This is a genomic window from Rhodococcus sp. NPDC019647, from assembly GCF_044389235.1.
Taxonomy (GTDB): Bacteria; Actinomycetota; Actinomycetes; order Mycobacteriales; family Mycobacteriaceae; genus Rhodococcus_F; species Rhodococcus_F oxybenzonivorans.
The window spans coordinates 55,904-168,577 of sequence record NZ_JBIRXS010000012.1 but is presented as its reverse complement, the minus strand read 5'-3'; the positions used below and the strand labels follow the sequence as shown (position 1 = coordinate 168,577).

Here is a 112,674-nt window from a genome sequence, read left to right as displayed (position 1 = left end):
GACGCAGCGCGTCGCCTACGATCAGTCGCCGCCGTTCGGCGGCCCGCACGACGCCATCTGGGCGACGTGCACCGGCACCGTGTACGCCAATGCGATCCGCACCGAGAACGCAGTGCACTCTCTCGAGCACGGCGCCGTGTGGGTCGCCTACAACCCCGACACGCTGTCTGCGGAACAGGTCGACACACTGCAGGACAAGGTGGACGGCCAGAGCTACACCCTGATGTCGCCGTACCCGGGGCTCGACAGTCCCATCTCTCTGCAGTCGTGGGGCCACCAGCTGAAGCTCGACAGCGCCGACGACGAGCGGATCGATCAGTTCATCACGGCCCTGCGCATCAACAAGAACACCTACCCGGAGGTCGGTGCCAGCTGCTCGACCATCCCCGGCTCCGGTTTCGACCCGGACAACCCGCCCCCCTTCGATCCGAGCGCACCCGGCGCCGATGCAGTGCCGATGGACGGTGGCGGCATCGCGCCGGACCAGTCCGAGACCGGCGGAGCGGGAGCCCAGTTGCCGAGCGATTTGCAGCTGCCCTCCGACCTGCAGCAGGCGCCCGCCGAGGGCGGTAATGGCTGAATCGGCCGACGCACCCGGATCCGGAGTCGGATCCGGGGCCGAGCCGGCCCACTCCAGGCCGAGTCAGCGCGCCGCGCTCTTGGTGATCGGAGTGATCGGCGCCGTCGCACTCGGTTTCGCCCTCGGATTCCTGGCGCGACTTCCACTGCAGGACAACAACTCTGCGGTCCCCGAGGCGGGATCCGTCGATGTGGGATTCGCCCAGGACATGAGCGTGCACCACAGTCAAGCGGTCGAGATGTCGGCGATCGCCCTCCGGAACACGAGTGATCCCACCGTCCGGACTCTCGCCTACGACATCCTGACCACCCAGCAGAACCAGCTCGGCCAGATGCAGGGGTGGCTCTCGATCTGGGATCAGCCGTCCCTCCCGTCCGGCGGCTACATGGGCTGGATGGCGTCGGAGCACGACGGCGGACACGATCATTCCTCCGGCGAGAACGCACATACGGGGTCTATGCCGACGATGCCGGGAATGGCGTCGTCCGAGGACATGGCCAGGCTGCGACAGGCCACCGGGACCGCCGTCGACGTCGAATACCTCCAGTTGATGTTGCGACATCACCAGGGTGGACTGCCCATGATGGAATACGCCGCCCAACGGGCCTCCGAGCCCGCCGTCCGCGGGCTCGCACAGACCATGGTCGAGACCCAGCAGGGCGAGTCGAGGTTGATCACCGACATGCTCACCGAACGCGGCGTCGCTCCGCTCCCGATGAACTGACGGCCTCGCCCCTCAGGACCAGGTCCAGTCGCGTACCTCCGGCAGGTCCTCGAAGTGCTCGACCACGTACTCGCGGTGCCGCTCGAGCTGCGTGAGGCAGAAATCGGCGAGCTCGGTGGCCCCGGCGGGTTCGGTTTCTACACGGCGCAGCGCCTCGAGCGCGAGGTGGTAGCGGCTCATCCTGTTCAGCACCACCATGTCGAACGGGGTGGTCGTGGTCCCCTGCTCGCTGAAGCCGCGAACATGAAAGCGTTCGGGTTGCGGCCGACCGTGCAATAACTCGTGGACCGCCCGTGAATAGCCGTGGAACGCGAACACCACGTCGGTATCGGCGGTGAAGAGGTCGGTGAACGTGCGGTCGTCGAAACCGTGCGGGTGCTCTGTGGGCGTCAGCAACGCCATCAGATCGACCACGTTGACCACACGGGTGACGAGGTCGGGTGTGTGCTCACGCAACAACTGGGCTGCCGCGAGAATTTCTTGCGTAGGAACATCACCCGCCGCGGCAAGCACGATGTCCACGGTATCGGCGGCTGCCTCGGTACCCGCCCACGCCCAGACCGACGCCCCGGCCGCGCAGTGCGCGTTCGCTTCCTCGAGCGTCAAGTATTGGAGGTGCGGTTGCTTGTCCACCACGATGACGTTGACGTGGTCGGTGCTGCGGAGACAGTGGTCGGCAATCGAGAGCAGCGTGTTCGAGTCGGGGGGAAGCCACACCCGAACGACATCCGGGGCGAGGGGAATGACGGCGTCGATCATCCCGGGCCCCTGGTGGCTGAAACCGTTGTGGTCGTTGCGCCAGCAGGTGCTGGTCAACAGCACGTTGAGCGAGGCCACCGGCGATCGCCACGGCAGGTCCACCGCGTGTTGCAGCCACTTCGCGTGCTGGACCAGCATCGACACACTGACCATGGCGAAGGCCTCGTAGCTGGCAAAGAGCCCGTGCCGCCCGGACAGCAGGTACCCCTCGAGCCACCCCTCGCACAGGTGCTCGCTGAGCACCTCCATCACCCGTCCGCCCGCAGACAGGTGGTCGTCGTAGTCGGTGACGGGTAGCTGCCAGCACCGATCGGTGCTCTCGAACACGGCGCCCAACCGATTGCTGGCCGTCTCGTCCGGGCAGAACAGCCGAAAGTATCCGCCGCCCTCCGGTGTGGTGGTCGCGGCGTAGACGTCCCGTAACAGTTCGCCGAGGACGCGGGTGGTCTCGTGCAGCGTGGCCCCGGGTCTTTCGACGGTCAATGCGTACTTGTGCAGTGGTGGTATCGGAAGATCGACGCGTAGACGCCCGCCGTTGGCATAGGGAGAAGACCCCATTCGTTTGTCGCCACGCGGCGCCAGCCGAGCGAGTTCGGGCACCAAGGCACCCCGGGGATCGAACAGGGTCTCCGGGGAGTACGACCGCATCCATTCCTCGAGCTGACGCCGATGCTCCTCGTTGGTACGGACGCCCGACAGCGGAACTTGGTGGGAACGGTGTGTTCCCTCGACGAGGACACCATCGACACGGTGGGGGCCGGTCCAGCCCTTCGGCGTGCGGAGCACGATCGCCGGCCATTTCACAGGATGCCGGCGACCCGCCCGCGCCTCCTGGCGGATCTCGGTTATCCGGTCGTGCGCGTCGACCAGCGCCCGGTCGAGTGTGCGGAAAACCACGGCCGGGTCGTCGCCCTCGACCACGGTCGGCGCCCATCCCTGGCCACCCAGGAAGCGTTCGATGTCCGTGTCGGAACTGCGACCGTAGACGGTGGGGCCGGCAATTTTAGCCCCGTTGACGTGCAGGATCGGTAACACGGCACCGTCCCGTTCCGGGTTGAGGAAGGCGGGGAGCTTCCACGAAGCGGACAGCGGACCTGTCTCCGCCTCACCATCTCCGATCACACACGCCACCAACAGGTTCGGGTGGTCGAATGCCGCACCCGCCGCGTGCGCCAGTGCATATCCCAGCTCACCGCCTTCGTGGATACTGCCCGGTGTCTGCACGCTGACATGACTCGGGATACCTCCCGGTGTCGAGAACTGCCGGCACAAGTGCCGGAGTCCGGCAGCATCACCGGAGACCGCGGGATACACCTCCGAGTACGTCCCCTCCAGATACGTGGCAGCGACGAGGGCGGGCCCGCCGTGACCAGGCCCCGTCACATACAGGCAGTCCGCGTCCGTACGCCGGATCAACCTGTTGAGAAGGGCGTAGATCATCGACAAACCGGGACTGGTCCCCCAGTGCCCGAGGAGCCGGGGCTTGATGTGCTCCGGAAGCAGCGGCTCACGCAGAAGCACATTGTCCTGCAAATAGATCTGCGCGACGGTGAGATAGTTGGCCGCCGACCACCAGCGGAGATCCAACTCGAGTTCGCGCTCCGGATACTCCTCGTTCGAGTCTTCCGAATGGACATGCTGCCGATCGGTCATCCTCGACCCTCCCCTGATGTGCGCAGGCGTCCTTTCCGACACTAGGCGGATTCGGTCGACCGTGCGGGGGTTGTGGGCCGAACTCGGGGACCGATTTGGTTCTTCCCCCCATCGATGCGCTACGATTGGCGCGCCCAATCGGCACACCGGTTTTCCGGTGCGCCCCCGTAGCTCAGGGGATAGAGCGTTCGCCTCCGGAGCGAAAGGTCGCAGGTTCGAATCCTGCCGGGGGCACCACGAGAACACTGCGCCGCATCTCGCGGCGCACATTTCTTCCTGGTGCTACCAGTCCTCCCCCGGGTGATCTCCCCGGGCATTCTGCGAGAGCTGCAGCGTCGGCCCCGGCCGCGTACATCGATTCGAACGCTGAGCTCCCTCGCACCTTCGCTGTGGGTTTCGCGGCTTCACCTTTCCGCCATCCTTTTCTCCATTTGCGTCAACCGAGGGACACTCCGTGCACCAGCCCCACCCACATCCGCTCACCCTCGGCGTGATCGCGCGCTCGAGCAAGGCCGACGAACGCCGACTTCCGATTCACCCCCTGCACTTCGACCGCATCGACGCCGACCTGCTGGGCCGTATCCACCTCGAGCACGGTTACGGCGAGCCGTTCGGTGTGTCCGACGAGCAACTGGCCCGCTCGGTCGCGGGAATGCGCACACGGAGCGAGCTGATCGCGCAATCCGACGTCGTACTGCTCCCAAAGCCGCTCGCGAAGGATCTCGAGGATCTGCGCGACGGCCAGGTCCTCTGGGGGTGGCCGCACTGCGTGCAGGACACCGAGCTCACCCAGGTGGCCATCGATCGTCGCCTCACCCTCGTCGCCTTCGAAGCCATGAATCACTGGAGTGCCGAAGGGTCGTTCCAGCTGCATGTCTTCCACAAGAACAACGAGCTCGCCGGCTACTCCTCCGTATTGCACGCCCAGTCGATCGCCGGGTCGACGGGTGATTACGGCCGTCGACTCCGCGCGGTCGTGCTCGGTTTCGGGGCCACCGCCCGCGGGGCCGTCACCGCGCTGAATGCTCTGGGAATCCACGACGTTCATGTCGTCACGCAGCGTGGCGTGACCGCCGTCAGCTCGCCCATCCACTCGGCGGAGATCGTCCAGTTCGATCACGACGACGCCGACCCACGTCGAAGCCACGTCACGACGGACGACGGCCGGCTGCCGCTGGCGGGTTTCCTGGCCCGTCACGACATCATCGTCAACTGTGTTCTGCAGGACACCGAGGCGCCGCTGACCTTCCTCGTCGACGAGGACATCGACACCCTCCTGCCCGGTTGCCTCGTCGTCGACGTGTCCTGCGACGAAGGCATGGGCTTTGCCTGGGCGCGTCCGACCTCCTTCGCGGACCCGACGTTCATGATCGGCGAGAACGTCCGCTACTACGGTGTCGACCACAGCCCGTCACATCTGTGGAACTCCGCCACCTGGGAGATCAGCGAGGCGCTGCTCCCCCATCTGCGCACCGTTCTCGGCGGACCCGCGGCCTGGGACACCAGCGAGACGATCCGGCGGGCGATCGAAATCCGCGACGGAGTGGTGCAGAACCCCAAGGTCCTGTCGTTCCAGGACCGTGCGGCCGACTACCCGCACGCGGTCCTTACCTGAGCGCCGCGGACGAACGGGACGCTCGTTCGATCTGATGCAACGAGCGTCCCGTTCGCGCGGAAGGGTGCAGGGGGTCGGCACAGGTCAGGCAGGCGCGCGGCGACGCATCTCGCGACGAAGGATCTTCCCGCTCGCCGTCTTGGGCAGTTCGTCGACGATTTCCACCCGCCGCGGGGCCTTGTAGGTGGCCAGCCGCTCCCGGCAGTACTCGACGAGGTCGGCCGCCTCCACCGTCGTACCCGGCCGCAGGCTGACGAAGGCGGCGACGGTTTCACCGCGATAGCTGTCCGGTTCACCCACGACGGCGGCTTCGCGCACCGCCGGATGCTGGTAGAGAACGTCCTCGACCTCCCGCGGCCACACTTTGAACCCGGACGCGTTGATCATGTCCTTCTTGCGGTCCACCACGTACACCCAGCCCTCGGCGTCCATGAAGCCGACATCGCCGGTGAGGAGACGGCCACCCGGCAGTGACTGCGCCGTGGCGTCCGGCTTGTTCCAGTAGGCGGGTACCACCATCGGTCCGTCGACGGCAATCTCGCCCACCTCGAGTGGCTCCAGGTCTTTTCCGTCCTCGCCGATGATCCGGACCACTGCGGAGGGCAGGGGCAGGCCGATCGCCAGCGTTCCCGATGCCGGATCGACCGGCGCTTCCAGGTTGGGCGGGACGACGACGCAGGGTGCGCTCGTTTCGGTGAGCCCGTAACCGTTGCGAATGTATTTGCCGGTGAGCTCGCGGAAGCGCTCGACGATGGCGGGAGGCAGTGGGGCGCCGCCGGACATGACGGCCTCGAGGGAGGCGAAGCGTTCCCCGGAGAAGTCGGGGTGCGCCATCAACGCCATGTACGCGGTGGACGGACCCACCATGAAGATCGGCCGCTCACGTTCGAGGGCGTCGAGGACGACCCCCGGTTCGAAGCGGTACACCAGGATCAGCGGCGACGCCAGGTCGATCGCGGTGAGGAGCTGGCACACCATTCCCGTGATGTGGAAGAGCGGTGCCAGGGCGAAGATCGGCGCGCCGGCCGGTTTATCCTCGTACAGTCGCAGAATTGCGCTGTTCACCGTCAGGTTGCGGTGGGTGTTGGTGGCACCCTTGGGTACGCCGCTGGTTCCGGACGTGTAGGACACCAGGGCAATGTCTTCGGGTGTCAGTCCGGGATCAGGCACCGTCGCTCCGGCCCGCACCCGCGCCACCTCGAGGAGGTCGTGCACGCTCTCGCTGCGGGCACGGGTTACCGTCCGGAACAAGCGCTCGTCGTCGGAATTCTGGATGTCGAGTTCGCTCGAGGTGAGCGCGATCCGCACCCCCGCTTCCGACGCGCGTGAACCCACCCGGTCTGCCCACGCGCTCTCGCTGCACACGATCGCAGTGACCCCCGCGTCGGTGAGAATGTGTGCGAGCTCGTCCCGGTACATCGGGTTGAGAGGAACGACGACACCGCCGGCCTTCCACGTTCCGATCAACGCGAGAACGAACTGCGGAATGTTCTGCAGGTAGATCGCGAGCCGGTCGCCCCGCTGAAACCCGTTCTCGAGCAGGTACGCGGCGATACCGTCGGTGAGTTGGTCGACTTCCCGGTAGCCGAGCGTGCCGCCGAGGTAACGCACCGCCGGGGCGTCTCCGGCGGTGACGACCGCCGACTCGAACATGTCGAGCGCGGTACGGGCGGGGATATCTCCCACGCGTCGAACGCTCTCCTCGTACCGGTCCATCCAGGGCCTGTCGTCGTACCAGCTCATCGCCGCCGTACCGCCTCTCGATCTCGTCCGAATTCGTGATTGTGTATGCCCGCCGGCGTCAACGTGTGCCCGACAGTCCCCCGTCGACGGGGATGACGGTGCCCGTCAGGTATGCGCCCGCCCGCGAGGACAGGAATATCGCGGTGCCCGCGATGTCCTCGGCACAGCCGACCCGGCCGAGTGGAACGGCGCTCTCGACGAGTTCCCGGCGCGCCGTATCGCCGAGGAGGTGGGCAATCATCTTCGTCGGAAATGGTCCGGGCGCAATCGCATTGACGGTGATGTTCTCGACGGCCAGGGTGGCCGCGAGCTTCCGCGTGAGCATGTGCACGGCAGCTTTACTCGCTCCGTACGAAAAGTTGTCGCTGCTCGACACGACCAGGCCGTCGATCGAACCGATGTTGACGATCCGGGCGGGTTGATCCCCGGTGGCCGCGGCCCGCAGTCTGGGCAGTAGTTTCTGCGTCAGCGAGAACACACTCTTGACGTTGATGTCGAAGATCTTGTCGAACGCGGCCTCGGGAAACTCGTCGACCGGTGCGCCCCACGTCGCGCCGGCATTGTTGACCAGAACGTCGAGTCGCGGGGCTACCTCCTCGACGTGGGCGGCGAGGCTGTCGATGCCGTCCGGAGTGGACAGATCGGCGGGATGGGCGTGGCAGGACCCCGGCCCGAGCGCGGACAGCTCGGACGCCGTCTCGGCGCAGTCGTCGGCTTTACGGGACGACACGAGGACCTGCGCTCCCGCCCGGACGAATCCTTCGGCGATCATCCGGCCGATACCGCGCGAACCTCCGGTGACGACTACAGTCTTTCCGGCGACATCGAACAGCGAATGAGCATCCACGAGCATTCCTTTCACGGTTGGAAGACGAGCCGACCGACGGTGCTGCCCTCACCGAGCCGGCCGAGTCCGTCGGCGACGTCGGCGAGCGAGAGCCGCTCACTGATGAGGGGCCGGATCGCGCCGGACGCGGCGAGCCGGGTCAGCTCCTCGTGGCAATCGGCGATGGCCTGCTGGTTGTACTGCTTGTACAGGCCCCAGTGCAGTCCGATGATCGAGTAATTCTTGATCAGCGCATGGTTGAGTCCCGGAGTCGGGATGGTGCCGCCCGCGAAGCCGATGATCAGGATGCGTCCCTCGAAAGCGATGCACTTGGTGGACTTGGCGTAGGCATCTCCACCGACCGGGTCGTAGACGACGTCGGCTCCGCGTCCACCGGTGAACTCCTTGACGAGTGGGACGAAATCCTCGGTGCGGCGATCGATCACCAGGTCGGCCCCGAGCCGGCGACAATACTCCGCCTTGTCGGCCCCTCCGACCACACCGATGACCTTCGCCCCGGCCGCCTTCCCCAATTGCACTGCGGCACTACCCACTCCGCCGGCCGCGGCGTGCACGAGCAGAGTCTCCCCCGCCTCGAGATGCGTCCGACGATGGAGGGCGAACCAGCTCGTCTGGTATCCGATACTCAGCGCCGCCGCTTCGGCGTCGTCGAGGGCGGCCGGTGCGGTGAAGGTGTTCGCCTCGTCGAGAACCGCGAGCTGAGCGAACCCGCCGCCGGGCAGGTTCGGATTACCGATCACCCGGTCGCCCTGCGTGAACCGCGTGACACCGTCTCCGACGGCAACCACCTCGCCGCACAGTTCGACACCCGGGGTGAAGGGCAGCGGCGGCGTGATCTGGTACTCCCCTCGGCACAGGAGCACATCGGGGAAGTTCGCCGGTGCGGCGAGCACCCTGACCAGCACCTGGCCGGGACCTGCCACCGGGTCCGGGACCTCCTCGAGTTGCAGCGCGGTACGCGGCTCGCCGAGTTCGTGGACACGCCATGCCTTCATCGTCTTCTTCCTGACTGTCGGTGGGGTGAAACGGTTTACGCGGGCAGATCGATCAATTCGGCGAGACGCGCTCGGTGACGGTAGGCCGTGCCGAAGGCGAGCTGATCGCTTTTCGCCCTCTTCAGATAGAGGTGCGCGGGGTATTCCCAGGTCATGCCGAGTCCACCGTGTAGTTGGACGCATTCTTCGGCGGCATGAACGGCGACACCACTGCAATACGCCTGCGCGAGCGCCGCCGCGATCTCGGCGTCCGCGTCGCCGCGAGCAGCGGTGTCAGCCGCGTAACGAGCAGCCGCAGCGGCGGAGGTGATCTCCAGCCACAGGTCGGCAAGACGATGCTTCAGCGCCTGGTACGAGCCGACGGCACGCCCGAACTGCTTGCGCTCCTTGACGTAGGCGAGCGTGGTGTCGAAGCACCACTGTGCCACTCCGAGTTGTTCGGAGGCGAGGAGCGCAGCACCGCAGAGGAGAGCGCCACTGATGGCCTCTACTGCCGCACCGTCGTCGACCCGAGTCGACGACGCAGCGGTGAAGTCGACATCGGCCAGGGGACGCGTCATGTCCAGCGCGAGAATCGGGGTCACGGTGACGCCGGCGCTGTCCGTGCGCACAGTGTGAAGCTCGAGCCCGTCGGGCCCCTGCACCGGAACGACCAGAAGTTCGGCTTCCGCGGCGCCCGCAACACTGGTGACGCGGCCGGTCAACCCGTCGGCGCCCAGTCGGACGGTCGCGCTGAAGCGGTCGGGCGGCGTGGCCAGGCCGATCGTGAGGGCACCGGTGGTGGAGCCTTCGGCGAGATCCCGGACGATGGTCGTGTCTCCCGCCTTCACCAGCGCGACCGTCGCGAGTACAGCGCTCGAGAGATACGGGACGGGCGCCACGGCACGTCCGATCTCTTCCATGACCACGGCGGCTTCCCTTGCGCCCGCCCCTGCCCCGCCGATCGATTCGGGGACGAGGAGACCGGACAGTCCGAGTTCGACGGCGAGCGACTTCCAGACGGCGGAGAAGTCACCGGGCGACGAGTCGTAGGCGCTCATGACGAGCTCGTGCGGGCAACGGTCGGCGAGCAGCCGCCGGACACTGTCGCGGAGGGCGTCTTCGGTGTCGGTGTACAGCAGATCTGCGGTGCTCATCGGGGCAGGTCCTTCCAAGCGATGTCCTTGTCGACGCGATGCTCGGGGGGCAGCCCGAGAACACGTTCCGCGATAACGTTCCGCAGGATTTCCGACGTGCCGCCCTCGATCGAATTACCTTTCGCGCGCAGGTAGCGGTATCCGGGTTCACGTCCGGTGAAGTCCACCTTGTCGGGCCTGCGCATGGTCCAGTCGTCGTAGCGCAAACCCGCTTCGCCGTGCAGCTCGATGTCGAAACCGGAGATGGTCTGTGCGAGCTGGGCGAAGGCGAGCTTCAGTCCGGACCCCTCGGGGCCGGGTTGCCCGGCCGCGAGTTGCTGCCGTAGCCGTTCACCGGTCAACCGGGCGACTTCGGCTTCGACCCACAACCGGAGAAGTTCGTCGTGCATTGCCGGGTCCCGCAGTTCGGGACGTTCACGCCATGCCGCGGCCACGGGGCCGATCATGCCGCTTTCGCGCGCTGCGGCCGACCCGCCGATCGCAACGCGTTCGTTGTTGAGGGTCGCGGTTGCCACCCGCCAGCCTTGCCCCTCGTCCCCGAGCCGATCGGCGTCAGGAATTCGCACGTCGGTGAGGAACACCTCGTTGAACTCGGCCTCGCCGGTGATCTGGCGCAGGGGGCGAACGTCGACGCCGGGATCGCTCATGTCACAGAGAAAGTAGGTAAGACCCGCATGTTTAGGCACGGCAGGATCGGTGCGGGCCACGAGGATAGCCCGCTGCGCATTCTGCGCGCCCGACGTCCACACCTTCTGGCCGTTGACGATCCAGTTGTCGCCGTCACGGACCGCACGCGTCGCCACGGCAGCGAGGTCGGAACCCGCCCCCGGCTCACTGAACAACTGGCACCAGATGTGCTCGCTGGTAAAAATCGGACGCAGATATTTTCGCTGCTGTTCGTCGGTCCCGAAGGCCGCGATGGTGGGCGCGGCCATCCCCAGGCCGATGCCGTTGCGGCCCTTTGCCGGTGCCGGCGCGCCCGCCGCTTCCAGCTGCGCGTCGACCTGGGCCTGGAAGCTCTGCGGCAGACCGAGCCCGCCACGTCCGGGCGCGAAGTGAACCCACGCGAGGCCGGCGTCGAACCGCGCGCCGAGGAACTGCGTCGGATTCGAGGTGTCGTTCTGCTCGAGCAGCGCCGTGACCCGTTCGGTCAGTTCTCGCGCGATCGTCTGTTCGTCAGTAGTCATAGCTGGCGACCTTCTGTGCAACCTTCACGAGGCTTCCTCTCCTTCGCCGTACATTGTGACTCGCGTCTCTCTTTTGTATAGTTGAATCCGTCGTCAAGTTCAAGTGGCGGTGCAGCGAAACCGCAGTGCAGTTCGCCTCAGACATGACCGACACCCACCATCCGCGATCGAGGGAGACCGATGACCGACACGACTCAACTGCCCGTCCGCCCGGCGAGCTACGACGAGCTCACCGCTTTGATCGGGAAAGAATTGGGCCCCACCGAGTGGCATGAGGTCACACAGGAACGGGTCAACGCGTTCGCCGACGCCACCGGTGACCATCAATGGATTCACGTCGACCCCGAACGCGCCGCATCGAGTCCGCTCGGCGGAACTATCGCGCACGGTCTCTACAGCCTGTCCCTCGGACCTGCCCTCTCCGCGACCCTGCTGCGATTCGACGGTTTCGCGCACAGCCTCAACTACGGATACAACAAAGTCCGGTTTCCCGCCCCCGTTCCCGTCGGTTCGCGGATCCGGATGCGGGCGACCGTGACGGCCGCCGAACAGGTCGGCGGCGGCATCCAGGTGACGATGACTCAGGTGGTCGAACGGGAAGGCTCCGACAAGCCGGTGGTCGTGTCGGAGTCGGTAGCCCGGGTCGTCGAAGCCGGTTAGGCCTCGGTCTGTACGTGCCGCCGATCCTACGGCGGCACGTACTCGCGCGTGATCCCTTGATCGAAGCTCGACTCGGAGGCTGACGTACATGGCAAACGTGATCGACCCCGTGTGCTTCCACGCGGACACCACCCCCGACAACATTGCTCTGCGGGGTGCAGACAGCACCCTGACCTATCGACAGCTGCAGATCGCGAGCACGACCTACGCGGGCGCGCTTCGCGAATGGGGTATCTCGCGCGGCGACCGCGTGCTCCTCGCCGCCCCGTCCGTGCCCGAGTTCGTGGTGGCATACCTGGCGATTCAGGCGGCCGGGGCCGTGGTGGTCCCGGTGAACACGATGTCCACTCGGCCGGAAACCGAGTACGTCCTGAGCGACGCCGGTGTGTCGCTGGCGATCCTCTGGTACGAACTGGGGCCCGCGATGAGCCAGGCGGCGGCAGCGCTCGACGTCCCGGTCTGGACGTTGTCCCCGGAAATAATTGCCTCGGACGGGCTCCAGAAGCCCATCGTCGACCGGGACGGCGAGGACACCGCCGCCATTCTCTATACGTCCGGAACGACCGGACGGCCCAAGGGTGCGGAACTGACCGTCGGAAACCTGCTGTCGGGCGGGCAGATCGGCGCCGAATGCAGTCGCGGCTCGAGCCAGGACCGCACAGGGACGGGGCTCCCGCTCTTCCACGTCTTCGGACAGGCCTCGGTCATGATGGCGACATTCACCGGTGGCGGCTCCTTGTCGTTGCTGGCGCGGTTCGACCCGTCCGCGATGCTGGCGATGCTGCGCCGCGACCGCCTGACCATCATGGCCGGTGTCCCGACGATGTGGAATGCGATGCTCCACGCGGCCGGCGACGCCGACCCGGAGGATTTCGCTCAGCTTCGGATCGCTATCTCCGGCGGCGCCTCGCTGCCCGGAGAGGTGGCCCGCGCATTCGAAACGCGCTTCGGGTGCACCATCCTCGAGGGGTACGGGCTCACCGAGACGACCGCATTCGGCACGTTCAACGACATCGATCGCGGTGGCAAGACCGGCTACACGGGACGCGCCGTTCCCCGTATGGAGGTCGAGGTCCGGGACCACGACGGGAACCAGTGCACACCCGGCACCGTCGGTGAAGTCTTCGTGAAAGGTCCCACGGTGATGAAGGGGTACTGGCGCAGGCCCGTCGACACCGCAGACGTGTTGTCACCGGACGGCTGGTTCCGCACGGGCGACCTCGGCTGTGTCGACTCGGACGGAGACCTCCGCATCGTCGACCGGGTCAAGGACCTCATCATTCGCGGCGGCTACAACGTGTATCCCAGTGAGATCGAGGAGGTGCTGTACACGCACCCCGACGTCGTCGAGGCCGCGGTCGTGGGTGTTCCCGACGACCACTACGGAGAAGAGGTGGCCGCGGTAGTCGCCCTCCTGCCTGGATCGGAACTGGACGGCGCCGAGCTCACGCGGTGGACTCGGGAGCGGCTGTCCGCGTACAAAATTCCCCGCATCATCTCGATCGTCGACGCCCTTCCCAAGGGCTCGACCGGAAAAATCCTCAAGCGGTCGATCGACAAGGCCGCGCTGAGAACTGACCCATTGACCGTTGAGGTACCTCGAAAGGTGACACCGTGACATCCGTCAACAGACAGGTTCGACTGGCGAAACGCCCGATCGGCCGGCCCGACGACTCCACCTGGGAGATCGTCTCCGAACCGATTCCCACACCATCGGACGGTGAGTTCACCGTGCAGGTCGACTATGCCTCGCTCGATCCCGCCATGCGTGGCTGGCTCGACGACGTGAAGTCGTACGTGCCGCCCGTTCAGATCGGTGAGGTGATGCGCGCGCATGCCGTGGGCCGCGTCGTGGCGTCGAAGATTCCGGCGTTCCCGGAAGGGGCAATCGTTTCCGGACAGTTCGGAATTCAGGAGTTCGCGGTGTCCGACGGCCGGGGCGCTCTTGTCGTGGACGAGACACTCGCACCCGCGCCCACCTGGCTGGGTGCACTCGGATTCCCTGGCATGACCGCCTATTTCGGCCTCACCGATGTCGGCAAGCTCGAGAAGGGTGACGTCGTGCTCATCTCGGGAGCGGCGGGAGCGGTGGGAAGCATCGCCGGCCAGATCGCCAAACTGAACGGCGCAACGGTGATCGGCATTGCCGGTGGCCGCGAGAAGTGCGCGTGGCTCACCGATGAGCTCGGTTTCGATGCCGCGATCGACTACAAGGCGGGGCCGGTGGGCCGCGCGCTGCGGGCGGCCGCACCCGACGGCATCGACATCTACTTCGACAATGTCGGCGGTGACATTCTCGACGCCGCACTGGGGCGTCTGCGCAAGAATGCGCGGGTCGCGTTGTGCGGTGCGATCTCCGGATATAACGCCACCGATCCACAGCCCGGCCCGTCTCGGTACCTGTCGCTACTGGTGAACCGGGCGTCGATGACCGGATTCATCGTCTTCGATTATCTCGATCGGTTCCAGGAGGGCATGGAGGCGATGTCGGAGTGGATTCGCAACGGTGACATCGTGACCCGGGAGCAGGTGGAAACCGGCGGTGTCGAAGCTTTCGGCCGCACGCTGACCATGCTGTTCGACGGCGCGAACACGGGCAAGCTGGTACTGAAGATCAGCGACAACTGAACACCCCTGCCACGAAAGGAATGCCCACCGCCGTTCGGCGGTGGGCATTCTTTCGGCCTTGATGCCGTACTAGTAGAACTGAGCTCCGGGTACAGCGTTCGGGTCGTTACGGACTTCCGCCGGGTTGGTCTCGTGGAGCCGCCACGCGCAGAGGAATGTGACCAGCCCCATCAAGGCGACGAATACGGCGACGAGCGTGGTGGTGCCGGTTTTGGCAATCAGCGCGGTCATGATGAAGGGAGTGCCACCGCTGACCGTGATCGCAGCCAGTTGGTAGGCCAGGGAGGCTGCCGAATAGCGCACGTTGGGTGCGAACAGCTCGCCCATGTAGGCCGCGATCGGACCGTAGGTCATGGACTGGAACACACTTCCGACGGTGACTGCAATGAAGAACAGCATCAGGTTTTTCGTGTTGATCAGCCAGAAGTACGGGAAGGCCCAGAGCACGATCATTCCGGCGCCGAACAGGATCATCGGCCGACGACCGATCTTGTCGGACACGTGCCCCGACCACAACACCACACCGACGGTGAGGCCTGCACTGAGCAGCGAGATCGCCAGCAGATCGTTGCGCTTCATGCCTAGTTCGGCAGTGCCGTAACTGAGGACGCCGGCGATCGAGATGTAGAACAACGAGTTGGTGGCCGCGAGAAGACCGCACCCCAGCAAGATTTTGCGCCAGTGGTCCTTGATCGCCTGGGTGAGCGGTGCCCGGACTACCGTTTCCTTACCCTTCTGTGCCTCTTCCTGCAGCTCGCGGAATTCCGGTGTGTCCTCGACCTTCGTCTGGATGTAGAGCACGACGGGGAACAGCAATGCACTGGCGAAGAAGGGGATACGCCAACCCCAACTGAGGAACGCCTCGTTCGAGATGGCGGCGGTGGCGCCCAGGAACACGAGGTTGCCGAGCAGCACACCGAACGAGACACCCATCTGGCCGAAGGTGCCGGAGAACCCTCTGCGTTTGGGACTCGCCGATTCGGTCAGCAGAAGGACGATCCCACCCCACTGACCGCCGCACGCGATGCCCTGGATGAAGCGCAGCACCACCAGCAGAATCGGTGCAGCCACTCCGATCGTCGACGCACCCGGGAGGCATCCGATGAGGAAGGTGGCGAGGCCCATGAAGAGCAGGCAGGTCACCACCGCGGGTTTGCGCCCGTATTTGTCACCGTAGTGGCCCGCGACCAGTCCGCCGAGAGGCCGGGCGACGAATCCCGCCCAGAAAGTGCTGAACGACAGCAGAGTGCCCATCAGCGCCGATGAGTCGGGAAAAAAGACTTGCGGAAAGACAAGAGCCGCAGCGGTTCCGTAGAGGAAGAAGTCGTACCACTCGATGGAACTGCCGACGAGACCTGCCGCCAGCAGCTTCCGGTGTGCCCGCTTCCGCTGGACGGCCGTGTCGCCGGTTGCGTCCTTACTCGGCTGCACCGCGGATGTAGTCATCCAATCACTCCTCGAGATAGGTCTGTGGGGTGTGGCTAGAGATGAAGTTTTAGAACATGACGCCAACTTCAAGTCAGTGAGCGCTTGCTTAGTGTGTTTCACTTGTCGTGTGATGTCAATCACTCGAGGCGATACTTTCGACATTTATGTGCGGTGGGCGCTCCCGGCCCGCCGCACCGGTGAGGACGACGCATGACAGATCTACGGGACGAAACCCCAGCTCCCGGTCAACCCATTCGCGATCTGTCGTCCTCCGAGGAACGCCTACTCACCGCAGCTACGATGCTGTTCTCGGACAGGGGCTTCGAGGCCACCACCACCCGGGACATCTCCGCAATGGCAGGACTGAGTCCCGCCGCGATGTACGTACACTTTCCCTCCAAGGAAGAACTGCTGTTCCGGCTCGTGTGCCGCGCCCATGAACGGGCACTGGCTCAGGTGCTCGATGCGGTTGCACCGTTCACCGACCCGATCGACCGGGTTCGCGCCTTGGTTCGGGACTTCAGCATGTTGCACGCCACGAACTTTCGAAAAGCCCGCATCGCGCAGTACGAGAGCCGGCACCTCCGCGCGGAACACCGTGAGGCCGTGGCTCAGACACGCCTACAAATCCGTGTCGCAGCAATGCGCGAGGTGCGCAGGGGAATCGACGAGGGCGTCTTCCTGATCCCGGATCCCCGAGTCGCGGTGCTCGCCATCATGTCGCTCGCCATCGACATCTGCCGTTGGTACGACCCCGACGGCGAATTCACCCCCGAAGAGCTGGGCGACATCAACGCCGACCTCGTCCTGCGAATTCTGCGCGCGCCCGGCTACTGACCTCGGACAGAATCCGGCACGCGCAGAGCATTCGTCCACATTCGCGCCAGGCCTGTCGCCAACTGATCGAACGAGAGAGATTTCCTTTCGCTCACCGGTCCGACGAAATAGCTGTACGCCGTCCTGCCGACCATGGCAGAGAGCGCCTTGGACGTGAGCATCGGATCCAGCACCGCATCTGCGAGGCCGCGATCCTGCAGGTCCGCGATCGCTCGGGCGTTGCGTCGGAAGAAGATGTCGTCGCGACGGCGTTCGAGTTCCCGGAATTCGGGGTCGACATGCGCCACCTGCTCCAGCACCGCAAGCAGTCGCGCGTTTCTGCGGCACGCGTGCAGATACGCGCGGATGCTCGCCTCGACGATCGCGTGTACATCGCCTTCGTCGGCCACTCGTCCCATGCCGGGGTGGAGCAGGTCATTTTGGGTCACCTCGACGACGGCGGCGAAAACCTGTTCCTTGTTGGTGAAATAGGTGTAGAAGGAGCCGGTCGAGAGCCCAGCCTCCTTGGTGATGTCGACGAGTCGGGCATCGAGATAGCCCTCCCGCTCGAACACAACGCGCGCGGCGGCAACCAGCCGATTCCGAGTACGGACTCCTCGTGCGGTTACGGGCGGCTCCCGGAGGAGGGTGGCGTTCGCCATCGAGGGCGGACCGTCGTCTCCTCGTTCGGGAAGAACTCCCCCACCATCCGACTTCTCCATACTAGAGTATTACTTGAATCCGGCCTCAGTTTCAAGTGAATCGGCTCAATACGTAGATGCATTCTCGAAATATCGCCGCGGGACCTCCACCAGCATCTCGGAAATCATGTCCTCGGTGACACCACGCTCGCGGACGTACGGCAGCACGTCGTTCTCGATGTGCAGGTAGTGCCACTGCGGGAGCGCCGCCATCAGATTCGGATCGATCCAGTCGATGTAACAGGATGCGTCCTGGGACAACACCATCTGCCCGGCGAACCCGCGGCGGCACATCTCCACGAGCGTGTCCGCGCGCGCCTCGAAAGTCGTGTCCAGATTGATGCCGAACCGGTCCATTCCCAGGATGAACCCCTGCTCCGCCAGGCTCGTCAAATGCTCGACGTCCGTTGTGTCACCACTGTGCCCGAGGACGATCCGGTCGGGCCGCACCCCCTCCTCGTCGCACATGACCCGCTTGACGTGCACACCGGCGGCGCTGCCCGGATGGGTGTGTACGGTGATCGGCACCCCCGTACGCCGATGGGCTTTCGCGACCGCCCGCATCACGCGCTCGACGCCGGGCGTCAATCCGGGTTCATCGATAGCGCACTTGAGCAACCCTGCCCGGACCCCGGTGTCGGCGATTCCCACCTCGATGTCCTTGACGAACATATCGACCATCGGATCGGGAACCTCGGCGCCCACCATGGCGTCGAGTGCGGGACCTCGATAACGGAAGAAGAACGGTACGTCGTCGTAGGTGTACAACCCGGTTGCGGCAACGATGTTCAGGTCCGGGAGCTGTTCGGCCACCCGACGGATGCGCGGTATGTACCGACCGAGGCCGACGACAGTGGGGTCGACGATGGTCCGGACTCCCTGCTCGGTCAGCGCACGAAGCTTCGCCACCGCGTCCGCAACGCGCTCGTCCTCACTTCCCCACTCATCCGGATAGTTCTGCTGCACATCGGCAGTCAGCACGAACACGTGCTCGTGCATGTATGTACGACCGAGGTCCGCGCTGTCGACAGGCCCACGGACGGTGTTGATCTGGGTCATCGGCGCTCTCCTCCTGGTCGGGCGGTGTTCGGCTGGCTACCGGGCGAATCGACCCCCGGTACGGCCTCCCACCGCTCGCATGTGACGGCCGTCATAGTTTTGTCCGGTCACAGTAGAGCGCATGTGAATCTGACGTCAACTTGCGGCCTGCGCGGGAGTCAGCCTCCGGCCGTTGCCGCCTGGATCGGGGCCATGTCGAAGTAGTCCCGCCACGCGGTGATCTTGCCGTCGGCGATCTCGAAGACGCCGACCACCGGCAGCTCCACCCGGGTGTCGTTGATGTCGAACACGTCGACCCGCTCGTTCATGATCACGCCGCTCCCGCCGGCGTCGTCAGCGCTGCCGACACTGCCGACCTGGCGCTGCACCCGGAACTCGATGCCGCCGAAAGCGGCGACAAAGCCTGCCACGAATTCGCGGATCGCCTCACGCCCACAGACCGGCTCCATCGGAATATTGTGGTAAACCGCGTCTTCCGAGAAGTACTCCGCGATCGCTGCGGGGTCCGGATCAGACCATTCGGCGCAGAATTGCGTGACCAGTTCATCGGGGCTCATCGGCATTCCCTTCGGTTACGTGCGGTTCGATGATGGCCATGACCGACTGGATCGCTCCCGCCGGAATGTGGAAATGCTCGGTGATCCGGACCGTCGTGACCTCGGTCGGCGCGGCGCCGAGGTCGAGCAGGAATCGCGCCACCACATTCTCCCCCCACTCGTGGAACGAGAGATCGCGAACTGCCTGGATGGCCTGGTATTGCGGACCGTTCTCGAGTTCGTCCCGGATGAACGCCCCCGAGTCGCCGGTGTGCTGACCGTTCTCCACACGCCAGGCCGTCTCGGAGAGGCGGACCTTGGTCGCGTCGTGGCTCACGAGCGCGTCAATGTAGGCACGGGCCATCGCGACGCGTCCGCTGTCGGCGGAGTCGGTGGCGTGGTCCGCGATCGCAGCGAGGAGGACCTGCGCCAGCTCAGGCCGGCAGATCACCAGATCGGGGAGATAGGGATGAGACTGGTTGTACTGCAGTGGAGTCCCGTCAATGCGTGAGCAATGCAGGCCCGCGGCGGCGGCGACACCGACCGGGGCCGCCGAGTCCCATTCCCACTGTCCGCCCGCATGCACGTACGCGTCCACGTCACCCCGCAGCACGGCCATCGCCTTGGCCCCAGCCGATCCCATGGCCCGGACCTCGGCGCCGACCTGGGTCGCCACGGCGTCGATGAAGGCCGGCGGTCTACTGGCACTCACCACGATGCGGGGCCGCGCCGGCAATTCCTCGGCGTGGACTGCGCGGCTCGGGTCGTCACTCGCGTACACCGCCCCCAGGGCCGGCTGTGCGACCGCGGCGGCGGTGACACCCCGGCCACGCTCCCACAGCGCGACATGCACCGCCCAGTCGGAGTGCCCGGGTAGGCCGTATTCCTTCGAGCCGTCGAGGGGATCGATGATCCAGACCCGATCGCTGTCGAGGCGAGACCGGTCGTCGGCCGACTCCTCGGAAAGGACGGAATCCCCAGGACGCTCGGCGGCCAGCTTTCCGGCGATGAAGGCGTCGGCGGCGACGTCACCACGCCGGCCCAGCTCACGCCCGTCCGCGGATCCGAGTCCGGCAGCACGGATATCCAGCAACAGGGCACCGGCACCGGAGGCGATATCGGCCGCGAGCCGCGCGTCAGAGGTCACGCCTCAACAATTCCATAATCTTCGCTGCTTGTTCGGTCGGCGTGCCGTCCTCCGGCCGGAGTACGAGTTCCGCACGCTCGGGTGCCTCGTACGGGTCGTCGACTCCGGTGAATCCCGTGATCTCCCCGGCCCGCGCTTTCGCATACATGCCCTTGGGATCACGGGCCTCGCATCGTTCGACCGGCGTGTCGACGAACACTTCGACGAAGTCGAGCCCGGCGGCCCGGTGCTCTTCGCGCACGCGCTCGCGATCCGCTCGGTAGGGGCTGATGAGGCAGGCGATCGCGACGACGCCCGCATCGGCAAGCAACTGCGCCACCGCACCTACCCGTCGGACATTCTCCGAGCGGTCCGCGGCACCGAACCCCAGATCGGAGTTCAGCCCGTGTCGCAGGTTGTCGCCGTCGAGCCGGTACGCGGGCACGCCGGAGGCGACCAGCCGCCGCTCGAGTTCGACCGCGACGGTGGACTTCCCCGAAGCGGAGAGCCCGGTGAGCCAGACGGTGCGACCACGGGTGGACCGCTCCTCGCGCGACACTGCCGCCGCATGCCACACCACCTTCGCCGGGGAGAGGGTCGGCCCGGTGATCATTCCGGCACCGACGGTGTTGTTCGTGCTCTCGTCGACGAGAACGAAACTGCCCGTCACGTGGTTGCGGCGGTACGGGTCGAACATCAGCGGTTGGGAGGTCTTCAGCTGCACTCGGCCGATCTCGTTGAGTGAGAGCGAGCGGGCCGTGTCGTCGCGGTGCAGGGTGTTGACGTCGAGCCGATAGTCGAGGCGGGCCACCGTGGCCCTGACGGCGCGGGTGGTGTGGAGCAGGGTGTACCGCGCGTCCGGATTCAGGGAAGCCTGGTCACTGAACCAGCACACCATGGCGTCGAGTTCGCTGCCGACGAGGGGGCGATTGTTGGGGCGGCACAACATGTCTCCGCGGCCGACGTCCAACTGATCGACCAGCTGTACGCACACCGCGGACGGTGCGAAAGCCTCGTCGAGGGTCGTTCCGCCAGGCCCCCAGATGGCGCTGATTCTCGAGGTGAATCCCGACGGGAGCGCCACCACCTCGTCCCCCGGCTTGAATACTCCGCTGGCGATCGTGCCTGCATAACCTCGGAAGTCGTGCCAGGTGGAATCGGTCTGCCGTTGCGGCCGCACAACATACTGCACCGGGAAGCGCGCGTCGATGAGATTGCGGTCGGAGGCGACGTGCACCTGCTCGAGATGGTGCAGTAGTGACGCACCCTCGTACCAGGACATGTTGGCCGTCCGCTGCGCGATGTTGTCGCCACGCAATGCGGAGACGGGGATGAAGGTGAGGTCGTGCACCTCGAGTTTGATCGCGAACTGACGGAACTCTTCCTTGATCTCCTCGAACCGCTGCTCCGACCACCCCACCAGATCCATCTTGTTCACGCACAACACCAGGTGCGGAATCCCGAGAAGGCTCGCGATGAAAGCATGCCTACGGGTTTGCTCGAGCACCCCTTTTCTGGCGTCGACGAGAATCAATGCCAGGTCGGCGGTCGAGGCACCGGTCACCATGTTCCGGGTGTACTGCTCGTGTCCCGGCGTGTCCGCAATGATGAATTTACGGTGCGGGGTAGCAAAGTAGCGGTGCGCGACATCGATGGTGATGCCCTGCTCCCGTTCCGCGCGAAGGCCGTCGGTGAGCAGAGCGAGGTCGGCGTGCTCGTCGCCTCGTTCGCGGCTGGTGCGCTCCACCGACTCGAGTTGGTCCTCGAAAATCGCCTTGGAGTCATAGAGCAGACGGCCGATGAGAGTGGACTTGCCGTCGTCGACACTTCCCGCGGTCGCGACCCGAAGTAGCTGCGGCATCAGAAGTATCCTTCCTTCTTGCGATCCTCCATGCCGGCCTCGGAGATCCGGTCGTCCGCCCGGGTCGCCCCGCGCTCGGTGACTCGGCTGGCCGCCACCTCCGTCACGACGGCCTCGGCCGTGGTGGCCGAGGATTCGACGCATCCCGTACAGGTGGCGTCGCCGACGGTCCGGAACCGCACGAGCGCCTCGTACGGTTCGTCGCCGGGCAGCAGTGTCAGGAAACGAGTACGCGCAAGGAGCATTCCGTCGCGGGGCACCACCTCGCGGCGGTGTGCGTAGTAGAGCGGGGGAAGGTCGATGCCTTCCTCGCTGATGTACTGCCAGATGTCGAGTTCGGTCCAGTTGGACAGCGGGAAGACCCTGATGTGCTCACCCTTGCGGTGCCGCCCGTTGTAGAGGCTCCACAGTTCCGGGCGCTGCGCCCGAGGCTCCCACTGCCCGAACTCGTCACGGAAGCTGAAGATCCGCTCCTTCGCGCGCGCCTTTTCCTCGTCCCTGCGGGCACCACCGAAGACGGCGTCGAAGCCGTTGTCCGTGATCGCGCGCAGCAGCGCCGCAGTTTGGAGCCGATTCCGGCTGGCCCGCGCTCCCGTCTCTTCGCTGACACGTCCGGCATCGATGTCGTCCTGCACACGTGCGACTACCAACCGCAGTCCGAGACGCTCGACCGTGCGATCACGGAACTCGATCACCTCGTCGAAATTGTGCCCGGTGTCCACGTGCATGACGGCGAAAGGAACAGGTGCGGGCCAGAATGCCTTCGCGGCGACGTGGAGCATCACCACGGAATCCTTGCCACCGGAGAAGAGCAGAACCGGACGCTCGAACGTCGCGGCCACTTCACGAAAGATGTGCACTGCCTCGGCCTCGAGCGCGCCGAGGTGCGACAGTTCGTAGACGGGTGGTGCCATGGATGAGGTCATGGGGCGACTCCTCGTCGCGAGTGCCGAACCGAGCGCGGTTCATATTTGGACCAGGCCGGTCGAAAAGGTCCCCTCGACAATAGAACGTGTTTCAGAAGTAGGTCAATGCCCAGCTGTCGGAGGCCGACGTCCCCCCACCTCCTGAGTGATCGCGTCCGCGGCCGCCGCGAGGGCCTTGCCTCGACGAGCGATGTCGTCCGATGCGAGCTCCGCGCCCACATACAACGTGAGCACCATGGCTTGATGTCCCTCCGCGTCGTATGTCGGCGCGGCAATCAGGCTGACCGGATGCGCCGCGCCGGAATCGGCATGTTCGGCATCGAGGTGCACGCGCTCACCCAGACTGGACACCATCTCGCCGAGAACGTCGCGTAGTTCCGTAGGCAGATCGTGGGCGGCCACGCCGGCCATCAAGGTGTGCAAACGCTGACCCACCGGAGTGAGCGTTTCGACGAGATATCCCGTCTTTGAGCATTCCTCGACCACCTTGCGCAGCCGCTCCCGATCGAGGCGAACCGGCAGGGTCGGTTCTCGCCGCAGCCACGACTGCAGCGCGTCTTCACCGTCCCAGAGCACATACATCAGGCCGACAGGTGGTGCGAATGGGTACATCTCCCCCACCTTGGCAGCCGCTCGCACGCCGGGAGGACTCGTCAGTTCCAGAACGGCGATCCGGTCGCCCACCACCGCCGACGCCGTACACGTCGTCCGATACTCGGCACTGAGAGCCGCGAGATGCCTGCGCGCGACCGGACCGGCCGCGAATCCCTGCTGCGCCGCACGCCCGGCCGCGATCAGTGCGGGGCCGAGGCCGTAGGACTTCGCAATCGGGTCGCGGACCAGATAGCCGCCGCGAACCAGCTCGGTGAGGATGCCGAGACACGTCGGCTTACTGATGTCGAGGGTCCGCGCGAGCTCGGAGAGGCCGAACCGGTGTTCCTTGCGGGACACCAGGAAGTCGAGCACCTGCACCACCCGTTCCGTCGGCGGGGACCGTCGCCCCTGGGCTCTGTCGACGCCGTCGTCCATGGCAACCATTGACCACTCCTTAGAACACGTTCTATTGTCGGTCCATCACGTTCTACCACGCAGGTACATATATGTACCACCCCATCGTGAGGAGCACGGTGTGCTGACCGACCCATTCGCCGACGCCCTGGCCGAGGCCGAGAAACTGATCGAGACCGCCCCCCACATCCGGACCGAGCAGGATCTGCTCGAGGGCTACCAGTACCTCGCCGGCGGAATCCTCGCGACAACCCATGCCGCCTGGGCCACCGAACGATCCCACCCGACGTTCATCTCCGGCACGGGGCCTTACATGAAGATGGGCCTCGACAACCCCGACACCCTGTACTTCGGCGCACGGATCAGTGACGACGTCGAATACGTCGTCACCGGCACGCGAGGCACCACAGCAGACCTCAGTTTCCAGATTCTCAGCGGAAACTACACCGCCGCAGATGTGCCCGGCAGTGTGACCGCTTTCGACGATCGTGAGATCGATATCGCCGCCGACGGCAGCTTCGAGCTCCGGTTCGGTCCGGGAGCCGGGCCGGATGCGAGCCGGCGCAACTATTTTCCGCTCGCGCCCGGATCCTCCCAACTGGTGGTCCGCGAGGTCTACAGCGATTGGAGCCAGCGACGTGGAACGATCCGCATCGCGCGCGCCGACACGAGCGGTACCGCGCCGGATCCCCTCACCCGGGAGTCGGTGGAGAAGCGCTATGCGCGAGCAGGCAAGGCACTCGTGTCACGGGTCAAGACGTGGCTGCAGTTCCCCGAGTGGTTCTATCTCAACCTTCCGGTCAACACGATGACCGAACCCCGGCTCACACCGGGCGGATTGGCCACCCAGTACTCCTCCGTCGGTCACTACGACATCTCCGAGGATCAGGCCATCATCATCACCGTTCCGCGGTCCGACGCTCCGTACCAGGGATTTCAGCTCGGCAGTCTGTGGTACATCTCCCTCGACTACATCAACCACCAAACGTCGCTGAACGTCTCGCAGTCGCAGGTGGACCCCGATGGGATGATTCGTCTCGTCGTCAGCGAAGCCGATCCGGGAGTCACCAACTGGATCGAGACGACAGGTCATCTTCGCGGCTACCTCCAATTCCGTTGGCAGCGAGTGTCCCGGGAACTGACCGAGGCCGACGGGCCCCGTATCGAGATCGTCGGGATCGAGGAGATCCCCGGAAAGCTCCCGTATTACCGGTCCAACACCATCACACGCGAGGGCTATGCCGCGCGGATCGCCGCGCGGCAAGCGGCTGTCGCGGATCGGATGCTGGGATGAGCGCCGCCGTGAGCGACAGCAACCTGCTGCGCGACAAAGTAGTCGTTATTTCCGGTGTCGGACCCGCTTTGGGTCGCACGCTCGCGGTGCGGTGTGCGGAAGCAGGCGCCGACATGGTGCTCGCCGCTCGCACCGCCTCCCGGCTCGAGGAGGTGGCCAAGGAGATCATCACGCTCGGCCGCCGCGCGGTGACGGTTCCGACGGACATCACCGACCCCGCCTCGGCGGAGAATCTCGTCGCCGCGGCAGTCGATGCGTATGGCAAGGTCGACGTACTCGTGAACAACGCGTTCTCGGTCCCGTCGATGAAACCTCTGGCCCGCACCGACTTCGATTCGATTCGCAGCAGTTTCGAACTGACCGTTCTCGGCGCGCTCCGCCTGACTCAACTCTTCACCCCGGCTCTGGCCGAATCTTCGGGCGCGGTGGTGAACATCAACTCGATGGTTCTCCGCCACTCGCAGGAGCGTTACGGCAGTTACAAGATGGCGAAATCCGCCCTGCTGGCTATGTCGCAATCTCTCGCGACGGAACTCGGGCCGCAGGGCATCCGGGTGAACTCCGTTGCACCGGGCTATATCTGGGGGGCCACATTGAAGCAGTACTTCGCACACCAGGCCGAGAAGTACGGGACAACGATGGAGCAGATTTACGAGCACACCGCCGCGGGCACCGATCTGAAGAGGTTGCCCGAGACCGACGAAGTGGCCGACGCAGTCATCTTTCTCGCATCACCGATGGCACGGGCCGTCACCGGTCAGTGCCTCGACGTCAACTGCGGCGAATTCCATCACTAGCGAGAGAGAACCGGACCATCATGAGTGAGCGCACCACCGTCGGCACGGTCGAGGACCTGCACGAGTCGGCGACCCGCATGACCGGGTTGACCGACTTCGGCTCCGACGACTACACCGAAGCACTCGGCGTACTGCTGGACTCCTACGCCACCGACGAGCAACTGACACCGCTGGGCAGCAAGGTCGCGCGGGTCTTCCTGCGCGGCGCGCTGGTGGCCCGGTTGCTCAGCGAGGCCGCGTGGAAGCAGAACCCCGAGTACGCCGACGTTTCGATCGACCGCCCCATTTTCGTCACCGGGCTGCCCCGAACCGGGACCACGGCTCTGCACCGGCTCTTGACTGCCGATCCGTCGCACCAGGGACTCGAGATGTGGTTGACGGAGATGCCACAACCACGGCCGCCGCGGGAGACGTGGACATCGAATCCGGTGTTCCGGAAGATCGAGGAGGGCTTCAGCCGTCACCACATCGAACGGCCCGAGTTCATGGGTGTGCACTACATGTCCGCGAGCGAGGTCGAGGAATGCTGGCAGCTACTCCGGCAGACCTTCAAATCGATTTCCTACGAGTGCCTTGCGTATCTGCCGTCGTACTCGCAGTGGCTTGCCGGTCAGACGTGGACCAACGCCTATCAGCGGCACAAGAAGAACCTGCAATTGATCGGTCTCCCCGACCGCGACCGCCGCTGGGTGCTCAAAAATCCCAGCCATCTGTTCGCCCTCGACGAGTTACTCGCGGTGTATCCGGATGCTGTGATAATCCAGACGCACCGGCCCCCACGCACCATCGTCCCCTCGGTGTGCAGCCTGGCGGAGCAGGCAACCGACGGATGGTCGGAGAAGTTCCGCGGCAACGTGATCGGCGAGAGCCAGCTCGACTTGTGGGCGCGAGGGCTCGAGCAGTTCACCGAAGTCCGCGCTCGGCACGACAGCGCCCAGTTCCTCGACGTCGACTATCACGACTTCGTGGCGGACCCACTGGGGACCGTAGAGGGTGTCTACACCCATTTCGGCCTCGAGCTGACCTCGTCGGCGCAGTCGGCCATGGAGGCCATGCATGCCGAGAGCCGCGCCGGCGACCGACGGCCGTCCCACAAGTACACCCTCGAGGACTTCGGACTCTCGGCTGAACAGGTGGATGAGAGGTTCGCCGACTACCGGTTCAGCGCTACCAGGTGACGGGGTAGTCGAGGATCGACGACGCCGCCCGCGCCGCGACGAGGGGTCGCGGCGACAAGGGCAGCATGAACGTCGGCGCCGCCGTCGGCGCGGGGGCCCGGTCCGGCGTCGGCACGGGCTCGGGCTCCGGCTCCGCCTCCGGCTCCGGCGCGGGATCCGGACACATGGCCTCGTCGACCTCGGGATTCGTGGCCGACTCGAGGTCGAGTACATCGAGCAGTGACATCAACGACGCGGCGATCTGATCACCCACCTGCGTGAACGCGGCCTCGCTCAGCCCGACCGGGTCGCTGATGTTCGGGTTCTCGATGGGCCCGTAGTCCCGTCGCGCTACGGCAAGTTCGGCGACGGTCCGGGCACCGGTGTCCCTCGCGATCCGGTCCGCTTCGCGCAGCGTGAACGTGCAGTGACTCGTCCCGAGGACCAGCTCCATCGAGCGATCCCGGAGCTGCTCGGTCATGGCCAGCACGAGGTCGGCTCTCTTGATCATCTCGGGGCGTAGTCGTCGTGCGGTGAAACCGTCGGCGCTGGCGCCCAGACCTTCCACTACTCTCGCCGCGATCGGTTCGATGGGGAATCCGACCAGCGCCCGCACACCGGCGCTTTCCGCAGTGAGATGCGAAATACCGCGGTCCACGGCATAGGCGCGCGTCAACCGCTCTGCGATCGGCGAACGGCAGACGTTGCCGCTACAAACGAACAGAACGTGCATGAGGGCACCCTAACCATCAAATCCACTCGGAGACAGACCGATGTCCACTGGCCGAGCGGTCTGTTTACGTCGTTCACGTTCCGGTCGTGCGTAGTTCATCTACTCGTCGCCGCCCCGACACCTTTCTGGGTAAATGCCCAGCTCGACCTTGGTCCGAGGGGCCCGAAGCGACGCGCGCGATCTGCGTCACATCGTGCCCACCGACGTTCCGACGTCAGTAGATGCCGTGTCTGCCCACAGCAGACAATCGCCGATCGAGTACTCATACGGCGGTAGTACTGAGGTCATGACCACAGCCACACTTGCCGACCTCAACTACCGCGATCTACTGGCAGACCGGCTTTTCCGTCAGCGAACCATCCGCCTCACGGGCGAAGTGGACGACGCAATGGCGGAGCGTGCCTGCTCGGAGCTGGTTCTGCTCGCGGCCGCCGACCCCGAGCGCGACATCGTCATCTACATCAATTCGCCGGGCGGTTCCGTCTTCGCGGGACTGGCCATCTACGACACCATGAAACTGATCCCCAACGACGTGGTCACGGTGGCCATGGGTTTTGCGGCCAGCATGGGGCAAGTGCTTCTCTGCTCCGGAACCCGAGGCAAGCGAATCGCTCTCGCGCACAGCCGGATCATGATGCACCAGCCCTCGGCAGGCATCGGCGGAACAGCCGTCGACATCGCCATTCAGGCCGAAAGTCTCGAACGGATGAAACGTCAATCGCAGCAGATTCTCGCCGACGAGACCGGTAGGCCTGTCGAGGAAATCGCAGCCGACAGCGACCGCGATCGCTGGTTCACCGCAGACGAAGCCCGTGAGTACGGGATCGTCGACCGGGTGGTATCGACCTTCGCTGAAATCGCGCCCCACACCACCGCTCCCAGGATAGGACTCTGACGCCGTGTCCCAGTACACCATTCCAAATGTCATCGAGCGGACGCCGGCGGGTGAGAGGTCGTTCGACATCTTCAGCCGGCTGTTGAACGAACGGATCGTCTTTGTCGGCACGGAGATCGACGACGGTGTCGCCAATGTGGTGATGGCTCAACTACTTCACCTGCAAGCAGACAGCTCCGACCGGGAAATCGGGCTCTACATCAACTCACCCGGCGGTTCCACCACGGCGATGCTCGCGATCTACGACACGATGCAGTTCCTGCGGCCGACGATCGCGACGTACTGCATGGGCCAGGCCGCTTCGGCCGCCGCCGTGTTACTGGCCGCGGGAACGAAGGGACACCGTCACGTTCTCGCACATTCCCGAGTTCTGTTGCATCAACCGTCCACGCAGGGCAGTGGCACGATCTCCGATCTCGCCTTGCAAGCCGCCGAAATACTGCGGGTCCGTTCGCAGACCGAAGAAATTCTCAGCAAGCACAGCGGGCAGAGCATCGCCCGTCTTCGTCAGGACACCGACCGGGATCGAATCTTCAGCGCCCGGGAGGCCATCGACTACGGGTTGGCCGACACACTGATCACCACGGGACAGGAGAACTAGGCCGCGAGCATCGTGGGAGTGCCTCGTCCGGCGTTCCTGTTCGTGGCACCGATCCGGCGCCCCGACCGGAACAGCAGGTGTTCCACCGGCAGACCGAGCGCACCACACACTGCGCGCAGCATTTCCGAGGACGGTTCCTTCTTGCCGCGTTCGATTTCGGAGAGGTACTGCTTGGACATGCCGACCTCTGCGGCGACATCCTCGAGACTGCGGTCCTGGTCCCGGCGCGCGTCCCGAAGCACCCGCCCGTAGAGCTCGCGCACCAACGGCTCCTCCCGCGGGTGCTCGGGAGCACCCGTCACCAACGTGAGTCTGCGCTGCGGTTCCATACCTCTGGAGTTTTCCAGACGATGTTCCCGGACGAGGCGGCGTTCACCGACAGCGGACAGCCGGTCGGTGTGACGACACCCGGCGAGTGCCAGGTATCGCGACGGATCGCTAGCGATCGTGCAAGTGGTTGCCGAGTAGTTCGTCGAGGCGCTCGGCGGCCTCGTCGGGGATCCAGTGGCTTACGCCGTGCAGCACCTCGAACGTGAACGGGCCGTCGACGAACCTCGCGGTCAGTTCGGGTCCTACCGGGCCGATTGCCGTGTCGCCGTCGCTCCAGACGAAGAGAGTGGGTACGCGGACCTTGCCGGTCACCGAACCCGGCGAGGCCAAGAACATTGCGCGATACCAGTTCAGGGCCCCCCGAGCTCGACTCCGGTCGCGCATCGATTCGAGGTCGCGCTTCGCCCGGTCCGGGGCCTGCCCGCTGGAGAGCAGGGCACGGTAGCCGTAACCGTCCGAGGCGATCATCCGCTCCGGGATCCACGGCAGCTGGAACGCGAACATGTACCAGGACAGCAGGATCTGTCGACTGGTGAGCATCGCCCGCAGGAACGCCGCCGGGTGCGGCACCGACAACGCCGTGAGCGTGCGGATCCGGTCGGGCCGTTCCGCCGCGATACCCCACGCCACCGCAGCGCCCCAGTCGTGCCCGACGACATGCACCGGGCCGAGGCCTGCCTGGTCGATGAGCGCGACGACGTCCGCTACCAATTCCGAGCTGCGGTACGCCCAACGGGCTCGAGGCCTGGCCGCGGCCGAATAGCCGCGCTGGTCCGGCGCAAGGGTGCGGAAACCGCGCCTGTGCAGTAGTGGCGCCACCTTGTCCCATGATCTCGAATCCTGTGGGAAACCGTGGAGCAGCACCACGGGGGCTCCGTCGATCGGACCCTCGTCGCGAACGTCGAACGTCAGCCCGTTCCTGATGAACGTGGTGACGCGTCCGTTGCCTGTCATCGATCACTCTCCACACGGTCACGGGCGTGCGCACCGGACAACCCGGCGCGCAGGAACTTCCCCGTCTTGTGTACGCCGAAGCCACCGGTGAACTGTCCGTCCCGGTAGACGAGCTTGCCGTTGATCACGGTAGCGACAGCGGCGCCGTCGCTACGGTTGACCATTCTTCGCAGGCCGCCGTACTCGGGAACCTCGGCCTCGAACAGTCCGTCGACCGTGTCGTCGAGTCCGGCGGGGTCGATCACGACCAGATCGGCGCGGTCGCCCTCCCGCAGGTGACCGGCATCGATGCCGTACCAGTCGGCCAGCTCGCCGGTGAGGCGGTGGACGGCCCGCTCGACCGTCAGGAACGGCGTGCGGTCGGTCTGCGCGTCCTTGACACGCTTCAGCAACCGGATGGGGTAGTTGTAGAAAGCCATGTTGCGCAGGTGCGCGCCGGCGTCCCCGAAGCCCATCTGCACACCGGAACTGGCGGCCAGCTTCTTCGCGAACTTCGGCCGGTGATTGGCGATGGTGGTGCGCCACCGGAGGTCCGTGCCGTACTTCACGACGAGGTCGAGGTAGGCGTCGACGGGATGGACACCGCGCAGCTCACCGACCGCGCCGAAGGTGCTGCCGATCAACGTCTCGTCGGGACATCCGACGATGACGGCGTCGTAGAAGTTGCGGTGCCAGATGCGCGGGCTGAACTTGTCGTCGTACTCCTTCCGGAACTGGCGCCGGTACGACTCGTCCTGCAACAGCGCGTTGCGCTCCACCTGGTCTTTGAGGTGCAGCGCGGCCGCGCCCGCGCCGAACTCCTCGAACACCACCAGATCGATGCCGTCCGCGTACACGGTGAACGGCACGGGCAGGTGCTGCCACTTGAAGTCGGTCTTGGCGAATCTGTTGAGCAGCGGCGCAGCGCCGAGCATGAAGTACACGATCGGCGGGTACGCCTTGGAATCCGCCGCGGAGAGTAGCGACGTCTTGAGAGGCCTGCGGCGGCCGAGACCCGAACTCTCGGCGAAGAATCCGAGAATGTTGGGATGCAGGTTGATCGTAGGTGCGCTCTGCAGGATCTTGCCGCGCTCGCGCAGGATCCGATTGAGGAAGCGGAATTCGCGCCACCGCGCATAAGTGGAAGGCAAAGAACGCGAACGATATTCGTCGCCATCGATCTTGTCGAGCGCATTCGTCATCGATGACAGACCGAGGAAACCCGCATCGAGGGCCTCGGTGACCATCGCACCCATCCGCTCGAGTTCTCCGGCGCTGGGCTTCACCCGCCTGTCGGTGCCGCGGCCGAGCCCCAGCACGCGGGTGCGAATGTCGGAGTGCCCGATGAAACCGGCAACATTGGGACCGAGCGGAAGCGATTCGAGCGCGTCGACGTACTCGGCCGGATTCTGCCAACTCTTGTTGTCGTCGAGGATGCGCAGCACCGAGTCGTGGGGTACGGCCTCGACCCGGCTGAACAGGTCGGCGCATTCACGGGGTGTCGAATACACCGTCGACAACGAGCAGTTCCCGAGGACAACGGTGGTGACGCCGTGCCGGACGGATTCGGGCAGACCGGGGCTGACCAGGACCTCGGCGTCGTAGTGCGTGTGCACGTCGACGAAGCCGGGCACCACCCACTTCCCCGCCGCATCGATCACTTCGGTGTCGGGCCCGACGGGGAGGGGCTCCGCGGAGGCCCTGACGACGACTCCGTCGCGAATGCCCAGGTTTCGGCGGCGAGGCGCAGACCCGGTTCCGTCGAACCACAGCCCTCCGTCGACCACTATGTCGAAGTCCGACATGTTGCGCTCCTCACACTCAGTTGGTGTTACACGACGTTACGTACACCGTTGAGTGAAAGTCAATGGGGTATGCCGTCCCGTCCCTTAGAGTGCAGAGATGCCCGCCGCTCCCCGCTCCCCCGCAGATCGGCGCGCGCAGATCCTCGACGTCGCCATGCGACTCCTCGACTCGGTGCCGTTCGAGCAGCTGTCGATGGACCAGGTGGCGGCCGAGGCAGGCGTCTCGTCGCCACTGTTGTTCCACTACTTCAAGAACAAGCACGGGTTTCGCAACGCAGTGCTCGAAGCCTCGGCCACCGAGTTGCAGCGGAGGATGACGCCCGACACGTCGCTCCCCCTCTCGGCGCAACTGCGTGCGGGTGTCGAGACGTTCGCCGAGGCGGTGATCGCGCACCCCGCAATTTATCTGGCCGTCATGCGCATGGCGGGCAGCGGGGACGACGGCATGCGAAAGATCTACCGGGGAATGCGGCGCACGTTCACCCAGGAGATCGGACGTGCGCTCGCGCAAGTCGGAGTATCGACGACCCCGGCACTCGAGGCGGCGATCCAGGGATGGCAGGCATTTATGGAAGAGATCGTTTTGTCGTGGGTCGATCACCCGACGATGTCGCGCTCAGAAATGATCGACCTCTGCGAGCGCGGCCTCTACTGTCTGCTTCCGGCCGCAGGCGTCGACCACGGCATTCGCCTCGAAGAGGGGTGATCGGCACGCGCTACTACCCGCGCCTACGTATCGAGACCGGCAGGCGGATCGTGCGCCTGCCGGTCTTCCGCGAGCGAGTGACGGGACTCGAACCCGTGTGAACGGCTTTGCAGGCCGGTGCCTCACCATCTCAGCCACACCCGCGGGGTAAAGCTGATACTGCCCGGAGGACATCGACGCCGAAAGGTTTCGATTCACTGTGATTTTGATCCCGCTTCCGGGCCGACACGCCGATGCGGGAACAAACCAGGTGTCCTCGTTGCTGTCCCCCCTTATGACGGCTATCGATGAGACCTCCGCCTCACCTACCCGACTTCCGACAGAAGCAACCCCCGACACCGGCACCGCCGCAGCCGATCGGCCGAGCCTGCGGATCGTGCTGGTGCTCGGCGCTCTCATCGCGCTCGGACCGTTCACCATCGACATGTACCTGCCCGCCCTCCCCGACATCGGCACCGACCTCGGTGCGTCGTCGTCGGCCGTGCAGTTGACCATCACCGGGACGCTGCTGGGCCTCGCGCTCGGCCAGTTGATCGTCGGTCCGCTCGCGGACAGCCTCGGGCGCCGACGACCGTTGATCGCCGGAATCGGCCTGCATGTCCTCGCCTCAGTGCTCGCTGTCTTCGCGCCGACCGTCGCCGTGCTCGGTGCGCTCCGGGTGTTCCAGGGCATCGGCGCCGCCGCTGCCGCCGTCGTCGCCGTTGCCGTGGTACGTGACCTGTACAGCGGGAACATGGTCGCGATCGTCATGTCACGGCTGATGCTCGTCCTGGGTGTCGCACCCGTGCTCGCCCCCAGCATCGGCGGCGCGCTCCTCATCGCTTTGGACTGGCGCGGAATTTTCGTCGTCCTGGCGCTCATCGGAACGCTCACGGCACTGATCGGTGCACTCGCACTGAAGGAGACGCTCCCACCGGAGCGACGACGCACGAGCAACCTCTCCTCGGTGCTGTCGACGTACAAGAGCCTTCTCGGTGACCGCAAGTTCATGGTGCTCACGTTGGTCTCCAGCGTCGGGATGGCCTCGTTGTTCGCCTACGTCTCCGGCGCGTCCTTCGTGTTCCAGAATCAGTACGGCCTCGACGAGCAGCAGTTCGCGCTGCTGTTCAGCTCAGGTTCGATCGCTCTGATCGGCGCTTCCCAGCTCAACGTCCGCGCCCTCGCCCGGTGGTCGCCCCAGCAGATCACGATCGCCTCATTGGCCTTCGCGACCGTAGCGGGCGCCGCCTTGCTTGTGACCGCCTACCTCGAACTCGGCGGTCTGGTCGGCTTCGTCATTCCACTGTGGTTCCTGCTCGCCGGTGTCGGGTTCGTCCTGCCCAACGCCCCGGCACTGGCACTCGGCAGGCATGGCGAGGCAGCCGGCACGGCCGCTGCCATGCTCGGCGCCCTGCAGTTCGGCGTCGGCGCGCTCATCGCTCCACTCGTCGGAGTCCTCGGCAATACGGGAGTCGCCCTCGGTGCGACGATGACGATGTGCGTCGCCCTCGGACTCGTGGCACTGCTGGCCACCGCGCGGGCGGACGCGCGCTGACGGCACGGTCCGCGCGCTTTCGCAGCCCGTCACCCGACATGGGATGATCGACGCATGCCACCACCGTCACCACTTCATCTCGACCCCATCGAAGAGGCCCACCGGCAGTGGACGAAGCACGGCTGGGGTGATGTTGCCGACGGGATGGCTGCGGTGACCTCGGTGATGCGGGCACAGCAGATCATGATGGCCCGGGTGGAAGAGGTACTCAAGCCGTCGGGGCTCACGTTCGCCCGGTACGAATTGCTGACACTGCTGACGTTCACGCGCACCGGCGCGCTCCCGATGGCGAAGGCCAGCGCGCGCCTTCAGGTTCACCCGACCAGCGTGACGAACGCCGTCGACCGGCTCGAGACGGCGAATCTCGTGCGACGCGTGCCCCACCCCAGCGATCGCCGTGCGACCCTGATCGAAATTACCGACGCGGGAAGGAAACTCGCCGTCGAGTCCACCGAGCGACTCAACGCCCAGGTGTTCTCGAGTCCCGGCGTGTCCGGCGACAAGCTGGAACAATTGGTCACGATCCTCGCCGAACTGCGCCGCGCGGCAGGCGATTTCGACACCGGAGACGCCCCCACCAAATGGTGAGACGACTGCTGCCCCGCACCGTGTTTTTGGTGCGGGGCAACAGTTCTCGTGACGGCTACTAGCGGTGTTTGAAGACTGGTGGGCGTTTTTCGACGAACGCGGTCATGCCTTCTTTTTGGTCTTCGGTGGCGAAGGTGGAGTGGAAGACTCGTCGTTCGAAGCGGATTCCTTCGGTGAGGGTGGTTTCGAAGGACCGGTTGACGGCTTCTTTCGCCATCATCGCCACCGGGAGCGACATGTCGGCGATGGTGGTCGCGGTCTGCAGGGCCTCGTCGAGCAGGTCCGCGGCGGGCACGATCCTCGAGACCAGTCCGGCGCGTTCGGCTTCCTCGGCGTCCATGTTCCGGCCGGTCAGGCACAGTTCCATGGCCTTGGCCTTACCGACCGCCCGGGTCAGCCGCTGCGAGCCGCCGATCCCGGGGATGACCCCGAGTTTGATCTCGGGTTGCCCGAACTTCGCGGTGTCCGCGGCGATCAGGATGTCGCAGAGCATCGCCAACTCGCATCCACCGCCGAGCGCGTATCCGGCGACCGCGGCGATGGTGGGGGTGCGGGCCGCGGCCACCGTGTCCCAGGCGGAGAAGAAGTCGTCGAGGTAGACGTCCATGTACGACTTGGGTTGCATCTCCTTGATGTCGGCGCCGGCGGCGAACGCCCGATCGGATCCGGTGATCAGGATGGCCCCGATCTCGGCATCGCCGTCCAACTCCTCCACCGCGGAGACGACCTCGCGCATCAGCTGTGAGTTCAGGGCGTTGAGGGCCTTCGGGCGGTGCAGGGTGATGATCCCGACCCGGCCCTGACGGTCGAGCAGAATGGTCTCGAAGTCGGTCACTGGTTCCCCCCGGCCTGCGCGGTCTGTGCGGTGGAGCGGTCGCGGATGTCGTTGACGATGGCCGAGAAGTCCTCGCCGCCGTGCCCGGCGGCGTGGAACCGGCGATACAGCTCGGCGGCCCGCAAACCCAGGTCGGCCTGAACATGGTTGGTGGTCAGCGCGGTCGCGGCCAGACCGAGGTCCTTGTCCATCAACGCGGCCGCGAACCCGGGCTGGTAGTCGTTGTTCGCCGGGCTGGTCGGTACCGGTCCGGGCACCGGACAGTTGGTGGTCAACGCCCAGCACTGACCGGACGCGTTCGAGGCGACGTCGAACAACGCCTGGTGACTCAAACCCAGCTTTTCGCCGAGGACGAAGGCCTCGCTGACCGCGATCATCGACACCCCCAGAATCATGTTGTTGCAGATCTTCGCGGCCTGCCCGTTGCCGGGATTGCCGCAGTGCACCACCTTCTTGCCCATCACCTCGAGCAGCGGCCTCGCGGCCTCGAAGTCCTCATCGCTGCCGCCGACCATGAACGCGAGGGTGCCCGCGGCCGCGCCCACGACCCCACCGGAGACGGGGGCGTCGACCGAACGGTGCCCGGCGGTGACCGCCTCCTCGTGCGCGGCGCGGGCGTCCGCGACGTCGATGGTGGAGGAATCGATGAACAGGGTGCCCGGCTTCGCGGCCGGCAAAATCTCCGCATACAGGCCGAGGACGAGCTTGCCGTTCGGCAGCATCGTGATCACGACCTCCGCCTCGCGGACGGCGTCGACGGCCGACTCGGCGACGGTGACCCCGTCTTTGGTGGCCTGTTCGAGGGCGGCCGGGGCGAGGTCGAAACCGACCACCGTGTGCCCGGCCTTGACGAGGTTGGCCGCCATCGGACCACCCATGTGGCCGAGTCCGAGAAATCCGATAGTGCTCATGATGCAGTCCCTCCTGGACGCGTATCGCTAATCGAAGCAGCCGGAACGGCTGTGGCTGTGGCTGTGGCTGTGGGGGTGGGTGGGGTGAGGCCGAGTTCGAGGTCCCCGAGCGGGGCGAAGAACGCCTCGACCTGCTCGTCGGTCACCTCGTCGATCGTGGCGGGGGACCACTGCGGGTTGCGGTCCTTCTCCACCACCTGCGCCCTGATGCCCTCGACCAGATCAGGGGAGGACAGGCACGCCACCGACACCCGGAACTCCTCGTTCAACACTTCCTCGAGGCTGCCCGCCGCCCGGGCCCGGCGCAACGATTGCAGGGTGACCGCGCACGCGGTCGGCGACTTCGACAGGATCTGCTCGGCCGCCTTTTCCGCCTCCGGCACCCCACTGCCGCGCAGGCGGGCGATGATGCCGGGAACACTGCCCGCGGAGTAGGCGGCGTCGATCCACCCCTGCTGCGCCAGCAGTTCCGAGGGCGGGGCGGGTTCGGTGAACGCGGCCAGCGCCTCCTCCACCGTGGTGTCGGACAGCTTCTGCACGAACTGCTCGATCTTCGCCGAGGGGATGTAGTGGTCGGCGAATCCGCACGCGATCGCGTCCCCGGCGCTCAGGCGGGCGGTGGTCAACGCGATGTGGGTGCCCAACTCGCCGGGGGTGCGGGCCAACAGGTAGGTGCCGCCGACGTCGGGGACGAACCCGATCCCGGTCTCGGGCATCCCGATCATCGACCGCTCGGTGACGACCCGGACGCTGCCGTGCGCGGAGACCCCGACGCCGCCGCCCATCACGATGCCGTCCATGATCGCCACATACGGTTTCCGGTAGCGGGCGATGGCCGCGTTCAGGATGTACTCGTCCCGCCAGAACTCCCGCGACCCGGTGCCGCCCTCTTGGGCGTCGTGGTAGATCGACACGATGTCCCCGCCCGCGCACAGGCCTCGTTCACCGGCCCCGGTGAGGACCACCGCCCGCACCTCGTCGTCGTCGGACCATGCGGCCAGCGCCGCCGCGATCTGCCCAACCATGCCGTGGTTGAGGGCGTTGATCGCCTTGGGCCGGTTCAGCACCAGCCGGCCCACACCGCCGCTCGTGCTGATCAGGACCTCGGGGGTCGTGGTGGTTGTCTCGCTCATGCCGCTCCTTGTTTTCCGTGTCCGGCGCCCGCGACGATGCTGCGGGCGATCACGACCCGCATGATCTCGTTGCTGCCCTCGAGGATCTGGTGCACCCGCAGATCCCGGACGATCTTCTCGATGCCGTACTCGGCCAGATAGCCGTACCCGCCGTGCAGTTGCAACGCCTTGTTGGCGACCTCGAAACCGGTGTCAGTGGCGAACCGCTTCGCCATCGCGCACAGCTCCACCACCTCCGGGGCCCCCTCGTCGAGGGCGGCCGCGGCCCGCCACAACAGGGTGCGGGCCGCCTCGAGTTCGGTGCGCATATCGGCGAGCTGGAACTGCAACGCCTGCGACTCGAGCAGCGGCGCACCGAACGCCTTCCGGTCCGCCAGATACGCGACCGCCTTCTCCAGCGCGGCCTGCCCACCACCGACCGAGCACGCCGCGATGTTGAGCCGGCCCCCGTTCAACCCGGCCATCGCGATCCGGAACCCACCCCCCTCCGTGCCGAGGAGGTTCGCCGCCGGCACCCGCACATCCTCGAAGATCACCTGCCGGGTCGGTTGGGCGTTCCAGCCCATCTTCACCTCGTTCGGCCCGAACGAGAGCCCCGCCGACTCCTTCGGCACGATGAACGCGGAAATCCCCTTCGGCCCACCCTCCCCGGTGCGGGCCATCACCACATACACATCCGACGTCCCCGCACCGGAAATGAACTGCTTGACCCCATTGAGCACGTAGGAATCGCCGTCGCGGACCGCCCGGGTGCTCAACGCCGCCGCATCCGACCCGGCACCCGGCTCGGTCAGGCAGTAACTACCCAACTGATCCATCGCACACAACCCCGGCACGAACGCACGCCGCTGCTCCTCGGTGCCGAACCTGTCGATCATCCACGTCACCATGTTGTGGATCGAAATATAGGCGGCGATCGACGGGCACCCCCTCGCGAGCTGCTCGAAGATCCGGGCCGCGTCTACCCGGGTCAGCTCCGAGCCACCCACATCCTCCCGGATGTAGATCCCGCCCATCCCCAACGACGCCGCCTTACGCAGCACATCGACCGGGAAATGCTTGGACTGATCCCACTCCACGGCATACGGCGCCAGCTGCTCGGCCGCGAAGTCACGGGCCGTCTCACTGATCGCCCGCTCGTCATCGGTCAAGGTGAACATCGGGTTCCGTTTCAGTTCATGGTGGGGATGACGAAATGGTTGTCAGGAGCGGACCCTGCTTCCTTCTTGCCGGAAGGCCAGCGCTGCGTCACGGTCTTGGTCTTGGTGTAGAAGCGGAACGAGTCGGGACCGTGCTGGTTGAGGTCGCCGAAGCCGGAGCGCTTCCAGCCGCCGAACGTGTGGTAGGCGATCGGCACGGGGATCGGGACGTTGACGCCGACCATGCCGACGTTCACGCGGTTCGTGAAGTCGCGGGCGGTGTCGCCGTCGCGGGTGAAGATCGCGACGCCGTTGCCGTACTCGTGCTCGGTGGGCAGACGCAGCGCCTCTTCGTAGTCGGCGGCACGGGCCACCAGCAGGACGGGTCCGAAAATTTCTTCCTTGTATACCCGCATGTCCGTGGTCACCTTGTCGAACAGGGTGGCCCCGGCGAAGAAGCCGTTCTCGTGGCCCTCGAGAGTGAACCCGCGGCCGTCGACCACGGCCTCCGCACCTTCGTCGATGCCGATCTGGATGTAGCTGTCGACGCGTTCGAGGGCGTCCTTGCTAACCAGAGGTCCGAAGTCGGCGTTCTCGTCGTCGCTGCGACCGATCTTCAGGCCGGCGACACGCTCCTTCAGCTTCGCGACGAGAGCGTCGGCCGTCTCCTCGCCGACCGGAACGGCAACCGAGATGGCCATGCAGCGCTCGCCGGCCGAACCGTAACCTGCGCCGATGAGCGCGTCGGCCACCTCGTCGAGGTCGGCGTCGGGCATGACGATGGCATGGTTCTTGGCGCCACCGAAGCATTGCGCGCGCTTGCCGTGGGCAGCAGCGGTCTCGTAGATGTACTGCGCGATCGGGGTGGACCCGACGAAACCGACTGCCTTGACGCGGTCGTCGGTGAGGAGGACGTCGACCACTTCCTTGTCACCGTTGACCACGTTGAAGACACCGGCCGGCAGACCGGCCTCGAGGAACAGTTCGGCGAGGCGCAGCGGCACCGAGGGGTCGCGCTCGGAGGGCTTGAGGATGAAGGCATTACCGCACGCGAGGGCCGGTCCGGCCTTCCACAGCGGAATCATGGCCGGGAAGTTGAACGGGGTGATCCCGGCGACGACACCGAGTGGCTGGCGCATGGAGTACACATCGATGCCGGTGCCCGCGGACTCGGTGTACTCACCCTTGAGCAGATGTGGGGCGCCGACAGCGAACTCGATGACCTCGAGTCCGCGTTGGATATCACCCTTCGCGTCGGGAACGGTCTTGCCGTGCTCGGACGAGAGCAGGCGTGCCAGCGAGTCCATCTCGCCCTGCACCAACTGCAGGAACTTCATGAGGATGCGTGCGCGCTTCTGCGGATTGAAAGCGGCCCATTCGCGCTGCGCTTCCACCGCGTTGGCGATGATCGCCTCGGTCTCGGCCTTGTCCGCCAGCGGCACCCGCGACTGCACCGCACCGGTGTTGGGATCGTAGACGTCGCCAAACCTGTTGGAGGCACCCGGTACACGCTTGCCGCCGACGAAGTGGGATAGCTCTTGAACCATTGTGCGAACCCGTTTCTTGCTCGATGAATCAGGGAGTTCCGAATATGTAGCCCATCCTATAGTTGGATGTCCTTGCATGTCTAGAGGCGCCGGACGTCGTGAGCCAACCGTCGGTCACGCCGACGACTCACGGCTCGTCGGCAGACGGGAAGCGAACAACGAACCGGCGTTGCCACGGTGTCTCCACGGCACGGGGAGAATAGTGCCGGCGGACGTAGTCGACCGCCGCCGAGTTGGGCACTCCGTCGAGTACGGCGAGGCAGGCAAGCGCTGTGCCGGTGCGCCCGACGCCTCCCCCACAGGCGATCTCGACGCGATCCGACTCTGCGCGCGCCCACACTTCGCGTAGCGCAGCCGTCGCCTCGCTGCGATCGGACGGCAACCAGAAATCGGGCCAGCGAAGCCAGCGATGGTCCCACTCGACGGACGGCGGGCGGCGGCCCAGCAGATACAGCGCAAAGGTGGGATGGGGAGCGGGCGGAAGCGGGCGCCTCAGCCCCCGTCCGCGCACGCGTCGACCCGACGGAAGTTCCAGCACGCCGGCCGCGCCGGGCTGCCACGGATCGGTCACCGCACGACCATAACCCGCATCGTTCGCCCGTGTGCCCGTCGACGAGACCGGCGCGCCTGGTTTACCAATCAAGGAACGGTGGTAACTCTTTGGTGGAGTCAGGCCGCCCGGTTTTCCGCGGACGCGACCCGACGAGGTGCGAACGAGGGGTGCCGGCATGACCGCAACGGTTGACGACCTTGCCCAGTCCACCGCTCGACTGCGGTCCGATCTGAACGCGTTCGAACAGCGGATCAAGGACCTGACCGAAGCATTCGACCTGCTCGACCGGAGCATGCTCACCAGCAGCGACGAATCCATGGTGCTCGAGGTGATCGACAATCTCAGCGACGCCCGTCTGGATTTGACCACCGCGGACCGGCACCTCGAGGCCGCTGTGCGGCACGTCGAGCGGCTGTCCTTGGCTTGACCGCAGCGGCAGCCGCCGACTGCTACCCGTGAGGTTTGCCGACTCCACCGAGTGGGGATGCTCGCTCTGTGAGCGCATCCGCGCTGCATCCGGCCGAATTTTTCGGGGAGGGTCGTCATGAACACAGTCACGTCCGGGCTCGTCGCGGGAGCGGCCGGGGTGACCGCACTCAACACGGTGACGTACCTCGACATGGTGGTCCGCGGCCGTCCCGCAAGTACGGTCCCCGAAGAGACGATCGATTCGGTCGCCGCGAGTCTCGGAGTTCGAATACCGGGGCGCGGAAGTGCCATTCAGTCCCGCCGGACGGGGCTGGGCGCACTCGGCGGAATTGCTGTGGGCCTGGGCATTGCAGTGGGCGCCGGCCTGGTCCGCCGCACCGGAATTCGCTTGTCGCCGACAGCAGGTGCCGTAGCCATCGGTGCGGGTGCGATGGCTGCCACGGACATCCCGATCGCCGTCCGCGGCATCAGTGATCCGCGGAATTGGTCGGTCCAGGATTGGCTCAGCGACATCGTCCCGCATCTGGCATACGGCGCGGCCGTGCATGCAGTTCTCCGACAGCAGGACGCGAAGTTATCGCTTCTGTGAGACCAACGCGTCGAGATAGCGCCGCGTCATCACCTTCTGCACTGCCCGGTTCGCGGGGCCGCCGAGTCGGGTGAACCACCGGCCGGGCCGCGAGAAAGCGGAGATACTCGCGACGACGGTGTCGTCCGGTCGGTGTTCGATGACGAATCGCTCTTCCCCCGTTTCCGGGTGTCCCTCGAGCGACCCGTAGGCGAAACCCTTGACACGGGGCTCGTCGACGACGTAGATCACCCGGCAACAGAAGGTGAGTCCGACCGGACCGATCCCCCACCGAAGCTCGACGGCGGCGTCGGGAGTCGCCGTAGGAGTATTGAGGCCGACCTTCACGCCGGCGCCGCGGTGCATCCCCCAGGTGAACAGCTGTGCGACGGCGGAGTCGAACACTGCGGAACCACGACCGATCACCTTCTGCTCGTCGAGATGGTGGTATCCACTCGGAAACGGAAGGTCGCGACTGGCGCCCACCTCGGTATAGGTGAACTCGCGCGTGTCACAGCGTTTGCGGCTGACGGCAGGCTCCTCCCGATCCCCGGTCGGGTCCGATGCCGACCGCACGAAGCCAGCCTAGTCCTGGTGCGGCCGGGGACGTATCGAAAGGATGTGCACCGGAGAAGTTGTCGAGTGGCCGAACCGCAATCGGATTAGGATTGCAGTGGACGTCATCCACTCGGAGGAGCACGCCATGAGCATCGTCGACAAGGCCAAGAACGCCGTCCAGCACGCTGCGGGAAGGTCCCGGGAATCGATCGGCCGGGCCACCGGAGACAACGAGCTGAAGAACATTGGCAAAGCGGACCAAAGGAAGGCCAGTGTGAAGAAGGCCGCCGAGCGAGTCAAGGACGTGTTCAAACACTGAGCCGGAGCAAGCTTTCCGGAGCGCCTCCCATCCGAACGCACCGTCAGGCACGACGGTGCGCTCCCGGTTGCGCGATATGTTGAACGGCCGCAAGACCTTCAGGAGTGCCGGGCCAATGCCGGGCAAGCGCGTGTGCGCCGGCTCGACGGGTCACCGAGCGTAGAACGAGAGCCACCACCAGTGCGTCATCGGCATATCCGATGACGGGAATGAAGTCGATCGGTGCGTCAGCTCGTGCAGGGTCACCTACCGATTCTCCCGCGTACGGCGGGGAGCACCACATCATCCAACGCCAGGATTAACGGAGATGCTGATAGAGCGTGTTCAGGTCCGCGATGGCGGCGTCCACCTCGCGCTCGTCGGCGCACACGGATCGGATCGCCTTGCGCAGCAGCAACGGGTCGAGGTCGTCGACCGCCGCCCGGAAGTCGGTGTCGGGCAGGGCGGGCAGTTGGGCGCTGTCACCGAACCAATCGGCGACATCTTCCTCGGCGTTGCCACCGCCGACTCCCTCGATCAGCATGTCGAGGTCGACCCCGCGCAGGGTCAGTATCTCGAGGGGGTTCTCGTCGATCCGCTCCGTGGTCAGATATGCGACCGCTGCGGCGTGCTTACACGGCCAGCCGTCGTCCGGACAGGTGCAGTCGTAGTGGAGCGCCGAAGAGCCGGAGGGTAACAGGAGGGGGCCGAGAATTTCCGGCACCGCCCCACCCGCGAGCATCGCAAGGCTGCCCGGCTGTTTCCGCACCAGCGTGACCAATTCGGCGATCTCGTCCTCGTCGAGCCGGTCGATCGAGACGGTCGCGACGAACGGCTGGAGCTGGCTGCCCTGGACTTCACCGGTCACCATCCCATGGCTGATTTCGAGGGAGACGACCTGTCCGCTGCGCGCGTAGCTGCGGCCACGGCTCATCCGCCCCTTGTCGCCGACGAACTCGATGATGTCGACCAGTTCCCGCCCCCACCAGGTGTGACCGAATGCTCCCCGCCGCGAGCGTGCTGCCAGGCCGCCCTGCACCGGTCGTCGTGAGCCGTACCGAGCGAAATGCGGTGCCGGTCGCCGATCCGTCATTCGCCGACCGCCTCGTCGCCGAGTCGCAGCAGCTCGCCGAGCTGTTCGGTGCTCATCTCCGTCACCCAATTCTCACCGGTTCCGACCGCGAGATCAGCCAACTCCTGTTTGGTCGCGATCATTGCGTCGATCCGTTCCTCGAGCGTGCCCACGCACACCAGTTTCCGCACCTGCACGTCTCGGCGCTGTCCGATGCGGAACGCCCGGTCGGTGGCCTGGTTCTCGACCGCCGGATTCCACCATCGGTCGAGGTGCACGACGTGATTGGCCGCCGTGAGGTTGAGCCCGGTACCCCCCGCCTTGAGTGAGAGCAGCATGATCGGCGGTCCGCCGTCGCCCTGGAATGCCGCCACCATGTCGTCGCGCTTCTGTTTGGTGACACCGCCGTGCAAAAACGGCACGGCGGTACCGAAACGTTCCGACAGGTACGGTGCCACGAGATCACCGAACTCGCGGAACTGGGTGAACAGCAACGCTTTCTCGCCGTCGGCCAGTACGGAGTCCAGGATGTCCTCGACGAGACCGAGCTTTCCCGACCGGTGCTGACCGCGGCGCGTCACCGCGGACCCGTCCCGCAGAAAGTGCGCAGGATGGTTGCATACCTGCTTGAGTTTGGTCAGCGCGGCAAGCACGGCACCCTTGCGCTTCATCCCCTTCTTGTCCTTGATCTGCGCCATCATGTCGTCGACCACCGCCCGATACAGCGCCGCCTGTTCCGCGGTGAGATTGGCGCGCACCGTCATCTCGAACTTGTCGGGGAGGTCGGCGATGACCGCCGGATCGGTTTTGACCCGCCGGAGCACGAACGGTGACGTGACAGCCCGCAGCCGGGCCACGGCGGTCTCGTCCTGCTCCCGCTCGATCGGAACGACGAAGCGTTTGCGGAACATCGCCTCGGAGCCGAGAATGCCGGAATTCGCGAAATCGAGAATGGAACGCAATTCGTCGAGCCGATTCTCGACGGGTGTGCCGGTCAACGCCACCCGGTGCGCAGCGGGGATACTACGGGCAGCCCTGGCTTGGGACGTTTTCGAGTTCTTTATGTGCTGCGCCTCATCGAGCACCACCCGGCGCCACTGCTGTTCCTTCAACTGCGCGAGGTCGCGTGCCAACAACGCGTACGTGGTGATCACCAGGTCACTCGCACCGACCGCAGCCGTCAGCTCCTCACCGGTCAGCCGTTGCGGGCCGTGGTGGACATGCACACGCAAGGTCGGAACGAAGCGGGCCGCCTCTCGTTGCCAGTTGCCGACCACGGACATCGGGCACACCAGAAGTGTCGGCGAAGGCGCGTTCTCGTGCGCCAGCAACGCCAGCAGTTGCAGGGTCTTACCCAGGCCCATGTCATCGGCGAGAACGGCCCCCAGTCCGAGCCTGCTCATGAACGCCAGCCAGTCGAGCCCCCGCTGCTGATACGGCCGCAAGGTGGCGTCCAGCCGGTCGGGGACCGGAACCTGCTCCGGCTGCACGTCACCTTCGAGTAACGCGGCAGCCCACCCGCTCGCCGTCACCTCGTCCACCGGAAGGCGCGAGAGATCATCGGCGATGAGGTCTTTGATCAAGTCGACGATGGCACGGTCGCCATTTCCCTGCCGTTCCGTCACGTAGCGTGCCGCGCGAGCGAGCACTTCGGAATCGGCCCGCACCCATTCACCGCGCAGCCGCACCAGATCGCTCTTGGAATTGACCAATCGAGTCATTTCGGCGGCCGTCAGGACGGTGTCCCCGAGCGCCAGCTCCCAGTCGTACTGCACCAACTGGTCCTTGCCCACCGACCGGTTCTCCGCGCTCGCCGGGGTCCCCGGCGAACTGACCCGCAACCGCATGGACGGCGACGCCACACTCCAGGCCCGCGGCAGCAACAGGCTGATGCCCTTCTCCTTCAACGCGACCGCCCCGTGCCCGACCAGGTCGATCACGACCGCGGTAGGGAGGAACAGATCGAGGCTGTCGGGATCGCTCGGCACGTCCTGCAGTCGCGGATACGCCGCCACGGCCTCCGTCAATTTGCGGACACCGATCTGGAGGCGGCTCGCGTCCGTGTGATGCAGGGGAATCGGAACCGGGGCTTCGCCTTCCGGACGCAGGCACACCTCCAGCCGCCACAGGGCGGTGTCCGGATCCCAGTCCCCCTCGACGTCGGCGTCGTCCGGTTCGAGCAGGCGCAACACCAGTTCGGGCTCGTCCACTGTGAGACTGTCACGCCAGCGGTCGAGCGAACCCGACAGTTGCGGCGTTCCCTCGTCGTAGGAATCGCCGTGCACGAGCGCGGCGAGGAACGGATGCGGCGGATGGCTGCGCCGACCGTCGAGCGGGCGGTGGCCGAGAACGTGACGGGTGATCGGGTCGGTGAGTTCGGTGACGAGGTCGTCCAGCACGGAGCGGGCGCCGCTCCCGTGGCGCTGCACCTGCGGCATCGCCACAGTGAGTTCGGTCAGCCAGGCACGCTGCCGTTCACCGCCGAGCAGTCGCCAACGCGGCCACCACGTGCCCTCCGCACGATGCGCCTCGGGGACCACCCGACCGGCACGCGCCCATCGCTCGATTCCGCGCACCATATGGGCGAGGTACCGCAAATCGCCGGCGATCCGCGAATCCCACGGCGACACCGCCAGCAGGAACTCCGCGGCATCGGGCGGAGCCATCGCCACCGCCGGCCACTCGACCAGCTCCGGACCCGAGGGCGCCGGCATCGGCACCTTGAGATGGTGCCGGAACTTGCGCTGCAAGACGCGGCCGACAGCATCGGCGGCGGACTCCTCCGCCACGAGATCCCGGTCCTCGACCCACAGCATGAGTCCCGAACCCGGTGTCCAGAGACCGTGCAGCATGGACCCATCCAATCAGGCGGAGCCGACAGCATTCGAAGTCCCTGCATTTTCCGTGTAACCGTGGCCGGTGCCGGACCGATGAACGTGGTGGCGGCTGTCCGCGCCGAAGCGCACAACGGATCGCTGCCGGAACCACTGCAGTGATCGGAGGAAGACATGGACTTTGCACAGATTCTCGAAGGCTTGCTCGCCCTGCTCGAGGCCCTCGGACCCTTGATGGGCGGCGAGGGTGGCGGCGGAGGCGGCACAGGATCGTTGGGCGGCTTGTTCGGCAGCTCCTGACCCGTCCACAACAGGCCCGCCGGGATGCCCGGCGGGCCTCGTCGTGCCCGATCCGCGAACGCGCCGACCGTGATAAGAGTTGAGGCGTGAGCACCGCATACGGCTTCTACCGTTGCGCTAAGTCTCCCATATCGTCCAATACCGAGGGAGCGTACGTCATGACCAGCATTAATACTGTGGCCGCTACGATGGCCGGAAATCCCGTATTCACCAGTGAGACATACATTTCCGATGCAATGTCTGAACGCGCACTACTGGCCGCAGAGCTGGTGATGACCTTGCCCGATCGTGAGACCTGGCAGGCGCGCTACTTCGAGACGGCAAAGACACAGGGCTACCCTGTGGCCGACGCATGGCTGATAGTCGCAACCGCCCACCTGATGGAATAACGCCCCGACATATTGAAGTGCAGACAGACAAAAGAACCGCCCAGCTCGCAGGAAGACGAGAGGGGCGGTTCTTTGTGGCGGTGATGGGCCGCGTGCTGGTGATCCCAAAGATGACAGTCAAACGAGAACTGAACCAACGACTCCGAGTCTACTCGTTAGCCGCGCTAAGGGCCTGGACTTATTGAATCGCCGAGAGTGCGCGCATGACAAAGCCCCCCAGCTCTGGAAGTAGCCGAGAGGCTTTGCCTGGCGCGGCCCGCAATGACCGCAGATTCCTCTGTGAGAGACGCTCCCGATTCTATCGCCGAAACGCGGCCATTGGCACTCAGTGCAGGAATTGTCGGCAACGCTGTCAGAGAAAGTTAGCTATGATAAGAAACGTAGCTGGTTGGTCTGCCCAAGAGGACTTAAGCCAGGTAACGAAAGCCACGTGAGCAGAAGGCATATCGAGGACAACGCGGAACTGGTCGGATCTTGGGGACCACTGCTTCCGGTGCCGTCCACAGTGAACGCACCTGTGGAGAACCGACATGAAGCTCATCAGCGCCGCCGACGCGGCCGAAATCCTTGCAGTACATCCCATTACGATCGGACGTTGGGTCAAGAGCGGCAAGCTCACCGGCTACCGCATCTCTGAACGCACGCTCCGTATCGACCTTGCCGAGATTCAAGCTCTCCTGGTCCCCGTCCGGGTCGAGGGATGACCGCTGATGTCCAGGGCGTGGATCGCGAGAAAATACGCACCTGGTTGAAACTCCAGTACGGCACCGACAAGGGCACGGCGTGGATCAGTGTCGGCCCCGGCAGGAATGCGCCTACGACCTTCTCAGACAACCCTTTCCAATGGCCCGAGCAGGCCGAGGAAGCTGTCGACTTCATCGTCGCCCAGAACGAAGCGGGCTTCAATGTCTGGTATGCGGCGCACCTGAGCTACAGCCATGAGAAGAAAAAGGCAGACGGCACAGGTGGACGTGCGATGAACATGTCCGTGAAACGCCGTCGCCTGCATGTGGATATCGACCGGGCACTGACAGCCGAGGACACGACGAAACTGCGCGACCTGGACGCCTGGGTGGTCTATTCGGGCTCTCCCGGCCACGTGCACGCGTACATCGAGTTGAATCATTCCGTCGACGTGGGCACCTATCACCGGCTGGAGGATCAGCTTGTCGCCCACTTCGATTCGGATCGCGCAGTCTGCCGCGACAATGGCCTGCTTCGGATTCCCGGCACCGTTAACCAGATGTCAGCCAAGAAGACTCACCCGACAGCGCCGGTTACCTGGGACGAGAGCGTCGGCAAGACGCGTTGGAACCCAAAGGATCTGGTCGAGGCCCTGCCCGCCGTCGAGGTCAAACCGGAGGTCGAGGTCTCTACCGATCCAATCGTTCCCGTTGCGCCGCAGCGTATGCCGGAGGTTGTAAGAAACGCGCTGAACGCTTCGAGTGCTGACCGCAGTAGCAAGACAGCGACGATCGTGAACGCGTGCAAGGCAAGTGACCTCTCCCTCGAAGAGACACTGCATTGTCTGCAACTCGACGCGGGCCAGGTCGAGCGGTATCGACAGAAAGGTTCGGCGTTCAAGTACAAGGAGGTTCGCAAGCTCTACGGCACCGCCGACGAGTACAACCCGCAGCTGAAAGACAAGGCAGCCGACGACATACTCGGGATCAGCGGCAAGGTTATGGGAGAAAACCAGGCAGGCGCATTTGAAGATCCACAGACGCCGACGACAGCCCTCCCGTCATCGTGGGCCGAAGTCAGTATGGATCGGATCTGGGACGCGGACTATCGGATGCAGGAAACCACGATGTTGTTCCGGGACGACGATATCGGTTTGCTGTACCCCGGCAAGTCTCACGACTTTCACGGGCCGTCCGGCAGCGGCAAGTCGTGGATAGCGAAAATCGCGTGCGCCGAACAAGTCCGAGCCGGAAACCGCGTGCTGTATCTCGACTACGAGTCGGACAACGAATCTGTTGGCATCAACTTCCGGCAGCTTGGTTTGACGCGGGAACAGATGCAGCTCATTTCGTACCGGAACCCCCACGAGGTGGCGACAGCCGAAATGCTGTCCACGCTCACCGACTACAGCATCGTTGTGGTGGATGGTTGCACGGCCTGCCTGGCGTCGTACGGATACAGCGGCAACGACAACGACGAAGTGGCGAAGTGGTTTCACCATCTCATCGACCCTCTCAAGCGAACAGGCGCGGCTGTCATCGTCATCGACCACGAAGCGAAAGCCAACGGCGGAACCTTCGCACTGGGAGCCATGACCAAGAGAGCACTGATGGACGTGAGCTACCGAGTGATCATGACTCAGCAGATGGTGCCTGGACGAGCCGGAGAACTCACCGTGCGACTCACCGAGAAGGAACGCGGGTCATGGGTTCGCAAGCACTGCCCGGACCCTGACTCCGACGCCGTGGCGGCACTGTTTCAGATCGTCTCCGACGACAACGGAAATCTGGCAGTGAAGATCGAAGCACCGACGTTGCAGCAAAAGGTGGACGCGGTTCAGTCGATGGTGGACACCTTCACCACTTTGGGGATGCCCGCCGACGACACTTTCGGGCGCGAACACGTCAAGAAGTTCCTTGCCGACCACGGAGTGAAGGGCGTCCGAGCAGCCACCCTTACCGACGCGATTCGGGACTACAAGGCGAGAAGCAAACTACGCCCGGAATAGGTGAAAACACCCTCTGACCTGCATGGGAACAGGTTGGCAGCCCTGAACCTGTTCCCCAAGCGTCGGGAACACCCCGGAACAGGGTGCCGTGGATCTAGTGCAAAACCACAGGTCAGGGCGTGTTCCTACCTGTTCCCAAGCGTCGGGAACACCCCGGAACAGCCTGCACCCCTTGCATGTTCCCCACCCCCAATCCCTTGGGTGGGAACAGGGAACAGGTCGAAATCGAAGTGAGAGAACAACAAACCCGAAGGAACCGAAAATGCTGAACCTGACACCACCCAAGCACCCCTGTGGAGACTGCAACGCCGACCTCCGCGTCGAGACCATGAACGAGGTCATTCATTGGACCGTCTTCCATGACGACACCTGCCCTTGGTACCGAGCCCACCTAAACCGCGCGCAGCGCCGCGCCGAACGAAAGGCACAACGATGAAGGTTCGTACAGCCTCCAAGATGGCACCGGCCAAGCGCGGCCCCTGGAGCGGCTGTCCGCACTGCCCGGAGTGTCACCGCCGACTGTGGATCGCTCAGAACAACTCTGGCCGCGATATCACGCCGCCGACCACAGACATGCACTGTCCGCACTGCAACGCCGATCTGTTGAAAGGCCGACCATGAGCACCACCACCAACGATCCGGTCATCATCGCGCTGCACGTCCTGATGATGCTCAGGTGCGGCTCAGGTGCCCGCAGCGCCGTCGAACTTGCCGAACTCACCGGACACTCCTACCCCGAGGTTTTCGTCGCCCTAAACCACACTGTGACTCTGGGACTGGTCGCCCGGATGCCAGGCACCCCGTTCGGCCATGCATCGAAGTATCGGCTTACCGAGGCAGGTATGTGGTGAGGCCACTACTGGAGGACTTCGACGCCGACGACTACATGCCGGAAGAGCGTGCATTCAAGTCGGCGAAGACGTGGGCAAAGCAACGTGAGTACAAGCGCTACATGTATCGCCAGTTCAAAGAGATGCACGAACTGGCAAGTAACGGAACCTACTCACCGACTTGGGATCAATGGCAGGCAGCTACGGAACAGGTAGCGAGAGAACAAGAGCGCAAGCGCAGAGCTGTAGAGGCAGCGAGCAGACAGAAGCGAAACACCAAGGGAGCAACTAGGAAATGACAGCCGCAACCATCCCATGGCTACCGGGACAACTACCGGAATTCGAACCTACACACCTGATTACGATCACGGAGGACAGAACAATGACTACCGACAACTACTCAGCACTACGCGGTATCGAGCTATTCAAGTGGAAGGTCTCGCGGCTGACCGAGATGGCTATCGAGCAACTTCCACCCGATGAACAGCAAGCGATCGCAGACAATCCGGGAGTGAGCTACACCGTGAAAGATCATGTGGTCGAATTCCGCACGGCAGCATTCCCGGATCGTGTGTTGGTGATGGCAGACGCGGATTGGATCTTGGATGACTGCGACCCGAGCGGCCCGGAACTCGAATTCGTGCCCTCTGCCGATGAAATCCCGGACACCATCGCCGAACTCACCGACTGACCGATTCCCTGTGGACCCCGGACAGCCCGCACTGCCAGGGGTCCACAGTCTTGGCACGATCCCAGAATTTCGTTTACACTGGACCCCGCAAGCCGAGAAATCACTTGCCCCAGATAGTTTCGGAGAGACAAGCCGTCCCCACAGTGCGGACACTTGATCGAACGGAAAGCCGGGTCCAAGCAGGTACAGCCTGTTTTGTCGTATCCACTTCGTTCGAAGGAATCACCGAAATGTCCTCACGTAACAAGACTCTCATCACTCGCAGCGTCGAATTTCGCTCTGCCACCGAACCTGGCGACGGGCTTACTCTCGAAGGATATGCAGCCGTCTTCAACCAAGACACCGAAATCAGCTCCTGGGAAGGCACTTTCTCCGAGCGAATCGTCAAGGGAGCGTTCACCAAGACATTGGCCGAACGAACTCCGGTCATGCAATTCGACCATGGTCACGACCCGAGAACGGGCACCGTACCTATCGGCGTCTACACCGAGCTTCGCGAGGACACCCACGGGCTATTCGTTGCTGGCCGCTTGCATGACAACGATCTGGTTTTGCCCATCAGGCAGGCCATCGCATCGGGCGCGCTGACAGGTATGTCGTTCCGGTTCCGCGTGATTCAAGACGCCTGGACCGACACCAAGGGGCGCGTTATCGCCGCCGAGGACGCCTACGACCGGATGTACCGGGGCGAGAAGATAGCCCGGACTATCCGCGAGGTTGCACTCTCCGAGGCCGGACCTGTTGTCTCACCGGCATATGCGGGCACCTCTGTGGGAGTCAGAAACACCACCATCACTTCGAGCCAGGCCGCGAGACGGCTTCGGCTACTGGACCTTTAAGGAAACAAGACAATGACCATCGAGAAGAACGACCCACGATTCCAGAAATACCACGGCATGCCCGAGGCGCAGGTTACCGCAGAGGCTCAGAAGATCCGCGCCGAGGCACACGAACTGGCAGAGCGATCCGAATTGCAGGGCGCAGACGCCGACCGATTCGATGAGCTGGCCGACCACTTGGAATACTTCAAGCAGCGCAACGAATCCCGTAACCGTCTGTTGCAGCTGGCAAACGATCCCGGCACCGTGGAAGCTCCCAGCACTCGCGCACGTAAGGACAGCGACCCGACCAGGGATGCAGCACTGAGCAACATCGAGCGCAGCCACAAGGCCGGACGTTTGACCGACGCCGCTGCAACACTTTCCGAGGCACTGGTGGGCACCGACTCCACTGTGGCCCGACTCGCAGCGACTACGGGCACCGAAGCCTACCGAAGTGCGTTCGCCAAGCTGGTGGGCAACCCCGAGCGCGGGCACCTCCTGTGGACCCCGGAAGAGTCTCAGTCCTACCGGGACGCCGACCAGGTTCGCGGACTCATCGAGGGTGCAGCCGGTACCGGAAAGCACTTGGTGCCCTTCGATCTGGACCCGAGCATCATCCTGACCAACGCGGGCAGTGTCTCTCCGCTCCGCGCAATCAGCCGAGTAGTGCAGACGACTTCCAACGCCTGGAATGGTGTCAGCTCCGCTGGTGTCACATCCGAGTGGTTGGCCGAAGCAGCCGAGGCCGCAGACGCAACACCGACGCTGACACCCGAGCCGATCCCGGTTCACAAGGCAGCCAGTTGGGTTCCCTTCTCTATCGAACTGGAAGAGGATGGTTTGCAGTTGCTCAGTCAGTTGCAGGCATTGCTCGCTGATTCGGCACTGCAGCTCGAAAACACTGCCTTCGCAACGGGATCGGGTTCCGGGCAGCCCACAGGCCTCATCACTGCCCTTGTGGCCGCTGGTGGATCTGTGATCGTTCCGGCAGCTGGTGAAGCGCTCACGTCGGCAGACATCTACACTTTGCAAGGGGCACTCGGTTCGCGCTGGCAGCCCAATGCATCGTTCGCGGGCAACCTGGCGATCCTGAACACCATCCGGCAGTTCGAGACCACCAACGGCGCGCTGAAGTTCCCAGGGGCGCAGGCAGTACCCGCAAACCTGCTGAGCCGCCCACTGCACGAAATTTCGGGTATGGACGGCACGATCAACGCCGCAGTGACCGCAGCCAACTATGCGCTGGTGTACGGCGACTTCTCGAATTTCGTGATCGTGGATCGCATCGGCACGACTGTCGAACTGGTTCCCCACCTCTTCGGGGCCAATCGTAGGCCGACCGGTGAACGCGGACTCTGGATGCATCGCCGTGTTGGTTCTGATGTTGTGAACGCCAACGCATTCCGGCTCTTGAACGTCGCAACCACGGCCTGATGAACTCTCTCCCGATGATGGTTCGTGGTGTCGCATCATCATCGGAGGGCCGACCGGCAGAGCGCGTGCGAGCCTTAGCCGGTCACCTGGTCGCAGGGAGTGTTTTACATGATCGGCACTCCCTGCGATCCACGGAATTCCGAGGAAGTAGAAGACTCGGATAGGTCCGGCGACTACCTTCGCGCTCCATATCAGCAAAAGGGTTGTGCGGCAGCGAGACTGCACCAAAGGCTCTGTCTTCCAGTCGGAGGCAGAGCCTTTCGTGTATCACTGCAGACCGTATTACAGAAACTCAAACTTATTGAAATGCTTGGAGACTGAGCAATGTCGAACTCATGGTGGTTGCACGATCCGAGGTGGGTCGCGATTCGCACATGGTACAAGGCCAACACACCCATCGAGGGCTGGACGTGCCATCTCTGCAACGAACCCATCGACCCATATGCAAGCGGCAGAACACGATTGGGTTTGTCTGTGGACCACATCGTGCCGGTCAGTCGAGGGGGTGCATTGTTCGACCATGCCAATACCGCACCCGCACATATGAAGTGCAACAGTGGCAAGCGAGAGGGCCGACAGCTGGCAGGTACCACAGCAGAGCCCTACCGCGCACCGTTCAGACGACGTAGCCGCCGAGCACCGGGAACAACAACAGCGAAGCCGAAGCCAAGCCTGATACCCATCGAACCTGTTGGACCTGACGACGTGCATGGTAGCCAGATCTGGTAGCACCCTTGGTGTCTCAGTATGTGTCACACCAACACATTCACTTCACTGTGAACTCATACACACCTTGCAATGCCTTGCCAACCATACTGAACCCTGACACCTTCACTGCCACAACACCATACGTCATGCCATACCTACCTTGGTTGCGCCCACTGCACAGTGCCACTGGTGCGTTGCGTGCTGTCGTGCCGAAGACTGTGCACACCATGCACACCACCACTAGCACCAGACCAAGTGCAAGCAGCATCGACACTGCACTGATTGCTATTGCAACCTTCAATGCTTTCCATCCAACCTTGCGAACCGTGACGCCCTGTGGCAGCTCTTGCCGTACCAACGCGCTCCAGTCGCTCACTGCCTGTGTAGTAGCCATTGTTTGACTCACCCCTTCCAGTTGGTGAATTCCATATGGAAAACATATCGCTAATGTGATTCATTCCCTCACTAACAATGACACTAATCAATCGTTTTGGATTGCGCTAATGGCACTAGGTAGGCAGAGGAATGGATGGTAGGGACCAGTGGGTAGGGGGGTGCATGTTTTCCGATATTCGCAGACACCGAGCAAGACCCTGCCTCCGATCGCTTCTCCCTCTAAGTTGAAATCTTCAACGACACTGCATAACCGCAGGTCAGAGGGTTACTATAGTGCTCGAATCGGCGTCCGATAGGGTCTGAAAGAGAATCTGCCATGGGACGACGAGAATCGACCGCGCGCAGGTGCAGTATGAATACGTAAAGATATAGGACTAAAACCAATAGCCGAGATGAGTCGGCTAATCCCATTAAATGGCTATTCCGAAGTCGGCAGAATGCCGCCGTTTCGATGGGTAGTGTATTTCGCTTCAGTTATACGGAGCATTGTTCTACGGCTCTTCGGGTATTTCCGGTAAGCCTTATATCGAAAAGCATATGCAGCAATTTTGGTTTGACTGGGAATTGGCGTCAGAGAATCATCCGAGAGTGTCCATACCAAGCAACCATGCCCCTCGATGCGAGCTGGCAGATCAGGCCCCTCGAATGGGTCGCGATTTGCTTCGTAGTCGATGCCAATGGACCCATCTTCCGAACGAATGCCGACGTTTGCAATAGTGGTTGCTTCGGCCCCGAGATTGAGAACAACCAGATTCAGCGTATCCTTCGACGGTGAGCCAACGCTTACCGACTGCCTCATTTCGACAGAGATTCTTGGCCACCGTATCCATGTCAGCGCGAAGCTCCACACCAGCGAGACGATCGACAACACAAGGGCGGCAACTGACATGGGCGAGAGCCTACCGCCTAATCCGTCTTCCACCAGTCAGAGTCAATCGAAATTGTCTTTTTCGGCACGATTTCCACAGTGTCGGGGTCGAATACTCTACGCGGATTGCGCACCTTCACTCTCAGAATCGTCACCTTCAAGCACTCTCTGACCACCTCACGCCTATCCAGAATGGAGAGGGAATCCCACACTTCTCGCGTGGCTCCATTAGCAAACTTCTGCAATACCGGATTACCTACCTGACGCGCTTTGGCTTCGGCGGCTTCGATCTTCGGCAGTAGGGACTGTTCCATCTGCTCTGCCATGCGTGCCCGTGTGGACGCCGAGATATTGGCATTGGTCAGCTCCAGGATTTCAGCGTCGAGTTGCTGTCTCAGTTCGCGGGCCAGTTCGGCAGCTTCCCTGGCAGCTTTGTCGTCACCATACATAGCGGCAGCGGCACGCACATGATCCGAAAAGAACTCCACTACAGCCGATTCCACATGCCTGTCCAGCTCGTCGGCAGCGCGCTTCACGTGACTGTCTGGGCAACGGTATCGAGGCCGAAGGTCTGACTTCATATTGGAATGCTTGACTCCCTGGCCGCACACTTCACAGGTAGCTATGCCCGAAAGTAGATGCGTTACTTGACTTCCCCAGCTACGGGACCGAGAGGGGTCGGTGAGCATGGCAACCAGCCGAGTGTGTTCGCCTTCGGTTATAAGCGGTTCCCAATCGCCCCGTGTACGTGAGATCTCGACCCGTTCGCCGGTTTGCTTGTCGTGCCGCCGACGTACGTGGATTCCGGCATAGGTCGGACTCAGGACCATCGAACGCAAACCCTTCCCGCCGATCTTGGCCCAACCACTCCCTTGCCTACCGACACCACGACTAGGCGCGGGCACTCCGCGCTCTGCGAACTCTTTTGCCAGGCTTCGCAGTGAATCACCCGCCAGCAGTCGGCGCACCGCCTCTTGGACGATCGGCGCGGCTTCCGGGTCCACAGTCCAACCATCGGGGCCGCGCACATATCCGAAGGGCATCCACCCGTTGTGTGTCCCTGTGGCAGCGGTCCGATCCTTCGCCCGCATGATTCGCTTGCGCGACAGCGCTACCTCTAGTTCGGCATTCTGAGCCGCGATACCGAGCATGTAGTTATCGTTCGGCTCGTTCAAGTCGTACAACCGCCCGCCGACGAACCACTGCACGCCGAGGTCTGCGCAGAAATCCCGTAGCTCTGCGAACTCACCGAGCTTGCGCGTGATCCGAGACGACTCCCAGGACACCAAGACGACACCACGCCGCAGTAGTGCCTGCAGGCGCAGAAAGCCCGGACGAGTGCCCTGGGAGTACCGAGACGCGCCTATGTCGTTGTCGACCACCACATCAATCACCGGCCACCCTTCGACCTCACACGTGCGCCTGCAATCGGCTTCCTGCTCCGATACCGACCGTGCACGGCCTGACTGGTCACTGGACACGCGACAGTAGATGACTGCTCCATCAATCGACGCCATGGCTGGCACCTTCCAATCGTTGCGAATGCCCTGGTCACATGGTAGTTCTATATGGGTGACTTTGGCATACGGCTTCCGCGAGTACGGCGGCCCCGAAACCCAGCAGTTCTTCGACGTTGCCGTCCCGTTCCCGGGCCCCGGACAGCTGCAGGTGGCTGTGCACGCAGCCGGGGTGAATCCCGCCGATTGGAAGGTGCGGGCAGGTACCCGCAAGGACACCGTGCCCGTCACGCTTCCGGCGGTGCTGGGCCGCGAGGTGGCGGGAGCGGTGACCGCGGTCGGTCCTCGGGTCGCCGACTTCGCGGTCGGCGATGCCGTGTTCGGAGCGACGGCCACCGGTTACGGCGGGTACGCCGATCACACGATGCTGAATGCGTCGTCGACGGCACACAAGCCCGGGTCCGTCTCCTTCGCCGACGCCGCCACCCTTCCCGTGGCAGCAGGCACCGCCTACGACGCGATGTCCACGCTGAACCTGCCCGCAGGAAGCAGATTGCTCGTGATCGGTGCCGGCGGCGGCGTCGGGGTCGCTGCGCTGCAATTGGCGGCAGCCCGGGGCATCGCTGTTCTCGGAGTCGCGAGCCGGAGTAAGCGTGACGTGGTCGAATCGCTCGGCGCGGAGTGGGTCGAGTCCGGCGCCGGGTTGGCGACACGGATATCGGAGCCGGTCGATGCCGTATTCGACCTGGTCGGTGGCGACGCGCTGGCCGATGCGGCCCGGCTCGTCCGAGATCCGGCCGCGATCGTCAGCGTCGGCGACCCGCTCGCTGCCCGTGATCTCGGCGGTTCGGGCGTGAAACGCCGACGCACCACCGCAGTCTTCGCCGAGCTGGCTGCCCTGGTGGCCTCCGGTGTCCTGGACCCGCGCGTCACCCACCGCTTCCCTCTCGAGCAGGCGGGTGAGGCACTCGCGCTGGTCGAGTCCGGCCACGTCGCGGGCAAGGTCGTGATCGAGGTGGGTTAGTCGCCCGCCGCCCGGCTCGTCCCGTCAGACAGCTTCGCGAGCGGCGGAGGGCCAGCGTGTGGACCGGCTGGGGGTCGGGCGGCACAGCTGACGGCCGTCGAGCGCACCGACTCGGGCCAAGACCTGGTCGACCGCATCGACGAGCCAGTCGCCGTGCACGGTGACGAGTGGTTCCTCGGCGTCGACCGATCCGCGGCCGACGAAGTGCACCGTCCAGCCACTATCGGCGTCGGCATCCCGCAGGGCGCCGTCGGCCGTGGCGATCGCCAGGAGGTGACAGCCGAGCGTGAGATCGACGCGCACACCTACACCTACCGCCGTCTCGACGAGGCGTGCGGGTCGATCTGTCGCCAGGGTGAGAGCGAGGAGAGCATCGTGGTAACGCCCGATTTTCGGTGAGCCACTCATGTTCGCCACCTTTTCTACTGAGATCGAACCGTACGACGCTGTCCTGATCGTTGCCGCCGCTCATGTCGCGGCGGCGACCACAAAGTCACGAAACAATAACGAATAGTCACGCAACGGTAACGGCGATCTCTGCGCCCTGCTGCGGCGCGCGAGCACCGATGCGAGAATCGCGGCATGTTCGTTCTCGCCCCTGACCAGTCCGTCGACAATCCTGACCGGTCCGTCGACCATGCTGAGGTGGGCGGACTGGCGGTCTCGCCGCACACGGCGGCCGTGCGACGCCTGGACAATGGGGCGCTGGCCGCTCTCGAGGTGCAGCTGCGCGGGCCCGCGGACGGCCCACTCGCGACCCCCGAAGCACTGCGGACCGTGGCTCGGGCCATGAACGAGAAGCGCGAGCTCGACCATCTCACCTGGGACGTCGCCGGTACGGTCGCAGCGGACGGTGTTCCCGTACTGGTGCCGATCGACCTCGACTCCCTCCCCGGCCTGGAGAATCGCGCGGCTGATCCCGAGTGCCTGCGCCGAGAGATCAACGTGGTCACCGCTGCGATATTCACTGCCGATCCGTCCCGCGCACTGCGGGCCGTCGCAGATGCACGCGGCCGCGGAAGGCTCATCGCCGTGGACGAGGTAGGCACCCACCCTGCAGCCATCGCACTGCTGTCGCTGATCGAGCCGGACATCATCCTCCTCGCGCCCGTCATGATCACGCGTCGCCCGGACTCGGACATCGCCCGCACCGCTCATGCGGTGGCTGCACGCGTGGAGAGTTCCGGCGCCGTGGTGGTCGCCACCGGAGTGGGCACCGAGGTTCAGCGCCGGCGTGCGCTCAGCCTGGGAGCGACGTACGGGGTCGGCGAGCATCTCGAGGACATCGAGTCGGCCCCGGCGTCGTGGCCGGCTTCCGCGACTGTCGAGCCTTTCCCGCCCGCGCCGACCTGGAACACTCCCGACCACGACTCGCGCTCACCACACGCCATCGCCTCCTCCGGGCGCACCGCTGTCCGCAGTCTCAAGCGACTCCTGGTGACCATGAGCACCACCCTTGAGACGCATGCCGCCGCCGCGGGGCCCGAAACCCTGGTGCTGGGAACCTTCCAGCGCGCCGAGCATTTCACCGACCGGACCCGCACCCGTTGGCAGAACATGGCGAGCCGGATCGCCTACGCGGGCGTGTACGGCGTCGGCATGGGTCACACGGTGGACGAGGGCATTCATCAGGCTCCCCTCGCGGCGGACGACGAGCTGGTGGAGGAGTGGAACGTCGTGGTTCTGGGCCCCCACTTCGGTTGCGTTCTCTCCGCCGTGGATCTTCACCGCGGAGAGGCAGATGCGGAACGCGAATTCGACTACGTCGTCTCCTACGACCGCTCGACGGTCGTGCGATGTGCGCGCGCCGTCCTCGACCGGTTCACCGCCGATCCGAGCAGCGCCGGGTAGAGCGGCCGGAGGTCGAGCGCCGCGTCGACATTTCCGCCGCCCGGCCATGGCGTCGTGCAGGACGCAGGTGAGATGCTGGAACTTGTCCGCCCGCCACGCCGGAGACTCGGAGTCGGCCCATGAGCATCCTCATTCAGGTTCTCGAGCAGGGATACGCACTCACCACCCCGTGGGAGCAGCGGAAGTATGCTTTCGTCGACGCAACGCACATCGTGACGATCCGCCTCGACGGGCAGTCCGGCGTCTGGCTCGACGGGATGAAACACGGTGAGGCGCATCAACTTGCCATCACGCCGGTCCCCAGCGAAGCCATCTTCTTCCTCCTCCGCACCCTCGACGTCCTGGCGGAGTGCCGAGAGAGTGGTGGGTCGTGGGTGATCGGGCACGACGGTGCCCACCTGTCCTCGATCGCCGCCGTGCAGTTACCCTTCGCCTGACGTGTCGGTGACCCGCGCAATACTGCGGGTCGACGGTTCGGACACTCGTCGAGCGCCGGGGGGACGCAATGAGGGTTCTGTATGTCGTGCTGTGGGCTCTTGCGGTCAGTGGCTGCGGGGTATCGATCCTTGATCTGAGCGGGCCGGGCCCGGCGCCCGGCAGTCCGCCGCGCGAGCACATCGAACAGTTGCTGGCACAGGTCGAGACGGTCGAGTCCCGCCCGCACCCGGGTGGGTACCAACGCGGGTGCTCAGGCAAGGAACAGTGCGTCTTCGGTCCGGCGTGGACAGACGCCCAGAGCGCTCCAGCGGGGCACGACGGGTGCGACACCCGCAACAACGTGCTGGCCACCGACCTGCGATCGGTGTCGTTCCGGGACGGCACCCAGGAGTGTGTCGTGCTGAGCGGGGTCCTCGCCGACCCGTACTCCGGCGAGCTCGTCACCTTCGACCGCAGCGACGCCAAGGCCGTGCAGATCGACCACGTCTACCCGTTGGCCGCGGCCTGGGACATGGGTGCGTCCACATGGCCACTGGAGCGCCGAATCCGGTTCGCCAACGACGTGATGTTCGAATTGCTGGCCGTCAACGGCGACGACAACCAGGACAAGGGCGACCAGACTCCCGGCGACTGGCTTCCGCCGAATCCCGCGTATCACTGCTTCTATGCGGGCAAGTACCTCAGCGTCGCCGTCGAGTACGGCCTTCCTGTCACCGTCGCCGACCGGAAAGCGCTCGCCGACGTGGCGGAAAGGTGCCCGTGAGCTCCTCAGGACACCGTGAACGAGCGTGTGTGCCACCCGGTGGCGCCGCCTGGAATCGGCGGCGTCCGTTCCTCGACCTGCACGTTGCCGCTGAGGTCCGTCGCCCGCACTTGCAGTGTGTGCAGGCCCGGTGTCGCCTGCCATTCCCAGGTCCATTGACGCCAGGTGTCGATGGTGTATTGCTGTGCGAGCGCGGCCTTTTCCCACCGGCCGTTGTCTACCCGCACTTCCACCGTCTCGATTCCTCGGCGCTGCGCCCAGGCGGTTCCGGCGACCAGTACCGGACCCGGCACCAACGGCGCGAAGGGAGCCGGCACGTCGATGCGAGAGGCGGTCTTGATCGGTGCCTTCTCGGCCCACCCCCGCTGCGTCCAGTACGCCTCGGCCGCGTCGAAGCGGGTGAACTCCCAATCCACCACCCATTTGGTGGCGGAGACGTAACCGTAGAGACCGGGCACCACCTGGCGCACGGGGTAGCCGTGCTCGAACGGCAAGGGCTCACCGTTCATCGCCACCGCGAGAATTGCGTCGCGCCCGTCGCGCAATGCTTCGATCGGGGTACCTGCGGTGAAGCCGTCGATACTCGTCGAGAGCAGCATGTCGGCCTCGGCACCGACGCCCACCTCGTCGAGGAGATCCCTGATCGGGTACCCGATCCAGGCGGCGTTGCCGGCGAGGACTCCCCCAACCTCGTTGGACACGCACGTCAACGTGATAATTCGTTCGACCGGGGTCCGTGCAACGAGGTCGTCCCACGTGAGGGTGAGTTCCCGATCCACCATTCCGTGCATGTGCAGCTCCCAGTTGTCCGTCGTCATCCGCGGGACCCGCAGCGCGGTGTCGATGCGGTAGAACTCGTCGTTCGCGGTGACGAACGGGGTGGCGCCGGGTACGCCGATGTCGGTTCCCGGGGCGATCGGAGACGCCTTGTCCGCGACCGAGGGAATCGCGAAATTCCGACGGTTGTCGATGGCCCCGGCGATCTGCTGACCCAGATACCGTCCGACAGCTCCCGCCGCCGCTGCCGCCGCAGCAGCAGTGGCCGCGAGCACCAGAAACTTTCGGCGGGGCAACCGCGAATCCGCACCATCGGCCCCTTCCGGCATCTGCGCCGCCGCCGTCAAGATGCGGAGTACGACGATTCCGGCCGCGACCCCTGCGAGCGTCGGCACCGCGTAGACCCACGAGGCGCTCGGGCGTTGTGTGGCGGCAAATACGCCGACAGCGCCCAGAATTCCGAGGATGGCACTACCGAAGGGGGCGCGCGGTCGCTCGACGATGCCTGCCACTGCGGCAAGCAACACGATCAGCAGTGTCATCCCCACGAAGAGCGCCGGCTTGTCGTTCGTTCCGAACGTCGAAATGGCGAACTCGCGCGCCCAGGCCGGACTGCGGTCGACCGTGGTGGAACCCACCGCATAGAAGGGCGAGCTGTTCTGGTCGATCAACACCGACACGAGTTCACCGACCGCGAGAACGACACCGGCGGCGATCACTCCCGCGAGTGCACGGGAGAACAGATGCCGTCGCCGCTCGGGCGCTCGTGCGGCGTGGGGCCGATCACCGATCGTGGTAGTCATGCAGCCGTGCTCCTTAGTTGTGGTCACGGGGTATTCGGAGCCGGCAACACGCGCGGATGGGAGCCCACCATTAGTATTGCGCTGATGAACACGCTCGACAAAGACACCGTTCTCTGCATCTCGCTTTCCGGTCGACCGAGCAACATCGGCACCAGATTTCACAACTATCTCTACGGTGAGCTTGGTCTGAATTACGTCTACAAGGCGTTCACCACCACCGACCTGCCGGCCGCGGTCGGCGGGATTCGCGCACTCGGTATCCGCGGTGCCGGTATCTCGATGCCGTTCAAGGAGCAGGTGATCGACCACGTAGACGTCATGCACTCGTCGGCGTCGGTCATCGAGTCGGTGAACACCATTGTCAACGAGGACGGCGTGCTGCACGCCTACAACACTGACTATCAGGCAGTGGCAAACTTGCTGCGGGAGAACGCACTTCCACACTCGCTGTCCGTGGCCGTCGCAGGCAGCGGTGGGATGGCCAAGGCGGTGGTGGCAGCAGTACGCGACTTCGGGTTCACCGATGTCACCGTGGTGGCCCGAAACGCGGAGACAGGCGGCGCGCTCGCGAAGCAGTACGGCTTTTCGTGGCAACCCGAATTGGGTCACGCTCGTCCGGGCCTGCTGATCAACGCGACACCGATCGGGATGGCCGGTGGCGCCGAGGAGGACGCTTTGTCGTTCGAACTGGACGCGATCGAGGCGGCAGATGCGGTGTTCGACGTGGTGGCGATGCCCCCGACCACGCCGTTGATCAGAGCGGCGGCCGAACGCCACAAGACCGTGATCACCGGCGCCGAGGTGATCGCCTTGCAGGCGGCCGAGCAGTTCGTCCTCTACACCGGCATCCGCCCCTCTCCGGAAGAGGTCCGGCGGGCGTCGGAGTATTCGCGGTCGTGAAACAGGCGCGGGTCGCGGATCACCCGACCGCCGCGCGAAGCCTTTCCGCCATCTGCGCGTCGAACGCCACGAACACGACGCGCGGCACACCGCTGTCCGATCGGCGCACTGCACTGACGGCCTGACGGACGGCGTCGTCGGCCGGCCACCCGTAGACACCGGCCGAGATCAGCGGGAACGCAACCGATTCCGCGCCGAGGTCGGCCGCCACGCGCAAGCTGCTCAGGTATGCACCCCGCAGCAGGTGTGACCGATCCTCGGAAGGCGAGTACACCGGTCCGACGGTGTGGATGACCCACCGGGACGGCAATCTCCCCGCCGTCGTGGCCACGGCCTCCCCTGCAGGCAGTCCGTCGGGCAGTGTCGTCGCCCGTAACTTCCTGCACTCGGCCAGGATGTCCGGTCCGCCCACACGGTGGATCGCTCCGTCCACGCCGCCGCCGCCGAGAAGGGCGGAGTTGGCCGCATTGACGATCGCGTCTACCGCCACCGTCGTGATGTCGCCCTGTACTACCTCGATGGTCGTCATCGCCCCATTATCTCCGGAAGTGCAGGGCCGTCCGCACGATCAATCCGGCGATCAGCGCCCAGAACGCCGAACCGATTCCGAGGACGCTGACCCCGGACGCCGCGATCAGAAAAGTGACGACAGCCCCTTCACGTTCGCGTATGTCGGCGAGCGCGGACGCGAGCGCACCGCCCAGAGTCGCGAGGAGGGCGAGACCGGCCACCGTCTCCACGACGCCCACCGGAGCCGCCGCAATGAGCGCGGCCACAGCCGCCGAGCAGGCCGCGAGGACCAGATACGCCCAGCCTGCGATGAAGGCCGCACGCCACCGTTTCCGGGGGTCGGGGTGGGCGGTGGGTGCCGCGGAGAGAGCGGCACTGATCGCCGCGAGGTTGATGGCGTGCCCACCGGCGGGTGCCCCCACCAGGGTGCCGATCCCCGTCACCAGCATCGCGGGCCGCCACGGGACCTCGTATCCGAAGGACTTCATGACTGCGGTGCCGGGAATGTTCTGCGACGCCATGGTCACGATGTACAGCGGCACGGCGATCCCGATCAATGCCTGCCAGGACCACGTCGGTGTCGTCAGCACCAGCTCCGGCAGCAAGGCGCTGGCATCGAGTCCGACTTTCCCGACGACGAGGCTGACCGCGATCACCACACCCGCGGCGGCGAATGCTGCCGGGACCGCCCAGCGTGTGGAATACCGCTGCAGAATCAGCCACACCAGCACGACCGGGGCGACGGCGAGCGGTGCGTCCCGTAGCGCGAGCACCGGGGCCAGGCACAGGGGCAGCAGCACCCCGGCCAGCATCGCCTGCGCCAACGCGGAAGGAATTGCGGCGATCATCCGCCCGAGCCGAGGCCACAACCCGGTGAGAAGGATCGCAACACCCACGATGGCGAACGCGCCCACCGCAGCGGGCCAGCCACCGCTCACGGTCCCGGCCCCGGCGAGGAGCGCGGCGCCCGGCGTCGACCAGGCGAGGGTGATCGGCATGCGATAACGCCGCGACAACCACAGCATCCCCAGCGCCTGCGTCACACACAGCGTGAGGAGGCCCGACGCCGCCTCGGCGGAATTCGCGCCGACCGCGGTCAAACCCGTGAGGACCACGGCGAAGGAACTGGTGAATCCCACCAAGGCCGTGACGATTCCCGCACTGACCGGCTGGGCGGCCGAAGAAGGCGAACGCACGTCACTGTCGGGTACGGACATAGGACGCGATTCTGCCCGATGCGCGGCACGCCCGGCGGGCCTGCCCAGGGCACGGGAACCCCGACGTTTAAGGTCGAGGCGATGACACACGACGACGCTCCCGCCTTGCCGACCGCCGACGACTTCCCGGTCCTCTGGCCGGTACCCACCCGCTGGGCAGACAACGACCACTACGGGCACGTCAACAACGTCACCTACTACTCGTACTTCGACACCGCGGTCAATGCCTGGCTGATCGCGGAAACGGGCACGGACATCCGGGAGTTGCCGGCGATCGGCGTCGTTGCCGAGACATCCTGCAAGTACCTCGGTGAACTGACCTTCCCGGACCGCCTCCAGGTGGGACTGTCGATAGAGCGGCTCGGCACTCGCAGCATCGTGTACGCGCTCGCCATCTTCCGGGAACGCGGCGAGGCCCTCGACGAACGCGACAAGGCCCTCGACCTGGCGGCTCTCGGCCGATTCGTGCACGTGTACGTCGACGCGAAGACACGAAAGCCGGTGCCCATCCCACCCGACATTCTCAGTGCGGCAGAGCTATTGGTGGTGCCGGGCACGAAGTGAGCGCCCGGCACCACTGAGCAGCGCCTCGGTTCAGCGCAGGCCCTCGGCCTCCGCCGTGGCCACGGCCCGGGCGATGATGCCGTCGATCAGCTTGACCGTGGGCGCACCTGTCTCGGCCTGGTTTCGTGGATCGTCCGTCACCCGGCGCAGGACGCCTTCGGCGATGATCGCCAGTTTCCACAGTGCCAGCACGTGCCAATAACCCACGTGCGTGACGTCGCGCTCGGTTTCCTGGGTGTACGCCTCCACGAGTTCAGCCCTCGTCGGGAAACCCTCCAGCGTGGAAGCAGGGAAGGGTCCGGCATCCTCGTCACCGGCCTCCGGCCAATAGGCCAGAAGTGCACCGACGTCAGCCAGCGGATCTCCGAGGGTGCAGAGTTCCCAGTCCACCACGGCGAGCACCTCGCCCTCCTCGGGCGACGTGATGACATTGCTCAGATGGAAGTCGCCGTGCACGAGCGACAGTTCCTTCTGCTCGGGCATGTTGCGCTGGAGAATGTCTGCCAGCTGCTCGACCTCCGGGACATCCCGGGTACGGGACTTTTCCCACTGGTCTGCCCAACGCTTCAATTGCCTTGCCGCATAAGGTTTGTGGCTCGCCAGGTCCTCGAGCCCGGTGTCCGCCAGGTCGACGGCGTGAATCTTCGCGAGCGCGCGCGCCATCGCGAGCCCGACACCGCGCCTTTGCTCGGGTGTCAATTTCTTGGCGACCCCGATGCTGTCGATCACCACGCCGGCCACGTAACTCATCAACACGAGTGGGGCGTCGGTCACCTCGGGATCTTCGGTGAGTCCGAGAATTTTCGGCACCGGCACGTCCGAGCCCTGCAGCGAGGACAGGATTCGATGTTCCCGGACCACGTCGTGCGCCGAGGCGAGCAGGTTTCCGAGCGGCGGACGCCGAAGCACCCATCGGCCGCCACCTGCATCACTGACCGCATACGTGAGGTTCGACTGACCGTTTCCGATCCGTTCGAAGCTCAGCGGTGCGATCGCTCCTACACCGAGTCCGGCAATCCACGCGGAGACGGCATCTTCGTTCAACCCCACAGCATTCACGCGCTCGATGCTAACCGCTCGGGAGCCTGGTGCGTTGGGAACCGTGACGCACCGGCGGTAACGGTGAGGTGGATTCGGTCCGAGACCTCCACGCCCGACGGATCCTCGGATCACCACTCCATAACAGTTCAGCTTCGGCGGCGTCCGGACTGGTCATAAGACGCAGTACGACTCCTCCGCGGGCCCGTCGACTGGGCAATGTGCTCTACCGAAATGCGACCACTTGCGCAGTTCGCGTTCCCGTGGATGCTGTGAAGTAGGACACATACACGTCCTGAACGCAGCGCACGTCTCCCGCGAACTCACAAGGTCTCCGGGACTCGACACAGCGAGGTGAGTCCGATGGTCGACAAGATTGCCTATCCGGTCCAGCTCCTACAGCCGGACGGCCGACGGGTCCTACGGCCCGAGTACACGAATCTGGTGCGCGATGTCGGTCCGGACGAATTGCGCGGACTGTACGAAGATCTGGTTGTCACGCGCCGCATCGACGTGGAAGCCACTGCTCTGCAACGACAAGGCGAACTCGGCCTGTGGGCGCCCATGCTCGGCCAGGAGGCAGCGCAGGTCGGTTCGGCCCGAGCCCTCCGCCCCGACGACTACGCCTTCGTCAGCTACCGCGAGCATGCCGTCGCCTATTGCCGCGGCGTCGACCCCGCAGAAATGACCCGGATGTGGCGGGGAACCGCCCATTCGGGCTGGGATCCACACGCGGTGAAGGTCACCAACCCGGCCATCGTCGTCGGATCTCAAGGACTGCACGCCACCGGATACGCAATGGGCGCCCACCTCGACGGTGCCGAGATCGCGACCATCGCCTACTTCGGTGACGGTGCCACCAGCCAGGGAGATATCGCCGAGGCACTGGGCTTCTCGATGAGTTTCAACGCCCCGGTCGTGTTCTTCTGCCAGAACAATCAATGGGCGATCAGCGAACCGGTGCACCTGCAGAGTCCCGTTCCGATCGCCCAGCGTGCCGCCGGCTACGGGATGCCGGCCGTCCGGGTGGACGGCAACGATGTCCTCGCCGTCCTCGCCGTCACCCGCCAGGCCACACAGCGCGCACGCGAGGGGAGCGGCCCCACCTTCATCGAAGCCGTCACCTACCGGATGGGTCCCCACACGACCTCCGACGACCCCACGCGGTACCGATCTTCGGCGGAGACCGCGGAATGGAAGGCCCGCGATCCGATCGACCGCATGCACCGCCTGCTCGACCGGGAAGGCCTGCTCGACGAGGCGTTCCTGACCCGGGTTCGGACCACCGCCGACGAGATCGCCGCGCGACTCCGGTCGGGGGCCGTGGGCGCACCCACGCCGCCGCCGCTCAGCGTGTTCGATCACGTCTATGCCAGCGAACATCCGCTCCTCGAGGAGGAGCGCGCCGAGTACGCCGCGTACCTCGCAGCGATCACCGACACCGAGGAGGCACTGTCATGAGCACCACCAGAATGTCGCTCGGTGCGGCTGTGGGAGCGGGTCTGCGGCGCGCACTCGAACGGGACCGCAAAGTCGTGATCATGGGTGAGGACGTCGGACGCCTCGGTGGCGTCTTCCGGGTCACCGACACCCTGCAGAAGGATTTCGGCGACAACCGCGTGATCGACACCCCGCTCGCCGAATCAGGGATCATCGGTGCGGCCTTCGGTATGGCGCTGCGCGGATACCGGCCCGTGTGCGAGATCCAGTTCGACGGCTTCGTGTACCCGGCCTTCGACCAGATCGTCTCGCAGGTCGCGAAAATTCACTACCGCACGGAGGGAAAGGTCACGGCGCCCCTGACCATCCGGATTCCCTACGGCGGTGGAATCGGGGCCGTCGAACATCACTCGGAGTCCCCCGAGGCCTACTTCGCGCATACCGCCGGACTGCGGGTGGTCACCCCGAGCAACCCCGGTGACGCCTTCCACATGATCCAGCAGTCGATCGCGTCGGACGACCCGGTGGTGTTCTTCGAACCGAAGCGGCGGTATTGGGACACAGCAGAATTCGATGTGGACGCCGCACCCGACCTGTCGTTGCACAGCGCGCGTGTACTGCGCGAGGGCTCGGACGCCACGATAGTCACCTATGGTTCCGTCGTACCGACGGCGTTGTCGGCTGCGGCCATCGCCGAGCAGGAGGGCAACTCCCTCGAAGTGATCGACCTGCGGTCCCTCTCCCCGATCGATTTCCCCACCGTCGAACGGTCGGTCCGCAAAACCGGCCGACTCGTCGTGGCACACGAGGCATCGACGTTCCTCGGCCTCGGCGCCGAGGTGGCCGCCCGGATATCGGAGCGGTGCTTCTACCAGCTCGAGGCCCCGGTTCTGCGCGTCGGCGGTTTCGACATTCCCTACCCCCCGGCGAAGCTGGAACGTCACCACCTTCCCGACGCCGATCGCCTGCTCGACGCCGTGGATCGCAGCCTCGCGGCCTGACCGGCTCCGCCCGAAGGAGAGGCCCGAAGGAGAGGAGTGTCCGTTGGCGCAGGAATTCTGCCTGCCCGACCTCGGCGAGGGGTTGACCGAGGCCGAGTTGGTGTCGTGGTCCGTCGAGGTCGGCCAGAGCGTCGAACTGAATCAAGTCATCGCCGAGGTCGAGACTGCCAAAGCCTTGGTCGAACTACCGTCGCCCTACGCAGGTGTCGTGGAGGAGCTGTTGATTCCCGCCGGGGCCACCGTGCCGGTGGGCACACCGCTCATCAGGATCGCGACCGACTCGGCGTCGGACACGCCACCTACGCGGACTCCAGTGCTGGTCGGGTACGGACCAGAGGCCGCCGCCCAGAGCAGGCGTGCACGCCCACGCGCGGCCGCGACGCCGGAGGGCACCGCACAGCCCGAACGCGTGCGTCCCGACGCCTCGCCGGCCGCCCGGCTGGCAGCACGCGAGCGCGGGATCGACCTCACCGTTGTCCCGGGCACGGGTCCGTCCGGGGCCGTCACCCGGCACGACGTCGAGGAGTACGCCGGTTCCGCCGCACCGCGCGTGGCGGCCGGGCCGAGCGAGCGAGAGACTCGCACCCCTGTGCGGGGCGTGCGGAAGCAGACGGCCGCAGCCATGGTCCGCAGTGCGTTCACCGCGCCCCACGTCACAGAATTCGTCACCGTCGACGTCACGCGTTCGGTCGAACTCCTCGAACATCTCCGTGGCCGGCGGGAATTCGAGGGACTATCGGTGACTCCCCTCAGCATTGCCGCGAAGGCGATGATCGTTGCCCTACGAGAGCACCCCGATCTCAACGCCTCCTGGGACGAAGAGCACCAGGAGATCGTCGTCAAGCACTACGTCGACCTCGGCATCGCCGTGGCCACTCCGCGTGGTCTCGTCGTCCCCCACGTGAGAGAAGCGCAGTCGCTGAGCCTGCTCGAACTCTGCCGGGCGATCACCGAACTGACCGCCATCGCGCGTAGCGGTAAAGCCGATCCCGCTCAGCTCACCGGCGGCACCGTCTCGCTCACCAACGTCGGTGTCTTCGGTGTCGACACAGGCACACCCATCATCAACCCCGGCGAATCCGCGATCGTGTGCCTGGGCAGCGTCTCCCAGCGGCCGTGGGTACACGAGGGCGAGCTCGCCGTCCGCTGGGTCACCACGCTGAGTGTGTCCTTCGATCACCGCGTCGTCGACGGCGATCAGGGGTCGAAGTTCCTGTCGTCCGTCGCCGCGATGCTGCACGACCCGGTCGCGCTGCTCGCACAACTGTGAGGCTGGGTACGTTGGCCCCGTGAGTACTTCTCAACCGCCCGCGGTGAACAAGCGCGCACGGGTACCCGAACCGCTCAGATCCGCCCGGGCGGCGATCTTCGCGATCTTCGGGATCAACGGGTTCCTCCTCGGGATGTGGGTGGTGCACATTCCCGCGATCGAGGACCGTACCGGCATCAGCCACTCCACGCTCGGATCTCTGCTCCTCCTTTTCGCGATCGGCGCCATCTTCGGCATGCAACTCACCGGACCCCTCGCCGACCGGTTCGGAAGCAGGCGGACCGTGATCGCCGCCGGGCTCACACTGTCGGTCGCCACGATCGGCCCCGGACTGGCCACCGAGGCGTGGCAGCTGGGTCTCACACTTCTCGTCTTCGGGTTCGCCAACGGGGCCCTCGACGTGTCGATGAACTCGCAGGCCGTCGAGGTGGAACAGCGCTATCGGCGGCCCATCATGTCCGCCTTCCACGCTCTCTTCTCCGTCGGCGGGGTCGCGGGATCGCTCGTCGGCGCCGCGACACTCGCCGCCGACTGGACACCCGCCGCGGCACTCCTGGTCGCCGGGGGTGTCGGGATCGCGGTCGTCGGCGCGAGTGCGCGGTGGCTCATGCAGGATCGGCCGCGCACCGCGCAGACGGACGGATCCGCCGAGAAGGCACACGGACGACTGTCGGCGCGAGTCCTGGGGCTCGGCGGCATCGCGTTCGTGCTCATGCTCGCCGAAGGCGCCGCCAACGACTGGAGCGCACTGCAAGTCAAGGAGCACCTCGCCACCTCCGACTCGGTCGCCGCCCTCGCCTTCGGTGCCTTCTCGGTGATGATGACCGTAGGACGGTTCACCGCCGACCGCGTCAGTGGTGCAGTGGGGCCCGTCGCCGTCGTCCGCTACGGCGCACTGCTCGCCGGCGGCGGAATGGCGCTCGTGCTGGTGTCCGGCGCACTCCCGCTCACGATCTTCGGTTGGGCGCTGTTCGGCCTGGGACTGTCCGGTGGAGTCCCCCAGATCTTCACCGCCGCCGGAAACCTCGGCTCAGGATCCGCGGGCACCAACATGTCCCGCGTCGTCGGACTCGGATACGTGGGATTCCTCGCAGGCCCGGCCGCCATCGGCTGGATCACTCAGGTGATTCCCCTCACAACGGCGATGGTGGTGCCGCTGGGATGTGTGTTGATCGCCGCAGCGTGTGCCGGTGCGGTCCGGCGAACGCCCCACTCCGTACACCGGGATCACAGCGCACTCTCATAGTTCGTTCAGCGTGGATCGGCATGCTGGAGACCGTGACCGAATCGAACAGCACGCTGCGCCGCAGCGTTCACCGTCTTGCCCTATCGGCGGCAGGTGTGGTGTTGCTGTGCGCGCTGTATCTCGTCAAACCCGCCTCGACAGCGCTCTCGTTCCCGGAGCCGTTACGGTCCATCGCGGACCAGGTGATCAGTGTCGTCGACGTCAACTCCGTACTGGTCGCGACCGTCGTCCTCGCGGTGGTCGCGACGGTGCGGAAACTGTCGTACGGAATCGGCGCGATCCTGTTGCTCTGTCTCGGCGCGAACCTCACCAGCGCCGCCGTCCGGGCGTGGGCGTCGGATGCACCCACCGTTCTGCTGCCCAGCGGCCATGTCGTCGCCGTCGCCGCCCTGTACGGCTCGGCGATCCTCGTGTCGGCGCCCCGATTTCGGCCCGTGGTCGCTGGACTGGGCTTCGCTCTGATCCTCGGCGTCGCAGGGGCCGCAGCCCTCGTCGAACCGATCAGCGTCTACGCGCTCGTCGCGAGCCTTGTGGTGGCGTCGATCTGGTGGGCGCTGGCGTCGATACTGATGTTGTACTCCCCCGTCGCCGCGGAGCGTGAGGCGCTTCGGCCCGACACCGCGGCTATTGTCTTCTCCCGCCACCGCTAGGCGGCTCCGCCGCTCGTGCGCCTTTCTGGTAGCAGCAGCAACCAGAAAGGCGCACGAGCCCGGAGGGCCTACAGGGCTTTGAGTTCCTCGGTGACGTCGGCGACGGATTTCTTCGCGTCGCCGAAGAGCATCGAGGTGGTGTCGGCGAAGAACAACGGGTTGTCGATACCGGCGAACCCGGAGTTCATCGACCGCTTGAGCACGATCACCGACTTCGACTGATCCACATTCAGGATGGGCATCCCGTGGATCGGCGAGGACGGGTCGTTGCGGGCGGCCGGGTTGGTGACATCGTTCGCCCCGATCACCAGGGTGACATCGGTGCGAGCGAACTCGTCGTTGATGTCGTCCATTTCCTTCATCGCGTCGTACTCGACATCGGCCTCGGCGAGCAGCACGTTCATGTGCCCAGGCATCCGGCCGGCGACCGGGTGGATGGCGTACTTCACCTCGACGCCCTTCGACTCGAGCAGCTTGGCCATGTCCTTGACCGCGTGCTGGGCCTGCGCGACGGCCAGCCCGTAGCCGGGAACCACGATCACCTGATTGGCGTAGGCCATCTGAATCGCCGCGTCCGCCGCCGAGGTCGACTTCGCCGTCTTCACCGTGCCGTCGTCGGCGACCGCGGCAGCCCCGCCGCCACCGAACCCGCCGGCCACGATCGCCGGGATGGACCGGTTCATCGCCTTCGCCATCAGGTTCGTCAGGATCGAACCCGACGCGCCGACGATCATGCCGGCCACGATCATCGCCTGATTGTTCAGGGCCAGACCCGCGGCGGCAGCGGACAGACCGGTGAGCGCGTTGAGCAGCGAGATGACCACGGGCATGTCGGCGCCGCCGATCGGCAGCACCACCATCAACCCCAAGATCGCGGCCAACACGAGGACTCCGACGATCCACCACTGGCCGGTGGGCCCGGTCGGGTCGATGGCCTTGATCCCGATGATCACCGCGAGCGCGACCGCGCCGATCAGCAACAAAGCGTTCAGCGGCTGCTGCAACCGGCCGATGCCGATCGGGCGGCCGGGCAGGGTTTCCTGCAGCTTGAGGAACGCGATCACCGATCCCCAGAAGGAGATCGATCCGATGATCGCCGCGAACAGCGAGGCGATCACGATGTGCACGGTCGGCGACTCACCGTGCTGAAATGCGGTGAACCCGTCCGAGTCGAGGAATTCGGCGTAGGCGATCAGGGCGACGGTGCCGCCGCCGACCCCGTTGAACAACGCCACCAGCTGCGGCATCGCCGTCATCTTCGTCCGCAACGCCGGCGGCACACCGAGGATCACACCGATTACCAGACCGGCGACGATGAGCACCCAGTTGGAGGTGTCCCGGATCGCGATCAGGGTGGCGACCACGGCGACACCCATGCCGACCGCGGCGATCTGGTTACCGCGGACCGCGGTCTTCGGCCCGGTCAAACCCATCAGACCGTAGATGAACATCGAGAACGCCACGATGTACAGAACGTTGACGACATATCCCATTACTTGTCCCCACCCTTCTCAGCGACAGCAGCGGCGGGAGAAGCGGGCTTGGACTTGAACATGCCCAGCATCCGGTCGGTCACCACGAAACCACCGACCACGTTGATCGTTCCGAACACCAACGCCACGAACAAAATCACCTGCAGACCCCACGGCGGATTGTCGACCTTGCCCAACACCACCAACGCACCCAACACCACGATGCCGTGGATCGCGTTCGTCCCCGACATCAGCGGGGTATGCAACGTGTTCGGGACCTTCGAGATCACCGCGAACCCCACGAACCCGGACAACACCAGGATCGCGATGTTCGCCAACAATTCGGTATACATCTAGGACACACCCTCCTCACGGGTGACGCAGGACGCGGCAAGGACTTCGTCCGAGAAATCGGGGGCCAACCGGCCTTCGACCAACATCAACTCGAGCAGCGCGGAGATGTTCTTCGAGTACAGCTCCGAGGCGTGCTCGGGCATCGACGCGGGCAGGTTCAGCGGCGAGCAGATCGTCACCCCGTGCTTGACCACGGTCTGACCGGGTTCGGTGAGCTCGCAGTTACCGCCGGTCTCTCCGGCCAGGTCGACCACCACGGAGCCGGGTTTCATGCCCTCCACCGCGGCGGCGGTCACCAACCGGGGGGCCGGACGTCCCGGCACCAGGGCGGTGGTGATGACGACGTCGAAGCCCTTGATCGCGTCCTCGAGCGCCTGCTGCTGCTGCGCGCGCTCAGCTTCGGTGAGTTCGCGGGCGTACCCGCCTTCACCGGCGGCGTCGATTCCCAGATCGAGCCACTGCGCACCGACCGAGCGAACCTGATCGGCCACCTCCGGGCGCACGTCGTAGCCGGTGGCCCGGCCACCGAGCCGCTTCGCCGTCGCCAATGCCTGCAGGCCGGCGACACCGACACCGAGGACCAGCACGGTCGCGGGTTTGACGGTACCGGCTGCGGTGGTGAGCATCGGGAAGAACCGGGTCGACTCCGACGCCGCGAGCAGCACCGCCTTGTATCCGGCCACGTTCGCCTGCGAGGAGAGCGCGTCCATCACCTGGGCGCGGGAAATCCGTGGGATCGCCTCGACCGCGAACGCCTGCACCCCCGCCGACTTCAGCGCGGCGACCTGGTTGTCCTGATTGCGGGGGGCGAGGAACCCGATCAACGTCTGTCCGGCATGCAGCCGGCCCACTTCCTCGTCCGACGGCGGCGCGACCTTCACGATCACCTCCGCCGACCACGGATCGCCGATCTTGGCGCCCGCCCCGACATACAATTCGTCCGGGATCAAAGCGCCCAATCCGGCACCCGACTCGACCACCACATCGACACCCTTACCCGTCAATGCGGCCACGATCTTCGGCACCAGCGCTACCCGACGTTCGCCCTCGTTCGACTCACGAGGAACGCCAACCGTCGGGCGCGGCTGCGCCGCGCTCTGCGATGTATCCATTTATCGACTTCCTGCGGTAGATGGTCTGCATGCCGCGACGAGCGGCAACCAACCGTTGATGAGCGGAATATGTCCCCAGCCTCGACTGATTTCAGCTGATGATAGCCAGAGACCGCGTGACGTAGTGAACAGAGAAGCCGGCCGGAGTCTGTCTGAATCGAGTCCGAACAGCCGTTCTCACCCGCCTTTCCTCTAGTTTGTGAGGCCAGTCACACACGGCCGCGTCGTAGGGTGAGGAGAGAAACCCGCACAGAAGCGGAGGTTCGGTGATGCACAAACGACAGGGACATCCGGAGACGGACGTCGACTCACCAGTGGTGGTGGAACGGGTCTACGACCACCCCACCGACGGCGACGGACTCCGGCTCTTCGTCGACCGGCTCTGGCCGCGCGGCCTCCGTAAGGATGCGTTTCACTTCGACGACTGGGCCCGTGATCTCGCACCCTCGACCGAGCTTCGCCATTGGTACTCACACGACGTCGCCGCATTCGGCGAGTTCCGGGAACGGTACGTGTCCGAGCTGGACTCCCCGCCGGGACGCAAGGCTGTCGCGAGGGTTCGGGAGCTCGCGCACGGACGCCCCATCGTTCTCTTGACCGCCACCAAGGACGTCACCCACAGTCATGCGGAAGTCCTTGCCGACTATCTGCGCGGTCAGCTGTGACGGGCGAGGCGGACCCCGGCGACCTTACGGACGAGGACCTGGGCGGCGACTCCGTGTGCTGGCTCGACCGTGTCTGCCCCGACTGCGGACTGTTCCTGACGGACGGGACGGCACCGCGGTGTCCACGGTGCGGGTGCGAACGGACCGCGTAACTGTCCTCAGTTTGGGACCGTGTCTCGGGGGTACATGACTGCACCTGAGGTGGCGGCACGTCACCGTGGCAGACGGGATGAACCTTGCAGATGCGACGCGCCGCCCGGCCGGTGGACGAGGGAGATGCCGAGCACTTCGACCAGGACGCCGGACACGGGACCCCTCTCGCCCGCGCAATCACGGGTCCGCTCCTCTTCGTCTTCATTCTCGGTGACGTGCTGGGTGCCGGGATCTACGCGTTGGTGGGGGTCATCGCCGGCGAGGTGGGCGGCGCAGTCTGGGTGCCGTTGCTGCTGGCACTGGTGATGGCGTTGCTGACGGCGACCTCGTATGCCGAACTGGTCACCAAGTATCCGCGCGCCGGTGGGGCGGCCGTGTTCGCCCAGCGGGCGTATCGGACACCGCTGATCTCGTTCCTCGTCGGGTTCTCGATGCTCGCCGCCGGAGTCACGAGCGCAGCGGGGCTCGCACTCGCATTCTCCGGCGACTACCTCGCCGCGTTCGTGGATGTGCCGACCGTCCCGGCGGCACTCGTGTTCCTTCTCCTCGTGGGATTGCTCAACGCCCGGGGGATCAAGGAGTCGATGCGCGCCAATGTCGTCATGACGGTGGTGGAGGTCACCGGCCTGGTCCTGGTAGTGGTTCTGGCCGGCATCGTGCTCGGACGTGGTGACGGCACCCTGAGCCGGGTGGTCGAATTCGACGAAAGCCGTTCGCCGGCGCTCGCGGTGCTGGCCGCCGCACTGCTCGCCTACTACTCGTTCGTCGGGTTCGAGACGTCCGCGAACGTCGCCGAAGAGGTGACCAACGTGCGCACGGTGTACCCGCGGGCGTTGTTCGGAGCGTTGCTGACGGCGGGCGCCGTCTATGTCCTCGTCGGACTGGCGGTCTCGGTGGTCCTACCCGCCGGCGAACTCGCCGCATCATCCGGCCCGCTGCTGGCAGTGGTCTCCGCCGCCGACGTCGGCGTTCCACCTCGCCTGTTCAGTCTGATCGCGCTCGTCGCCGTCGCGAACGGCGCACTGCTGACGATGATCATGGCAAGCAGGCTCACGTACGGAATGGCGTCCGAGGGACTGCTTCCGCGTCCGTTCGCACGGGTTCTCCCGCGGCGACGGACTCCCTGGGTGGCGATTGTGGCGACCACTGCCGTCGCCATGGCTCTGTGCGTCACCGGTTCGTTGTCGGCCTTGGCGGAGACGGTGGTTCTGCTGCTGCTCGTCGTCTTCATCAGCACCAACATCGCTGTCCTGGTGTTGCGTCGTGATGCGGTGGAGCACCGCCACTTCCGGGCCCCGACGGTGTTCCCGATCCTCGCCCTCGTCACGTGCGTGGCGTTGCTCACCCAGCAGAGCGCGGCCACCTGGCTGCGTGCGGCGCTACTCCTTGCCGTCGGAGTCGTGTTGTACGCAGTCTCCCGCCGTCGTTCCACGAGAACGGACGCCGAGAGTCCCCGCGCGTAGTAGCGCGGGGACTCTCTGATCAGCCAATTGTCTTCGCCCCCGCGAGATACCGTGCCCGCAGCTTGTGCTTGACGAGTTTGCCCGTGGGCGTGCGCGGCAGGTCGTCCGAGAAATCGATGCTCCGAGGCGCCTTGAAGTGCGTCACCCGGTCCCGCACGTAGTCCAGTAGTTCACGGGCGACCGCCTCCGACGGCTCCACATTGTCGACGAGTTGGACCACAGCCTTGACCTGTTCGCCCATTTCCTCGTCCGGCACACCGATCACCGCGACGTCGAAGACCTTGGGATGCATGGTGAGAATGTTCTCGGACTCCTGCGGGTAGATGTTCACCCCGCCGGAGATGATCATGAAGGCCGCCCGGTCCGTGAGGTACAGAAACCGATCGTCGTCGAGGTATCCGATGTCACCGCTGGTGGTCCACGTCGGATGACTGGGATGCGTTGCGGCTTCGGTCTTGGCCGGGTCGTTGTGGTATTCGAACGGCCGCTCCTCGCGCTCCCAGTACACCGTTCCGATCTCACCGGTGGGCAGCTCCGCACCGGTGTCGTCGCAGATGTGCACGATGCCCATCACCCCGTCGTGCCCGACGGATCCCGGCTTGGCGAGTGCCTGCGCACTGTCGATGAACGTGGCGCCGGCACCTTCGGTGGAGGCGTAGTACTCGTGGATCACCGGGCCCCACCAGTCGATCATCGCACGCTTCACCTCGGGCGGGCAGGGGGCTGCCGCATGAATCGCCACCTTCAGACTCGACACGTCGAATTTCTCGCGAACTTCTTTCGGCAACTTGAGCATTCGCACGAACATGGTGGGGACCCACTGACTGTGCGTCACCTGGTACTTCTCGATCAGGCGCAGCGCCTCCTCTGCGTCGAACCTGTCCATGAGGATGATGGTTCCGCCGACGGACGTGATGGTGCCGCAGAAGCGGAGGGGCGCCGCGTGATACAGCGGCGCGGGGCACAGGTAGACGGTGTCCGCGTCGAATCCGTACATGGGCGCGAACACCGCCGTGTACGGGTCCGTCGTCGAGTCGACTTCACCTTCCGGCAGTGCGGGTTTGATTCCCTTCGGCCTGCCGGTGGTGCCCGACGAGTAGAGCATGTCCCGCCCACGAGGTTGCGTCTCCAGTGGTTCGCCGGACTGCGCCGCCACCGCCGCGTCGTAGCTGTCGAAGCCGTCCAGTTCACCGCCGTAGACGAGCCGGTGCCGGACGCCGGGCAACTGGGCCGGGTCGGCGGGAATTGCCAGTGCCGCATCAGCCGAGGCGATGAGAACGGCGGCTCCGCAGTCGTTCACGACGTAGCCGGCTTCGTCCGCGGTGAGGTGCCAGTTCACCACGGTGATGTAGAGGCCCGATCGCAGGGCCGCCCAGTAGACCTCCAGAACACGGAGGTCGTTGCTCGACACCAGAGCCAGGTGATCCCCGACCTTCAGGCCGAGCCCACGCAGGTGTCGCGCCAACCGGATGGACCGCTCATCCAGCTGCCGGTAGGTGAGCTGCTCCCCCGTCGACGGCCGGACGACGGCCGGCTTGTCCGGGGTGGTGGCGACAAAATTTCCGGGAAACATCCACGCTCCTTTGTTAATGGAGATTCTCATCATCGGTCTACCACAGGCGTCCGCGGACGGGGCCCGTTCACGCTCACCGGCCGCAGACGTTCCCGTGGCCAAAACACCGGGCCACCACCCGGCAAGGCCCTACAGTTGAAGCGAGAGGAGGGCCATCAGACGTGACTGCCCTACAGAAGGAACGGATACTCGACGCGCTGTTCGAAGAATGGGACGTGCTCGACCAGTTGCTGTCCTCGGTGACGGGTGACGACTGGTTCACGCCCACCCCCCTGCCCGGGTGGACCGTGCACGACGTCACCGCCCACCTGATCGGTACCGAATCGATGCTCGCGGGGATACCGGCACCGCACACCACCGTCGATGTCCACGGATTCGCGCATGTGCGCAACGAGATCGGAGCGTTCAACGAACGGTGGGTAGAGGGACTGCGCGGGCGCCCCGGCACCGAGATGCTCGACCGCTTCCGGGACATCACCGAGCTCAGGCGCTCCGAACTGGCGCAGATGACGGATGAGATGTTCGACGCCGAGACCGCCACCCCGGTCGGCCCAGCACCCTATATCCGGTTCATGCGCGTCCGCGTGTTCGATTGCTGGATGCACGAACTCGACATCCGCGACGCGCTGGGTGTTGCCGGGGACGAGGGCGGAGTCCGCGGTGACACCGCGTTCGAGGAGATCATGGGAGCGGTCGGGTTCCTCGTCGGAAAGCGTGGCAAGGCGCCGTCGGGCTCGCGCATCGCCCTCGAGTTGACTGGTCCGCTCGCGAGAGAAATCCACGTCGCCGTCGACGGGCGCGCAGCGGTGGTGGACGAGTTGCCGGGCGACGCCACCACGACGATCACACTCGACTCCCGGCTGTTCACCCGTCTTGCCGGGGGCCGGGTGAAGGCCGCGGATCACCGCGACGCCATCACCCTCGGCGGTGACACCGCCGTCGGCAAGCAGATCGTCGACAATCTCACTTTCACGATCTGACCGCGATGCGCTTGTTCCTGTCGTCCTACCGGTTCGGAGCCGACCCCGCACCGCTGATGTCGCTCGTCGGAAAGCCGGGACGGGTGGGTGTGATCGCGGCAGCAGCCGACGCTTGGCCACCGTCCGCCCGCGCCTCAGCGGTGGTCAGTGATGTGGCGCCGCTGCGGCGCCTGGGGTTCTCACCGGAGGAAGTCGATCTTCGCGACTACATCGGAACGCAGAACGGCGGCACGAGCGGGCTGCGAGATCGGCTGGCGGGATTCGGCATGCTCTGGGTGCGGGGCGGAAACACGTTCGTCCTGCGTGCCCAGATGGCGCGTAGTGGTGCGGACGATGTTCTTCGCGACCTGCTGAGAAACGATTCGCTCGTCTACGCCGGATACAGCGCGGGCGCCTGCGTCATGACACCGACGTTGCGCGGTCTCGACTCCTCCGATGACCCGTCGGAGGTTTTCGGGACCTGCGGCATGCAGCCGATCTGGGAAGGCCTCGGGGTGGTGCCATTCGCGATCGTGCCGCATCACCCGCCTGCGACGCCCTCAGGCGGCGAAGAGACGGTGCCCCTGGAAGACGCGGCCGCTGTCCGGCGTACCGTCGCCGCGTTGCGTGTCGCGGGAATCGAATACTGCACCCTGACGGACGAACAGGTAATCGTGGTGGACGGAGAGTCCACCGAGCTCATGTGACGAAGCACCGCGAGTGCCAGTTGCGGAGACGCCAGGAGAACGTCAGCCGAAGACGGCGACGGGCATCGACGGCGCGAACGGGGCGACGCGGTCGAGTGCTGCCCAGGTGACCTCGCAGCGCTTGGCGGTGACCTCATCGGCGTCGGCGAGCAGGGTGTTGAGGAGAACCTTGGGGTTCAGACTCCACTCGGTGACCATCGCGCGAACTTCGTCGTTCGTGAACAATCCCGAGCCGGCCAGGGCGAAGACCCACTCGTCGAATTCCCCGCGGTGAATCTGTTCGATGGAGTCGTAGTCGATACCACCGTCGATGAACTCGTACGAGAACATCGCGGAAATGTAGCTGCTGGGGTCTCGGTGGAGTGCGTGCATCGTGCGGGTCCTTCCGGGGTCGGTGCGGCAAAACCGGCCCCAAGTTGCGATCTGACTCACATTTCGTGAGATTCTCCGTTTGGGTGTAACGCCTCGCCGGTGTTTGACGATGCAGAACGCTAACCCGGGAAAGCGCTTTTTTGCATTGCCCCCTCGATACGATCCGGTAACAGAGTGACGAATGTGACCTGAGTTACATCGAAAACTCGCAAGTCCGAATTTGCCCCGAGGCGCGACTACCTGCAGGTTTCCCGCACGGGAGGGTTCTATACCCCCCGGTCGTCCAAGGCAAAAAAATTAACACCCCTGTTCTCACATAGTGGGACTCGTACGCGTCGGTAACAAGATGAGCGGTCGAGACCCGCCCCGACCTGTACTGAACGTCCAGGTTGAGGCCATATCTGAAGCGAAGCCTCCGAATCGGTTCAGTTGGACGCTCGACCAAATCGGGTGCAGGCCAGTCCGGGCGGCGCTACCGTCGGGTACGCCGCCACCGCCCGCGAGGAGCACAACATGACGATCGCACCGGACGTTCTCGCGGAACTCGACGCTGCCCTCCCCCATGGATGCCTGCTCACCGATCCGGATCTTCTCGCGTCCTACAGCCACGACTGGGCACGCGACCCGGACGCTGTCCTGCCCGCCGCCGTTGCACGGCCGACGCTCACCGAGGAGGTCCAGGCGGTGCTGCGCTGGGCCGGCAGACATCGGGTCCCGGTGATCCCCCGCGGGGCCGGTTCGGGTCTCAGCGGAGGTGCCACCGCGGTACGGGACAGCGTCGTCGTCAGTACCGAGCGGATGCGCCGGATCGACGTCGACCCCGTCACCCGTATCGCCGTCGCCCAGCCCGGCCTGCTCAACGCCGAGGTCAAGGCGGCGGCCGCGGAACATGGGTTGTGGTATCCGCCCGACCCGTCGTCGTTCGAGATGTGCACCATCGGCGGCAACGTGGCGACCAACGCCGGCGGGCTGTGCTGCGTGAAGTACGGGGTCACCACCGACTACGTGCTCGGCCTCCAAGTGGTGCTTGCGGACGGAACGGCGGTGCGGTTGGGCGGGCCCCGCCTCAAGGATGTCGCCGGACTGTCGCTGACCAAACTTTTCGTCGGCAGTGAGGGCACGCTCGGAGTCGTCACCGAGGTGACCCTCAGACTGATCCCGGCGCAACCGCCGTCGTGCACCTTGGTCGCGACGTTCGCGTCGGTGCAGGCGGCCGCCGACACCGTGCTGGCCATCACGCGCTCGCTGCGCCCGTCGATGCTGGAGTTCATGGACCGCACGACGATCGGCGCCGTCGAGGATGCGCTGAAGATGGGCCTGGACCGGACTGCAGAAGCCATGCTCATCGCCCGCTCGGATGCACCGGGGGCGATTGCCTCGGAGGAGATCTCCCGCATGGCCGACGCCTGCACCGCGAGCGGCGCGTCAGAGGTGTTCACCACCGACGATCCCGAGGAGGGCGAAGCCTTCGCGGCGGCAAGGCGATTCGCCATTCCCGCAGTGGAGCGACTCGGAAGCCTTCTCCTCGAGGACGTCGGAGTCCCACTGCCGAAGCTGCCCGCGCTGGTCGAAGGCATTGCGTCCATCGCACGGACACGAAATGTGCTGATAGCCGTCATTGCTCATGCCGGCGACGGCAATACGCATCCACTCATCGTGTTCGATCCCGCGGATGCCGCGATGGCCGAACGTGCCCGGCTCGCGTTCGGCGAGATCATGGATCTCGCCATTTCCCTCGGGGGAACGATCACCGGTGAACACGGGGTGGGAAGGCTGAAGAAGGCGTGGCTTCCCGACCAAGTGGGTAAGGACGTCATGGATGTGACGGCCCGGGTGAAGCAGGCGCTCGATCCTCTGGGAATCCTCAACCCGGGCGCCATTCTGTAGATTCCCGCGGCCGTCACGGTACCCAAATGGTTATGCAAGGGGCTGGTGTGACAGCTGAGGTGTTGCTAGCGTGACCGGACCTGCTCGAAATGTCGCAGAGAGGTGCGCCCGTGACCAAGCTCCGCCGTGTCGTTTCACTGGCCATGCCCGCCCTATTGGCGTCTAGCTGCACGTTTTTCGCGTGGTCACCCTCCGTCGCGACGGCGGCGCCGTGCCTCGGATCAGGCAGCCTGGGTTCGAGCTCGAACAACGATATCAATCCGATTCCATGGCTGAACGGCAGCGACGGCCGCCTTCCCGAACTACGCGGCCACACGCAGGCCGTCGCACACATCACCGGGCCCCGCAGTCCCAACGACACGATCTTCCGATTCAGCGTCCTCGGAACCGACCTCGGCATCATGTGGGACAACGGAGCCGGCCAGGTTCTCACCGCCTTCGGCGATACGGTCGGCCTCAGCGACAATCCCCTGTGCGGGCTCGTCGGCGACTGGCGCAGCAACATTCTGCTTCGCAGCAGCGACCGCGATCTCGCCAACGGTATGAGTATCGACAACTCGCCCGTGGACCGCCCGAATCATTCCAAGGAAATCATCCAGAGCAAGAAGATTCCGGGCGTCGAGCAAACTGTCATCCCCACCACCGGCATTTCGGTGGGTCCCGTGCAGTACATCAATTACATGTCCGTGCGGAGCTGGGGCGCTCCCGGCGAATGGGACACCAACGCGTCGGGAATCGCGTACTCCGTCGACAACGGCGAGAACTGGGTCACGGATCCGCTGACCCTGCGTCCCAATGTGCCCGGCACCGGTGCCGAGAACTTCCAGATGGGCTCCTACGTCAAACACGACGGTTTCGTCTACGCCTTCGGCACGCCGTCCGGCCGTTCGGGTGACGCACGGTTGTCGCGGGTGCCGGAAGCGGAGATTCGAAACCTCACCGCGTACGAGTACTGGGACGGCAAGGCATGGGTGAAGGCGAATGCCGCCCTTGCCGCCCCCGTGATCCCAGGGCCCGTCAGCGAGCTGTCCGTGCAGTTCAACGAGTACCTCGGCCAGTTCGTCGCGATGTACACGGACGCCGGCAACTCGGTGGTCATGCGGCGGTCCGATCGGCTCGAATCCGGCTGGAGTGCACCGGAAGTGTTGGTGAGCAGCCGCGACGTGCCCGAGCTGTACGGCGCCTACATGCACCCGTGGTCGAAGGGATCGGATCTGTACTTCCTCGCCACCACCTGGTCCGACTACAACGTCATGCTCCTGCGCACCAACCTCGCCGACTGACGGTAATCTGCGAGTGTGCGCAGCACTGCACGCTCGATGCGAACAGAGGAGTGGTTGTGGCGGTCAAGGTAGAGCACGACGTGTCCGAGTCCCGGTTCGAGATCTTCCTCGACGGTCAGCTCGCCGGGTACGCCGATTACGCCGAGAGGAACGGTGTCCGCGACTTCCACCACACCGTCACCTACCCGCAGTTCCGGGGGCAGGGACTGGCCGCTCAACTGGTCAAAGCTGCCCTGGACGACACGAAGGACCGTGGCTTCTCCGTGGTTCCGTCCTGCTCGTACGTCGAGCATTACATCGCCGAGAATCCGAGCTATGCGGAGCTCGTCTGAGTCGGACCGTCTGGCCGTCCGCGGCATGTGTGCCGCTGCCGCCGCCCTCACACTGGTCGGCTGCGCATCAGGAAACGGTGACGATACCGGCATGCCGGACACCCTTCCGCGGACGTCGACGGCCGCCCGGCCGGGAGCCTTCGTGGGCGAGTGCGGCTCACTCACCGACGGCGAGGTCTACGAGCGGGCGGGGATGTCCGGGCTCACGCCCGTGTCCCGCAATGGAATCAAATGCCGCTGGGAGGCCGACGGCGGAGCCCGATATGTGATGTTCACCTGGTACCGCGGCAGCCCGATCGACCGGGAACGGTCGGTGGCGCAGGGAATCGGGCACGAGGTCCACGACCTCGACATCGCCGGGCATCGGGGGTTTTCCTCACAGAACGAGGGATTCTGCGAGGTGGCGGTGGCGACGGGGGCGGATTTCGTGCACTGGCTGGTCCGGTACGGCGTCGGCGTCACACCGTCCGATCCGTGCGCGGCTCCTACCGCTCTCGTCGACCTCACTCTGAAGAAGGCGAAATGAGGGCCGTCCGCACATTCGCCGCCGTTGTCGCGGCAGTGCTCCTGCTGACCGGGTGCGGTAACTCGATCACCGGCACTCCCCTCCCTGAAGGTGTAGGTATGAGCGTCGGTGGCTCCGACCGATTCGACAAGCTGCTGCGCGAGTGTGAGGCGGTCCCGAACGAGAAGATCGCGGAGGTGCTCGGCGGTGACGGAATCGACCAGTACTTCTACGGGGCTGTCTGCATGTGGACGGTGTTGTCGCACGCCGGTTCCCTCGACGTGACGTTCGGCTGGTTCGAGAACAACTCGCTGCAGCGCGAGCGGGATGTCGCCGATCGGCTCGGCTACCAGGTGGACACCATTTCCGTCGCAGGTGCGTCGGCCTTCACCGCCCGGCGGCCAGGTGACAGTGCGACGTGCGGAATCACCGCCGCCTACTCCGGAGTGATCACCTGGTGGGTGCAGAACCGTTCGGGTACGGGCGATCCTTGTGCGGGGGCTCGGACCCTCGCGGAATTGACGCTGCAGCGCAATCAGTGACGAGTACAAAATGGGTCGCGGCGGTCTCGGCGGCGCTGTTAGCGTCGAGTAGACACCTTTTCACTCCGACCAGAGGACTCAGCCGTGACCGCCACCGAGACGGCAGCGCCTCGCCGGCTCGGCCCTCTGGTGCTGCTCAATCTGGCAACCCTGTTCTCCGCCACCGGGAACGGTATCGCGATCGTCGTGTTGCCGTGGTTGGTGCTGGAGCGAACCGGCCGCGCCTCCGACGCCGCGGTGGTCGCCGGCGCGGCCACTCTTCCCCTTCTGTTGTCGAGTCTGTTCGCAGGCACGGTCGTCGACCTGTTCGGTCGGCGCCGCACCTCCATCATCTCCGATTGCCTCTCCGCACTCTCGGCTGCCGCCATCCCGATCGTGGCAAACACGGCGGGCCTGTCGGTCCTGGTCATAGCCGTCCTCGCGGCAGTCGGCGCCGCGTTCGACCCGGCAGGCATCGCGGCGAGGGAATCGATGCTGCCTGCAGCCACGACGTCGGCCGGGTGGTCGCTCGACCGAATGAACAGCCTCTACGAGGCCAATTACAACGTGGCCTACCTGGTCGGACCGGGTATCGGCGGGGTCCTGATCGCCACGGTCGGGGCCGAGAACACGTTGTGGGTGACCGCCCTCGGCTTCGTCTTGTCCATCGTCACCATCACTTTCCTCCGGCTCGACAATGCCGGCCGGCCCGACGCCTCGTCCGCGCCGACCTCACTCTGGCGCGGCACCGTCGAGGGTGTGAAGTTCGTGTGGCGCAACCGCCTTCTGCGCACGATCGCCTTGGTCGACATGGCGGTGGTGGCGCTGTACCTGCCTGTCGAGTCCGTCGTGTTCCCGGTGTACTTCACCGAACTCGACAAACCCGCACAGCTGGGTTCGGTGCTGATGGCACTGAGCGTCGGCGGAGTCGTGGGCGCCCTGGCGTACGGGCCGCTCTCCCCCTTCGTGTCCAGACGGGTGATCATGCTCGTCGCGGTGATCGTCCTGGGCGCAGCCATGGTGGCCATGGCGTTTCTCCCGCCCCTGTGGGCGATCCTCGCGCTGGCCTTGCTGCAGGGACTCGTCTTCGGGCCGGTCGGCCCGATTGCCAACTACGCCATGCAAACTCGTAGCCCCGAGCACATGCGCGGACGGATCACAGGCGTCATGACGTCCACCGCGTACGCTGCCGGTCCGCTGGGCTATCTGCTTGCCGGGCCGATGATCGACGCCTGGGGCATTCAGCCGACATTCTTCGTGCTCGCCGTCCCGGTGCTCGTCCTCGGTATCGCCTGTTGCGCGTTTCCGGTCCTGAAGGAACTGGACGCCCCGGCGACCGTCAGCTGAAGCCCATCACCTCGTTGCCCCAGGCCAGGCGCATCTCGCGGTCCGGGTCCTGTACAAGGGTGTCGGAGCTGTCGATCAGCAGCGTTGCGCGAGTGTTCTCGTCGTAGGGAGCCCAGTGTTTCGACCCGTCCAACGCCGCCGGAACGCCGTGCCGCACGAACGCGAGCCAGCGGCGCTGAACGCGGCCGGACACCTCAAGTGCCGTCTTCCGCCCGCCCAGCCAGAACGTGGGATCGACGTTCAGGGTGCCGAAGTTGCCGAACACGTACGGCAGCTCGGTGGCATGCCCCGCCCCGATGCGCGCAGCCTTGAGGATCGGGGTGGCCGCATCGAACCGGTACATCCACGTCGGTGAGTGACGACTGTGTGCGTCCGCCACCCACAGGGCAGGCATCCGGAACGCGGCATCTCGGGACATCGCCAGCGCACCCCGAGATTTTGCGCGGTCCGGGTAGGCGGCCAGGATGTCGGCGAGCCGGTTGGCGGGGAGGTCGGGATGATCGGCGGCGATGGCCCGGAGCATCTCCTGCACCGAATCGGACGTGACCGGCAGCAACGGCGACTTCATCAGCTTGAAGAGCGAGGACTCGTCCTTGTTGGAACCGATGATGAGCGGGATCCGGTGGGAGTACCCCTTCTGGAATGCTGCAACCGGGTACCGCGGCAGGAAATCGCGGTCGACGACAGGCGCCATGGCGAGTGTGCCCGGAATCTTGGTGGGCACCTCGTTGACCAGCGTGTCGCTGGCTTCGATGATCTGGTCGTACGGAAGGCGGAGCAGAGTGGCGGACTCCTCCGGCGCCAGCCCGAGGATGTCGAGGAATTGCCGGGCCACCGTGGCGGCGCGCTCGCTTCCGTAGACGGAGGTGGCCGGTGGGCTCTGCGCGATCGCACGGTGGAACAGTCCTTCCGCGCTCGGACAGGTCATCAGTGTGGTGATCGATCCGGCGCCGGACGATTCGCCGAACACGGTCACCTCGTCCGGATCCCCGCCGAAGGCCGAAATGTTCTCGCGCACCCATGCCAGTGCCGCGACCTGATCGCGCAGTCCGATGTTGGTCTCGAAGACGTGCTCGGCCGTGGAGAACGACGACAGGTCGAGGAAGCCGAGCGCACCCACCCGGTAGTTGAACGACACCACCACCAGGTCACCGACGGTGGACAGGATCCGCCCGTCGTAGATGCTCTGCGCCGCCGTTCCCAGGCAGTACGCACCCCCGTGGATCCACACCATCACCGGCCGCGGTGTGCCGTCCGGTTCCGGGGCCCACACATTGATCGAGAGGCAGTCCTCGTCCATCTCGAGTCCCGCGTCGATCGGCACGGCGGTGCCGTGCCCCTGCGGCGCCATGGGCCCGAAGACGGCGCAGTCGCGCACACCGTTCCAGGGGGACGGTGGGGCCGGCGCCCGGAACCGCAGCGCTCCGACGGGGGCTGCCGCGAACGGGATGCCCTTCCATGCGTAGACGTCGCCGTCGGCGTGCCCGCACACCGCTCCGTCGCGGGCGCGGACGACCAGCGTGTCGCCGGACTTCTCGACTTCCACGACGGACACCCCCCTCACCGGGAATCTCCGGCCAAGGTACCAACGATGCGCAGAGCCGTCCGAGTGAACGGGGCTTTCCGCTCTCCCGGCGGGCGGTGCTAGGGTCGGCTTGTTCTGACACGGGGTGCTCCGCACGGGCGGGGCTGAGATCACACCCGGGAACCTGCTCAGGTAATGCTGACGAAGGGATGTCATTGTAGTGAACAGCTCTGTCCATGATGCCGCCGTCGTGGGCCGGCACACCAGATTCACGGACCTCTTATGGGACCGGACCACGGTGTTGCGGGACGCGATCGACGAGCTCGAATTTCTCCGCCGACTCGGTGACGGCACGCTTCCGCTGGACGTGTTCCGCACGTACATCGAACAGGACTTTCTGTACCTCACCGGGTACGCGAAAGCGCTGTCACTGGTGGCCGCGCACGCTCCGGACCCCGTCGCGGCCGGATTCTGGGCCAACTCCGCCGCCACGGCAGCCACCGTCGAGGCCAGCTTGCATCAGAATCTGCTGAGCGGCGGAAAGTTGCCCGCGTCGGACGCTCAGCCGCAGCATTCGCAGGCCTGCCTCGGGTACGTCTCCTACCTGACGGCCGTCGCCGCCACCGAGCCGTATCCGGTTGCCGCGGCTGCGGTACTGCCCTGCTTCTGGATCTACGCCGACGTGGGACGACGGCTCGCCGCCAGCGCCCGCGAGGTGCTCTCCGCGGACCCGTCGCATCCGTACGCGCAGTGGGTGACCACCTACGACGCCGAGGAATTCCACGCTGCCGTGGCCACCGCCCGCGAACTGGTGGACGCTGCCGCCGACGCCGCCACCGAAGCGCAGCGTGAGGCCATGATCGAGGCGTTCGTCGTCGCCAGCCGGTACGAACTCCTGTTCTGGGATACCGCCCTGAACGAGCAGAAGTGGCCGAAGTCGTGACGCTCTTCGCGCGCACGAAGCGCGCCGCCGCTGCAGCCGTCGTCCTCGTGTCCGCACTCTCCGTACTGGCCGGGTGCGCCGACAACGGGTCGTCGGACGACACCATCAGATTCGCCCTCGACTGGACGCCGAACACCAATCACACCGGTTTGTTCGTCGCCCTCGAGCAGGGCTATTTCGCCGACGCCGGACTCGACGTGGAGGTTCTGCCGTACAACGACACGTCCCCTGACACGCTCGTCGACGCCGGCAATGCCGAGTTCGGCGTGAGTTTCCAGAGTTCGGCGACCTTCTCCAAGGCTGCGGGTGCCCAGACGAAGTCCGTGCTCGCACCTCTGCAGCACTGGGCCACGGGCATCGCGGTCAGGGCGGACCGCCCCGACATCACCCGTCCTCGGGACTTGGACGGCAAGATCTACGCGGGCTTCGCCGACCCCGACGGCGAAGCGACGCTGAAACAGATCATCCGCAACGACGGCGGCAAGGGTGAGTTCACCACCGTCACCCTCGGCACGTCCGCGTACGAGGCGGTCTACTCCGGCACCGCAGACTTCACCGTGTCCTTCTTCGCGTGGGAAGGCATCGAGGCCGAGCACCAGGGAACGCCGATGCGGTACTTCCACTACACGGACTTCGGATTTCCCGACGCGTATGCACTCGTGATCGAGGGCAACGAAGGATGGATGGCCGAGCACCCCGAGGAGGCACGGAAGTTCGTCCAGGCCCTGCAGCGGGGATACCAGTTCGCGGCCGACCAGCCCGATCAGGCCGCGCAGATGCTGATCGACGCCAATCCCGGTGCGTTCCCGGACGAGTCGCTGGTGCGGGAAAGCCAGCAGATGCTCTCGTCCCAGTACATGAAAGATCCCGCCGGGACCGTCGGAACACAGACCACGGAGAAGTGGGCAGGGTACTCGGGATTCCTGTTCGAACACGGCTTACTGACGGGACCCGACGGAGCGCCGCTGACCGCCGAGCCCGACTGGTCGACATATTTCACCAATGAGTACCTCGACACACCCTGAGACGAGTTCTCGCTCCGCGGGGCCGGGGACGTCCTCGGTCCTGCGGCGGGGACTCCCTGCGCTCGTGGTCGTCGTGGCGCTGGTGGTCGCCTGGCAGATTTATGTCAGTGTCAGCGGAATCCGTCCGCAGGTGCTGCCGTCGCCGCTCCGTGTGGTCGCGCAGGGGTGGCGTGCCCGCGACGTCATCGCCGGACATGCCTCCGCCACCCTTCAGGTCACCATCATCGGCTTCGCGGTGTCTCTGCTGTGTGCCTGGGCGCTCGCGGTTTTGGTCGATTTCTCGCCGTGGCTGCGGCGCGCGTTCGTGCCGCTGTTCGTGGTGTCGCAGACACTGCCCATCATCGCGATCGCACCACTGATGATCATCTGGTTCGGCTTCGGCTTGCTGCCCAAGATTCTCGTCATCGCGCTCGCCACCTTCTTCCCGATGACGATCGGCCTGATCGAAGGGTTCGCGGCGGCCGATCGGGAGGCCGGATCACTGCTGCGCAGTATGGGCGCGTCCCGCTGGCAGGAGTTCCGCTACGTCCGACTGCCCTCGGCAATTCCGCGCTTTTTCACGGCCCTGCGGATCGGCATCACCTACGCCGTCGTGGGAGCGGTGTTCGCCGAATACGTCGGCGCAACCTCGGGTCTCGGCATTTACATGGCCACCCAGAAGAACTCGTTCCGGACCGACCTGGTGTTGGCCGCGGTGCTGGTGACCGCGGTGATCAGCGTCAGCCTCTACCTGCTCACCTTCGCGGTCGAACGTGCCGTCGCGCCGTGGATCGCCGCCGAGAGGGGCCGTAATGACTGACGACGCGCGGGTCGAACTGTGCGGGTTGTCCAAGGCCTTCCCGGTTCGCGGCGGCGTCCGGCCCGTACTCGACACGGTGTCGTTCACCGTCGAACCGGGCGAGTTCGTGTCGGTCATCGGACCGAGCGGGTGCGGGAAGAGCACAGCGTTCGCGATGCTCGCCGGACTCGACCGACCCGACTCCGGCACCGTCACGATCGGCGGCACGCCGGTGCCCGCGGCCGGTGGCGGTTCGGCACAGTGTGCCTACATGCCGCAGAAGGACCTTCTGTTCCCGTGGCGCACGGTTCTCGACAACACCACCCTCGGTCTCGAGGTGCAGGGCATGCCCCGACGTGACGCACGCGAACGCGCCCGCGCCCTCTTCCCCGTGTTCGGCCTCGCCGGGTTCGAGGACGCGCGACCCAGCCAGTTGTCGGGCGGGATGCGGCAACGCGCTGCGATGCTCCGCACCGTCGTTCAGGAGCGCCCCGTTCTCCTCCTCGACGAACCGTTCGGTGCCCTGGATTCCTTGACCCGCACCGAGATGCAGGCTTGGTTGCAGGAGGTGTGGCAGCGCTATCGGTGGACGGTGTTGATGATCACCCACGACATTCGTGAAGCCGTGTACTTGTCGGACCGGGTGGTCGTGCTGTCGGCACGACCGGCCACCGTCCGGCGTGAGGTGACCGTGGATCTGCCCCGCCCCCGGGAGCTGTCGATGATGACGTCCCCGGAGTTCGCGGACGTCGAACACGAACTTCTCGAGGTCTTGCACGAGGAGTCGAAGCGCGCGCTGGTCGAGCAGGAGTCGCGGCGAGGCTGACCACGCCGCGCCCCAGCTCGAGCAACGTCACGTCACAACAGCGCCTTCTCGAGTTCCGCGAGCGCCGTTTCGAGGTGGATGAGGATCCGCTGCAAACTCGGAACCGATCGTCGGCATCCCACCACCCCGAAGTCGAGATTGCCACCGTTGTTGGTGAGGGTGATGTTGAGGGCCTGCCCGTCCAGCACCACCGACGTCGGATAAAGCCCGTCGAGACGGGACCCGTTGAAATACATCGTCTTCGGCGGTCCGGGAACGTTGGAGATGATCACATTGAACGGCGGCGGCGTGAGGCGCACCACGCCCGGAATCGGAGTCAGGGCGATCGGCGACATGTTGACCGCCGACCACGCCAGCGCCTGCATCGGGGTGAGACTGCTGAACAACTCTTTTCCCTGGGACATGGACGCCGAGATGGCCGACAGCCGATCGGCCGGGTCCTCGACGTCTGTCGCCAGATTGCACAACGTGACACCCACGGAGTTGCCTCCGGCGTCCACCTTCTTCTCGTCACGCAAGGAGACGGGAACCATGGCGATGAGCGGCGCGTCCGGCAATCCATCCTGTTCGGTCAGGTAGTGGCGCAATGCTCCGGCGCACATGGCGAGCACGACGTCGTTGACACTCACCCCCGCCGACTTACGCACGGCGTTGACGCGCTCGAGCGACCACGACTGGGCGGCGAAACGCCGCGCGCCCCCGATCGGGACGTTCAGCATGGTCCTGGGCGCCTCGTACGGGAACTTCATATCGTGTTGCCCCAGCGCGGTACGGGCGATGCGCAGGGAAGCCGGGGCGAGACCGGCCACCTCACCGACCGTTCGGCGGAGGCCGCCGAACACCGAACCGAGGTCCAGACCACCGCCGCTGTCCGGTTTCTTCTCCCCGCGCGGCAAGTTCCACGGCGGCGGGGCATCACGCACCGTGGGGTCCGTGGTCAGCGTGCGTTGCAGCAACCGGAGCCCGGATACGCCATCCATCAGCGAATGATGCAATTTGGTGTAGATCGCGAACCGTCCGTCGCTGAGCCCCTCGATCACATACATCTCCCACAAGGGGCGGTGACGGTCGAGGAGCGTGCCGTGCAGCCGGGAGGTGAGCGTGAGCAGCTCCCGAACCCGGCACGGCGCCGGCAGCGCCGAATGCCGAACGTGGTATTCGAGATCCACGTTGTCGCCCTCGTCCGCCCACCACAGGTTGCCGACGCTGCCGACGGGACCCTGCGGCTTCTTCCGGAACGTGGAGTCGACGGTCGTGTGCGACAGCATCGTGTCGAGCATCGTCTTCACGTAGCCGGGCCCGGCATCATCGGGCGGAGTAAACAATTCGAGCGACCCGACATGCATCGGATGCTCCCTCGATTCGCCTAACAGGAATATCGAATCGGTAACCGGCATTATCCCCACCTGGACGTTCACCCCCGCTCGGTCACTATCCCATTACGACTTTCCTGTGGATGGTACGTCGGGCGTAGCGTCCGTGCGCACAACTCCGATATAGATCGTGCGGCGCAAAAACGGTGACTCCAACCACGGGCGTCACCGGACCACCGCGGACCGAAGGAGGCAGGCCATGAGCACTGCAGCTGCGGAGTTCTGCCCCTCGCCGCTACCGCTGACCCGGCGCGACTTCGTGGGGACGAGCGTGCAGTCCGCTGCCCTCGCGCACACCCTCCGGCGCACCGTCCGGCCGTTCCTCGACGGCTGGGCCCGCTACCCCGACCTTCCGTGGCCCACCGGGGTGGTCGACTATCTCGGGTACTCCCTCGGCCCCGTCCGCGGGACCCAGCGGAGGCCGATCCGACTTCCCCACTGCCGCGCCGAATGGATCCGCCCCGCCGGCGAGAACGGCAACCGGGCCATCTTGTACCTGCACGGCGGCGCCTTTCTGTGCTGCGGAATCAATTCGCACCGGCAGATGGTGTCCCGTATCTCGACCGAATCCCAGGCGTCCACCTTGAACGTGGCTTACCGGATGATCCCGCAGAATCCGATCCGCGCGGCGGTGGACGACGGGGTCGACGGCTACCGCTGGCTCCTCGCGCACGGTTACACCGCCGATCGGATCGTCATCGCCGGCGACTCCGCGGGCGGTTTCCTTACATTCATGGTGACGCTCGAAGCATTACGGCAGGGACTTCCCCGCCCCGCCGCGGATGTCGCGCTGTCGCCGCTGACCGACCTGGACCCGGTCAACAAGCTGGCGCACCCCAACGCCGACCTGTGCGCGGTGTTCCCCCGGCGCGCGGTCGGCGCACTGTCGACACTCATCGAACGGCTCGATACCCGCGGCGGGCACCAACCGTCCACCTCCCCCGTGGACGGCGACCTCGCTGCGATGCCGCCCGCGCTGATCCAGACCGGTTCACAGGAAATGGTGTACGTCGACGCGGAGTTGATGTCGCAACGACTCTCCCAGGCGGGTGTCCCGTGCGAACTGCAGATCTGGGAACGCCAGGTGCACGTCTTCCAGGCCGCTGCGGGGCTGCTCCCCGAGGGCAGAAAGGCGATTCGGGAGATCGGCCGCTTCATCCGTGAGTCCACACCCGTGAGCACTTCTGCACACCCCGCTGTTAACAAGTACTCACGGGTGAGTTAGCCGTCACGACGCGAAGAGGATGGCGGACGCAGCGACAGCCACCCCGGCTCGTGCGGACAGCGGCGTGCGGCGGAAGAACCTGTCGAGTAGAGACATCATTACCCCCGGTCGGAGCGATATGGACACCGATCGATCGTGATCGTGGGGGCTGTACCGAACAAGAGTTCTCGTCAACGTGCGCCGAACCCGGCAACTATCGAGCGAACCCTCCGGATGCGCTCGGCGGGCGTACACGTGCGGCGTTCGAGCAGGCCACCCTCTATGGTGGACGCATTTGGACGCCGACGACAGGTAGCGAATGGACGACAGAACCGTAGCGATCGGGGCACTTGCGATTGCCGCTGTATCCGCGGTCTCGGGCATCATGGTGGGCGCTGCGGGCGGGGTGTTCGACAGCAGTAATGCGTATGTGGCGCCGCCCCCGCTGTCCTCGGAGGGCTTGCAGGCCGCCGGTGCTTACAGCGCCGAGCCCGCGACCTACCAGGTTTTCGTGCCACCGACTCCGACATGGCAGATGGCGGACCTCACCACACCGCGAGCGATCCCGGTCACCACCGAGCCCGCCCCGACCACCACGTTGCCGCCCGCGGCGGCGCCCCTGCCGCCGGCCCCGGTTGCGACGATCGTTCCTCGCCCCACCGTCAACGTTGCCCCCGTCATCCAGCCTCCGGTCGCCCGGGCGCCCGTTACTCAGCCCCCGGTCACCCAGCCCCCGGTCACGCGCGCGCCGGTGATCACCACCACCGAGGCGCCCGACGCACGGGCCGCAGCGGGAATTCCCGCCCAACCTGCCCCGACCACCACCACGACGACCCGTCCGGTGATCACCATTCCGCCGGTGACCACCCGTCCGCAGCGCTGAACGTCGCCGTACCGTCGCGAAGATTCGTGATGGTGTGACGCGTCGAGCCGCCTGTAAGGTTGCTTCCCGCCGGATCGGGGGGATCCATTCGGGGACCGAGAGTGGCCGGCATGGGAGGGCTTCACATGAGTGACGAGTACGAGCACCGGGCGAGTGGCGAGAACTTCCAGTCGGAGCAGTGGGACCACCGCGCGATCAGAGGCGCCGTCGAGGCGATGTCGCCGGCGACGTCCGAGGCGGTGGCGGCCGCCTGGGACGAGATCGGCCGCCGATTCCAGGACTCGATCACCGCTTTTCATGACGCCACCCGTAGTGCGCTCGCGAGCGGGTGGCGGGGACCCGCTGCCGGGGCTGCCGCCTCCGCAATCGACTCCTACGTCCTTGGCGCGCACCCGGCGGGTGAAGGCTTCCGCGACGTCGGGGCGGCGCTACGGGAGGCGATTGCCGGGGCCGAAGCGGTCCGGGCGGCTGTCGGCGAACCGGTCGGGTACGCCACCGACTGGACGCGGGTGATGCCGTGGAATTGGAGCGGTGAAGCCGAATCCGTGGCTGCGGAGGACGCGGCGAAAGCGGCGATGGGCTCTGTCTACTCGTCGGCATACCAGACTGCGGGCGCACAGCTCCCCACCCTGGATGCTCGAACGCCCGACGCAGCCGAGATCACTTCGACGCACGCCGCCGCCGCTGGCCAGCCCGTCGGATTCGATCACGGCCCCAACGGAATACACGGGATTCCCAGCGCTCCACAGGTAGCAGAAGGCACTCGCCCGGAGGACTTCCGCAACGAGCACCGACGAAGTGAAAGCCCTCACGACGATGTCACCGACGCACCCCGACAGCACGATGCGCCCGCCGGAACGGGCTCCGGGTCCGTGGCGGGTGCGGCCCTGGCCGGCGCGGTCGGCGGCGGGGTCGCTCAGTACGCGCACCGGGTGGTCGCCGCGCACCAGGCGGCGGCAGCCGCGCCTGCCCAGAAGCCGGCTGCGAAGTCTCAGTCGACGGGCACCGGTGAGCAGGCGCCCGCAGAGGAGCCCGCGTATCTCGAGAACATCGATCCTGGGAGTCCGGTCGTCGGCCCACTGCCCCACGTGTCCCCGGCTGTGATCGGCCGCTGAGCGTGACGCAGTGGACGTTGAGCGTCGGGCAATTCCCGGCGCTGTGGGCTAAGACCGGACAGGATCGTCTCCCGTTTCCCTTCCGTGGTGGGAGCCGACAAGCCGACGCCGCGGAGTATGCAGCCGAGCAGAGCAGAGTCAGGGACGAATTCTCCGGTCCCGAACACGACCACCTCGCGGCCGCGCTCGTGGTACTCGCCGAGCCGGAACTGCGGATCGAGATTTCGGGTTGTCTGGGCGAGGGCAGCGACACCCCGATCCGACTGCTCGGGGCGACGGCCCGGGGGCACGCGATCGCCGCCCAGCAGCATGCCGGCGCCGAAGTGGTGCTCCGCCGCTGCGAGCCCTACGACCTCGGCCGCCAGCTGATTGCCCAGCTTCCGGACGTCGACGCCGGCCACGCCCCCGGCACCGTGGTCACCCGCGCCGAGATGACCGGACCAGCAGAGCGGTCCGTGCGGGCCCGTGCGGTAACGAAGCTGCTCGAGCAGTCATCGACGAGCCAGGGCACCATCGCGGTGATCCGGGGTGGGCGGCACTCCTCGCAACCGGTGGGCGGTCTCGCCTGGCGCGACATCGACGGCGACGGTCGCTACCTGGTGTGGGGTGATACGACGGTGGCGGTGGAGCCGGGCACGTCCTGGGACCTCCTCGCCGCAGTCGACCGGCTGACCGGACGTATCGACGCCGGGCACCCCGTCTGAGCGTTTCGTCCCCTCCCGCGCTGCGGTGTCGGCGTTCGCGACTACCGTGTAGGGCGAAAGTAGGTGACCCGTGGCCGAGCCGGACGGAGCAGACATGCAGGACTTCGATCTGGACGTCAGCGTAAATCGCGATTGGGCCGAGTTCCAGCGTCGCCTCGCCGACTACCTGGCAGCGATGCACGACGAGGACCTTCTGGTACTCGAATCGGGCTTCGAGGAGCTCGACGAATCTCGTGGACTGATGCCCTGCATCCAATTCGTCGTCTGGGACGGCGACACGGTGCGCTGCGAGGTGCCGTCCAACCACTATCTGCACCCCGACCGCATGTTGTCGGACGCCGAGCAGCACTACCTCACCGAGTTGGGCTGGAATCGACCGACCCGCGGTCCGGACGACGAGGCGGACGACGGGTCGCCCGCGTTCTTCGTCGACAAGAAGCAGTCGTGGTCCGATCAGCTCGCCGCGATGACCGTCGCCGCGTTCCGGGACGTGTGGGGAGTGACGCATCCGGCGTTCCTGAGCACCGAAACATCCAGCACCGACCCGGCCGCGGCATTCGATCCCGTCGCGGTGCGTCCGCCCCTGGTCACCCAGCTCGATCCCGCCGCAGCAGTCGTCCCACGCGACGCGGAGCATCTCCACGAGCTGATCACGCTGTCCCTGGTCCCGATGCTCGGCCTGCTACCCGAGCGGGACCCCGACGGCGACGTTCCGATTCGGGTCGGCAACACCATCCTGTTCATCGGCCCGCTCGCCGACTCGGTGGATGTTCAGCTCTTCGCGCCGCTCATCCACGACATCAGCGACCGCACCCGGGCAGCCGAGGTCACCGCGGACCTCAACCGGACGTGGTCGCGGATCAAGTTCGTGCTGGTGGACGATCGGTTGTCGGCGTTCCTCGAGGTGTCGGGCAATCCGTTCGTCCCGCAGCACCTCACCGACAGCTGCAAGGTGTTCTCCGACTTCCTGAGGACCGTCGACGGTGACTTCGCGGCGCGGTTCGGCGGACAGCTGTTCTTCCGCCGGGACGACGACCCCGACGAGGAGCCGGCCATCATCGTCGAAAGCCGCATGACGGCCGCCGAACTGCCCAACGAACTGCTCACGTTGTTCCACCTCGACCCCGAGGGCGACGGCGGTACCGATGCCGCGGTCGTCGCCGACGTCTGCGGTCACGACCGCGACCTCATCGTGTCGCTGCTCAACACCGGCACCGAGTGGGTCGCGCAGCTCCGCCGGGACGCCGACGAATTCCGTCAGCACGCCGAGACTGCGATGGCCGAGACGTCCGATTCGCATGCCGACGGCTGGGAGCGGGTAGTCGGGGATCTGCGTGACGCGCTGCGCACGATCGTCCTTCCGCCCCCTCATCCAGCTTCCGAAACGAAGCCCCGGCCGGAGCAGATGGGGCTGTTCAACAACCCGGAAGAGCAGACCCTTTTCGACGACCCGTCGTCCTGACGGCCCTCTTCTGTGATTGGTCCGGTCTACGCGAAATGTGGCGTAGTGTCGGCACTATCGGCGCCGTCCAGGTTCCGCTGTTCAGGGATGAGTCCATGGCCGACAAATCGCCCCGCAATTCCATGTCCAAGAAGTCCGGTAAGTCGTTGAAAGAAAAGCGCGCCGACAAGAAGTCGAAGTCGAACGGGCAGGTCGATCCAGAGATCGTCTCGCACGTCAAGAAGCGCTGACCCTTACCAGTGCGCCGTTGTGGTAGTTGCGACTACCGTGACGGCGCACTGTGCTGTCCCCAGCCCGCACCCGTCGCCATCGGGGCCCGAGTGCTCGCCCAACCGGCCGCCCGGCCCGTCGCTTATATTAGGGTACCCAAAGTGCTCGAAAGGACCCTGCCTCATGCCTCCCACCCTCAGTCGACGTGCCGTGTTGTCCCTGACGTTCGCGACCGTCGCAGGTCTTGCCGTGTCAGCATGCGGCTCGGACAGCGACTCGTCACCCGCCGCAGCCGGTGAAAACGCCTCTGGCGCAGAGCCGGGGGCCTTTCCGGTCACCATCGACCACGTGCACGGATCCACGACGCTGACCCAGGCACCGACACGGGTCGCTGCTGTCGGCATCGGCGACGCCGATGTTCTGCTCTCCCTCGGCGTGATTCCCGTCCTCGTTCCGGTCTGGAAGGGTTCTGTCGACGACGGTATCGGCCAGTGGGCCGACGCGAGCCTGGGCGGGGCCGACCCGATAGCGCTGGCCAACGCCACCAGCTCATTCGACGTCGAAACGATTGCCGCATCGACTCCCGACCTCATCGTGGCGGTGAACAACGCGATCAACGAGAGCACGTATCAGCAGCTCAGCGCTATCGCCCCGACCGTGCTCCACGCGGCCGATCAGACCGACTGGGTGCTGCCGTGGCAGGAGGTGACCCAGCGGATCGGTGCCGCGGTCGGGCTGCCCGAACGCGCCGCCGAGCAGGTCCGTGAGGTGGAGGAAGCCGTCGTTCGCGCGCGCACCGCCAACCCTCACTTCGCCGGCAAGTCGGCCGTCCTGGTGACGGTCCGTGGTGACGGGTCGCTGCGTGCCTTCAGCCCCTCCGCTGCTCGCAGCCAGCTGCTCACCCAGCTCGGTTTCGTGCTGCCCGCCGCATTGAGCACCCGCTTCGACAACGCGCTCTACTTTGACGTCTCCCCCGAAAACCTCGACCTCTTGGACGGCGATGTGCTGCTCGTCGACAACTACGACGCGGCCCGCGAGCGACTCACGTCCCTGCCGGCGTTCACCAATCTCGAGGTCGTGCGATCCGGTGGGCTCGTCGGACTCGATCCCGTCGTGAGCGATGCCGTGTCGATGCCGAACCCGTTGACCATCCCGTTCGTTCTCGACCAGTTCGTCGACAGGATCAACCGGACACCCGTCGGGGCATAATCGCGCGCACGGCTCCGGCGCGGGCCGTCCACACGGCGAGGGCGGCGGTGGCGGCGAACACGGCAGCGGACACCGCCACCCAGGAGGTGGCCGCTGGGACACGACCGAGATCGACGAGGTCGAAGATCGCCCCCACCGCCAGCGACCCGAGCAGGCAGAGCACCCCGCCGATCGTGTTGAGCATCCCGAAGTGCGCACCCAGGTTGGCCTCGCCGGCGAGGGCGCCGATCGTGTCGCGCATCGGAGGAATCATCAGCATCTGACCCAGGTGCAGTACGACCACCCACACTGCCAACAGGACGATCTGGACCAGCGGCGTAGCTGCCTGCCCGACGCCGGCCACCGGAGCGAGGAATGACACGGCGATCAGGGTCAGCCCGCCGAGGATTGCCGCCCGGTGCCCGATGCGGTGGGCACAGGCCACCGTCGGAGTCTGACCGACAATCACGAACACGGCGGCTCCGACGTAGAACCAGCCGAGGGCGGCCTGCGAGCCGAGCCCCCGCTCGAGTTGGTCCGGCAACATCAAATACAGCTGGCTGTAGGCCAGCAACTGGAAGCTGCACAGCGCGGCGAACACCAGAAAGCTCTTGTTGGTCAGCACACTTCGCCACACGAACCGCAGCGTGGTTGCCTCCCGCACTCCCACGGCGGCGTCGTCGTCGGCGGGCAGCCAACGGTAGAAACCCACCCACATCGCCGCAAACAGCATCGCCGCCGTGACCGCGGTCCACGAGAACGGGAATGCCAATAACACGGCGCCCAGGGCGGGCCCGATCACCGTTCCGGTGCGGCTGCACATCTGTTCCATTGCGAAGAGATCCGTGCGCCGCATGACGCCCTGCTCTTGCAGCTTTCTGCCGTACACGGCATTGGCCGACTCGACGGCCGGGGCGAACAGGGCGGCGGCGACACCGATCAGCAGCACGCCCACAACCACCGCGATCATCGTGTCCGAAAACCCGAGCACCAGGAAGCCGACCACCCGAATCGCGATCCCCACGAGCACGGCCGGGCGGACGCCGAACCGATCGGCCACGCTGCCGCCCAGAAAGAACATGCCCTGCTGGCTGAACATCCGCAGACCGAGGACGAGCCCGACGGCCCAACCCGCGAAGCCCAGGTCGTCGGACAGGTGGACGGCGAGAAACGGGACCACCAGATAGAAGCCGACGTTGAACAAGACCATCGACGACAACAGCAGTTTCACCGGCGGCGGCAACGCCCGTGCCCGAGGAAACACACCCTGGAAGCGGGTAGGCGAAGAAGGATAAGGCGGCGGCACAACTCACCACCCTATGGCGCACGGGTATTTCTCGGTGCGCCACGTCCCGGACTATCGCGTCGAGGGCACCAACCGCCACAGCGACGTCACTTCCCGAGCGCGCGCGGCATGCAGTGGGTCGGTGCGGTCGGCAACCTTTCCGTGCCGCGGTGTCACGTCGCGGCGTCCGGCGACAGTAAGTCCGGCTTCGTCGAAGAGGGCCAGAAGTTGGTCCCGGCTGCGCAGTCCCAGATGCTCGGCGATGTCGGAGAGCACGAGCCAGCCCTCTCCCCCGGGTTCGAGGTGCTCGGTCAGACCCGCGAGGAAGCCGCGGAGCATCGCGCTGTCGGGGTCGTAGATGGCGTACTCGATGGGCGAGGTGGGTTTCGCGGGGATCCACGGCGGATTGCACACCACCAGGGGCGCACGACCTTCAGGGAACAAGTCCGCCTCCACCAGCTGCACGCGGTCCGAGTAGCCGAGTCGCTCCAGGTTGGCCCGGGCGGAGGCGAGGGCATTCGAATCAACCTCTGTGGCAAACACTTTCTTTACGCCGCGGTGGGCGAGTACCGCCGCGAGCACGCCCGTTCCGGTGCCGATGTCGAATGCCTTCTCGAGCGACGGCAGCGGGGTATCCGCTACCAGGTCGACGTATTCGCCGCGGATCGGGGAGAACACGCCGTACCCGGGGTGGATTCGGGCGCCCAGGGCCGGAATGTCGACGCCCTTCTTCTGCCATTCGTGGGCACCGATCGCGCCGAGCAGGTCGCGCAGAGTGGTGACCGTGGGCCGATCGCTCGGCCCGTAGGCCTCCAGCACGGCCTGCCGCACGTCGGGGGCCCGTCGCAACGGAACGGACTGATCGGCGTCGAACGGGACCAGCAGCATGCCGAGAATGCCCGCCCGCCTCGACTGCGTCTGCCGGTGCAGGTGAAAGGCGGTCGCGGGGTCGTCCGAGGCCTTCCGCGGTTTGCGGTCGGTCCGCTTCGCGACGGCGACGGACAGTTGCCGGGCGTTGTGAAAGTCGCCGCGCCACAACAGCGCCGTCCCCTCGCAAGCGAGACGGTAGGCCTCGTCGGCTGTCATGGTGTCGTCTGCCACCCGGATCTTCTTCGGCGGCCTCGCACCGCTGGTAGACCGCCACACCGCCGAATGCTCGGTGCCGTCCTCGGTCCAGCGGACGAACTCGTTTTCCATCGCACCACCATAGGCGCTTCGCGCCCGTGCGCCTTTTTGGTAGCTGGAGCAACCAGAAAGGCGCACGGGCGGCGGAGCCGCCTACCTGGCTGCAGCGATGCGGGCCTCGGCGACGGCGTCGGCTGCGGCGCCGGCGAGGATGCCGTTCCGTCGGGCCGTGTCGAGGATCTCTACGACGGTGTCGAAGATCTTCTCGACCTGCGCGCGGACGTCGGCTGCCGGGGTGCCGATGCGTTCACCGGCCACCTGGATGATGCCGCCGCCGTTGGCGACGTAGTCGGGGACCCAGGTGATGCCGCGTTCGCCGAGGTCGTGTTCAACCGCGGGGTGGGCGAGCTGGTTGTTGGCGGCACCGCAGATCACCTCGGCGGTGATCGCGGCGACGGAGGTGTCGGTCAGGGTGGCGCCCATCGCGCACGGCGCGTACACGTCGAGTTCCTGATCGATGACGCTCGACGCCACCTTCACCTCGGGGAAGTCGCGGACCACCCGGTCGAGGGCGGCGGCGTTGACGTCGGTGGCGACCACGGATGCGCCGTCGGCGAGCAGCAGCTTGATCAGCTGGTAGCCGACCTTGCCGGTGCCCTCGACGCCGACGGTGCGCCCGGCGAGGCTGGGGGTCCCCCACGTGGCCTGGGCGCCGGCCTTCATGGCCTGGAAGACACCGAGCGCGGTCATCGGCGCGCTGTCGCCGGATCCGCCGGCGGACGTGTTGCGTCCGACGACGTAGTCGGTAGCGCGGCCCATGACGTCGAGGTCGTCGGAGTTGGTTCCCACGTCACCGGCGGTGATGTACCGGCCGCCGAGGGTCTGGACGAAGCGGGCGTACGCCTCGAGCAGCGCTTCCGACTTGTCGGTGGCCGGGTCGCCGATGATGACGGCCTTGCCGCCACCGAGGTCTACTCCGGCGATCGCCGACTTGTAGGTCATGCCCCGCGACAGCCGCAGCACGTCCTCGAGCGCGGCGGCCTCGTCGGCGTACGGGTAGAAGCGGGTGCCCCCGAGGGCAGGTCCGAGTGTGGTGTCGTGAATCGCGACAATCGCCTTCAGACCGGTGGCGGGATCCTGGAAGAACGTGACCTGCTCGTGTGCCGAGTCGGCGGGAAAGTCGGTGCGTCCGAAGACACCGGCCTTCTCGGGCAGCGCAGTATCGGTACGTTCGACGGTGAGAGTCATCTTTTCTCAGGACCTTTCCGGAGTGGTGATCGTGATGGCTGAGGTGTCGACGCCGAGTTCGGCGAGACGCTGGAGGTAGACGGCGACATTGCGGAGTTTCACGTCTTCGTAGCCCCGCACGAGGTCGGGTGCTGCGGCGATCTGAGCGGCGGTGTCGTAGTTCTCGGCGGTGAGATCGGCGATCAGTTCGCTGACCGTCGACTCGTAATGCGCGAGCAGTTGACGCTCGAGCCGGCGGACCTTGGCGTAGCCGAACGGGTCGAAGGCGGTGCCGCGCAGGAACTTCGCCTTGGCGAGGGCTTTGAGGGCGACGTGCGAGCGTGGCCCGAGTCCGATCTTGTTCTTGCGACCCATCGCCTTGAGGACGGGCGGATGCAGCTTGTAGGTCAGCTTGCCGGCGCCGGGCACCTCGCCCGCTGCGGCGTCGAGGAAGGCCTGGTCGGTGAGCATCCGGGCCACTTCGTACTCGTCCTTGTAGGCGGTGAGCTTGTGCAACCCGGCGGCGACGGACTCGCTGAACTCGGTGCGGTCACCCAGTTCGCGCTCGGCGTCCCAGGCCTGTTGCACCAGGGCGATGTAGCGGGCGGCGATCCGGTCGCCCTGGAAGGCAACAAGGTTGGCTGCGCGGCGTTCGGTGAGCTCGCGCGTCGTACCGCCGAGGGTGGACCCGGCGAACAGGTGCGTCGGGACGACGGTGTCGCTGCGCTGCGGCACGGCGGCCGAGGTGGTGGCGGCGAGGAAGGCCTCCCGGTCGGCGACGGCGACGCGTCCCCAGTGGAAGGCGGCCTTGTTGGACTCGACGGCCACCCCGTTGATTTCGAGGGCTTCCTCGATGAAGCGGGCCGGAACGGGAAGTCCGCCGGCCTGGTAGGCCGCGCCGACCAGCAGGAAGTTGGCAGCGGCGGTGCTGCCGAACAATGCGGTGGCGGCGGCGAGCCCGTCGATCGCGGTCAGTTCGCGGGCCGAGACGTCGAGACGCTCGAGCAGCTTGTCCTCGTCCGGATAGCGGACGGCGGGGTCGTAGACCATGTCGCCGGTCGGGGTCTGGCTGGTCGATGCGACGGTGATGGTGCGCTCGGAGCTGCCGTATCCGGCGTACTTGGCATCGGCTGCGGTCAGCAGGTCGAAAGCGAGGACGCAGTCGGCGGTCGCGGGGCTGATCCGGTTGGACGGCGCCGAGCTTCCCGAACGCGTCTTCTGATCACTGAGCCGCAGGTGCGACGTGACGGGTCCGGCCTTCTGGCTGAGACCGGTCTGGTCGAGTCCCTCGACGTGCAGCCCGGCACGCAACGCGGCCATGCCCAGCACCTGGTTGACGGTGACGATGCCGGTACCACCGACACCGGCCATGAACAGGTTGTGCGTTCCGGTCCACACGGCGGGATCGGGGTCGCCGACCTCCGGCGGAACCGGGATCTCGCGCAACGTCTTCGGCGCGCCTTCCTCGGGCAGCTCGACCGTCACGAACGACGGGCAGTCGCCCTCGAGGCAGGAGTAGTCGGTGTTGCAGCTGGTCTGGTCGATCTTGGTCTTGCGACCGAATTCGGTGTCGACGGGCTGCACGGACAGGCAGTTGGACTTCACGCCGCAGTCACCGCAACCCTCGCAGACGGCCTCGTTGATGACGACGCGGGTACGGCGGGCGGGCAGCTTGCCGCGCTTGCGCTTGCGGCGGGCCTCGGCGGCGCACTGCTGATCGAAGATCAGCACGGTGACGCCCTCGATGTCGCGCAGGACGCGCTGCGCCTCGTCGAGACGGGTGCGGTCCCACAGCAGCGTGTTGGCCGCGAAGCGGGCACCCCTGTGCCGCTTGGGGTCCTCGGCGCAGACGATGATCTGCTTGACGCCCTCGGACGCCAGCTTGTGGGTCAGCTGCGGCACGGTCAGCCCGGCCTCGGCGTCCTGCGCGCCGGTCATCGCGACGGCGGAGTTGTAGAGCACCTTGTAGGTGATGTTGACGCCGGCGGCGACGCACGCCTGCACGGCGAGCTGACCGGAGTGGAAGTAGGTGCCGTCGCCGACGTTCTGGAACATGTGCGGGACATCGGTGAACGGGGCCTGCCCGATCCATTGCGCGCCCTCGCCGCCCATCTGCGTGAGCATCGTGACGGAGCTGTCGGTGCGACCCGACATGGTGACCAGGGTGTGGCAGCCGATGCCGCCGCCCGCGATCGATCCCTCGGGCACCGCGGTGGACCGGTTGTGCGGGCAGCCGGAGCAGAAGTACGGGGTGCGCGATGTCGGGAGGACGGTCAGCTCGAGGCGCGGCGGCGGGGCCGGCGTCAGCGCGACCCGATCCTTCAGGACGCGGCGCAGCGGCCCGGTGAGGCGGGCGGCGGTCAGTTCACCGTCGACGGGGATCAGGTTCTTGCCCTGCGCGTTCTTCTTGCCCAGCACGGCGGGAGCGCTCGCGGCGCCGTAGAGGATGTCCTTGAGCTGCGACTCGACGAACGGCATCTTCTCCTCGACCACGAGGACCTGCTCGACGCCGTCAGCGAGTTCGCGAACCTTGTCGGCGCCCAGCGGGTAGGGCATGCCGACGCGGAGAATGCGGATGCCGGCGTCCTCGAGCTGGGAGTCGCCGAGCCCGAGGTCGAGCAGGGCCTGGCGCAGCGAGTCGTAGGCGGTGCCGACGGCGGCGATGCCCAGCCACGCGCTGCGCGGGTTCACCTCGATCCGGTCGATGTCGTTGGCGGCGTTGAACGCCTCGACCATCGCCCAGCGCGGCCCGTAGAGGTCGGCCTCGGCGTAGACACTGTCGGGCGGGGACGCCAGCACGCGCTGCTGATACGACCAGGGCCTGCCGTTCCACTCGATCTCGGGGAGCACGATGTCGAGGTCGGCGAAGTTGCGGTCGAGGGTCCAGAGTCCGTCGGCCACGTCGGCGACGATCTTCATGCCCGACCAGCAGCCGGAGATGCGCGACAACGCCACCCCGTAGAGGCCGAAGGCGATGACCTCTTCGGCGTTGCGCGGGAAGAACACCGGCATGCCCATCGCGGCCATCGACCGCTCGCTGGCGCAGGGGATGGTGGAGGACTTGGCGTTGGGGTCGTCGCCGACCAGGACGAGGACACCGCCGCGGGCGTTGGCGCCGTACATGGCGGCGTGCCGGATGGAGTCGCTGGCGCGGTCGAGACCGGGACCCTTGCCGTACCAGACGCCGACGACACCGTCGTGGGTACGCTCGCCGGCGGGAAGGTCCACCTGGCTGCCCCAGACCGACGTCGCGGCCAGTTCCTCGTTCATGCCGGGCACGAACTTGACGTCGTGATCGGTGCTCAACGTGGGGATCGCGGCGATGGTGCGGTCGAGGCCGGCGAGGGGGCTGCCCTGGTAGCCGGAGACGAACGTTGCGACGTTCAGTCCCGCGCGGCGGTCGCGTTCGTGCTGCTCCACCAGCTGGCGGGCGATGGCCTGGACACCTGTCATCAACACCGGGCCCGAGTCGGCCCGGTATCGGTCGGCGAGATCAAAGGATGCTGCACTGGTACGAGCGTCGTCTAGCTGAGTCATCTGCGATTCCCGATCCGTCGCGTTGAGCATTTCGTGAGCTTGATCCTGTATCTGGTCTAAGATTTGGTCAACGCAAATCGAATCAACTGATCAGTTCACGCAACAGGTGACGGTCGTCACTTCCCGGAGGTGCCCAAAGTGCTCAGCATCGACAAGCTCGACGTGCAGTTGCTCGGACTGCTCGGCAAGGACTCACGCATGAGCGTGGCCGAACTCGCCAACTCGCTGGGCGTCGCCCGCAACACCGTCCAGTCCCGGATGAAGCGGATGGAGACCAGCGGACTGCTTACCGGCTTCCGCCCGAACCTCGACCTGGCTCAAGTGGGCATTCCGATTCAGGCGTTCGTCGGACTCGAACTCGAGCAGGGCAAACTCACCGCGGTCGGCAACCGGCTCGTCGATCTGCCGGAAGTCATCGAGATTCATGCGACGACCGGCCGCGAGGACCTGCTGGTGCGCGTGGCCACGTCGACGCACGCCGAACTACAGAAGCTGCTCGAGAAGATCGCCAATCTCCCCGGGATCACTCACTCCACCACCACGATTGCCCTGACCAGCCCGCTGCCGTATCGGATCCAGCCGTTGCTCGAGCACCTCACCGGTGAGTCCGGTTGGGGTCGATCCACGGCCCTGCCGCGTTCGCAACGCTAGGACCGGTGCAGTAGTTTCAGACCATGAGTGAGAGTCAGGGACGGATCGCGTTCATCCAGGCCACGTGGCACCGCAACATCGTCGATCGCGCCCGCGACGGCTTCACCGACGAGGTGGCCACGCTCGGGTACTCGAAGGACCAGCTGGACTTCTTCGAGGTGCCGGGCGCCTTCGAGATTCCGCTCCACGCTCGCCGCCTCGCGCTCATCGGACGATACGACGCCGTCGTGGCGGCTGCGCTCGTGGTCGACGGCGGAATCTACCGGCACGAGTTCGTTGCCACCGCCGTGATCGACGGCCTCATGCGGGTGCAGCTCGACACCGATGTGCCGGTGTTCTCGGTGGTGCTCACCCCGCACCACTTCCACGAGCACGAGGAGCACCTCACCTTCTTCGGGGAGCACTTCGTCAAGAAGGGCGCCGAGGCCGCGCGCGCCTGCGTCGCCACCGTCAGGTCTTTGAAGGCACTGCCCACCGAATAGCCCTGCTACCTGCCCGGCACTTGTCGGTGTTGAAGGTAGAGCAACCAGAACACCGGGGCGCCGACCACACTCGCGACGGTGGCGAAGACGCGCAGTCCGACGTCTCCCTCGCCGAAGGGGGCGATCAGCAGGACCAGCGTGCACACGATCGCGCCGATCAGGCGCCAGTGAGTACCGAGGAATGCTGCGACCCGCGCCCAGACAGTGCGGGCGACGGAGAGCACGGGCGACGCCTTGCCGGGTGCCTGCGCCTGCGATGGTGCCGACGCCACCGCAACCGCCGAGTTACGCGCGGCGGTAATCAACTTCGGAGCGTGGCTGCCCACCGGCGGTGTCTCGCCGTCGGGTTCGCAGCGAAACAGGGCGATACCGAGTGCCTCGGCGTATTCGACGGCGTCTTCGGTGTATCCGGCGGCCGCGAAGTACAGAAGGTCGCGGCCGGAGCTCGTGCCGCGGGCGCCGTACAGATTCTGCAGATCCGCCCGGTCTGCGCGTCCGCCGCGCCATTTCACCTGCGCATAGGCCCGCGCCGAATACACGTCGATACCGCCGTCCACACCACCGAGCAGCGCGGTGGCGTCGTGGTACCCGAGTCGCTGCATCTGCTCGGCTGCGTTGACCTCTGCTTCTGCCGCCGTGCGTATGCGTGCCATGCCATTCCTCCCCCACAACTCGAAAACAGTCCTTCCTGTCGACGGTACCCGGACGTTCGCCCAAATCAGCTATCTGCGGGCGAACGTCACAGCCAGACCTACGAGTTGGTGGGCGGTGCAGCGGTTTCCACCGAAGTCGCGGATCGTGGAGGTAGACAGGCGTGAGAACCAGGAGTGGTGAGAATGAGGCTGGTGGCATGACCGGCGGTGTTCCGTTACCCAGGACGCAGCGTCCAGTAATTAGCTGGTAACTACTGAGCAATACGGCAGGTGGAGGATGGGGGGCGAGGCGGTTCCTCCCGGGCCGCTCGGGCACTCGCAGAAGGAGTTGTTTCCCATGACGGATGCACGTCCACACGTCCAGCAGTCGCGCCCGGTCCGCCTCGAGGACCGACGCAGCGAACCGGCCGGCGCGGTCTCGACCACCGACCTTGCTGCCGTCGTCGACGCGCTCACGGGCGAGGGCCCCGACGATAACGTCGATTTCTGAGCGCTGATCTGCGCGTTCGGGTGTCAGGAACCCTTGCCGTAGTCGACACTCAGCCAGTGCTCGGGCCGCATGCGAATGAGGACGGCACTGGCTGCGTCGAAGGACTGGACCACGAAGGCGTCGACCTCCTCGGCGGGAAGGTACCGGGTGGCGAGGCCACGGATGTCGTCGGCAGTCGGTGACTCGTCGAATGTCGCGGGACCTTCCACGCTGACATACCGATACGGCGGCGCCTCGTCCTGGGCGACGAGACTGTATCGACCCGCCGCCCGGATCAGGCGTTCTTTCAGCGATCCCCGCCCGGTCCACACAGCGACCTCACCGCCGGGTTCGTAGCCGTACCAGATGGGAACGGCGAGAGGCGCACGACCTTCCCTATCGACCGCGATCACGCCCACATGGAGTGCCGCGAGGAACTTTTCACGATCGGCTTTACTCATGGTCATCTCGGACACGTCGTGCTCCGATCTACTCGATTCGCTCGGATTCGCCGGTGCAGGCAACAGCACCAACTCGCGACGATACGACGGTATTCCTCGCTGTGAGCGGTAAACGAGTCCCTGGACTCCTCAACCACTCACGGGCGGAGTCTCGGCGGCGGTGCGCCGTGCGGCAGGGCGGGGCCAATCGCCGTGAGCGATCCGGCGATTCGCCCCTTCCCCCATCCGAGTTTTTCCCGGTAGCGGCCGATGTGCTCGTCGGCGATGTGCTGACCGTCCGGCAGCGGAGTGGACCGGGGATCGACGTAGAGGGCGTCGACAGGGCAGTACGCCTCGCACATGAAGCAGGTCTGGCAGTCGGATTGGCGGGCGATCGCCGGAACCCCCGACTCGGTGCGGTCGAAGACGTTGGTGGGGCATGCGTCGACGCATTTGTCGCAGCCGATGCACGCCTCGGCCAGCACCACCTCGATCACGAAGCCACCTGCAGTTCTGTACCTTTGAGCGATCCGGCCGCGGTCCACACTTCGTCCAGGCCGCCGGTGAGGATGTGATGATGCTGGGCGGGGTCGAGGTCGGGGAAATCGGCTCGCTTGCTCATGCCCCGCGTTTCGGTGCGTGCCAGCGCCGAGTGGTACATCCAGCGGCCGACTGCAGTGATCGCCGCCGCCTGCCGGGCCCGGACCCGTTGGTCACCGGTGTCGGCGCCGAGGCCCGAAGACACCGCCGTCCACAACGACTCCAGTTCGTCGAGGGCACCCTGCACGCGTCCTCCGTCACGCAGCAGATTCTTCTCGTACGGGAGCAGTTCCGCTTGCGCAGCCGCCACGACGGCCGGGGCGTCCAATTCGGATCGCGACGTCGGCCGCAGTCCCGCTCGGCCCACCGCTCGGAGTTCGGACGCGCGAATCCGGCCGGCCGAGCGAGCGAAGCGAGCGGCACCCGTCCCGGCCCAACTGCCCGACGACATCGCCCATGCCGAGTTGTGGCTGCCGCCACCGGTGAACCCTCCGCAGATGCGCTCACGGGTAGCGGCGTCGCCGGCCGCGAACAATCCGGGAACCGTGGTGGCGCAGCTGTCGTCGACCACCTCGATACCGCCGGTCCCTCGCACGGTGCCTTCGGCGAGCATGCTCACCTCGAAGCGGTCGGTGAACGGGTTGATGCCGCGACGATCGAACTGCAAGAAGAAGTTGGGCTGACCCAGTCGCATCTGTCGCTGCACCACGTCGTCGGCGCGGTCGAGCTGCGCGTATACCGGTTCGGACAGCAACGTGCGCGCTATCACCGAGCGACCCTTGGTCGAGCCGGCACCCTCGAGGACGCTTCCGTCGGCGCGGAAGAAGGTGGCGTAGCCGTAGTAGGCGGTCTTGGTGATGGTCGAGTTGGCGGGCACGATGGCGTAGGCATTGGAGAATTCCATCCCGGAGAACGTGGCCCCCACCTCCGCCGCCATCAGCGCACCGTCCCCGGTGTCGACGTTGGTGCCGAGCGCGCGGGACAGGAATGCGCAACCCCCGCTGGCGA

At 65.6% G+C, this 112,674-nt stretch carries 113 protein-coding genes, 2 tRNA genes, 1 pseudogene and 1 riboswitch (2 of these 117 only partly in view); of the genes and pseudogenes, 63 read left to right on the top strand and 53 right to left on the bottom strand.

Features of this window, described 5'->3' with window-relative positions:
- Window positions 1-580, top strand: the 3' portion of a protein-coding gene (locus tag ACH49N_RS21905; protein WP_358277441.1) for a DUF3105 domain-containing protein. The gene continues 323 nt to the left of window position 1, outside the view; the window shows 580 of its 903 coding nt (coding positions 324-903); the start codon falls outside the window, past its left edge; it ends in the stop codon at window positions 578-580.
- A complete protein-coding gene (locus tag ACH49N_RS21900; RefSeq protein WP_358277443.1) occupies window positions 573-1,304 on the top strand; it encodes a DUF305 domain-containing protein in 732 nt (243 codons plus the stop codon). The genes ACH49N_RS21905 and ACH49N_RS21900 overlap by 8 nt, the downstream gene beginning before the upstream one ends.
- Before the next feature lie 12 nt (window positions 1,305-1,316).
- On the opposite strand, the gene ACH49N_RS21895 is transcribed toward ACH49N_RS21900, so the two are convergent.
- On the bottom strand, window positions 1,317-3,716 hold the full coding sequence (locus tag ACH49N_RS21895; protein WP_358277445.1) for a phosphoketolase family protein: 2,400 nt from the start codon (window positions 3,714-3,716) through the stop codon (window positions 1,317-1,319).
- Window positions 3,717-3,877: 161 nt separating this feature from the next.
- Here ACH49N_RS21895 and ACH49N_RS21890 point away from each other — a divergent pair.
- Both ACH49N_RS21890 and ACH49N_RS21885 read left to right on the top strand, forming a co-directional pair.
- Window positions 3,878-3,953 (top strand) — tRNA-Arg (locus ACH49N_RS21890).
- Window positions 3,954-4,170: 217 nt separating this feature from the next.
- Complete coding sequence (locus tag ACH49N_RS21885; RefSeq protein ID WP_358277447.1) at window positions 4,171-5,331, top strand: N(5)-(carboxyethyl)ornithine synthase; 1,161 nt, start codon at window positions 4,171-4,173, stop codon at window positions 5,329-5,331.
- Between the two features lie 84 nt (window positions 5,332-5,415).
- Here ACH49N_RS21885 and ACH49N_RS21880 read toward each other — a convergent pair whose 3' ends face one another.
- The 5 genes from ACH49N_RS21880 to ACH49N_RS21860 are packed head-to-tail and all read right to left on the bottom strand — an operon-like array spanning window position 5,416 to window position 11,239.
- Window positions 5,416-7,074 (bottom strand): AMP-binding protein, encoded by a 1,659-nt coding sequence (locus tag ACH49N_RS21880; RefSeq protein WP_358277449.1) that lies wholly within the window; start codon window positions 7,072-7,074, stop codon window positions 5,416-5,418.
- Between the two features lie 58 nt (window positions 7,075-7,132).
- Window positions 7,133-7,921, bottom strand: a complete 789-nt coding sequence (locus ACH49N_RS21875; RefSeq protein ID WP_201453548.1) for an SDR family oxidoreductase — start codon at window positions 7,919-7,921, stop codon at window positions 7,133-7,135.
- 11 nt (window positions 7,922-7,932) lie between these two features.
- Window positions 7,933-8,916, bottom strand: coding sequence for an NADPH:quinone oxidoreductase family protein (locus tag ACH49N_RS21870; RefSeq protein ID WP_159921180.1), 984 nt, complete (start codon window positions 8,914-8,916; stop codon window positions 7,933-7,935).
- Between the two features lie 35 nt (window positions 8,917-8,951).
- A complete protein-coding gene (locus ACH49N_RS21865) occupies window positions 8,952-10,052 on the bottom strand; it encodes an acyl-CoA dehydrogenase family protein (protein ID WP_358277451.1) in 1,101 nt (366 codons plus the stop codon).
- Entirely contained in the window at window positions 10,049-11,239 is a 1,191-nt protein-coding gene (locus ACH49N_RS21860; RefSeq protein ID WP_358277453.1) for an acyl-CoA dehydrogenase family protein, read from the bottom strand. The genes ACH49N_RS21865 and ACH49N_RS21860 overlap by 4 nt, the downstream gene beginning before the upstream one ends.
- Window positions 11,240-11,419: 180 nt before the next feature.
- Here ACH49N_RS21860 and ACH49N_RS21855 point away from each other — a divergent pair, with 180 nt between their 5' ends.
- The 3 genes from ACH49N_RS21855 to ACH49N_RS21845 all read left to right on the top strand — a co-directional run bounded on the left by ACH49N_RS21855 (window position 11,420) and on the right by ACH49N_RS21845 (window position 14,527).
- Window positions 11,420-11,899, top strand: a complete 480-nt coding sequence (locus tag ACH49N_RS21855) for a MaoC family dehydratase (protein ID WP_317768833.1) — start codon at window positions 11,420-11,422, stop codon at window positions 11,897-11,899.
- 88 nt (window positions 11,900-11,987) lie between these two features.
- Window positions 11,988-13,517 carry an AMP-binding protein gene (locus tag ACH49N_RS21850; protein WP_358277455.1) on the top strand — a complete coding sequence of 510 codons (1,530 nt, stop codon included), beginning with the start codon at window positions 11,988-11,990 and terminating at the stop codon, window positions 13,515-13,517.
- Complete coding sequence (locus ACH49N_RS21845; protein WP_358277457.1) at window positions 13,514-14,527, top strand: NADP-dependent oxidoreductase; 1,014 nt, start codon at window positions 13,514-13,516, stop codon at window positions 14,525-14,527. Before ACH49N_RS21850 ends, ACH49N_RS21845 begins: the two co-directional genes overlap by 4 nt.
- A gap of 69 nt (window positions 14,528-14,596) precedes the next feature.
- On the opposite strand, the gene ACH49N_RS21840 is transcribed toward ACH49N_RS21845, so the two are convergent.
- Window positions 14,597-15,973, bottom strand: coding sequence for an MFS transporter (locus ACH49N_RS21840; RefSeq protein WP_159921168.1), 1,377 nt, complete (start codon window positions 15,971-15,973; stop codon window positions 14,597-14,599).
- 192 nt (window positions 15,974-16,165) lie between these two features.
- Between ACH49N_RS21840 and ACH49N_RS21835 the strand changes: the two genes are divergently transcribed.
- Window positions 16,166-16,792, top strand: coding sequence for a TetR/AcrR family transcriptional regulator (locus ACH49N_RS21835; protein ID WP_358277459.1), 627 nt, complete (start codon window positions 16,166-16,168; stop codon window positions 16,790-16,792).
- Here the strand turns inward: ACH49N_RS21835 and ACH49N_RS21830 are convergent.
- The 7 genes from ACH49N_RS21830 to ACH49N_RS21800 form a co-directional block, all read right to left on the bottom strand.
- Window positions 16,786-17,433: a TetR/AcrR family transcriptional regulator gene (locus ACH49N_RS21830; protein WP_358277491.1), complete on the bottom strand. Its 648-nt coding sequence runs from the start codon at window positions 17,431-17,433 to the stop codon at window positions 16,786-16,788. The genes ACH49N_RS21835 and ACH49N_RS21830 overlap by 7 nt on opposite strands.
- Window positions 17,434-17,538: 105 nt before the next feature.
- Window positions 17,539-18,531, bottom strand: coding sequence for a phosphotriesterase-related protein (locus tag ACH49N_RS21825; RefSeq protein ID WP_358277461.1), 993 nt, complete (start codon window positions 18,529-18,531; stop codon window positions 17,539-17,541).
- A gap of 158 nt (window positions 18,532-18,689) precedes the next feature.
- Window positions 18,690-19,088 carry a nuclear transport factor 2 family protein gene (locus ACH49N_RS21820; protein ID WP_358277463.1) on the bottom strand — a complete coding sequence of 133 codons (399 nt, stop codon included), beginning with the start codon at window positions 19,086-19,088 and terminating at the stop codon, window positions 18,690-18,692.
- Complete coding sequence (locus tag ACH49N_RS21815; RefSeq protein WP_358277465.1) at window positions 19,075-20,214, bottom strand: 3'(2'),5'-bisphosphate nucleotidase CysQ; 1,140 nt, start codon at window positions 20,212-20,214, stop codon at window positions 19,075-19,077. The genes ACH49N_RS21820 and ACH49N_RS21815 overlap by 14 nt, the downstream gene beginning before the upstream one ends.
- Window positions 20,204-22,054: an adenylyl-sulfate kinase gene (gene cysC, locus ACH49N_RS21810; RefSeq protein ID WP_358277467.1), complete on the bottom strand. Its 1,851-nt coding sequence runs from the start codon at window positions 22,052-22,054 to the stop codon at window positions 20,204-20,206. The genes ACH49N_RS21815 and cysC overlap by 11 nt, the downstream gene beginning before the upstream one ends.
- Window positions 22,054-22,980, bottom strand: a complete 927-nt coding sequence (cysD, locus tag ACH49N_RS21805) for a sulfate adenylyltransferase subunit CysD (RefSeq protein WP_109328644.1) — start codon at window positions 22,978-22,980, stop codon at window positions 22,054-22,056. The genes cysC and cysD overlap by 1 nt, the downstream gene beginning before the upstream one ends.
- 102 nt (window positions 22,981-23,082) lie before the next feature.
- Window positions 23,083-24,009: a helix-turn-helix domain-containing protein gene (locus ACH49N_RS21800; RefSeq protein ID WP_358277493.1), complete on the bottom strand. Its 927-nt coding sequence runs from the start codon at window positions 24,007-24,009 to the stop codon at window positions 23,083-23,085.
- A 100-nt stretch (window positions 24,010-24,109) separates the two neighbouring features.
- On the opposite strand from ACH49N_RS21800, the gene ACH49N_RS21795 reads away from it, so the two are divergent.
- Genes ACH49N_RS21795 through ACH49N_RS21785 form a run of 3 tightly spaced genes read left to right on the top strand, consistent with a single transcriptional unit; the run spans window position 24,110 to window position 27,257 of the window.
- On the top strand, window positions 24,110-25,282 hold the full coding sequence (locus ACH49N_RS21795) for a hypothetical protein (protein WP_358277469.1): 1,173 nt from the start codon (window positions 24,110-24,112) through the stop codon (window positions 25,280-25,282).
- On the top strand, window positions 25,279-26,079 hold the full coding sequence (locus ACH49N_RS21790; RefSeq protein ID WP_358277471.1) for an SDR family oxidoreductase: 801 nt from the start codon (window positions 25,279-25,281) through the stop codon (window positions 26,077-26,079). The genes ACH49N_RS21795 and ACH49N_RS21790 overlap by 4 nt, the downstream gene beginning before the upstream one ends.
- 20 nt (window positions 26,080-26,099) lie before the next feature.
- A complete protein-coding gene (locus ACH49N_RS21785; protein ID WP_358277473.1) occupies window positions 26,100-27,257 on the top strand; it encodes a sulfotransferase in 1,158 nt (385 codons plus the stop codon).
- Here ACH49N_RS21785 and ACH49N_RS21780 read toward each other — a convergent pair.
- Entirely contained in the window at window positions 27,247-27,969 is a 723-nt protein-coding gene (locus tag ACH49N_RS21780; protein ID WP_358277475.1) for a low molecular weight phosphatase family protein, read from the bottom strand. The genes ACH49N_RS21785 and ACH49N_RS21780 overlap by 11 nt on opposite strands.
- Before the next feature lie 286 nt (window positions 27,970-28,255).
- On the opposite strand from ACH49N_RS21780, the gene ACH49N_RS21775 reads away from it, so the two are divergent.
- Together ACH49N_RS21775 and ACH49N_RS21770 are read left to right on the top strand one after the other, a co-directional pair.
- A complete protein-coding gene (locus ACH49N_RS21775) occupies window positions 28,256-28,864 on the top strand; it encodes a ClpP family protease (RefSeq protein WP_109328632.1) in 609 nt (202 codons plus the stop codon).
- Between the two features lie 4 nt (window positions 28,865-28,868).
- Window positions 28,869-29,465 (top strand): ATP-dependent Clp protease proteolytic subunit, encoded by a 597-nt coding sequence (locus tag ACH49N_RS21770; protein ID WP_358277477.1) that lies wholly within the window; start codon window positions 28,869-28,871, stop codon window positions 29,463-29,465.
- Here ACH49N_RS21770 and ACH49N_RS21765 read toward each other — a convergent pair.
- The 3 genes from ACH49N_RS21765 to ACH49N_RS21755 form a co-directional block, all read right to left on the bottom strand.
- Window positions 29,462-29,794, bottom strand: a complete 333-nt coding sequence (locus tag ACH49N_RS21765; protein WP_159921142.1) for a helix-turn-helix domain-containing protein — start codon at window positions 29,792-29,794, stop codon at window positions 29,462-29,464. The two genes, ACH49N_RS21770 and ACH49N_RS21765, sit on opposite strands and share 4 nt — an antisense overlap.
- 109 nt (window positions 29,795-29,903) lie before the next feature.
- Complete coding sequence (locus ACH49N_RS21760) at window positions 29,904-30,749, bottom strand: alpha/beta fold hydrolase (RefSeq protein ID WP_358277479.1); 846 nt, start codon at window positions 30,747-30,749, stop codon at window positions 29,904-29,906.
- A complete protein-coding gene (locus ACH49N_RS21755; RefSeq protein ID WP_358277481.1) occupies window positions 30,746-32,533 on the bottom strand; it encodes an amidohydrolase family protein in 1,788 nt (595 codons plus the stop codon). The genes ACH49N_RS21760 and ACH49N_RS21755 overlap by 4 nt, the downstream gene beginning before the upstream one ends.
- Window positions 32,534-32,630: 97 nt before the next feature.
- Here ACH49N_RS21755 and ACH49N_RS21750 point away from each other — a divergent pair, with 97 nt between their 5' ends.
- Window positions 32,631-33,239, top strand: coding sequence for a TetR/AcrR family transcriptional regulator (locus ACH49N_RS21750; protein WP_358277483.1), 609 nt, complete (start codon window positions 32,631-32,633; stop codon window positions 33,237-33,239).
- Window positions 33,240-33,311: 72 nt separating this feature from the next.
- Here ACH49N_RS21750 and ACH49N_RS21745 read toward each other — a convergent pair.
- Window positions 33,312-33,383, bottom strand: a tRNA-Cys gene (locus ACH49N_RS21745).
- Window positions 33,384-33,438: 55 nt separating this feature from the next.
- On the opposite strand from ACH49N_RS21745, the gene ACH49N_RS21740 reads away from it, so the two are divergent.
- Window positions 33,439-34,773, top strand: coding sequence for a multidrug effflux MFS transporter (locus tag ACH49N_RS21740; protein WP_397504766.1), 1,335 nt, complete (start codon window positions 33,439-33,441; stop codon window positions 34,771-34,773).
- 54 nt (window positions 34,774-34,827) lie between these two features.
- A complete protein-coding gene (locus tag ACH49N_RS21735; RefSeq protein ID WP_250777246.1) occupies window positions 34,828-35,361 on the top strand; it encodes a MarR family winged helix-turn-helix transcriptional regulator in 534 nt (177 codons plus the stop codon).
- A 58-nt stretch (window positions 35,362-35,419) separates the two neighbouring features.
- Here the strand turns inward: ACH49N_RS21735 and ACH49N_RS21730 are convergent, their stop codons facing one another.
- From ACH49N_RS21730 to ACH49N_RS21705, 6 genes are all read right to left on the bottom strand, one after another.
- Complete coding sequence (locus ACH49N_RS21730; protein WP_358277485.1) at window positions 35,420-36,196, bottom strand: enoyl-CoA hydratase; 777 nt, start codon at window positions 36,194-36,196, stop codon at window positions 35,420-35,422.
- Complete coding sequence (mmsB, locus tag ACH49N_RS21725) at window positions 36,193-37,107, bottom strand: 3-hydroxyisobutyrate dehydrogenase (protein WP_358277487.1); 915 nt, start codon at window positions 37,105-37,107, stop codon at window positions 36,193-36,195. The genes ACH49N_RS21730 and mmsB overlap by 4 nt, the downstream gene beginning before the upstream one ends.
- Window positions 37,104-38,240 (bottom strand): enoyl-CoA hydratase/isomerase family protein, encoded by a 1,137-nt coding sequence (locus ACH49N_RS21720; RefSeq protein ID WP_397504765.1) that lies wholly within the window; start codon window positions 38,238-38,240, stop codon window positions 37,104-37,106. The genes mmsB and ACH49N_RS21720 overlap by 4 nt, the downstream gene beginning before the upstream one ends.
- A complete protein-coding gene (locus ACH49N_RS21715; protein ID WP_358274611.1) occupies window positions 38,237-39,400 on the bottom strand; it encodes an isobutyryl-CoA dehydrogenase in 1,164 nt (387 codons plus the stop codon). The genes ACH49N_RS21720 and ACH49N_RS21715 overlap by 4 nt, the downstream gene beginning before the upstream one ends.
- A gap of 11 nt (window positions 39,401-39,411) precedes the next feature.
- The gene (locus ACH49N_RS21710; protein WP_358274609.1) at window positions 39,412-40,926 is read right to left on the bottom strand and encodes a CoA-acylating methylmalonate-semialdehyde dehydrogenase; all 1,515 of its coding nucleotides are present in this window, start codon (window positions 40,924-40,926) and stop codon (window positions 39,412-39,414) included.
- A gap of 127 nt (window positions 40,927-41,053) precedes the next feature.
- Window positions 41,054-41,497, bottom strand: a complete 444-nt coding sequence (locus tag ACH49N_RS21705; RefSeq protein ID WP_250770197.1) for a protein-tyrosine phosphatase family protein — start codon at window positions 41,495-41,497, stop codon at window positions 41,054-41,056.
- A 157-nt stretch (window positions 41,498-41,654) separates the two neighbouring features.
- On the opposite strand from ACH49N_RS21705, the gene ACH49N_RS21700 reads away from it, so the two are divergent.
- Window positions 41,655-41,906 carry a hypothetical protein gene (locus ACH49N_RS21700; RefSeq protein ID WP_159921120.1) on the top strand — a complete coding sequence of 84 codons (252 nt, stop codon included), beginning with the start codon at window positions 41,655-41,657 and terminating at the stop codon, window positions 41,904-41,906.
- Window positions 41,907-42,023: 117 nt separating this feature from the next.
- The gene (locus ACH49N_RS21695) at window positions 42,024-42,497 is read left to right on the top strand and encodes a hypothetical protein (protein ID WP_358274607.1); all 474 of its coding nucleotides are present in this window, start codon (window positions 42,024-42,026) and stop codon (window positions 42,495-42,497) included.
- On the opposite strand, the gene ACH49N_RS21690 is transcribed toward ACH49N_RS21695, so the two are convergent.
- Window positions 42,483-43,052: a DUF1990 domain-containing protein gene (locus tag ACH49N_RS21690; RefSeq protein ID WP_358274605.1), complete on the bottom strand. Its 570-nt coding sequence runs from the start codon at window positions 43,050-43,052 to the stop codon at window positions 42,483-42,485. The genes ACH49N_RS21695 and ACH49N_RS21690 overlap by 15 nt on opposite strands.
- A 127-nt stretch (window positions 43,053-43,179) precedes the next feature.
- Here ACH49N_RS21690 and ACH49N_RS21685 point away from each other — a divergent pair, with 127 nt between their 5' ends.
- Entirely contained in the window at window positions 43,180-43,353 is a 174-nt protein-coding gene (locus tag ACH49N_RS21685; RefSeq protein WP_109334986.1) for a CsbD family protein, read from the top strand.
- 43 nt (window positions 43,354-43,396) lie between these two features.
- Here ACH49N_RS21685 and ACH49N_RS21680 read toward each other — a convergent pair.
- The 3 genes and pseudogenes from ACH49N_RS21680 to ACH49N_RS21670 all read right to left on the bottom strand — a co-directional run.
- Window positions 43,397-43,570: pseudogene (locus ACH49N_RS21680) on the bottom strand (YkvA family protein); the annotation flags it as partial.
- 81 nt (window positions 43,571-43,651) lie between these two features.
- Complete coding sequence (locus tag ACH49N_RS21675) at window positions 43,652-44,425, bottom strand: SWIM zinc finger family protein (protein WP_317747133.1); 774 nt, start codon at window positions 44,423-44,425, stop codon at window positions 43,652-43,654.
- Window positions 44,422-47,256, bottom strand: coding sequence for a DEAD/DEAH box helicase (locus ACH49N_RS21670; protein WP_358274603.1), 2,835 nt, complete (start codon window positions 47,254-47,256; stop codon window positions 44,422-44,424). The genes ACH49N_RS21675 and ACH49N_RS21670 overlap by 4 nt, the downstream gene beginning before the upstream one ends.
- A 156-nt stretch (window positions 47,257-47,412) precedes the next feature.
- Between ACH49N_RS21670 and ACH49N_RS21665 the strand changes: the two genes are divergently transcribed.
- The 9 genes from ACH49N_RS21665 to ACH49N_RS21625 all read left to right on the top strand — a co-directional run bounded on the left by ACH49N_RS21665 (window position 47,413) and on the right by ACH49N_RS21625 (window position 55,124).
- Window positions 47,413-47,538 (top strand): hypothetical protein, encoded by a 126-nt coding sequence (locus ACH49N_RS21665; RefSeq protein WP_268962579.1) that lies wholly within the window; start codon window positions 47,413-47,415, stop codon window positions 47,536-47,538.
- 158 nt (window positions 47,539-47,696) lie between these two features.
- Window positions 47,697-47,927: a hypothetical protein gene (locus ACH49N_RS21660; protein WP_358274601.1), complete on the top strand. Its 231-nt coding sequence runs from the start codon at window positions 47,697-47,699 to the stop codon at window positions 47,925-47,927.
- A 530-nt stretch (window positions 47,928-48,457) separates the two neighbouring features.
- The gene (locus ACH49N_RS21655) at window positions 48,458-48,631 is read left to right on the top strand and encodes a helix-turn-helix domain-containing protein (RefSeq protein ID WP_358274599.1); all 174 of its coding nucleotides are present in this window, start codon (window positions 48,458-48,460) and stop codon (window positions 48,629-48,631) included.
- Window positions 48,628-50,619: an AAA family ATPase gene (locus ACH49N_RS21650; RefSeq protein ID WP_358274597.1), complete on the top strand. Its 1,992-nt coding sequence runs from the start codon at window positions 48,628-48,630 to the stop codon at window positions 50,617-50,619. Before ACH49N_RS21655 ends, ACH49N_RS21650 begins: the two co-directional genes overlap by 4 nt.
- A gap of 617 nt (window positions 50,620-51,236) precedes the next feature.
- A complete protein-coding gene (locus tag ACH49N_RS21645; RefSeq protein ID WP_358274595.1) occupies window positions 51,237-51,470 on the top strand; it encodes a hypothetical protein in 234 nt (77 codons plus the stop codon).
- A gap of 274 nt (window positions 51,471-51,744) precedes the next feature.
- A complete protein-coding gene (locus ACH49N_RS21640) occupies window positions 51,745-52,140 on the top strand; it encodes a hypothetical protein (RefSeq protein ID WP_358274593.1) in 396 nt (131 codons plus the stop codon).
- A gap of 230 nt (window positions 52,141-52,370) precedes the next feature.
- Window positions 52,371-52,979: an HK97 family phage prohead protease gene (locus ACH49N_RS21635; protein ID WP_358274592.1), complete on the top strand. Its 609-nt coding sequence runs from the start codon at window positions 52,371-52,373 to the stop codon at window positions 52,977-52,979.
- A 12-nt stretch (window positions 52,980-52,991) separates the two neighbouring features.
- Window positions 52,992-54,395 (top strand): phage major capsid protein, encoded by a 1,404-nt coding sequence (locus tag ACH49N_RS21630; RefSeq protein ID WP_358274590.1) that lies wholly within the window; start codon window positions 52,992-52,994, stop codon window positions 54,393-54,395.
- Window positions 54,396-54,719: 324 nt separating this feature from the next.
- Window positions 54,720-55,124, top strand: a complete 405-nt coding sequence (locus ACH49N_RS21625; protein ID WP_358274589.1) for an HNH endonuclease — start codon at window positions 54,720-54,722, stop codon at window positions 55,122-55,124.
- Window positions 55,125-55,161: 37 nt separating this feature from the next.
- On the opposite strand, the gene ACH49N_RS21620 is transcribed toward ACH49N_RS21625, so the two are convergent.
- From ACH49N_RS21620 to ACH49N_RS21610, 3 genes are all read right to left on the bottom strand, one after another.
- Window positions 55,162-55,497, bottom strand: a complete 336-nt coding sequence (locus ACH49N_RS21620) for a hypothetical protein (protein ID WP_358274587.1) — start codon at window positions 55,495-55,497, stop codon at window positions 55,162-55,164.
- A gap of 420 nt (window positions 55,498-55,917) precedes the next feature.
- Window positions 55,918-56,388 (bottom strand): hypothetical protein, encoded by a 471-nt coding sequence (locus tag ACH49N_RS21615; protein WP_358274586.1) that lies wholly within the window; start codon window positions 56,386-56,388, stop codon window positions 55,918-55,920.
- A gap of 17 nt (window positions 56,389-56,405) precedes the next feature.
- Complete coding sequence (locus ACH49N_RS21610) at window positions 56,406-57,884, bottom strand: recombinase family protein (RefSeq protein WP_358274584.1); 1,479 nt, start codon at window positions 57,882-57,884, stop codon at window positions 56,406-56,408.
- A gap of 55 nt (window positions 57,885-57,939) precedes the next feature.
- On the opposite strand from ACH49N_RS21610, the gene ACH49N_RS21605 reads away from it, so the two are divergent.
- Window positions 57,940-58,848, top strand: coding sequence for an NADP-dependent oxidoreductase (locus ACH49N_RS21605; RefSeq protein ID WP_358274583.1), 909 nt, complete (start codon window positions 57,940-57,942; stop codon window positions 58,846-58,848).
- 24 nt (window positions 58,849-58,872) lie between these two features.
- Here the strand turns inward: ACH49N_RS21605 and ACH49N_RS21600 are convergent, their stop codons facing one another.
- A complete protein-coding gene (locus tag ACH49N_RS21600; RefSeq protein ID WP_358274581.1) occupies window positions 58,873-59,256 on the bottom strand; it encodes a hypothetical protein in 384 nt (127 codons plus the stop codon).
- Window positions 59,257-59,430: 174 nt separating this feature from the next.
- Here ACH49N_RS21600 and ACH49N_RS21595 point away from each other — a divergent pair, with 174 nt between their 5' ends.
- The 3 genes from ACH49N_RS21595 to ACH49N_RS21585 all read left to right on the top strand — a co-directional run bounded on the left by ACH49N_RS21595 (window position 59,431) and on the right by ACH49N_RS21585 (window position 61,900).
- Window positions 59,431-60,699 carry a DICT sensory domain-containing protein gene (locus ACH49N_RS21595; protein ID WP_358274579.1) on the top strand — a complete coding sequence of 423 codons (1,269 nt, stop codon included), beginning with the start codon at window positions 59,431-59,433 and terminating at the stop codon, window positions 60,697-60,699.
- Between the two features lie 119 nt (window positions 60,700-60,818).
- A complete protein-coding gene (locus tag ACH49N_RS21590) occupies window positions 60,819-61,136 on the top strand; it encodes a hypothetical protein (RefSeq protein WP_159921106.1) in 318 nt (105 codons plus the stop codon).
- 68 nt (window positions 61,137-61,204) lie between these two features.
- Window positions 61,205-61,900: an HNH endonuclease family protein gene (locus ACH49N_RS21585; protein ID WP_358274577.1), complete on the top strand. Its 696-nt coding sequence runs from the start codon at window positions 61,205-61,207 to the stop codon at window positions 61,898-61,900.
- A gap of 5 nt (window positions 61,901-61,905) precedes the next feature.
- Here ACH49N_RS21585 and ACH49N_RS21580 read toward each other — a convergent pair whose 3' ends face one another.
- Complete coding sequence (locus tag ACH49N_RS21580; RefSeq protein ID WP_358274575.1) at window positions 61,906-63,480, bottom strand: molybdopterin-dependent oxidoreductase; 1,575 nt, start codon at window positions 63,478-63,480, stop codon at window positions 61,906-61,908.
- 84 nt (window positions 63,481-63,564) lie between these two features.
- On the opposite strand from ACH49N_RS21580, the gene ACH49N_RS21575 reads away from it, so the two are divergent.
- On the top strand, window positions 63,565-64,380 hold the full coding sequence (locus tag ACH49N_RS21575) for a shikimate 5-dehydrogenase (RefSeq protein ID WP_358274573.1): 816 nt from the start codon (window positions 63,565-63,567) through the stop codon (window positions 64,378-64,380).
- A gap of 19 nt (window positions 64,381-64,399) precedes the next feature.
- Here the strand turns inward: ACH49N_RS21575 and ACH49N_RS21570 are convergent, their stop codons facing one another.
- Window positions 64,400-64,909, bottom strand: coding sequence for an O-acetyl-ADP-ribose deacetylase (locus ACH49N_RS21570; protein WP_358274571.1), 510 nt, complete (start codon window positions 64,907-64,909; stop codon window positions 64,400-64,402).
- 7 nt (window positions 64,910-64,916) lie between these two features.
- Window positions 64,917-66,107: a benzoate/H(+) symporter BenE family transporter gene (locus ACH49N_RS21565; protein ID WP_358274569.1), complete on the bottom strand. Its 1,191-nt coding sequence runs from the start codon at window positions 66,105-66,107 to the stop codon at window positions 64,917-64,919.
- An 81-nt stretch (window positions 66,108-66,188) separates the two neighbouring features.
- Here ACH49N_RS21565 and ACH49N_RS21560 point away from each other — a divergent pair, with 81 nt between their 5' ends.
- A complete protein-coding gene (locus tag ACH49N_RS21560) occupies window positions 66,189-66,671 on the top strand; it encodes a thioesterase family protein (protein ID WP_159921094.1) in 483 nt (160 codons plus the stop codon).
- A 30-nt stretch (window positions 66,672-66,701) separates the two neighbouring features.
- Here ACH49N_RS21560 and ACH49N_RS21555 read toward each other — a convergent pair whose 3' ends face one another.
- A complete protein-coding gene (locus tag ACH49N_RS21555; RefSeq protein WP_250770218.1) occupies window positions 66,702-67,730 on the bottom strand; it encodes a phosphotransferase family protein in 1,029 nt (342 codons plus the stop codon).
- A 342-nt stretch (window positions 67,731-68,072) separates the two neighbouring features.
- On the opposite strand from ACH49N_RS21555, the gene pdhA reads away from it, so the two are divergent.
- From pdhA to ACH49N_RS21530, 5 genes are read left to right on the top strand one after another with little or no spacing between them, the layout of a single operon-like run.
- Window positions 68,073-69,170: a pyruvate dehydrogenase (acetyl-transferring) E1 component subunit alpha gene (gene pdhA / locus ACH49N_RS21550; protein WP_358274567.1), complete on the top strand. Its 1,098-nt coding sequence runs from the start codon at window positions 68,073-68,075 to the stop codon at window positions 69,168-69,170.
- Window positions 69,167-70,150 (top strand): alpha-ketoacid dehydrogenase subunit beta, encoded by a 984-nt coding sequence (locus ACH49N_RS21545; RefSeq protein WP_159921088.1) that lies wholly within the window; start codon window positions 69,167-69,169, stop codon window positions 70,148-70,150. Before pdhA ends, ACH49N_RS21545 begins: the two co-directional genes overlap by 4 nt.
- 43 nt (window positions 70,151-70,193) lie before the next feature.
- On the top strand, window positions 70,194-71,420 hold the full coding sequence (locus ACH49N_RS21540) for a dihydrolipoamide acetyltransferase family protein (protein ID WP_159921086.1): 1,227 nt from the start codon (window positions 70,194-70,196) through the stop codon (window positions 71,418-71,420).
- A gap of 19 nt (window positions 71,421-71,439) precedes the next feature.
- Complete coding sequence (locus ACH49N_RS21535; protein ID WP_358274565.1) at window positions 71,440-72,666, top strand: MFS transporter; 1,227 nt, start codon at window positions 71,440-71,442, stop codon at window positions 72,664-72,666.
- 32 nt (window positions 72,667-72,698) lie between these two features.
- Window positions 72,699-73,316: a hypothetical protein gene (locus ACH49N_RS21530; RefSeq protein ID WP_250770232.1), complete on the top strand. Its 618-nt coding sequence runs from the start codon at window positions 72,699-72,701 to the stop codon at window positions 73,314-73,316.
- Window positions 73,317-73,384: 68 nt separating this feature from the next.
- On the opposite strand, the gene ACH49N_RS21525 is transcribed toward ACH49N_RS21530, so the two are convergent.
- The 3 genes from ACH49N_RS21525 to ACH49N_RS21515 are packed head-to-tail and all read right to left on the bottom strand — an operon-like array spanning window position 73,385 to window position 76,254.
- Window positions 73,385-74,809: an NAD(P)(+) transhydrogenase (Re/Si-specific) subunit beta gene (locus ACH49N_RS21525; protein WP_358276687.1), complete on the bottom strand. Its 1,425-nt coding sequence runs from the start codon at window positions 74,807-74,809 to the stop codon at window positions 73,385-73,387.
- Entirely contained in the window at window positions 74,809-75,141 is a 333-nt protein-coding gene (locus ACH49N_RS21520; RefSeq protein WP_109328582.1) for an NAD(P) transhydrogenase subunit alpha, read from the bottom strand. The genes ACH49N_RS21525 and ACH49N_RS21520 overlap by 1 nt, the downstream gene beginning before the upstream one ends.
- Window positions 75,142-76,254, bottom strand: coding sequence for a Re/Si-specific NAD(P)(+) transhydrogenase subunit alpha (locus ACH49N_RS21515; RefSeq protein ID WP_358276688.1), 1,113 nt, complete (start codon window positions 76,252-76,254; stop codon window positions 75,142-75,144).
- 269 nt (window positions 76,255-76,523) lie between these two features.
- On the opposite strand from ACH49N_RS21515, the gene ACH49N_RS21510 reads away from it, so the two are divergent.
- A complete protein-coding gene (locus tag ACH49N_RS21510; protein WP_358276689.1) occupies window positions 76,524-76,919 on the top strand; it encodes a DUF488 family protein in 396 nt (131 codons plus the stop codon).
- Window positions 76,920-77,161: 242 nt separating this feature from the next.
- Window positions 77,162-78,535: an APC family permease gene (locus tag ACH49N_RS21505; protein ID WP_358276690.1), complete on the top strand. Its 1,374-nt coding sequence runs from the start codon at window positions 77,162-77,164 to the stop codon at window positions 78,533-78,535.
- Between the two features lie 19 nt (window positions 78,536-78,554).
- On the opposite strand, the gene ACH49N_RS21500 is transcribed toward ACH49N_RS21505, so the two are convergent.
- The gene (locus tag ACH49N_RS21500; protein WP_358276691.1) at window positions 78,555-80,108 is read right to left on the bottom strand and encodes an AMP-binding protein; all 1,554 of its coding nucleotides are present in this window, start codon (window positions 80,106-80,108) and stop codon (window positions 78,555-78,557) included.
- A 161-nt stretch (window positions 80,109-80,269) separates the two neighbouring features.
- Between ACH49N_RS21500 and ACH49N_RS21495 the strand changes: the two genes are divergently transcribed.
- Together ACH49N_RS21495 and ACH49N_RS21490 are read left to right on the top strand one after the other, a co-directional pair.
- Window positions 80,270-81,088 carry a maleylpyruvate isomerase family mycothiol-dependent enzyme gene (locus tag ACH49N_RS21495; protein WP_358276692.1) on the top strand — a complete coding sequence of 273 codons (819 nt, stop codon included), beginning with the start codon at window positions 80,270-80,272 and terminating at the stop codon, window positions 81,086-81,088.
- A gap of 266 nt (window positions 81,089-81,354) precedes the next feature.
- Complete coding sequence (locus ACH49N_RS21490; RefSeq protein ID WP_397504770.1) at window positions 81,355-81,774, top strand: Type 1 glutamine amidotransferase-like domain-containing protein; 420 nt, start codon at window positions 81,355-81,357, stop codon at window positions 81,772-81,774.
- A 42-nt stretch (window positions 81,775-81,816) separates the two neighbouring features.
- On the opposite strand, the gene ACH49N_RS21485 is transcribed toward ACH49N_RS21490, so the two are convergent.
- Complete coding sequence (locus tag ACH49N_RS21485; protein WP_109328568.1) at window positions 81,817-82,146, bottom strand: hypothetical protein; 330 nt, start codon at window positions 82,144-82,146, stop codon at window positions 81,817-81,819.
- 513 nt (window positions 82,147-82,659) lie between these two features.
- Between ACH49N_RS21485 and ACH49N_RS21480 the strand changes: the two genes are divergently transcribed.
- The 6 genes from ACH49N_RS21480 (at window position 82,660) to ACH49N_RS21455 (ending at window position 88,021) form a co-directional block, all read left to right on the top strand.
- Entirely contained in the window at window positions 82,660-84,033 is a 1,374-nt protein-coding gene (locus ACH49N_RS21480) for an FAD-linked oxidase C-terminal domain-containing protein (RefSeq protein ID WP_358276694.1), read from the top strand.
- 110 nt (window positions 84,034-84,143) lie between these two features.
- Window positions 84,144-85,316: a DUF4185 domain-containing protein gene (locus ACH49N_RS21475; protein WP_159921062.1), complete on the top strand. Its 1,173-nt coding sequence runs from the start codon at window positions 84,144-84,146 to the stop codon at window positions 85,314-85,316.
- 56 nt (window positions 85,317-85,372) lie between these two features.
- On the top strand, window positions 85,373-85,648 hold the full coding sequence (locus tag ACH49N_RS21470) for a GNAT family N-acetyltransferase (protein WP_109328564.1): 276 nt from the start codon (window positions 85,373-85,375) through the stop codon (window positions 85,646-85,648).
- On the top strand, window positions 85,632-86,174 hold the full coding sequence (locus ACH49N_RS21465) for a DUF3558 domain-containing protein (protein WP_250770253.1): 543 nt from the start codon (window positions 85,632-85,634) through the stop codon (window positions 86,172-86,174). Before ACH49N_RS21470 ends, ACH49N_RS21465 begins: the two co-directional genes overlap by 17 nt.
- Window positions 86,171-86,695 carry a DUF3558 domain-containing protein gene (locus tag ACH49N_RS21460; protein ID WP_358276695.1) on the top strand — a complete coding sequence of 175 codons (525 nt, stop codon included), beginning with the start codon at window positions 86,171-86,173 and terminating at the stop codon, window positions 86,693-86,695. The genes ACH49N_RS21465 and ACH49N_RS21460 overlap by 4 nt, the downstream gene beginning before the upstream one ends.
- A gap of 84 nt (window positions 86,696-86,779) precedes the next feature.
- Entirely contained in the window at window positions 86,780-88,021 is a 1,242-nt protein-coding gene (locus ACH49N_RS21455; RefSeq protein ID WP_358276696.1) for an MFS transporter, read from the top strand.
- Here ACH49N_RS21455 and ACH49N_RS21450 read toward each other — a convergent pair.
- Window positions 88,014-89,567: a carboxylesterase/lipase family protein gene (locus ACH49N_RS21450; RefSeq protein ID WP_358276755.1), complete on the bottom strand. Its 1,554-nt coding sequence runs from the start codon at window positions 89,565-89,567 to the stop codon at window positions 88,014-88,016. The two genes, ACH49N_RS21455 and ACH49N_RS21450, sit on opposite strands and share 8 nt — an antisense overlap.
- Window positions 89,568-89,677: 110 nt before the next feature.
- Window positions 89,678-89,773, top strand: a riboswitch (TPP riboswitch).
- On the opposite strand from ACH49N_RS21450, the gene ACH49N_RS21445 reads away from it, so the two are divergent.
- From ACH49N_RS21445 to ACH49N_RS21430, 4 genes are all read left to right on the top strand, one after another.
- Complete coding sequence (locus tag ACH49N_RS21445; RefSeq protein WP_159921054.1) at window positions 89,767-90,489, top strand: TenA family protein; 723 nt, start codon at window positions 89,767-89,769, stop codon at window positions 90,487-90,489. (Overlaps the previous riboswitch by 7 nt.)
- Window positions 90,486-91,514: an ABC transporter substrate-binding protein gene (locus ACH49N_RS21440; protein WP_397504769.1), complete on the top strand. Its 1,029-nt coding sequence runs from the start codon at window positions 90,486-90,488 to the stop codon at window positions 91,512-91,514. Before ACH49N_RS21445 ends, ACH49N_RS21440 begins: the two co-directional genes overlap by 4 nt.
- A complete protein-coding gene (locus ACH49N_RS21435; protein ID WP_159921052.1) occupies window positions 91,492-92,313 on the top strand; it encodes an ABC transporter permease in 822 nt (273 codons plus the stop codon). The genes ACH49N_RS21440 and ACH49N_RS21435 overlap by 23 nt, the downstream gene beginning before the upstream one ends.
- Window positions 92,306-93,118, top strand: a complete 813-nt coding sequence (locus ACH49N_RS21430) for an ABC transporter ATP-binding protein (protein ID WP_159921050.1) — start codon at window positions 92,306-92,308, stop codon at window positions 93,116-93,118. Before ACH49N_RS21435 ends, ACH49N_RS21430 begins: the two co-directional genes overlap by 8 nt.
- A gap of 32 nt (window positions 93,119-93,150) precedes the next feature.
- Here ACH49N_RS21430 and ACH49N_RS21425 read toward each other — a convergent pair whose 3' ends face one another.
- Window positions 93,151-94,515, bottom strand: coding sequence for a wax ester/triacylglycerol synthase family O-acyltransferase (locus tag ACH49N_RS21425; protein WP_358276698.1), 1,365 nt, complete (start codon window positions 94,513-94,515; stop codon window positions 93,151-93,153).
- 175 nt (window positions 94,516-94,690) lie between these two features.
- Between ACH49N_RS21425 and ACH49N_RS21420 the strand changes: the two genes are divergently transcribed.
- Complete coding sequence (locus ACH49N_RS21420; RefSeq protein WP_109328548.1) at window positions 94,691-95,716, top strand: alpha/beta hydrolase; 1,026 nt, start codon at window positions 94,691-94,693, stop codon at window positions 95,714-95,716.
- Window positions 95,717-95,719: 3 nt separating this feature from the next.
- On the opposite strand, the gene ACH49N_RS21415 is transcribed toward ACH49N_RS21420, so the two are convergent.
- Window positions 95,720-95,842 carry a hypothetical protein gene (locus tag ACH49N_RS21415; protein WP_358276699.1) on the bottom strand — a complete coding sequence of 41 codons (123 nt, stop codon included), beginning with the start codon at window positions 95,840-95,842 and terminating at the stop codon, window positions 95,720-95,722.
- A gap of 172 nt (window positions 95,843-96,014) precedes the next feature.
- Between ACH49N_RS21415 and ACH49N_RS21410 the strand changes: the two genes are divergently transcribed.
- The 6 genes from ACH49N_RS21410 (at window position 96,015) to ACH49N_RS21385 (ending at window position 101,278) form a co-directional block, all read left to right on the top strand.
- Complete coding sequence (locus ACH49N_RS21410; protein ID WP_358276700.1) at window positions 96,015-96,578, top strand: hypothetical protein; 564 nt, start codon at window positions 96,015-96,017, stop codon at window positions 96,576-96,578.
- Window positions 96,579-96,703: 125 nt separating this feature from the next.
- Window positions 96,704-97,693, top strand: coding sequence for a hypothetical protein (locus tag ACH49N_RS21405; protein WP_358276701.1), 990 nt, complete (start codon window positions 96,704-96,706; stop codon window positions 97,691-97,693).
- A gap of 2 nt (window positions 97,694-97,695) precedes the next feature.
- Window positions 97,696-98,397 (top strand): ESX secretion-associated protein EspG, encoded by a 702-nt coding sequence (locus tag ACH49N_RS21400; protein WP_397504764.1) that lies wholly within the window; start codon window positions 97,696-97,698, stop codon window positions 98,395-98,397.
- 70 nt (window positions 98,398-98,467) lie between these two features.
- Window positions 98,468-99,859: a T3SS (YopN, CesT) and YbjN peptide-binding chaperone 1 gene (locus ACH49N_RS21395; protein ID WP_250770273.1), complete on the top strand. Its 1,392-nt coding sequence runs from the start codon at window positions 98,468-98,470 to the stop codon at window positions 99,857-99,859.
- A 95-nt stretch (window positions 99,860-99,954) separates the two neighbouring features.
- Complete coding sequence (locus ACH49N_RS21390) at window positions 99,955-100,089, top strand: hypothetical protein (protein ID WP_257792473.1); 135 nt, start codon at window positions 99,955-99,957, stop codon at window positions 100,087-100,089.
- 163 nt (window positions 100,090-100,252) lie between these two features.
- Entirely contained in the window at window positions 100,253-101,278 is a 1,026-nt protein-coding gene (locus ACH49N_RS21385) for an ABC transporter substrate-binding protein (RefSeq protein WP_159921040.1), read from the top strand.
- Here ACH49N_RS21385 and ACH49N_RS21380 read toward each other — a convergent pair.
- From ACH49N_RS21380 to ACH49N_RS21365, 4 genes are all read right to left on the bottom strand, one after another.
- A complete protein-coding gene (locus tag ACH49N_RS21380; RefSeq protein ID WP_397504763.1) occupies window positions 101,253-102,521 on the bottom strand; it encodes an MFS transporter in 1,269 nt (422 codons plus the stop codon). The genes ACH49N_RS21385 and ACH49N_RS21380 overlap by 26 nt on opposite strands.
- A 93-nt stretch (window positions 102,522-102,614) precedes the next feature.
- Window positions 102,615-103,739 carry a class I SAM-dependent methyltransferase gene (locus ACH49N_RS21375; RefSeq protein WP_358276704.1) on the bottom strand — a complete coding sequence of 375 codons (1,125 nt, stop codon included), beginning with the start codon at window positions 103,737-103,739 and terminating at the stop codon, window positions 102,615-102,617.
- A gap of 81 nt (window positions 103,740-103,820) precedes the next feature.
- Window positions 103,821-104,915 carry a Glu/Leu/Phe/Val dehydrogenase dimerization domain-containing protein gene (locus ACH49N_RS21370; RefSeq protein ID WP_358276705.1) on the bottom strand — a complete coding sequence of 365 codons (1,095 nt, stop codon included), beginning with the start codon at window positions 104,913-104,915 and terminating at the stop codon, window positions 103,821-103,823.
- A 6-nt stretch (window positions 104,916-104,921) separates the two neighbouring features.
- Entirely contained in the window at window positions 104,922-108,431 is a 3,510-nt protein-coding gene (locus tag ACH49N_RS21365; protein WP_358276706.1) for an indolepyruvate ferredoxin oxidoreductase family protein, read from the bottom strand.
- A gap of 138 nt (window positions 108,432-108,569) precedes the next feature.
- On the opposite strand from ACH49N_RS21365, the gene ACH49N_RS21360 reads away from it, so the two are divergent.
- Both ACH49N_RS21360 and ACH49N_RS21355 read left to right on the top strand, forming a co-directional pair.
- Window positions 108,570-109,082, top strand: coding sequence for an Lrp/AsnC family transcriptional regulator (locus tag ACH49N_RS21360; RefSeq protein ID WP_109328528.1), 513 nt, complete (start codon window positions 108,570-108,572; stop codon window positions 109,080-109,082).
- A 23-nt stretch (window positions 109,083-109,105) separates the two neighbouring features.
- The gene (locus ACH49N_RS21355; protein WP_159921032.1) at window positions 109,106-109,564 is read left to right on the top strand and encodes a 6,7-dimethyl-8-ribityllumazine synthase; all 459 of its coding nucleotides are present in this window, start codon (window positions 109,106-109,108) and stop codon (window positions 109,562-109,564) included.
- A gap of 5 nt (window positions 109,565-109,569) precedes the next feature.
- Here the strand turns inward: ACH49N_RS21355 and ACH49N_RS21350 are convergent, their stop codons facing one another.
- Window positions 109,570-110,217 (bottom strand): restriction endonuclease, encoded by a 648-nt coding sequence (locus ACH49N_RS21350; RefSeq protein WP_358276707.1) that lies wholly within the window; start codon window positions 110,215-110,217, stop codon window positions 109,570-109,572.
- Window positions 110,218-110,554: 337 nt separating this feature from the next.
- Between ACH49N_RS21350 and ACH49N_RS21345 the strand changes: the two genes are divergently transcribed.
- Window positions 110,555-110,707 carry a hypothetical protein gene (locus ACH49N_RS21345; protein WP_358276708.1) on the top strand — a complete coding sequence of 51 codons (153 nt, stop codon included), beginning with the start codon at window positions 110,555-110,557 and terminating at the stop codon, window positions 110,705-110,707.
- A gap of 23 nt (window positions 110,708-110,730) precedes the next feature.
- Here the strand turns inward: ACH49N_RS21345 and ACH49N_RS21340 are convergent, their stop codons facing one another.
- From ACH49N_RS21340 to ACH49N_RS21330, 3 genes are all read right to left on the bottom strand, one after another.
- Entirely contained in the window at window positions 110,731-111,153 is a 423-nt protein-coding gene (locus ACH49N_RS21340) for a pyridoxamine 5'-phosphate oxidase family protein (RefSeq protein ID WP_397504768.1), read from the bottom strand.
- 131 nt (window positions 111,154-111,284) lie between these two features.
- Window positions 111,285-111,623, bottom strand: a complete 339-nt coding sequence (locus ACH49N_RS21335; RefSeq protein WP_358276710.1) for a ferredoxin family protein — start codon at window positions 111,621-111,623, stop codon at window positions 111,285-111,287.
- Window positions 111,620-112,674: the 3' portion of an FAD-binding protein gene (locus tag ACH49N_RS21330; protein WP_358276711.1), read on the bottom strand. 541 nt of this gene lie beyond the right edge of the window; only the last 1,055 of its 1,596 coding nucleotides appear in the window; its start codon lies off the right edge, out of view; the stop codon is at window positions 111,620-111,622. The genes ACH49N_RS21335 and ACH49N_RS21330 overlap by 4 nt, the downstream gene beginning before the upstream one ends.

Coding starts and splice junctions, on each gene's coding strand:
- ACH49N_RS21900 (WP_358277443.1), top strand. CDS start 573: ATGGCTGAATCGGCCGACGCACCCGGATCCGGAGTCGGATCCGGGGCC.
- ACH49N_RS21895 (WP_358277445.1), bottom strand. CDS start 3,716: ATGACCGATCGGCAGCATGTCCATTCGGAAGACTCGAACGAGGAGTAT.
- ACH49N_RS21880 (WP_358277449.1), bottom strand. CDS start 7,074: ATGAGCTGGTACGACGACAGGCCCTGGATGGACCGGTACGAGGAGAGC.
- ACH49N_RS21870 (WP_159921180.1), bottom strand. CDS start 8,916: ATGAAGGCATGGCGTGTCCACGAACTCGGCGAGCCGCGTACCGCGCTG.
- ACH49N_RS21865 (WP_358277451.1), bottom strand. CDS start 10,052: ATGAGCACCGCAGATCTGCTGTACACCGACACCGAAGACGCCCTCCGC.
- ACH49N_RS21860 (WP_358277453.1), bottom strand. CDS start 11,239: ATGACTACTGACGAACAGACGATCGCGCGAGAACTGACCGAACGGGTC.
- ACH49N_RS21855 (WP_317768833.1), top strand. CDS start 11,420: ATGACCGACACGACTCAACTGCCCGTCCGCCCGGCGAGCTACGACGAG.
- ACH49N_RS21850 (WP_358277455.1), top strand. CDS start 11,988: ATGGCAAACGTGATCGACCCCGTGTGCTTCCACGCGGACACCACCCCC.
- ACH49N_RS21840 (WP_159921168.1), bottom strand. CDS start 15,973: ATGACTACATCCGCGGTGCAGCCGAGTAAGGACGCAACCGGCGACACG.
- ACH49N_RS21835 (WP_358277459.1), top strand. CDS start 16,166: ATGACAGATCTACGGGACGAAACCCCAGCTCCCGGTCAACCCATTCGC.
- ACH49N_RS21830 (WP_358277491.1), bottom strand. CDS start 17,433: ATGGCGAACGCCACCCTCCTCCGGGAGCCGCCCGTAACCGCACGAGGA.
- ACH49N_RS21825 (WP_358277461.1), bottom strand. CDS start 18,531: ATGACCCAGATCAACACCGTCCGTGGGCCTGTCGACAGCGCGGACCTC.
- ACH49N_RS21820 (WP_358277463.1), bottom strand. CDS start 19,088: ATGAGCCCCGATGAACTGGTCACGCAATTCTGCGCCGAATGGTCTGAT.
- cysC (WP_358277467.1), bottom strand. CDS start 22,054: ATGCCGCAGCTACTTCGGGTCGCGACCGCGGGAAGTGTCGACGACGGC.
- cysD (WP_109328644.1), bottom strand. CDS start 22,980: ATGACCTCATCCATGGCACCACCCGTCTACGAACTGTCGCACCTCGGC.
- ACH49N_RS21800 (WP_358277493.1), bottom strand. CDS start 24,009: ATGGACGACGGCGTCGACAGAGCCCAGGGGCGACGGTCCCCGCCGACG.
- ACH49N_RS21790 (WP_358277471.1), top strand. CDS start 25,279: ATGAGCGCCGCCGTGAGCGACAGCAACCTGCTGCGCGACAAAGTAGTC.
- ACH49N_RS21785 (WP_358277473.1), top strand. CDS start 26,100: ATGAGTGAGCGCACCACCGTCGGCACGGTCGAGGACCTGCACGAGTCG.
- ACH49N_RS21780 (WP_358277475.1), bottom strand. CDS start 27,969: ATGCACGTTCTGTTCGTTTGTAGCGGCAACGTCTGCCGTTCGCCGATC.
- ACH49N_RS21775 (WP_109328632.1), top strand. CDS start 28,256: ATGACCACAGCCACACTTGCCGACCTCAACTACCGCGATCTACTGGCA.
- ACH49N_RS21765 (WP_159921142.1), bottom strand. CDS start 29,794: ATGGAACCGCAGCGCAGACTCACGTTGGTGACGGGTGCTCCCGAGCAC.
- ACH49N_RS21760 (WP_358277479.1), bottom strand. CDS start 30,749: ATGACAGGCAACGGACGCGTCACCACGTTCATCAGGAACGGGCTGACG.
- ACH49N_RS21755 (WP_358277481.1), bottom strand. CDS start 32,533: ATGTCGGACTTCGACATAGTGGTCGACGGAGGGCTGTGGTTCGACGGA.
- ACH49N_RS21750 (WP_358277483.1), top strand. CDS start 32,631: ATGCCCGCCGCTCCCCGCTCCCCCGCAGATCGGCGCGCGCAGATCCTC.
- ACH49N_RS21735 (WP_250777246.1), top strand. CDS start 34,828: ATGCCACCACCGTCACCACTTCATCTCGACCCCATCGAAGAGGCCCAC.
- mmsB (WP_358277487.1), bottom strand. CDS start 37,107: ATGAGCACTATCGGATTTCTCGGACTCGGCCACATGGGTGGTCCGATG.
- ACH49N_RS21720 (WP_397504765.1), bottom strand. CDS start 38,240: ATGAGCGAGACAACCACCACGACCCCCGAGGTCCTGATCAGCACGAGC.
- ACH49N_RS21715 (WP_358274611.1), bottom strand. CDS start 39,400: ATGTTCACCTTGACCGATGACGAGCGGGCGATCAGTGAGACGGCCCGT.
- ACH49N_RS21710 (WP_358274609.1), bottom strand. CDS start 40,926: ATGGTTCAAGAGCTATCCCACTTCGTCGGCGGCAAGCGTGTACCGGGT.
- ACH49N_RS21700 (WP_159921120.1), top strand. CDS start 41,655: ATGACCGCAACGGTTGACGACCTTGCCCAGTCCACCGCTCGACTGCGG.
- ACH49N_RS21695 (WP_358274607.1), top strand. CDS start 42,024: ATGAACACAGTCACGTCCGGGCTCGTCGCGGGAGCGGCCGGGGTGACC.
- ACH49N_RS21685 (WP_109334986.1), top strand. CDS start 43,180: ATGAGCATCGTCGACAAGGCCAAGAACGCCGTCCAGCACGCTGCGGGA.
- ACH49N_RS21675 (WP_317747133.1), bottom strand. CDS start 44,425: ATGACGGATCGGCGACCGGCACCGCATTTCGCTCGGTACGGCTCACGA.
- ACH49N_RS21670 (WP_358274603.1), bottom strand. CDS start 47,256: ATGCTGCACGGTCTCTGGACACCGGGTTCGGGACTCATGCTGTGGGTC.
- ACH49N_RS21665 (WP_268962579.1), top strand. CDS start 47,413: ATGGACTTTGCACAGATTCTCGAAGGCTTGCTCGCCCTGCTCGAGGCC.
- ACH49N_RS21660 (WP_358274601.1), top strand. CDS start 47,697: ATGACCAGCATTAATACTGTGGCCGCTACGATGGCCGGAAATCCCGTA.
- ACH49N_RS21655 (WP_358274599.1), top strand. CDS start 48,458: ATGAAGCTCATCAGCGCCGCCGACGCGGCCGAAATCCTTGCAGTACAT.
- ACH49N_RS21650 (WP_358274597.1), top strand. CDS start 48,628: ATGACCGCTGATGTCCAGGGCGTGGATCGCGAGAAAATACGCACCTGG.
- ACH49N_RS21645 (WP_358274595.1), top strand. CDS start 51,237: ATGAGCACCACCACCAACGATCCGGTCATCATCGCGCTGCACGTCCTG.
- ACH49N_RS21640 (WP_358274593.1), top strand. CDS start 51,745: ATGACAGCCGCAACCATCCCATGGCTACCGGGACAACTACCGGAATTC.
- ACH49N_RS21635 (WP_358274592.1), top strand. CDS start 52,371: ATGTCCTCACGTAACAAGACTCTCATCACTCGCAGCGTCGAATTTCGC.
- ACH49N_RS21630 (WP_358274590.1), top strand. CDS start 52,992: ATGACCATCGAGAAGAACGACCCACGATTCCAGAAATACCACGGCATG.
- ACH49N_RS21625 (WP_358274589.1), top strand. CDS start 54,720: ATGTCGAACTCATGGTGGTTGCACGATCCGAGGTGGGTCGCGATTCGC.
- ACH49N_RS21620 (WP_358274587.1), bottom strand. CDS start 55,497: ATGGCTACTACACAGGCAGTGAGCGACTGGAGCGCGTTGGTACGGCAA.
- ACH49N_RS21615 (WP_358274586.1), bottom strand. CDS start 56,388: ATGTCAGTTGCCGCCCTTGTGTTGTCGATCGTCTCGCTGGTGTGGAGC.
- ACH49N_RS21610 (WP_358274584.1), bottom strand. CDS start 57,884: ATGGCGTCGATTGATGGAGCAGTCATCTACTGTCGCGTGTCCAGTGAC.
- ACH49N_RS21600 (WP_358274581.1), bottom strand. CDS start 59,256: ATGAGTGGCTCACCGAAAATCGGGCGTTACCACGATGCTCTCCTCGCT.
- ACH49N_RS21595 (WP_358274579.1), top strand. CDS start 59,431: ATGTTCGTTCTCGCCCCTGACCAGTCCGTCGACAATCCTGACCGGTCC.
- ACH49N_RS21590 (WP_159921106.1), top strand. CDS start 60,819: ATGAGCATCCTCATTCAGGTTCTCGAGCAGGGATACGCACTCACCACC.
- ACH49N_RS21585 (WP_358274577.1), top strand. CDS start 61,205: ATGAGGGTTCTGTATGTCGTGCTGTGGGCTCTTGCGGTCAGTGGCTGC.
- ACH49N_RS21580 (WP_358274575.1), bottom strand. CDS start 63,480: ATGACTACCACGATCGGTGATCGGCCCCACGCCGCACGAGCGCCCGAG.
- ACH49N_RS21575 (WP_358274573.1), top strand. CDS start 63,565: ATGAACACGCTCGACAAAGACACCGTTCTCTGCATCTCGCTTTCCGGT.
- ACH49N_RS21570 (WP_358274571.1), bottom strand. CDS start 64,909: ATGACGACCATCGAGGTAGTACAGGGCGACATCACGACGGTGGCGGTA.
- ACH49N_RS21565 (WP_358274569.1), bottom strand. CDS start 66,107: ATGTCCGTACCCGACAGTGACGTGCGTTCGCCTTCTTCGGCCGCCCAG.
- ACH49N_RS21560 (WP_159921094.1), top strand. CDS start 66,189: ATGACACACGACGACGCTCCCGCCTTGCCGACCGCCGACGACTTCCCG.
- pdhA (WP_358274567.1), top strand. CDS start 68,073: ATGGTCGACAAGATTGCCTATCCGGTCCAGCTCCTACAGCCGGACGGC.
- ACH49N_RS21545 (WP_159921088.1), top strand. CDS start 69,167: ATGAGCACCACCAGAATGTCGCTCGGTGCGGCTGTGGGAGCGGGTCTG.
- ACH49N_RS21525 (WP_358276687.1), bottom strand. CDS start 74,809: ATGGGATATGTCGTCAACGTTCTGTACATCGTGGCGTTCTCGATGTTC.
- ACH49N_RS21520 (WP_109328582.1), bottom strand. CDS start 75,141: ATGTATACCGAATTGTTGGCGAACATCGCGATCCTGGTGTTGTCCGGG.
- ACH49N_RS21515 (WP_358276688.1), bottom strand. CDS start 76,254: ATGGATACATCGCAGAGCGCGGCGCAGCCGCGCCCGACGGTTGGCGTT.
- ACH49N_RS21510 (WP_358276689.1), top strand. CDS start 76,524: ATGCACAAACGACAGGGACATCCGGAGACGGACGTCGACTCACCAGTG.
- ACH49N_RS21505 (WP_358276690.1), top strand. CDS start 77,162: ATGCGACGCGCCGCCCGGCCGGTGGACGAGGGAGATGCCGAGCACTTC.
- ACH49N_RS21500 (WP_358276691.1), bottom strand. CDS start 80,108: ATGTTTCCCGGAAATTTTGTCGCCACCACCCCGGACAAGCCGGCCGTC.
- ACH49N_RS21490 (WP_397504770.1), top strand. CDS start 81,355: ATGCTCTGGGTGCGGGGCGGAAACACGTTCGTCCTGCGTGCCCAGATG.
- ACH49N_RS21485 (WP_109328568.1), bottom strand. CDS start 82,146: ATGCACGCACTCCACCGAGACCCCAGCAGCTACATTTCCGCGATGTTC.
- ACH49N_RS21480 (WP_358276694.1), top strand. CDS start 82,660: ATGACGATCGCACCGGACGTTCTCGCGGAACTCGACGCTGCCCTCCCC.
- ACH49N_RS21465 (WP_250770253.1), top strand. CDS start 85,632: ATGCGGAGCTCGTCTGAGTCGGACCGTCTGGCCGTCCGCGGCATGTGT.
- ACH49N_RS21460 (WP_358276695.1), top strand. CDS start 86,171: ATGAGGGCCGTCCGCACATTCGCCGCCGTTGTCGCGGCAGTGCTCCTG.
- ACH49N_RS21435 (WP_159921052.1), top strand. CDS start 91,492: ATGAGTACCTCGACACACCCTGAGACGAGTTCTCGCTCCGCGGGGCCG.
- ACH49N_RS21430 (WP_159921050.1), top strand. CDS start 92,306: ATGACTGACGACGCGCGGGTCGAACTGTGCGGGTTGTCCAAGGCCTTC.
- ACH49N_RS21425 (WP_358276698.1), bottom strand. CDS start 94,515: ATGCCGGTTACCGATTCGATATTCCTGTTAGGCGAATCGAGGGAGCAT.
- ACH49N_RS21420 (WP_109328548.1), top strand. CDS start 94,691: ATGAGCACTGCAGCTGCGGAGTTCTGCCCCTCGCCGCTACCGCTGACC.
- ACH49N_RS21410 (WP_358276700.1), top strand. CDS start 96,015: ATGGACGACAGAACCGTAGCGATCGGGGCACTTGCGATTGCCGCTGTA.
- ACH49N_RS21405 (WP_358276701.1), top strand. CDS start 96,704: ATGAGTGACGAGTACGAGCACCGGGCGAGTGGCGAGAACTTCCAGTCG.
- ACH49N_RS21390 (WP_257792473.1), top strand. CDS start 99,955: ATGGCCGACAAATCGCCCCGCAATTCCATGTCCAAGAAGTCCGGTAAG.
- ACH49N_RS21385 (WP_159921040.1), top strand. CDS start 100,253: ATGCCTCCCACCCTCAGTCGACGTGCCGTGTTGTCCCTGACGTTCGCG.
- ACH49N_RS21375 (WP_358276704.1), bottom strand. CDS start 103,739: ATGGAAAACGAGTTCGTCCGCTGGACCGAGGACGGCACCGAGCATTCG.
- ACH49N_RS21370 (WP_358276705.1), bottom strand. CDS start 104,915: ATGACTCTCACCGTCGAACGTACCGATACTGCGCTGCCCGAGAAGGCC.
- ACH49N_RS21365 (WP_358276706.1), bottom strand. CDS start 108,431: ATGACTCAGCTAGACGACGCTCGTACCAGTGCAGCATCCTTTGATCTC.
- ACH49N_RS21355 (WP_159921032.1), top strand. CDS start 109,106: ATGAGTGAGAGTCAGGGACGGATCGCGTTCATCCAGGCCACGTGGCAC.
- ACH49N_RS21350 (WP_358276707.1), bottom strand. CDS start 110,217: ATGGCACGCATACGCACGGCGGCAGAAGCAGAGGTCAACGCAGCCGAG.
- ACH49N_RS21345 (WP_358276708.1), top strand. CDS start 110,555: ATGACGGATGCACGTCCACACGTCCAGCAGTCGCGCCCGGTCCGCCTC.
- ACH49N_RS21340 (WP_397504768.1), bottom strand. CDS start 111,153: ATGACCATGAGTAAAGCCGATCGTGAAAAGTTCCTCGCGGCACTCCAT.